Annotated in this window: 91 protein-coding genes and 1 tRNA gene (2 of these 92 cut by a window edge); 47 read left to right on the top strand and 45 right to left on the bottom strand. The window is 53.2% G+C overall.

What is annotated here, in order from left to right; translation table 11 throughout:
* Nucleotides 1-620, bottom strand: the 5' portion of a protein-coding gene (gene pspF / locus H5P27_RS07540) for a phage shock protein operon transcriptional activator (protein WP_185659781.1). It extends 391 nt beyond the left edge of the window; 620 of the gene's 1,011 nt are visible here — the first part of the coding sequence; its start codon is at nt 618-620; the stop codon falls past the left edge of the window.
* 180 nt (nt 621-800) lie between these two features.
* Between pspF and pspA the strand changes: the two genes are divergently transcribed.
* The 5 genes from pspA (at nt 801) to H5P27_RS07515 (ending at nt 2,938) form a co-directional block, all read left to right on the top strand.
* Nucleotides 801-1,472, top strand: coding sequence for a phage shock protein PspA (gene pspA / locus H5P27_RS07535; RefSeq protein ID WP_185659780.1), 672 nt, complete (start codon nt 801-803; stop codon nt 1,470-1,472).
* A 54-nt stretch (nt 1,473-1,526) separates the two neighbouring features.
* Complete coding sequence (locus H5P27_RS07530; protein ID WP_185659779.1) at nt 1,527-1,742, top strand: hypothetical protein; 216 nt, start codon at nt 1,527-1,529, stop codon at nt 1,740-1,742.
* 28 nt (nt 1,743-1,770) lie between these two features.
* Nucleotides 1,771-2,154 (top strand): envelope stress response membrane protein PspC, encoded by a 384-nt coding sequence (gene pspC, locus H5P27_RS07525; RefSeq protein WP_185659778.1) that lies wholly within the window; start codon nt 1,771-1,773, stop codon nt 2,152-2,154.
* 101 nt (nt 2,155-2,255) lie between these two features.
* Entirely contained in the window at nt 2,256-2,717 is a 462-nt protein-coding gene (locus tag H5P27_RS07520) for an alpha/beta fold hydrolase (RefSeq protein WP_185659777.1), read from the top strand.
* Complete coding sequence (locus tag H5P27_RS07515) at nt 2,714-2,938, top strand: hypothetical protein (RefSeq protein ID WP_185659776.1); 225 nt, start codon at nt 2,714-2,716, stop codon at nt 2,936-2,938. Before H5P27_RS07520 ends, H5P27_RS07515 begins: the two co-directional genes overlap by 4 nt.
* Here H5P27_RS07515 and H5P27_RS07510 read toward each other — a convergent pair.
* The 7 genes from H5P27_RS07510 to H5P27_RS07480 all read right to left on the bottom strand — a co-directional run bounded on the left by H5P27_RS07510 (nt 2,935) and on the right by H5P27_RS07480 (nt 15,957).
* Complete coding sequence (locus H5P27_RS07510; protein ID WP_185659775.1) at nt 2,935-7,248, bottom strand: DEAD/DEAH box helicase; 4,314 nt, start codon at nt 7,246-7,248, stop codon at nt 2,935-2,937. The two genes, H5P27_RS07515 and H5P27_RS07510, sit on opposite strands and share 4 nt — an antisense overlap.
* Nucleotides 7,249-7,379: 131 nt before the next feature.
* Nucleotides 7,380-8,804, bottom strand: a complete 1,425-nt coding sequence (gene ahcY, locus H5P27_RS07505) for an adenosylhomocysteinase (RefSeq protein WP_185659774.1) — start codon at nt 8,802-8,804, stop codon at nt 7,380-7,382.
* Between the two features lie 17 nt (nt 8,805-8,821).
* On the bottom strand, nt 8,822-10,000 hold the full coding sequence (metK, locus tag H5P27_RS07500) for a methionine adenosyltransferase (protein WP_185659773.1): 1,179 nt from the start codon (nt 9,998-10,000) through the stop codon (nt 8,822-8,824).
* Between the two features lie 147 nt (nt 10,001-10,147).
* Nucleotides 10,148-10,597 (bottom strand): hypothetical protein, encoded by a 450-nt coding sequence (locus H5P27_RS07495; protein WP_185659772.1) that lies wholly within the window; start codon nt 10,595-10,597, stop codon nt 10,148-10,150.
* A 110-nt stretch (nt 10,598-10,707) separates the two neighbouring features.
* Entirely contained in the window at nt 10,708-12,573 is a 1,866-nt protein-coding gene (locus H5P27_RS07490) for a T9SS C-terminal target domain-containing protein (RefSeq protein WP_185659771.1), read from the bottom strand.
* A gap of 45 nt (nt 12,574-12,618) precedes the next feature.
* Nucleotides 12,619-15,492 carry a TonB-dependent receptor gene (locus H5P27_RS07485; protein WP_185659770.1) on the bottom strand — a complete coding sequence of 958 codons (2,874 nt, stop codon included), beginning with the start codon at nt 15,490-15,492 and terminating at the stop codon, nt 12,619-12,621.
* A 388-nt stretch (nt 15,493-15,880) separates the two neighbouring features.
* Nucleotides 15,881-15,957, bottom strand: a tRNA-Asp gene (locus H5P27_RS07480).
* 275 nt (nt 15,958-16,232) lie between these two features.
* Between H5P27_RS07480 and H5P27_RS07475 the strand changes: the two genes are divergently transcribed.
* Nucleotides 16,233-16,835, top strand: coding sequence for a response regulator (locus tag H5P27_RS07475; protein WP_185659769.1), 603 nt, complete (start codon nt 16,233-16,235; stop codon nt 16,833-16,835).
* A gap of 97 nt (nt 16,836-16,932) precedes the next feature.
* Here the strand turns inward: H5P27_RS07475 and tpiA are convergent, their stop codons facing one another.
* The 5 genes from tpiA to H5P27_RS07450 all read right to left on the bottom strand — a co-directional run bounded on the left by tpiA (nt 16,933) and on the right by H5P27_RS07450 (nt 23,554).
* On the bottom strand, nt 16,933-17,700 hold the full coding sequence (tpiA, locus tag H5P27_RS07470) for a triose-phosphate isomerase (protein ID WP_185659768.1): 768 nt from the start codon (nt 17,698-17,700) through the stop codon (nt 16,933-16,935).
* 46 nt (nt 17,701-17,746) lie between these two features.
* Nucleotides 17,747-18,949 carry a phosphoglycerate kinase gene (locus H5P27_RS07465; RefSeq protein WP_185659767.1) on the bottom strand — a complete coding sequence of 401 codons (1,203 nt, stop codon included), beginning with the start codon at nt 18,947-18,949 and terminating at the stop codon, nt 17,747-17,749.
* Nucleotides 18,950-19,117: 168 nt separating this feature from the next.
* Nucleotides 19,118-20,137 carry a type I glyceraldehyde-3-phosphate dehydrogenase gene (gap, locus tag H5P27_RS07460; protein ID WP_185659766.1) on the bottom strand — a complete coding sequence of 340 codons (1,020 nt, stop codon included), beginning with the start codon at nt 20,135-20,137 and terminating at the stop codon, nt 19,118-19,120.
* Between the two features lie 140 nt (nt 20,138-20,277).
* Nucleotides 20,278-22,728, bottom strand: coding sequence for an alpha-amylase family glycosyl hydrolase (locus tag H5P27_RS07455; RefSeq protein WP_185659765.1), 2,451 nt, complete (start codon nt 22,726-22,728; stop codon nt 20,278-20,280).
* A gap of 97 nt (nt 22,729-22,825) precedes the next feature.
* Nucleotides 22,826-23,554: a hypothetical protein gene (locus H5P27_RS07450; protein ID WP_185659764.1), complete on the bottom strand. Its 729-nt coding sequence runs from the start codon at nt 23,552-23,554 to the stop codon at nt 22,826-22,828.
* A gap of 182 nt (nt 23,555-23,736) precedes the next feature.
* On the opposite strand from H5P27_RS07450, the gene mnmA reads away from it, so the two are divergent.
* From mnmA to H5P27_RS07435, 3 genes are read left to right on the top strand one after another with little or no spacing between them, the layout of a single operon-like run.
* Nucleotides 23,737-24,819, top strand: coding sequence for a tRNA 2-thiouridine(34) synthase MnmA (gene mnmA, locus H5P27_RS07445; RefSeq protein ID WP_185659763.1), 1,083 nt, complete (start codon nt 23,737-23,739; stop codon nt 24,817-24,819).
* A gap of 30 nt (nt 24,820-24,849) precedes the next feature.
* Nucleotides 24,850-26,559 (top strand): GAF domain-containing protein, encoded by a 1,710-nt coding sequence (locus tag H5P27_RS07440; protein WP_185659762.1) that lies wholly within the window; start codon nt 24,850-24,852, stop codon nt 26,557-26,559.
* A 23-nt stretch (nt 26,560-26,582) separates the two neighbouring features.
* A complete protein-coding gene (locus tag H5P27_RS07435) occupies nt 26,583-27,260 on the top strand; it encodes a spermidine synthase (protein WP_185659761.1) in 678 nt (225 codons plus the stop codon).
* 3 nt (nt 27,261-27,263) lie between these two features.
* Here the strand turns inward: H5P27_RS07435 and H5P27_RS07430 are convergent, their stop codons facing one another.
* From H5P27_RS07430 to H5P27_RS07405, 5 genes are all read right to left on the bottom strand, one after another.
* Complete coding sequence (locus tag H5P27_RS07430) at nt 27,264-30,494, bottom strand: DNA polymerase III subunit alpha (protein WP_221774644.1); 3,231 nt, start codon at nt 30,492-30,494, stop codon at nt 27,264-27,266.
* Nucleotides 30,495-30,668: 174 nt separating this feature from the next.
* Nucleotides 30,669-32,207: a DNA polymerase Y family protein gene (locus H5P27_RS07425; protein WP_185659760.1), complete on the bottom strand. Its 1,539-nt coding sequence runs from the start codon at nt 32,205-32,207 to the stop codon at nt 30,669-30,671.
* Nucleotides 32,208-32,219: 12 nt separating this feature from the next.
* Nucleotides 32,220-32,903 carry a RecA family protein gene (locus H5P27_RS07420; RefSeq protein WP_185659759.1) on the bottom strand — a complete coding sequence of 228 codons (684 nt, stop codon included), beginning with the start codon at nt 32,901-32,903 and terminating at the stop codon, nt 32,220-32,222.
* A gap of 197 nt (nt 32,904-33,100) precedes the next feature.
* Nucleotides 33,101-34,267, bottom strand: a complete 1,167-nt coding sequence (locus H5P27_RS07415; RefSeq protein WP_221774643.1) for an MFS transporter — start codon at nt 34,265-34,267, stop codon at nt 33,101-33,103.
* Nucleotides 34,268-34,758: 491 nt separating this feature from the next.
* Entirely contained in the window at nt 34,759-36,312 is a 1,554-nt protein-coding gene (locus H5P27_RS07405) for a pectate lyase family protein (protein ID WP_185659756.1), read from the bottom strand.
* A 127-nt stretch (nt 36,313-36,439) separates the two neighbouring features.
* On the opposite strand from H5P27_RS07405, the gene H5P27_RS07400 reads away from it, so the two are divergent.
* From H5P27_RS07400 to H5P27_RS07390, 3 genes are all read left to right on the top strand, one after another.
* Nucleotides 36,440-37,615 carry a pyridoxal phosphate-dependent aminotransferase gene (locus H5P27_RS07400; RefSeq protein ID WP_185659755.1) on the top strand — a complete coding sequence of 392 codons (1,176 nt, stop codon included), beginning with the start codon at nt 36,440-36,442 and terminating at the stop codon, nt 37,613-37,615.
* A gap of 24 nt (nt 37,616-37,639) precedes the next feature.
* Nucleotides 37,640-40,504, top strand: a complete 2,865-nt coding sequence (locus H5P27_RS07395) for a DUF2339 domain-containing protein (protein ID WP_185659754.1) — start codon at nt 37,640-37,642, stop codon at nt 40,502-40,504.
* Between the two features lie 76 nt (nt 40,505-40,580).
* Nucleotides 40,581-42,185 (top strand): glycoside hydrolase family 43 protein, encoded by a 1,605-nt coding sequence (locus H5P27_RS07390; RefSeq protein ID WP_185659753.1) that lies wholly within the window; start codon nt 40,581-40,583, stop codon nt 42,183-42,185.
* Between the two features lie 109 nt (nt 42,186-42,294).
* Here H5P27_RS07390 and H5P27_RS07385 read toward each other — a convergent pair whose 3' ends face one another.
* Nucleotides 42,295-42,855 carry a hypothetical protein gene (locus H5P27_RS07385; protein WP_185659752.1) on the bottom strand — a complete coding sequence of 187 codons (561 nt, stop codon included), beginning with the start codon at nt 42,853-42,855 and terminating at the stop codon, nt 42,295-42,297.
* A 296-nt stretch (nt 42,856-43,151) separates the two neighbouring features.
* Between H5P27_RS07385 and gpmI the strand changes: the two genes are divergently transcribed.
* On the top strand, nt 43,152-44,726 hold the full coding sequence (gene gpmI / locus H5P27_RS07380; protein ID WP_185659751.1) for a 2,3-bisphosphoglycerate-independent phosphoglycerate mutase: 1,575 nt from the start codon (nt 43,152-43,154) through the stop codon (nt 44,724-44,726).
* 76 nt (nt 44,727-44,802) lie between these two features.
* Here gpmI and H5P27_RS07375 read toward each other — a convergent pair whose 3' ends face one another.
* The 5 genes from H5P27_RS07375 to H5P27_RS07355 form a co-directional block, all read right to left on the bottom strand.
* The gene (locus H5P27_RS07375) at nt 44,803-45,420 is read right to left on the bottom strand and encodes an HNH endonuclease (protein WP_185659750.1); all 618 of its coding nucleotides are present in this window, start codon (nt 45,418-45,420) and stop codon (nt 44,803-44,805) included.
* A 160-nt stretch (nt 45,421-45,580) separates the two neighbouring features.
* Complete coding sequence (locus tag H5P27_RS07370) at nt 45,581-45,880, bottom strand: Dabb family protein (RefSeq protein ID WP_185659749.1); 300 nt, start codon at nt 45,878-45,880, stop codon at nt 45,581-45,583.
* Nucleotides 45,881-45,904: 24 nt separating this feature from the next.
* On the bottom strand, nt 45,905-46,489 hold the full coding sequence (locus tag H5P27_RS07365) for a hypothetical protein (protein WP_185659748.1): 585 nt from the start codon (nt 46,487-46,489) through the stop codon (nt 45,905-45,907).
* A gap of 213 nt (nt 46,490-46,702) precedes the next feature.
* Entirely contained in the window at nt 46,703-47,785 is a 1,083-nt protein-coding gene (gene purM / locus H5P27_RS07360; protein WP_185659747.1) for a phosphoribosylformylglycinamidine cyclo-ligase, read from the bottom strand.
* 40 nt (nt 47,786-47,825) lie between these two features.
* Nucleotides 47,826-49,742: an amidophosphoribosyltransferase gene (locus H5P27_RS07355; protein ID WP_185659746.1), complete on the bottom strand. Its 1,917-nt coding sequence runs from the start codon at nt 49,740-49,742 to the stop codon at nt 47,826-47,828.
* Nucleotides 49,743-50,050: 308 nt separating this feature from the next.
* On the opposite strand from H5P27_RS07355, the gene H5P27_RS07350 reads away from it, so the two are divergent.
* Nucleotides 50,051-50,608 carry a hypothetical protein gene (locus H5P27_RS07350; protein WP_221774642.1) on the top strand — a complete coding sequence of 186 codons (558 nt, stop codon included), beginning with the start codon at nt 50,051-50,053 and terminating at the stop codon, nt 50,606-50,608.
* Nucleotides 50,609-50,616: 8 nt separating this feature from the next.
* On the opposite strand, the gene H5P27_RS07345 is transcribed toward H5P27_RS07350, so the two are convergent.
* On the bottom strand, nt 50,617-51,624 hold the full coding sequence (locus tag H5P27_RS07345) for a vWA domain-containing protein (RefSeq protein WP_185659745.1): 1,008 nt from the start codon (nt 51,622-51,624) through the stop codon (nt 50,617-50,619).
* Nucleotides 51,625-51,860: 236 nt separating this feature from the next.
* Between H5P27_RS07345 and H5P27_RS07340 the strand changes: the two genes are divergently transcribed.
* The 3 genes from H5P27_RS07340 (at nt 51,861) to H5P27_RS07330 (ending at nt 56,352) form a co-directional block, all read left to right on the top strand.
* Entirely contained in the window at nt 51,861-53,915 is a 2,055-nt protein-coding gene (locus tag H5P27_RS07340) for a DUF2264 domain-containing protein (RefSeq protein ID WP_185659744.1), read from the top strand.
* A 36-nt stretch (nt 53,916-53,951) separates the two neighbouring features.
* Nucleotides 53,952-54,149: a hypothetical protein gene (locus tag H5P27_RS07335; RefSeq protein WP_185659743.1), complete on the top strand. Its 198-nt coding sequence runs from the start codon at nt 53,952-53,954 to the stop codon at nt 54,147-54,149.
* Between the two features lie 268 nt (nt 54,150-54,417).
* Entirely contained in the window at nt 54,418-56,352 is a 1,935-nt protein-coding gene (locus tag H5P27_RS07330) for a methyl-accepting chemotaxis protein (protein ID WP_185659742.1), read from the top strand.
* 42 nt (nt 56,353-56,394) lie between these two features.
* Here the strand turns inward: H5P27_RS07330 and uvrA are convergent, their stop codons facing one another.
* Nucleotides 56,395-59,235 (bottom strand): excinuclease ABC subunit UvrA, encoded by a 2,841-nt coding sequence (gene uvrA / locus H5P27_RS07325; RefSeq protein ID WP_221774641.1) that lies wholly within the window; start codon nt 59,233-59,235, stop codon nt 56,395-56,397.
* 111 nt (nt 59,236-59,346) lie between these two features.
* Here uvrA and H5P27_RS07320 point away from each other — a divergent pair, with 111 nt between their 5' ends.
* The gene (locus tag H5P27_RS07320) at nt 59,347-61,005 is read left to right on the top strand and encodes a DUF4139 domain-containing protein (RefSeq protein ID WP_185659741.1); all 1,659 of its coding nucleotides are present in this window, start codon (nt 59,347-59,349) and stop codon (nt 61,003-61,005) included.
* A 23-nt stretch (nt 61,006-61,028) separates the two neighbouring features.
* Here H5P27_RS07320 and H5P27_RS07315 read toward each other — a convergent pair whose 3' ends face one another.
* A complete protein-coding gene (locus tag H5P27_RS07315; RefSeq protein ID WP_185659740.1) occupies nt 61,029-61,925 on the bottom strand; it encodes a PfkB family carbohydrate kinase in 897 nt (298 codons plus the stop codon).
* 56 nt (nt 61,926-61,981) lie between these two features.
* Here H5P27_RS07315 and H5P27_RS07310 point away from each other — a divergent pair, with 56 nt between their 5' ends.
* Nucleotides 61,982-62,536 (top strand): DNA-3-methyladenine glycosylase, encoded by a 555-nt coding sequence (locus H5P27_RS07310; RefSeq protein ID WP_246462556.1) that lies wholly within the window; start codon nt 61,982-61,984, stop codon nt 62,534-62,536.
* A gap of 22 nt (nt 62,537-62,558) precedes the next feature.
* On the opposite strand, the gene H5P27_RS07305 is transcribed toward H5P27_RS07310, so the two are convergent.
* Together H5P27_RS07305 and H5P27_RS07300 are read right to left on the bottom strand one after the other, a co-directional pair.
* Nucleotides 62,559-63,173, bottom strand: coding sequence for a thioredoxin family protein (locus H5P27_RS07305; protein ID WP_185659739.1), 615 nt, complete (start codon nt 63,171-63,173; stop codon nt 62,559-62,561).
* Between the two features lie 88 nt (nt 63,174-63,261).
* On the bottom strand, nt 63,262-65,385 hold the full coding sequence (locus H5P27_RS07300; protein WP_185659738.1) for a protein-disulfide reductase DsbD family protein: 2,124 nt from the start codon (nt 65,383-65,385) through the stop codon (nt 63,262-63,264).
* A 317-nt stretch (nt 65,386-65,702) separates the two neighbouring features.
* Here H5P27_RS07300 and fabV point away from each other — a divergent pair, with 317 nt between their 5' ends.
* The 3 genes from fabV to H5P27_RS07285 all read left to right on the top strand — a co-directional run bounded on the left by fabV (nt 65,703) and on the right by H5P27_RS07285 (nt 67,905).
* Nucleotides 65,703-66,890, top strand: a complete 1,188-nt coding sequence (fabV, locus tag H5P27_RS07295; protein WP_185659737.1) for an enoyl-ACP reductase FabV — start codon at nt 65,703-65,705, stop codon at nt 66,888-66,890.
* A gap of 141 nt (nt 66,891-67,031) precedes the next feature.
* Complete coding sequence (dtd, locus tag H5P27_RS07290) at nt 67,032-67,484, top strand: D-aminoacyl-tRNA deacylase (RefSeq protein ID WP_185659736.1); 453 nt, start codon at nt 67,032-67,034, stop codon at nt 67,482-67,484.
* A gap of 1 nt (nt 67,485) precedes the next feature.
* Entirely contained in the window at nt 67,486-67,905 is a 420-nt protein-coding gene (locus H5P27_RS07285) for a DUF5069 domain-containing protein (RefSeq protein WP_185659735.1), read from the top strand.
* A gap of 43 nt (nt 67,906-67,948) precedes the next feature.
* On the opposite strand, the gene H5P27_RS07280 is transcribed toward H5P27_RS07285, so the two are convergent.
* The 4 genes from H5P27_RS07280 to H5P27_RS07265 form a co-directional block, all read right to left on the bottom strand.
* Complete coding sequence (locus tag H5P27_RS07280) at nt 67,949-68,686, bottom strand: 6-phosphogluconolactonase (RefSeq protein WP_185659734.1); 738 nt, start codon at nt 68,684-68,686, stop codon at nt 67,949-67,951.
* Nucleotides 68,687-68,714: 28 nt separating this feature from the next.
* Entirely contained in the window at nt 68,715-69,716 is a 1,002-nt protein-coding gene (locus H5P27_RS07275) for a glucose-6-phosphate dehydrogenase assembly protein OpcA (protein WP_185659733.1), read from the bottom strand.
* Between the two features lie 26 nt (nt 69,717-69,742).
* Nucleotides 69,743-71,284, bottom strand: coding sequence for a glucose-6-phosphate dehydrogenase (zwf, locus tag H5P27_RS07270; protein ID WP_185659732.1), 1,542 nt, complete (start codon nt 71,282-71,284; stop codon nt 69,743-69,745).
* A gap of 168 nt (nt 71,285-71,452) precedes the next feature.
* Nucleotides 71,453-71,875, bottom strand: a complete 423-nt coding sequence (locus tag H5P27_RS07265) for a YraN family protein (protein WP_185659731.1) — start codon at nt 71,873-71,875, stop codon at nt 71,453-71,455.
* A gap of 196 nt (nt 71,876-72,071) precedes the next feature.
* Between H5P27_RS07265 and H5P27_RS07260 the strand changes: the two genes are divergently transcribed.
* Complete coding sequence (locus tag H5P27_RS07260) at nt 72,072-74,165, top strand: trypsin-like serine protease (RefSeq protein ID WP_185659730.1); 2,094 nt, start codon at nt 72,072-72,074, stop codon at nt 74,163-74,165.
* An 18-nt stretch (nt 74,166-74,183) separates the two neighbouring features.
* Here H5P27_RS07260 and smc read toward each other — a convergent pair whose 3' ends face one another.
* From smc to prfB, 6 genes are all read right to left on the bottom strand, one after another.
* Nucleotides 74,184-78,044, bottom strand: coding sequence for a chromosome segregation protein SMC (gene smc / locus H5P27_RS07255; protein ID WP_185659729.1), 3,861 nt, complete (start codon nt 78,042-78,044; stop codon nt 74,184-74,186).
* 111 nt (nt 78,045-78,155) lie between these two features.
* Nucleotides 78,156-79,514 carry a caspase family protein gene (locus H5P27_RS07250; RefSeq protein WP_185659728.1) on the bottom strand — a complete coding sequence of 453 codons (1,359 nt, stop codon included), beginning with the start codon at nt 79,512-79,514 and terminating at the stop codon, nt 78,156-78,158.
* A 16-nt stretch (nt 79,515-79,530) separates the two neighbouring features.
* Nucleotides 79,531-80,250, bottom strand: a complete 720-nt coding sequence (locus H5P27_RS07245) for a DUF4384 domain-containing protein (RefSeq protein WP_185659727.1) — start codon at nt 80,248-80,250, stop codon at nt 79,531-79,533.
* Nucleotides 80,251-80,427: 177 nt separating this feature from the next.
* A complete protein-coding gene (locus H5P27_RS07240; RefSeq protein ID WP_185659726.1) occupies nt 80,428-81,822 on the bottom strand; it encodes a hypothetical protein in 1,395 nt (464 codons plus the stop codon).
* 28 nt (nt 81,823-81,850) lie between these two features.
* Nucleotides 81,851-82,210, bottom strand: a complete 360-nt coding sequence (locus tag H5P27_RS07235; RefSeq protein WP_185659725.1) for a four helix bundle protein — start codon at nt 82,208-82,210, stop codon at nt 81,851-81,853.
* Between the two features lie 43 nt (nt 82,211-82,253).
* Nucleotides 82,254-83,397, bottom strand: a protein-coding gene (gene prfB / locus H5P27_RS07230; protein ID WP_221774640.1) for a peptide chain release factor 2 whose coding sequence is annotated in 2 segments (ribosomal slippage) — nt 82,254-83,324 and nt 83,326-83,397 — 1,143 coding nt in all. Because the reading frame shifts where the segments join, the coding sequence is not laid out codon by codon here.
* Nucleotides 83,398-83,571: 174 nt separating this feature from the next.
* Between prfB and H5P27_RS07225 the strand changes: the two genes are divergently transcribed.
* From H5P27_RS07225 to H5P27_RS07200, 6 genes are read left to right on the top strand one after another with little or no spacing between them, the layout of a single operon-like run.
* Nucleotides 83,572-84,582, top strand: coding sequence for a glycosyltransferase (locus tag H5P27_RS07225; protein WP_185659724.1), 1,011 nt, complete (start codon nt 83,572-83,574; stop codon nt 84,580-84,582).
* Nucleotides 84,583-84,585: 3 nt separating this feature from the next.
* Nucleotides 84,586-85,653 carry a DUF354 domain-containing protein gene (locus H5P27_RS07220; protein WP_185659723.1) on the top strand — a complete coding sequence of 356 codons (1,068 nt, stop codon included), beginning with the start codon at nt 84,586-84,588 and terminating at the stop codon, nt 85,651-85,653.
* Entirely contained in the window at nt 85,634-86,557 is a 924-nt protein-coding gene (locus H5P27_RS07215) for a glycosyltransferase family 2 protein (protein ID WP_185659722.1), read from the top strand. The genes H5P27_RS07220 and H5P27_RS07215 overlap by 20 nt, the downstream gene beginning before the upstream one ends.
* Nucleotides 86,554-87,642: a hypothetical protein gene (locus H5P27_RS07210; RefSeq protein WP_185659721.1), complete on the top strand. Its 1,089-nt coding sequence runs from the start codon at nt 86,554-86,556 to the stop codon at nt 87,640-87,642. Before H5P27_RS07215 ends, H5P27_RS07210 begins: the two co-directional genes overlap by 4 nt.
* Nucleotides 87,639-89,138, top strand: coding sequence for a lipopolysaccharide biosynthesis protein (locus tag H5P27_RS07205; protein ID WP_185659720.1), 1,500 nt, complete (start codon nt 87,639-87,641; stop codon nt 89,136-89,138). The genes H5P27_RS07210 and H5P27_RS07205 overlap by 4 nt, the downstream gene beginning before the upstream one ends.
* A gap of 14 nt (nt 89,139-89,152) precedes the next feature.
* Nucleotides 89,153-90,025 (top strand): sulfotransferase family protein, encoded by an 873-nt coding sequence (locus H5P27_RS07200; protein WP_185659719.1) that lies wholly within the window; start codon nt 89,153-89,155, stop codon nt 90,023-90,025.
* On the opposite strand, the gene H5P27_RS07195 is transcribed toward H5P27_RS07200, so the two are convergent.
* Together H5P27_RS07195 and H5P27_RS07190 are read right to left on the bottom strand one after the other, a co-directional pair.
* Nucleotides 90,011-91,045 carry a glycosyltransferase family 4 protein gene (locus H5P27_RS07195; RefSeq protein ID WP_185659718.1) on the bottom strand — a complete coding sequence of 345 codons (1,035 nt, stop codon included), beginning with the start codon at nt 91,043-91,045 and terminating at the stop codon, nt 90,011-90,013. The genes H5P27_RS07200 and H5P27_RS07195 overlap by 15 nt on opposite strands.
* A gap of 15 nt (nt 91,046-91,060) precedes the next feature.
* Complete coding sequence (locus H5P27_RS07190; protein ID WP_185659717.1) at nt 91,061-92,689, bottom strand: hypothetical protein; 1,629 nt, start codon at nt 92,687-92,689, stop codon at nt 91,061-91,063.
* Between the two features lie 199 nt (nt 92,690-92,888).
* Between H5P27_RS07190 and H5P27_RS07185 the strand changes: the two genes are divergently transcribed.
* Nucleotides 92,889-93,419, top strand: a complete 531-nt coding sequence (locus H5P27_RS07185) for a dihydrofolate reductase (RefSeq protein WP_185659716.1) — start codon at nt 92,889-92,891, stop codon at nt 93,417-93,419.
* A gap of 6 nt (nt 93,420-93,425) precedes the next feature.
* On the opposite strand, the gene H5P27_RS07180 is transcribed toward H5P27_RS07185, so the two are convergent.
* Nucleotides 93,426-93,920: a hypothetical protein gene (locus H5P27_RS07180; protein ID WP_185659715.1), complete on the bottom strand. Its 495-nt coding sequence runs from the start codon at nt 93,918-93,920 to the stop codon at nt 93,426-93,428.
* A 186-nt stretch (nt 93,921-94,106) separates the two neighbouring features.
* On the opposite strand from H5P27_RS07180, the gene H5P27_RS07175 reads away from it, so the two are divergent.
* From H5P27_RS07175 to H5P27_RS07130, 10 genes are all read left to right on the top strand, one after another.
* Nucleotides 94,107-96,521 (top strand): helicase C-terminal domain-containing protein, encoded by a 2,415-nt coding sequence (locus H5P27_RS07175; protein ID WP_185659714.1) that lies wholly within the window; start codon nt 94,107-94,109, stop codon nt 96,519-96,521.
* Between the two features lie 55 nt (nt 96,522-96,576).
* On the top strand, nt 96,577-96,867 hold the full coding sequence (locus H5P27_RS07170) for a PLD nuclease N-terminal domain-containing protein (protein WP_185659713.1): 291 nt from the start codon (nt 96,577-96,579) through the stop codon (nt 96,865-96,867).
* Between the two features lies 1 nt (nt 96,868).
* Nucleotides 96,869-97,276 (top strand): GNAT family N-acetyltransferase, encoded by a 408-nt coding sequence (locus tag H5P27_RS07165; RefSeq protein ID WP_185659712.1) that lies wholly within the window; start codon nt 96,869-96,871, stop codon nt 97,274-97,276.
* A 93-nt stretch (nt 97,277-97,369) separates the two neighbouring features.
* Nucleotides 97,370-97,849, top strand: coding sequence for a cupin domain-containing protein (locus H5P27_RS07160; protein WP_185659711.1), 480 nt, complete (start codon nt 97,370-97,372; stop codon nt 97,847-97,849).
* A gap of 193 nt (nt 97,850-98,042) precedes the next feature.
* Nucleotides 98,043-98,468 (top strand): BLUF domain-containing protein, encoded by a 426-nt coding sequence (locus tag H5P27_RS07155; protein WP_185659710.1) that lies wholly within the window; start codon nt 98,043-98,045, stop codon nt 98,466-98,468.
* Between the two features lie 69 nt (nt 98,469-98,537).
* On the top strand, nt 98,538-99,074 hold the full coding sequence (pyrR, locus tag H5P27_RS07150) for a bifunctional pyr operon transcriptional regulator/uracil phosphoribosyltransferase PyrR (protein WP_185659709.1): 537 nt from the start codon (nt 98,538-98,540) through the stop codon (nt 99,072-99,074).
* A 56-nt stretch (nt 99,075-99,130) separates the two neighbouring features.
* Nucleotides 99,131-100,069 carry an aspartate carbamoyltransferase catalytic subunit gene (locus tag H5P27_RS07145; RefSeq protein WP_185659708.1) on the top strand — a complete coding sequence of 313 codons (939 nt, stop codon included), beginning with the start codon at nt 99,131-99,133 and terminating at the stop codon, nt 100,067-100,069.
* A 23-nt stretch (nt 100,070-100,092) separates the two neighbouring features.
* Nucleotides 100,093-101,391 (top strand): dihydroorotase, encoded by a 1,299-nt coding sequence (locus H5P27_RS07140; protein WP_185659707.1) that lies wholly within the window; start codon nt 100,093-100,095, stop codon nt 101,389-101,391.
* A gap of 204 nt (nt 101,392-101,595) precedes the next feature.
* Nucleotides 101,596-102,300, top strand: a complete 705-nt coding sequence (locus H5P27_RS07135; RefSeq protein WP_185659706.1) for a VPDSG-CTERM sorting domain-containing protein — start codon at nt 101,596-101,598, stop codon at nt 102,298-102,300.
* 276 nt (nt 102,301-102,576) lie between these two features.
* Entirely contained in the window at nt 102,577-103,020 is a 444-nt protein-coding gene (locus H5P27_RS07130) for a VPDSG-CTERM sorting domain-containing protein (RefSeq protein WP_185659705.1), read from the top strand.
* Nucleotides 103,021-103,118: 98 nt separating this feature from the next.
* On the opposite strand, the gene H5P27_RS07125 is transcribed toward H5P27_RS07130, so the two are convergent.
* Nucleotides 103,119-104,099: a hypothetical protein gene (locus H5P27_RS07125; protein WP_185659704.1), complete on the bottom strand. Its 981-nt coding sequence runs from the start codon at nt 104,097-104,099 to the stop codon at nt 103,119-103,121.
* Between the two features lie 105 nt (nt 104,100-104,204).
* Between H5P27_RS07125 and H5P27_RS07120 the strand changes: the two genes are divergently transcribed.
* The 7 genes from H5P27_RS07120 (at nt 104,205) to H5P27_RS07090 (ending at nt 112,780) form a co-directional block, all read left to right on the top strand.
* The gene (locus H5P27_RS07120) at nt 104,205-105,377 is read left to right on the top strand and encodes a vWA domain-containing protein (RefSeq protein WP_185659703.1); all 1,173 of its coding nucleotides are present in this window, start codon (nt 104,205-104,207) and stop codon (nt 105,375-105,377) included.
* A gap of 105 nt (nt 105,378-105,482) precedes the next feature.
* Entirely contained in the window at nt 105,483-106,229 is a 747-nt protein-coding gene (uppS, locus tag H5P27_RS07115) for an undecaprenyl pyrophosphate synthase (protein ID WP_185659702.1), read from the top strand.
* Between the two features lie 32 nt (nt 106,230-106,261).
* Entirely contained in the window at nt 106,262-107,095 is an 834-nt protein-coding gene (locus H5P27_RS07110) for a phosphatidate cytidylyltransferase (protein ID WP_185659701.1), read from the top strand.
* A gap of 46 nt (nt 107,096-107,141) precedes the next feature.
* Nucleotides 107,142-108,296, top strand: coding sequence for a 1-deoxy-D-xylulose-5-phosphate reductoisomerase (gene dxr / locus H5P27_RS07105; RefSeq protein ID WP_185659700.1), 1,155 nt, complete (start codon nt 107,142-107,144; stop codon nt 108,294-108,296).
* Between the two features lie 111 nt (nt 108,297-108,407).
* On the top strand, nt 108,408-109,895 hold the full coding sequence (rseP, locus tag H5P27_RS07100) for an RIP metalloprotease RseP (protein ID WP_185659699.1): 1,488 nt from the start codon (nt 108,408-108,410) through the stop codon (nt 109,893-109,895).
* Nucleotides 109,892-111,937 (top strand): (E)-4-hydroxy-3-methylbut-2-enyl-diphosphate synthase, encoded by a 2,046-nt coding sequence (gene ispG / locus H5P27_RS07095; RefSeq protein ID WP_185659698.1) that lies wholly within the window; start codon nt 109,892-109,894, stop codon nt 111,935-111,937. The genes rseP and ispG overlap by 4 nt, the downstream gene beginning before the upstream one ends.
* Before the next feature lie 12 nt (nt 111,938-111,949).
* Entirely contained in the window at nt 111,950-112,780 is an 831-nt protein-coding gene (locus H5P27_RS07090) for a BadF/BadG/BcrA/BcrD ATPase family protein (RefSeq protein ID WP_185659697.1), read from the top strand.
* 120 nt (nt 112,781-112,900) lie between these two features.
* Here the strand turns inward: H5P27_RS07090 and H5P27_RS07085 are convergent, their stop codons facing one another.
* Together H5P27_RS07085 and H5P27_RS07080 are read right to left on the bottom strand one after the other, a co-directional pair.
* Nucleotides 112,901-113,587 (bottom strand): zinc metallopeptidase, encoded by a 687-nt coding sequence (locus tag H5P27_RS07085; RefSeq protein ID WP_185659696.1) that lies wholly within the window; start codon nt 113,585-113,587, stop codon nt 112,901-112,903.
* Between the two features lie 222 nt (nt 113,588-113,809).
* A protein-coding gene (locus H5P27_RS07080; protein WP_185659695.1) for a M3 family metallopeptidase crosses the window boundary here: on the bottom strand, nt 113,810-115,343 show its 3' portion. 530 nt of this gene lie beyond the right edge of the window; only the last 1,534 of its 2,064 coding nucleotides appear in the window; its start codon lies beyond the right edge, outside the window; its stop codon occupies nt 113,810-113,812.

The following is a 115,343-nucleotide window of genomic DNA, read 5'->3' as shown; positions in this document are numbered from 1 at the left end:
GCCATTGAAGCCGCGAAATGCATCGCGAGATATACGATATCCTCATGACGAACCCGAAGCGGCGGCAGGTAAAGCACATCGAAAGATAGACGGTCCAACAGGTCGCTCTTGAATTTCTCGTCTTGGGCCATGGCGGCCAAATCCGCATTGGTCGCGCCCACGATTCGCGCATTCACTTTCACCGACGTGGATCCACCCACTCGCTGAAACACGCCATACTCCACCGCTCGCAGAATTTTCTCCTGCACCGTCATGGAGACCAAACCGATCTCATCGAGAAAGAGTGTCCCGCCGTCAGCGGCCTCAAAACGCCCCATACGACGCTTTACCGCTCCCGTGAATGCTCCCGCCTCGTGTCCAAAGAGCTCCGACTCCAAAACGGACTCCGAAAGAGCCGCGCAGTTCAGGGCCACCAACGGCCCCTGCCAACGCTGGGAGAGATAGTGAAGACGCGCCGCGGCCAACTCCTTACCCGTTCCTCGCTCCCCTATCAGAAGCACCGGGCGGTCGATCTTGGCCACAGCCGATAGCCTTTGCTGAAAGTCCAAAAATACCTCCGAAACCCCCAAGGCTTCCGGCAGAGAACCCATTTCAAATCCACTATCGTCTTCTTGGCTCATTTAATTGGTTTTTTCGGCCATTTTTTGGCTTCCTACAACATTTTTTAAGTCAACGAACTAAGCCCCGAAATACACTTAATATTTCTTTCCATTGTTTATCAACGACTTGCATACCCATAAAAGGAGTTGGCACGAGTCGTGATAATGTAAGTTCAAACAACAATTTAACTGAAAAATACAATGGGAATATTCACACGCTTCAAAGACATCGTCTCTGCCAACATCAACTCTATGCTCGATAAGGCAGAAGACCCTGAGAAAATGATCAAGTTGATGATCCAGGAAATGGAAGACACCTTGGTCGAAATCAAAGCCTCATGCGCTTCCGCAATGGCTACCAAGTCCAGAGTGACACGCGCCTTGGACGACGTTCAGTTCCGCGTCGACGACTGGAGCAACAAGGCTCGCCTCGCGGTTTCTAAGGGCCGCGAAGATTTGGCTCGCGAAGCTCTCGCCGAAAAGCGCGTATTCGCTGATGAGGTTGAACGCCTCGAAAAGGAAATCTCACAGCTTGAGGGAATCGTAGCCAAGTATCAGTCTGACATCAGCCAGCTGGAAGAGAAGCTCGCCAACGCTCGCAAGAAGCACCAGGTCCTCATCCAGCGCCACACTCAAGCTCAGAAGCGCCACAAGGCACAGAGCGTCATCCGCAAGAACGACAACGTTGATGCATTCGCAAGATTCGACGCGTTCGAAAATCGCATCGAGCGCATGGAAGCAGACGCCGATCTCGTAAACGCCAAGGCACGCCCTGCCCTGGAAGACGAATTCGCCAAGCTCGAAGGAGATGAGTCTCTGGAAAACGAACTTGCGGCCCTAAAAGCGGAGCTAGAGAATAAGGAGTCCAAATAAGGAACTCGATAACGACCACTCGAACACCCCTAACCAGCTCTAGCTACTCTTCGCATGAGACCAGAAGTACTCATATTTCTCATCCCGATCGTCGCAATCATATGCGGCACCATCATCTCGCTCACCAAAAATGCGAGAGAGCACAAGTCGAAGAACGGGGCCCAACTAAGCGAGGAAGAGACACGGATCATGCAAGAGCTACATCAGTCGCTTCACAAAATGGAAAAGCGCATAGAGGCCCTCGAAACCATCATCATTAACAAAAAATAGTCGTCGCCCTCACCCGACGAATACAAAAATGAGAAACCAAATCTACCGCTCCCAAGATAAACGTGTAATCTTCGGAATTTGCCAAGGGGTAGCGGAATACTTCGATCTATCCGTCTTTTGGATACGGTTCGCCTTAGTTGTCGCCACCTTCTTCACCGGCCTCTTTCCAATACCTGTGTTCTACGGAATCGCCGCTCTAGTAATCAAGCCAGAGCCAGAGTCCGCTACCGAGCCCAAAGCAAAAGACAGCTTTGAGGAAGACTACTTCGAAACCGAGGTATCCAGCCGCACGCTAAGCCTCCGCCGCTTGAAAAACCGCTTCGACTCCATCGAGTCCCGTATCCAGCGGATGGAGAACTACGTTACCAATAAATCTTACGACTGGGAACGCCGCTTCAACTCCGGCAAGTAGCCCCAGCCCGGCACGCCTCAGGCGTGCCCAACCAACCTTCCACTCTTAAGTCCTTCCACAAGGCGCCAGAGCTACTGCTTTGCCTTAAACCTTCCCGATAGATGAAAAAATGGGCCAAACCTGCCGCCGCGATCCTACTCGCTTCCGCGATCGGATACATATCGCTCGCCAAAAAAACCGAGCAGCCTTCAAGCAATTCTGAAGAAATCCAAATAACCACTACCGGTCATGGCCCCAGCATCGTACTGCTGCATGACTCCTCCCAATCCGACCTCCACTGGGCAGACGCCGCCAAGAGGCTCTCCAGCCACTTCCAAGTCACTTTGGTCGATGTGACCTCGTTTCTGCAAAGCAGCAAACCCATCCGGCAACTGCGGACCTCTCTCAAAAATCTAAACATCAACGATTCGCGTATAGCCGGATCAGCCCATACCGAACAACTAGCTCTCCACTACGCTCTCTCCTTCCCGGAGCAGAGCGCCAGCTTCATTCTTCCGCACACAGGCGAGGACCTGGAAATTCTAGCGGACCTAATCAACTCTCATCCTCTAAACAAATCATGAACGGACAAGGAACCGCCGGCAACGTAATCGCCGCCCTCTGCAGCTTCTTCTTCCCAGGCTTGGGACAACTCATCCAAGGACGACTTATCGCCGCCATCTGCCACTTCGTATTCGCGTGGCTACTCTGGATCGTACTCTTGGGTTGGATCGTACACCTCTGGTCGATCATAGACGCTGCGAAATACGAATCGCCAAGACGCTTTGAGCACTGCCGCTACTAAGGGCTCACCCTTCCTTCGACCACAACTTGCTTGTGGTCGCTATGTAAACGCCAAACCAAGGATAGGCTTTCCAGATAATCGCTTTGTCGAGCATCCTTGCCATTGATGGTTTCGATTCGGATAGACCGCAGAGACTTTTGCAAGTCGAGTGACGAGCCCAGCGTATCCACAATTCTGATTAAATCTGGATCCGAACAATCGACCTTAAACTCCAAGTCCTTTCCGCCGCGACGTGCCTCCGCCACAAGCTCGCGTCCACGATAAACAAGGCGATTTCCCACCTGCCTACGCGGAAGTGCGCCCTTGAGATTCTCTAGTCCGATCCCGCACAAGGACGCCGGATCCGTGGCCCCTAACCAGTAGATTGCAGACTCCGGAAGAGTTTTATTCAGACGTCGCAAGGCTTCGTGCGAAGCGAACTGCAAACCGGGAATTCCCTCGAAGAAACGGCCTCCAACTACTTCGCCACCCAGCTCCAAAAGTCGCAGAGCCTTGAAAACATCTTTCCAGCGAAAGCCGGCACATTCACGTTCAAGGAGTTCCTTAAAGAGAACTCCGTAACGATCCAGCAGGACAAAAGCCCTCTCGCGCTCCAACTCCAAAGATTCGATTGCATCAAGCTCACCGGACAACCGCTCGTTTTTGTACCAACTCCCTGGATACGTTGCCAATCTCGCTCGGCTGCGACGCCCTCTCCTCAAAGTCCTACTTGGAGCAGACTGCTGCTCGACTTTTTGAAAAAGCTCGAAATTGCTGGCCTCCGCCTTTCGCACACTGGAAAACAAATCACTCCCAATCTGCCCTGACCAAACAAGGCCCCAAAGAGCTTTCTCAAGGTCTTTGCTAGAACCTCCAATCAACTCTTGCAGCTTGGAGAATGAATACCGAGCTCCCTTACTCAAAAGCTCTAAAACAGATTTCTCTAGCGGCGTATACTCCGCCCCGATTTCAGGCAAAAGGTCTAGCTCTTCCTCGCGGATGAACGACAATTGTCGTTCCCCCGTTCCAACCCACAAAAAGCCCTCATCCATCAGGCATCGGTCAAGGTGCGATTCATGATATCCCAGAAGGCGGCTTCGCAAAATTTGTCCTTCCCACTCCGCCGCTCCAGCCGACAAACCACTCAGCTTGTCCAAAACGGAGACCAACCCTTCTGCGTTTTCAGAAGGGCGAGCAGCTCCCTGCCAATCTGCCAAAAACAAACTTAAGGCCTCAAGCGGCAAAGCCTCAAAGACAGAGCGATTCCGAGCTCGATTCATGCGTAGCAAGATCTCGTAATTCTGGATCTCGCAGATTTGCTCGTTTTCTTCGCCCTCGACGAGCATCCCTCTCACCACCAGCTCATCGTCAACGAGCTCAGCAACAAGAGATTCAAATTCCTCCCCGCCTGACAACCCCAAAGAATCCCGTAACCACTCTTCCGATACAGGTCCATAGAAAGAGAGCCATTCGAGAAAAACACTACGATCGGGAGCGTCAGCCAAGAGAGCAGCTACACGCCCTTCTTCACCTTGCAGATAAACAAAGACGCCACTCTCCAAGCGTTTTCGCTCAACCGGAATTACCTCTTCAGAATATCCGTGCAACAGCTCGGACCACTCCGATTCCTCCAGCAAAATACGATCGCGCAGCCACTCCAAGAGCTCAGTCCGCTCCACGGGGGAATAGCCATCCCTGGTGCGCTGACGCTTAGACTCAAACTCATTAACCAAATCCCGAGAGAGCAAGGGACGAACTCCGTCATCAAACATCACCGAGCGGATTAGATCGTCTCTTAGCTTAGATTCCCCAGCACCGTCCGGTTGATCAGTCGCGTACATGTACTGCTCATTGATCTGACGCCACGCCACATCAGCCGCGAAGGGACTGGCCAAACTTGTACGAGCCACACTGACAGAGATCTCTCCACACTCGAGTTCCTCCAACACCAAACGCAAGGACTCCATGTCGAAGTCGTCATTCAGACAAGAACGCCAAGTCTCCAGAAGTAGCGGGAAGTCATCGAAGCTGCGAACTGAGTCCATCAGTTTCTTAGCTCTCATACGACTCATCCAAAGCGGTAAACGCTGACCTGGTTTGTTACGGGTAATGAGCAAGGAGGTTCCAGCCGCTTCCCTGAATCGGGCACCAAAAAAGTTCGAACCCTCTAAACTCTGGCGAAGCAACTTCTCCAGATTATTCGGACTCACCAGGTCCAAAACACGCTCTGGATCCACCTCGTCAGGCAACACAATCACGACACAATCATCATTTACAAATACGTCGGCCCGATTCCCAAACGCATCCTGCCAAGCCGCATCCAAAGCCAAGCTGAAAGGTCGATTCACCCTCCCACCCCAAAAAGTGTGCAGCACCAGCTGCTTGCCCGGAGCCCCACCCGGCGCGGAGTCAATAAGCTCAGCCAGCAAATGGTGACGATGGGGCAATCCTGCTCCCGTCGCTTTGCGCTGCCGCTCCAAAAATGAATTCAGCGATTTCGCAGCGTCCCCTTCGATGCCATATCTAGCTGAAAGCTGCTTTAGAAATTCGTCTGCAGATCGCTCTCCCTCCGCCCATTCCAAGAATTCCCCGATGCGATTTGAAAGATGAAAATCGCGATCGTAAGTCTCCGCTCTCCAAAACGGGGGAGCCATCTCACCCTTCTGCGCGGGCAGAACAAACACATCGTTGTGGGTGACGTTTTCAATTCTCCAACTCTGTACCCCAAGCGTGAATACATCGCCGACTTTTCTTTCCCAGACAAACTCTTCATCGAGCTCTCCGATCCTCGAACCGGTTCCACTCATACGAAGATGGTAGTATCCCCGATCCGGAATCACGCCACCAGACATGTAATACGAAAGCAGAGCCCCTTTTCTCAAGGTCGCTGCATTCCCCTTCATATCGATCGAAATCTGAGGCTTCAATTCCCGCAAGCGACTGCCGGCGTAGCGGCCCGCCAACATAGCGGTCACCAAATCGAAAACCTCCCGATCCAATTTTCGAAACGAATAACAGCTTCGAAATAGCTCAAAGAGTTCGTCCAAATCCCAAGGCCCGCATGCCAAGGTGGAAACGATTACCTGAGCGAGAACGTCAAGCGGGCACTCCACGATCTTAACATTCTCGATGTCTTTCTCACGTATTGACTTCGACAAGACAACCGACTCAAGAAGGTCTTTAGAATGCGACGGATAAAGCGTCGCACGACTAACCGCACCCACCTGATGGCCAGAGCGACCGACCTTCTGCACGGAGGAAGAAACGGAGTTCGGGCTTTGCACCATCACCACGCAATCAATCGAACCGACGTCGATTCCCATTTCCAAAGAACTGGTGGCCACTATCGCCTTCACCTCCCCAGACTTTAAGCGTTGCTCCACCGTAAATCGTATTTCTCGAGAAAGAGATCCATGATGTGAATACGCTATCTGAGTATCTTCTCCGAGATTTATCCGATGAGCAATCTTCTCCGCCAGCATGCGGCTATTAACGAAAATCAATGTCGAATTATTCTGGGCGATGAGCCTTTTCAGATCCTCCACGACAGGCTGCCAAGCATCTTCAGCGGGGTTACGTTCCGCATCTGGATCCGTAGTTACGATCTCGATTTCGTAGCGTTTTCCGACAGCGGACTGAGCCAACTGCACCTCGCGGCCTTGACCCTCCAAAAAGCCTCCGACGAAACGGGCCACCTCTTCCATAGGACGAACCGTAGCGGAAAGAGCGATACGCTGAAATTCACCGTTTAAATGGGCGAGGCGCTCCACTCCGGTCATCAGGTAAGTTCCTCGCTTACTGCCAGCGACCGAGTGTATTTCGTCGAGGATTACGGATTTGATTCCCAAGAGAGCGCGTCTGCCGGACTTCGAACTAAGAAGCAGGTTTAAGCTCTCTGGCGTTGTGATGAGTATTTCGGGAGGATGACGCAGCATCTTTCGCCTCTCCGATTGATCCGTATCGCCGCTTCGAGCCATGACGCGAATATCCGGCCAGTCTTGCTCGGAGTCAGCGAAAGCGGATTTCAGCTCGGATAGCGGCGTAAGAAGATTCCTCCGAATATCGTTGTTGAGAGCTTTGAGTGGCGAGACATAGAGAAGACGCGTTTGCCCCAGCTCCCATGTCCCGGTGGCCAGCTGGTTGATCCCCCATAAAAATGCCGCCAGCGTTTTGCCGCTACCCGTTGCCGCGCTGATCAAGCAATGCCGCTCATGGGAAATCAGGCTCCATGCAGCCTCCTGAATTTCGGTAGGCTGGCCAAAACGACCAAGAAACCATTTGGCCAACGAAGGATGAAAGGACTTTAATACACTAGAGCGGGATACGGGCATAAGGAGCAGGCTATCTCGACCTTAGGAAGAATCATTCCGCCGCCAATCTAAAGTTCTGCTAACAGAACCCGCAAAAAAAGCGGCCGGGCAAAAACGCCCGACCGCTTGGAAAAATAGAATATACCTGTGACCTAGTACCTGTAGTGGCTTGGCTTATACGGACCAGCCTGTTCCACACCGATGTAGTCAGCTTGTTCCTTGGAGAGTGTGGTGAGCTTAACTCCGATCTTCTCGAGGTGAAGACGCGCAACCTCCTCGTCGAGCTCTTGCGGCAAGCGGTAGACACCAACTTCGTACTCGTCCTTCTTCTTCCAGAGGTCGATCTGAGCGAGGGTCTGGTTCGCGAAGGAGTTGGACATCACGAAAGATGGGTGACCGGTAGCGCAACCGAGGTTTACGAGACGTCCTTCCGCGAGAAGGAAGATAGAGTTTCCTTCTGGGAAGGTGTACTGATCGACCTGAGGCTTGATGTTGAGGTGCTCTACGCCTGGGAACTTTACGAGCTTGTCCACTTGGATCTCGTTGTCGAAGTGGCCGATGTTACAGACGATTGCCTGATCCTTCATCGCCTTCATGTGATCGATGGTGATGATATCCTTATTGCCCGTGGTGGTCACGTAGATGTCAGCGCGGCCGAGAGTATCCTCAACGGTAGTTACTTCGAAGCCTTCCATCGCCGCCTGCAAAGCGCAGATCGGGTCGATTTCGGTAACGATCACGCGAGCACCCATTCCGACGAGAGCTTGGGCACAGCCCTTACCCACGTCGCCATAACCGCAAACCACAGCAACCTTGCCGCCAGTCATTACGTCGGTCGCACGCTTGATGCCGTCGATCAAAGATTCGCGGCAGCCGTACAAGTTATCGAACTTGGACTTGGTAACCGAGTCGTTCACATTGATGGCAGGGATGAGAAGCTCACCCTTCTTCTCCATGTGATACAAGCGGTGCACACCCGTAGTAGTCTCTTCGGAAACGCCCTTCCACTCCTTAACCACATCGTGCCAGCGGGTGGAGTTTTCTTCATGGGCTTTCTTGAGCAGATTCTTGATGACTTGCTCTTCTTCGGAGCCAGCTGGGCCATTTACCCAGTCGCTGCCATCTTCGAGCTCATAACCCTTATGGATGAGAAGAGTCGCGTCGCCTCCGTCGTCTACGATAAGCTGAGGTCCGAGTCCACCTGGGAATCGGAGCGCCTGATCGGTACACCACCAGTACTCTTCCAAAGTCTCGCCCTTCCAAGCGAAAACCGGAACGCCCGCCGCAGCGATGGCGGCCGCCGCGTGGTCCTGAGTGGAGAAAATGTTGCAAGATACCCAACGCACATCCGCGCCGAGCTCTACCAACGTTTCGATCAAAACCGCGGTTTGGATCGTCATGTGAAGCGAGCCCATGATACGGACTCCCGCGAGAGGCTTCTCGGCAGCGTACTTGGCGCGAACCCCCATGAGGCCCGGCATTTCCGCTTCCGCGATGGTGATCTCCTTGCGACCAAAGTCCGCTAGGCTGATGTCTGCGACTTTGTATGGTAGTGTTTCTGTGATTGTTTCGCTCATTTTGTTTCCCTTCCTTTTTATTTAAACTTCTTCACCGATTTTTGCAAAGCGGCGACCTTCTGTGTCTCTTCCCAAGGCAAGTCGTCCTTGCCGAAGTGTCCGTAGTTGGTGGTGTCCCGATAGAACGGACGTAGCAGGTTGAGTTGCTTAACGATGTTCGCTGGCTTGAAGCTAAACACGTCCGCGACCGCCGCCTCGATGGCCTCTTCTTCAACGGTACTGGTACCAAAAGTTTCAACCGTTATGCTGACCGGCTCTGGGAAGCCGATCGCGTAAGCGACCTGCAGCTCCGCATGCGTGGCCAAACCGGCTGCGACAATGTTCTTTGCCACCCAACGGCACATGTAGGCAGCCGAGCGATCCACCTTGGATGGATCCTTACCGGAGAAAGCTCCACCGCCATGGCGTCCCCAACCTCCGTAAGTGTCGACGATGATCTTACGTCCGGTGAGACCAGCGTCTCCCTGCGGGCCACCGATTACGAAACGTCCCGTCGGGTTGATAAGGAACTTGGTGTTCTTGGTGATGAGTTTCTTGGGCAGGCACTTCTTGATCACCTTGTTGACCATAAACTCTTCGATCTGCTTCTTAGAAACATCTTCGGAGTGCTGCGTCGAGATGACGACTGCAGTGATCTCGGAAATCTTCCCATCCTCGTAGCGAACAGAAACCTGAGACTTGCAGTCGGGACGGAGCCACTTGGCTTGACGACCACCATGGCGGATTCGTGCGATTTCGCGGCCGATGCGATGCGAATACATCAAGGCAGCTGGCATAAGCTCAGGCGTTTCCGCGCAAGCGTAGCCAAACATGATCCCTTGGTCCCCTGCCCCTTGCTCCGCAGTGTCCTTGCCCTTCGCCTTCTTAGCATCCACGCCTTGGGCGATATCAGGAGACTGGCTGGTTAGGTTATTGGTGATAAACACCTTGTCCGCATGGAAAACGTCGTCGTCGTTGACGTAGCCAATGGTGCGAATGGCTTCGCGGACTATCGCTTCGTAATCAAGCTTAGCCGTCGTAGTGATTTCTCCGGCGAGGGTTACGGTGTTGCTCTTGACCAGAGTCTCGCATGCGACGCGGCTGTAAGGATCTTGCTCGAGGCAAGCATCTAGAATGCTGTCGGAAATGAAGTCGGCGACCTTGTCGGGATGACCCTCGGCCACGGACTCGGATGAAAAAACAAAGTTTTTGGGCATAGTGAGCGTACTGTTTCTGCAGATTAGACCGACAGGATGCGAAACATCCCATCAACATATGCAGATTCGTTGATATGAAATACGGCAAACTCAAGCAAAGAGTTGCAAAACAGGTGTGAAAGAGTCGGGCTCGCTTACTACGCGAAGTTAACGAGCGCGCATTTTACGCTCCGCTTCTTTCTCCTCGCGGGCCACCACAACTTCCATGCGAGCCTTCAAAAGCTGCTCGTTGCCGTAAATGTCCTGCAGTTGCGAATCGTGAATCTTAGCAAGTCTCTCCGCAGATAAAGGCTTAGGGCGATTGATGCTAATGATACGAGCAGATCTTAGCTCTATGCTTCTTTCACGGTCGCCTAGGCGAACCGTTGCGATTCGATTTTCGGAATCGTAATCGACTAGCTCAAACTCTTTACGTGAATCGCCGAGCTCCACCCAAAACGCGCCAGCACTGGTTGGATCATAAAAACTGAGCCTTATCGTGTGCCCCATTTTGAGTTCGCCATTGAACTCAAGCGCATCAAGCCGCCCTTTTGCGATCGATAGCTCGACGCAAATCAAGGCAGTCAAAGACATGAAGGCTAATTTGATAAAACTCATGTGATAACAAAATAACGGCAAAACCAGCTCTCCGCCAAGAGAGCTGGTCCCCGTAATCACAAAGCCACAAGGGCCTTGAAAGGATATAAAACCAAAACTAAATCGATCTACTAAAGGTCGATGTTGAAAGCAGATGCCTGGACGAATCCACCGTTTCCGGTCTCATCGCTGATGGTAACCGTGTAAACACCTGGGTTAAGCGATACGATCGCTACGGCACTGGTTTCGTCTTCAGTCGGATAATCATCAGACGCTGCGAGAGAGAAGAGACCAACGCTTGAGCTCAGAGCTTCAACCATGTCCGCACGATCTGTCCATCCAGTGAACTCGGCAACGATTTCGCCTGTGAGGAAGTTGCGAACAGTGATCATTGGATCAGCCATCAGCGTGCGAGTTACGTTGTAGTCAGCGAGCTTAGGGCCTGCAGCGCGGATAAGGAACAAGCTTGGGAGCTCGCCGTAAACAGCGAAGTCGATTGTTCCGTTTGCACCCGCAGCAACGTTAAGGTTGGCAGAAAGAGCACCTGGACGAGCCGCAGCAACTTCGTTGGTTTCAGGAAGGTAACCGTCGATAGAGAGCTTGGTCCAACCGTAGAGCCAGTTCTTGGTTCCGAAAGCACCCTGGTAGTCAACAGACATCAAACCTTCAGGGTAAGCGTAAAGAGCGTTGGTGAGCGCTGGGCTATCTGCTGCAGGGCGAGGATCGAATCCACCATCATTGATACGGGAAATTCCGCGCAGCATTGGGTCTTCAACAGTGTTGTTGTGGGACGCGTCCGAGAAGATTACATCACCAGCATCGTCAAGTGAGTTAACCCAAGTGGATGTGTCTGTGCCAGCGGCGAAGTCCCACCAGATGTTGTTCTGCAGGTCGATACGTGGCACCGTGTCGCCCTCAGGAATCTCAGTGATGCCATCAACCGCGTCATCCTTGATGTCGATGACATGATCGGATGCGCCGAAAGATGAGAAGATACTGTTATAGTAACGTACGCCAGCGTCGTCGCTGATTTCAAAAAGGCCTTCGCTAACGCCAGAATCTGAACCTGGGCCTACGATAGTCGCGTTGTAGACGATACCCATACCGCGTTGTTCAGCTACGACATTGTCGCCATTGAAAACGATACCGTCCATTTCCGCTCCGTGGTCTTGGTTACCGGCTGCAGTAGCAGATCCGATGGAAAGCCAGAACTGACCGTAACCTTCCCAACCGCTATCCCAGTCGAAGCTATCATCCTTGGAGAATGCGCTGACGATATAACGTGGGTTAACGTTTCCACCGAAGATTTCGATGGAGTCGTCGGAGTTAGAGAAAATCTCAACAAACTCGATGACAGTCTTGTCAGTTACGCCGCCAAGAGTGAGACCGTTAAGTTCGTTATCTGGATCGAGAACCGCGCCACCATGACGGATAGAAACGTAGCGCAGGATGCCCTGGCTGTTGTCATTAGAAGTACCACCAAAAACCGTGTATTCGTTGGCTGGAATACCTTCAACGTGGTCATCGATATCTGGGTAGGTCTGTCCTTCTTTCTCCTTATCGGAGTTGAGCAGGCCATCACCGAGAATGACGACGCCGCCCCACTCACCAGTATCAAGATCATTCAAATCGCTGGTGTCGTGGACAGAGGTGATAGAGTCGTTGATCGTGGTGAAAACGATTGGGTTACTAGGGGTACCCATGGCGTAGATCTTGGAGCCACGAGAAATAATGAGAGCGGAAGCGAGGTCAGACTGCTCGTCTTCTGCCATGATAAGCGTACCAGGCTCAATCGTCAAAGTGGCACCATCTGTGACGTATACCTTACCATCCAAAATGTAAGTAAAGTCGTTTGTCCAAAGGGTGTCTTCTGTAATTCTGTTTTCTTCAGAAAGACCACCAGTGTAAGTGACAACGTCTCCACTTGTTGATGTAACCGCAGCCTGAATACCGGCGGCAGAAGCTATCGCAGCAAGAATGCTGATTGTACGTTTCATAGTATGTATTATTGTTTGTTACGAAAAACGAATCCCGTAGCAGGACTAGTATAACTTATAGGAAAAGCTCAGCGTGGTAGTGATGCCTTTCTTATATTCGGAGTAGACAGACTCTTCACCGAGGTAGGTCAGATACTTGCGAGAGCTTGTATCCAAAATGTTTTTAACGGAAAACTTCATAGCCAAGCGTTCGCCTAGCTTTTGGGACCAGATAAAATCCAGTTGCCCAGAAGGAGCTTCGTAAACGTCTGGGAGAGCTCCCAATGAGACGGAATACAGGCGATCGCCTGTGTAATTGTAAGCCAAGCTGAGCGTTGCTCCCTTGTCGAAGTTCTGAAAACTAGCATCCACGTTGCCCACGATTTCAGACTGCCCTTGCAGTTCTCGGACAGTTTCGACTGTCAAGCCCCCTGCCTGCTTCTGAGCAATTTCGTAGGGAGAGCGTTGCACCTCCGAATCGACGTAGGACAGGTTTCCACCGAGAGAGAAAACACTGGTCTCAGAACCAAACCAATTGAATGACTTACGAGCTTCTAGCTCCAAGCCTCTCACCTTGGCTTCATCTACGTTAACATAAGTTAGCTCGCCATCCACGAAATTGAGCTCAATAGGGTTAGAGATGTCCTTAACAAATGCCGTGGCAGCGATCAGGTTATCTCCCTCTCCAAATAATTCATAGCGAACATCTAGATTGTTGATCTCCGAGATCTGTAGCTCTGGATTGCCAACAAAAGTCTCACCACCGATGTTGTCGAATGAACCGAATGGCGATAGCTCACGGAAATTCGGGCGAGCCAAAGTCTTCGTAGCTGCAAACCTGAGGTTCTGATTTCCATCAATCTCGTAGACAACATTCACAGCGGGCAACCATAGGTCTTCATCAATGTCGCCATCGTTGTCGTTTTGCACTCCGCTACTATTAAAGCTAACAATCGACAGATCAGTGTTTTCATTGCGTGCACCGGCGATGACTCTCCATTTATCGGTGGCACGAAAGTCACCCATCACATAATACGCATCCACCACTTGCTCACCACTGTAGGCAGGTACCGAGCTCGAAGACTCATATATATATCTCTGAACCGCATCTGTTTCTGGGTTTAGGGAAGTGATGTCATCGCTCAAGAAAGCGGAGATGTCCCCATCGTATTGATAATCGCTTGGTAGACCTCTTACATTGTCGTTGTAAGTGTAAACGGACTCTTCAAAAGCACGATCCGTATCCGTTCTCTGAACACCAAATTTGATTTCATTCGAATTCCGCCCCAGCGGGATAATCACATCAAGTTTGGAGTCGGCCGTATTTTCTTCCAGATCACGCCAATATCTGCGAGGGGCAGGAAAGTTGCCTCGATAGACCGGATAGCCCTCGTCTGGAATCTCATCATAGAACAGACGAAAATCAGGTTCGTCCTGCGTACTGGTCGAATCAGATACAAACCATTCCACACGCGTTCCCTTCAGCCCTTCAAACTTGTGCTCTCCGTAAAGCTGAACAACCGAGAGAGAACGTTCTGTGTAGTGGAGGTTCTGTACTCTGAACAGGGCTTCTCCACTATCTTGGCGAGAACCGTAACGTGATATCGCTTCATCCGTTCCGGATTGGCTGTAGGAACTGTTAATGCCGATCTCGTGGAAACCGTTCGGCTTGAGAGCAACATTTAGAATAGCTCCCCACTCGTTACTTTCTTCTCCCTTGGCTTCCGTAAAGTCCACATGGTCCACCAATCCATTTGTATTGAGCTCGTAACGACCTACTTGCCCATCGTCGTAGTACGAAAAGCTGCGCTTGTTGGAGATGCTTCCGATGACTCCCAATGTCGCAGGGTCACTTCCGTCTCCCAGATTGAATCGGTTGCCGAAGGTAACCGAAGCTCCATGAGAGAGCGGAGCTTCTCTCATCTCTGCCTGAAACTCAGAAGCGAAGGATTGAGTGATGTCCGAAAGGAGCTGAGCTTGCTCGAGTTCCAAACGACGAGGTGACTCTGTGATCTCTTCAAGTCTGGAAGCGATATCAGGGATCGCTCTAGTGCCATCGTCCTGTCCTTTCCAGTCTCCGCTCGCTCCAGGGCTAAACAGAATATCCTGTAGAGAAGCGTTAGCGTTATAGCCAACACTGGCGTTGAAACTCATGAAAAAGCTGTCCGGAATCGCCTTAGTTTTAATGTCAACGTAGGCACCAGTGAAGCTACCTGACTTGTCCGGGCTGAAAGTCTTAACCGTGGAAATCGATTCGATAATTCCGGTTGGAAACTGGTCCAACTGAACGGCACGCTTGTCAGGATCAGCACTGGGTACCGTTGCCCCATTCATCGTCGTGTTGTTATAGCGATCGGATAATCCACGTACTACCATGTACTTCCCATCGGTAATCGATACGCCTGTCACCTTGCCCAAAGCGTCTGCCGCATCGCTAATGCTCAAACGACTGAAGGTCTCAGAGCCGATAGCATCGCTTATCGAGGAGGACTTCTGCCGTTCCGTGAGCAAGGCGATGTTGGAACCCGTCAGGGCCTTTGCCTTCACTGTGAATCCATCGAGCTCAACGATGTCCGATTCGTCACCATAAAGAGGAACGTCTACTCGAGCGATCTCGCCAGAGAGAACTGCAAGCTCCTCAACACGCGATGTCTTGTAGTACATAGCAGTGGCGACTAGCGTGTATTCACCAGCTGGAACGTTTCCAATGATGAACTTACCATCCTTGTCGCTGGAGGCAGTAATATCCGTACCCAAGACTGCGATACGCACATCGGATACGCCTCCACCAAAGTCAGCATCTATAATAGACCCTGAGATTATGCCGGTAGCCGCCTCTTGAGCGGACGCACGGAGAGAAAATAGGGCCACTGCAACGAAGAGAGTCGACAGTTTGGCGAGGCCCCAAAAGGACTTTGAATTACGGGATTGAGATACCATAGCGGTTACTAATTGAGCCCCAGAGAACGAAGACCCGCTTGGAATTCTCAATTGGAATCAAGCCACATTAGCATCTTGTTACCCCGTCGTAACCTATCGCAATTTCCCGTAACTTTGACGTCACAAACCCGTAATCTCCGCCTCTCACGAGTCACCTATGTGTAACATTTCCGATGAAAAACGGTCCAAATTCGACCGCAGCGCTTAAACAGCTCTAATACAGCGAGCAAAAGGGGCGAATTGCTCCGATTTTACTAGGAAAGCCCTGCACAAAGTTCTCGGGGAAACTAGCGCCATCACCTCATAAGGGGAATGAAAAGAAGATTATAAATCTCCAGCACGTGAGCACAAAAAAACCGCTTCCCGAAGGAAGCGGTCTTTTTTCACATGGCGGGATAGACGGGACTCGAACCCGCGGCCTCCTGCGTGACAGGCAGGCGCTCTAACCAACTGAGCTACTACCCCGTGCTGTGAAAGAGACGCTGAAAGTAGGATTCGGCTTTCTCAAGTCAAGCGTCGTTTAGACTTTTTTTTCATGCCTCGAAATTAGTCAAATTTCGTCTAAAAACCGGCGGTTCCTAACTCGCCGCTCAGTTGTCTCGACAATACGAAGTTACGCTTTATCAAGCTCTTAAACGCTGGCTAACGCTCTAAAACCAAACGGACTCCACTCTGGGTAATCCCCTAGCTAACTTGCAATAACTCCAATTTTCGACAGCCTAAACTGAGATTGAGACTGTATGCGGAAGTGCGCGAATAAAGGACAATTAGAACTCTGGAAGAGCCCAGCCTCTCCAAACAATCCCGAAAAACGGAGCTCTTGCGCTACCAGCACCCACCAGCCCGCTCAAAAGGCACCACGCTTTCCTGCCGCCAGCGAAGAATTTTCCCTCAACTTCGAGGACACACGCCAATCACCTCCCAAGCGGACCGAGCAAAGTTTCGCCCAAAAGAGGCCATTGAGAATACTAGTCGCGGACGACAACGATATTAACCGCAAGGTGATTCGCATCATCCTCAGCAAGCTCGGTTACGAGTGTCATGAAGCGGAAAATGGACGAGAGGCCCTCGAAGCATACCGCTCTGGTGACTTCAATTATGTCTTCATGGACATAGACATGCCTGAAATGGATGGCCTCGAAAGCACGCTGGCCATTCGCTCCTGCGAGGCAGATTCTCGAAAACCTTCTGAGATAATAGCCGTGACCGCAAATGTCTCTCAGGAAACTCGGCTCAAATGCCGCAGAGCGGGCATGAACGGTTACCTCGAAAAACCAATCACCGCCGAGATTATAAAAGAGCAATTGCTGCGTAGTTGGCCACGTGTCAGATCCCGCGGTTGACCGGAATATCCCCTGATAAGGGGTGAAAACGACAAAGGCCCCTCCAGTAAAACTAGAGGAGCCTCGAAAATGCTAAGCTAGAAAGCTATTTCGGAAATTAGTCGGCCTTGCGTGCAGAAGCGATCAAGTCTGAGAAAGACTTTGCATCGAGAGCTGCGCCACCGATCAATCCACCATCGATATCCTTCATGGCGAGAAGCTCGTCCGCATTGGCTGGCTTCATCGATCCGCCGTAGAGGATGCGAACCTTCTCAGCAACAGCCTCACCGTACTTAGCCGCGAGCTCGGAGCGGATCGCCGCGTGAACTTCTTGAGCCATTTCTGGAGTCGCAGTCTTGCCGGTACCAATTGCCCATACTGGTTCGTAAGCGATTACCACCTTCGGCATATCCTCTTCGGAAACACCTTCGAGACCACCAAGAAGCTGAGTCTTGTTAACTTCCAAGGTTTCGTCCGCTTCGCGTTGCTCGAGAGTTTCGCCGATGCAGAGGATTGGGTTCAGGTTGTTCTCCAAGGAGAACTTAACCTTTTCGTTTACGAATGCATCGGTTTCACCGAAGTATTCACGACGTTCGCTGTGACCAAGAACCACGTACTTGGCGAAAACCGCACGAAGCATTTCAGCGGAGATTTCTCCGGTGTAGGCTCCGCTCGCCTTCGGGTAGAGGTTCTGAGCGCCAAGCTTGACGGCGGAACCTTCGATCACGGAAGAAACCCTGTCGAGAGCCACAGCCGTCGGACAGATGACTACTTCTACAGACTCGTCCTTAGTGACGAATGCCGCGATTTCCTTCGCGAGATCCGCGCCGTCGGCGGGAGTCTTGTTCATTTTCCAGTTTCCTGCGATGAGATATTTGCGGGACATGACTAATAAATTGTTCTGATTGTTTTAATGATTCGAGAGCTTGGACCTACTTCTTGTCCAACGCGTCAACACCTGGGAGGATCTTTCCTTCGAGGAACTCGAGACTTGCTCCGCCACCAGTGCTCTTGAAGGAAACCTTGTCTCCGTAGCCGGACATATTGATCGCAGTTACTGAGTCACCCCCACCGATGATGGTTGTTGCTTCCTGATTGTCAGCGATCGCCTTGGCGACTGCGAAAGTCCCCTTATTACAAGCATCGCTTTCGAAGATACCCATGGGGCCATTCCAGAGAACGGTCTTGGACTTAGCGACTTCCGCACAGTAGAGCTCGACAGTCTTGGGGCCGATGTCGACACCCTCCCAACCTTCTGGGATGTTTCCTTCCGCATCTGACTCGCCGAGATTGCCAGCAGTCATAGTGCTGAAATCGAAAGAGTCTACGGTCACATTATCAATTGGGAGAAGAAGCTTCACACCCTTTTCGACAGCCTTCTTCTGAAGCTCGGTAGTCATATCGACCATGTCCGGCTGACAGAGGCTCGAGCCAACGGTTTTTCCGTTAGCGAGCGCAAAGGTGTAAGCCATCGCTCCACCGATCAGAATCGTATCCGCCTTTTCAAGGAGAGCATCGATGACCTTCAGCTTGTCGCTGACCTTCGCTCCACCAAGAATAACAGTGAATGGGCGCTCGGCGTTAGCAGTCTTGTCTCCAAGGAACTCGAGTTCCTTTTCGATAAGGAATCCGCAAACCGCTGGCTTGAGAAAAGCCGCGATACCCGCGGTGGAAGAGTGGGCACGGTGGGCAGTACCGAATGCATCGTTTATGTAGAGATCGCCGAGTTTCGCAAAATCCTTGGACAATTCTTCGTCGTTTTTGGTCTCGCCTGCGTGAAAGCGAACGTTTTCCAGAAGGGCGACCGAACCTGGCTCGAGGGCGGCGACCGCCTTCTCAGCTACTTCGCCACGAGATTCAGGAACGAAAACGACAGCCTGACCCAGCTCTGCAGCCAAGGCCTTAGCAACAGGCTCGAGCGAGAACTTTGGATTTACCTCGCCCTTAGGACGCCCTAGGTGGCTAAGCAAAACAGCTGTGCCGCCACTCGCGATCACGTGCTTGATAGTCGGCAGTGCGCCGAGGATACGGGTATTGTCGGTTACTTCCCCATCTTTGAGGGGTACGTTAAAGTCGACGCGGATGACCGCTTTTTTGCCCTTAAGGTCGATGTCTTCGATGGTCTTTGTAGCCATGGTCTATAAGATATGATTTGGGTGCCGTCCGATGACGAACCCGGTAGTCTAAAATTTCTTAGCTGTGGAAACCTGCCGTTCGAGCAGCTCTTCCAACCTATATAAAAAAGCCCCTTGCCCGCGCAAACGGGCGCAAGCAAAGGGCTGGAAAACTAATCCTTCACCCGATTAGAGAGCAGCAACCTTCTTGAGAAGGTCTACGACGCGGTTGGAGTAACCCCATTCGTTGTCGTACCAGCTAACGAGCTTGAAGAAAGTGTCGGTCAGACCCATGCCGGAACCTGCGTCGAAGATAGAAGACGCGGAGCAGTGGATGAAGTCAGAAGAAGCAACTTCGTCTTCAGTGTACTCGAGGATTCCCTTGAGAGGACCTTCAGCAGCTTCCTTCATCTTTTCGCAGATTTCTGCGTAAGAAGTTGGCTTGCTAACCTTAACAGTAAGGTCGACTACGGAAACGGTAGGTGTTGGAACGCGGAAAGCCATACCAGTGAGCTTGCCGTTTACTTCTGGAAGAACGAGGCCAACAGCCTTAGCAGCTCCAGTAGTGGATGGGATGATGTTCATCGCCGCAGCGCGTCCACCCTTCATGTCCTTAGGAGATGGTCCATCAACAGTCTTCTGCGTAGCAGTGTAGCTGTGAACGGTGGTCATCAAACCTTCTTCGATACCGAAGTTGTCGAGAACGACCTTGGTGATAGGAGCCAAGCAGTTTGTAGTACAAGAAGCGTTGGAGATCAAAGTGTCCTCAGCAGTCAAGGTGTCGTCGTTAACACCGAGAACTACGGTCTTAACTGCACCCTTACCTGGAGCGGAGATGATAACCTTCTTCGCGCCTGCGTCGATGTGGCCCTGTGCCTTCTCGTCTTGTACCCAAAGTCCAGTGGACTCGATCACGATGTCGATGTTGTTCTCTGCCCAAGGAAGGTTGGCTGGGATTTCGCGGAGCGCGAGACACTTGATCTTGTGGCCATTGACCACGAGAGTGTCGTCACCTTCAGCCTCAACGGTGCCGTTGAAACGTCCTTGTGTGGAATCATACTTGAGGAGGTACGCGAGGTTAGCCGCAGGAACGAGGTCGTTAACGGCGACTACGTCTACTTCAGTGCCGAGTAGGCCCTGGTCCACGAGTGCGCGGAATACGAGGCGGCCAATGCGGCCGAAACCATTGATAGCTACTTTTACAGCCATGGTAATCTATGTGTTGCGATATTGACGTATTTAGTGATTTCACATGGCAAAAGAGCCACGCGGAGCGGGAGTAGAAGGTAGGGTTATAAGAAAATCAAGAAGTTATGGTATTTGATTTTAACCTTATCTTTTAGGAGAGCCTAATCGCACTGCAATTCCCACAGTGCACAGGCTAATCTTGGCAAGAAGACTACCTTATCCGGAAGGTTAGACCAAGCCTGATCTTGATCCGTTAAAAAGCGTTCATGGTCGGCGATCTGTTTCCACTTTTTACCCGACCAATTTTTGAGGGGAATCTCCGCAGCGCCCAATCCTGGATTGGCAGCAAAGAGCAGCTTACGACTTCCCCACTCTCCCGACGCATTGTAAACGCATGCGAACGAGTTGCCACTCTCCGCGGGCAGAAACTCAAAAAAGCCCTCGGGGGCTCGGCTATAGTGCCGAATCAACTTCCCTCGCTCGGATTTTCTGAAAGCCACCCAATCAGCGAAATACTTGGCGCAAGACGGATACTCTAAAGACCGCTTGTAATTAAGTTCATTACGCGGCCCGTCCTGATAAGTATTACGAACTCCGTTTTTCGTACCCAGAAAATCCATACCCGCATGAAACATCGGCATCCCTACCGACATCATCAGCATCGCTGCCATCATCCGTGTTCTGGCAATATCGCGTTGAGTTGGAAGCGTGCCGTCGTGATAGCCGTTTTCGGTGATGTCGTCTATCCACACCCTATCGTCGTGCGACTCCACATAATTAACCGTTTGAGCCGGCCAAGTCGCATAATGATCCGGCGAACCTTTCATAAAGTACTTGGTGGCATCGATACCCGCCTCTCCACGGACATAACCCTTGAGCCACTCACGGTATCCATCGTTCCAAGACGCGAAGCCTGTATCCCTTAACTCTGGCCCGATATGCCCCCTGAAGCTCCAAGGTTCAGCGATCAGGATAAGGTCAGGGCGAATGGCCTTCAGCTCCTTCTCCACTTCTTTAAGCACCGGCTTGCCGACTAGGTCTGCCAAATCGAAACGGAAACCATCCACGCCATAAAACTGCACCAAGTGCTTCAGGCTATCGATAATGAGTCGTTTCGCCATAGGGGCTTCCGAACGGAAGTCATTTCCGCAACCACTCCAGTTGCTCAAAGCACCGTCTCCAGACATCTGGAAGTAATAGAGCTTATCTACAAACATGAGATGTGCCGGCTCACCCACATGATTATAGACCACATCGAGAATCACGGCAAACCCTTCCTCGTGAAGTGTCTTCACCAAATCCCTAAACTCTTCCACCTGAGTACCGTTTTTCGGATCCCTTCCGTATCCAGAGTGTGGAGCAAAATAGTTCGCAGTCATGTAGCCCCAATGGTACTCACCATAACTCTGGCTATCGTTTTCCTGAATCGGCTGTAATTCGATCGCATTCACACCCAGCTTTTTGGGATAGAAGTCCTCACGCTTCGCGTAGCTAGCCAGATCAGAAAAGCCAAGAGGGCGACCTTCCACTCTTTCTACGCCTGGAGCTTTACCAACGAAGTCGCGCACGTGCCCTTCCAGAACGATGAGATCTTGCCATTGCGGATTCCTGAATGACGTATCCAATTTTCCATAGCGACTATCGTCTATCACGATCGCTGGTCCTTCTCTTCCCACCACAGCTTTCGCATAAGGATCGAGAACCTTGACGCTTGGATCGAAGAGGCTCGTATTTTCCTTCGGGCCATCGATGCTATACCAATAGTAAAAGCCAACCAAGTCTCGGTCCACCGATGCCTCCCAAACGAAATCTTCATCCCGCTTCATCAGGAGCCATTTGATCTTCTTTGGTTTCTCGAGATCTTCGAAATAGCCCACCTTCACCCACTTCGCCCGCGGAGCAAAAATACGGAAAGTGACGGAACCGTCTTCTACCACAGCTCCGAGCTCCTTTTCCGATTTCAAGCTAAGGAAGAATTCGCCAAGAGAAAGCTCGGTTCGCTCTACACCTTTTCGCGTGTGGTAGAGAAGAGTATTGGTGCTCGAAAACTCAATAGGTGATTTGAGAATAAATCCGATACGGTGCTTGCCGCTCCTTTTCGCGTCAAAAACGTAGTTCCGGTTTCCCATCCCATCGGACGAGAGATTTGGAGCTGTCACATCGGGCAAAAACCAATGGTGCTCCTTGGTGACGAATTTGAAAAAACAAGAGGGATCGTCCTGGAAAATCTTCTTGTCCGCACGCAGCAGCAAAACCTCGACTCCGCCAACCGTTTCAGGCTTCAGCTCCCACGCCTCATCCCCGATGGCTTTTTGCCAACCATTGAAATTGCCTACCACGTAAATAGAGGTATGCTCGTACTCGATCTTCGAATACTTATCCGGGTAGAACACAAATACGATCTTACCTTTCTGGTCGATGTAGTAGCCGCTCTGGGCAGCGTATTCGAGGGCAGGAAGCGGAAACAAGGAGATGTGGCCGGCCCTCTGGCCTTCGAACCGAATAGGCGGCATGCGCGAGGCACGCCAATCCTTGCTTAGCTCTACGACCCCTTCGCTCAGCGAAGTTAGGTAAGCTTTCCGTAAGTGTCTAGCTGCGGTGGGAGACGACATGTTGTTGGTATAGGATAAACACTCCGCACATCACGAACCGTGCCAAGGTGAGCGATGCACTCGACAGTCTGTGCCGGATCGAGTTCAAGAGATCAAGCTAGCTCCGCCGCGACAAAGAAGCAATCAGATCTGCAGTTTGCTCGATTGCCTCGAGATAACGCTCAAACAAGCCCATGGCGGCATCCTTGCCGAACGGGGGAAGTTCCGTCCCGTCAATGATGCCTTGCATCTCGTCAAAAACCGAAAGATCGAACATCACGTGCCGTCCCAAGATCTTAACCGCATCCCGCTTCCGAGCCGGTACACTTACCTCGTAAAAGCGGAGCGAAGCCTTGAGCATAGTTTGGAAATTGGAAAGGGAACGCAGCATCAGCTCCATCAGCGATTCGCTGTCCTTGGCTGCCAACATGTAGCCTTCACGCAATTGAATGAGCTTCCCCTTCAGCTCGTGCTCTAGCTGAAACCGAAGGTTCTCTTGGCTTATTGGCAGGTCGCGAAGCACGTCCCTACCATAGAGCACGCGGTGATTTTCCTTTATATCGAGCAACTCGATCGGAAAGACATGGGAAGAGTTCATAAGCCTCTCCAAGGCAAACATCAAAGGCGGTGGATTTCCCATTTTCGCCCAACCGCGTGACAGCCCTGCAATCGCGTCCAATTCACAGACCCCCAGCTCCCTGCAAACCACCATCAGGTTGATATCGGAGAATTTGCCGTTGTCGTCCCCAGCCGCCGCGGAACCGAAAAGGGCAACCATCGTCAGACGATCGCCCAGAGCTTCCTTTAAGCCATCGGTAAAAGCTTCCGGGGTCATCAAAGTCCTCATAGTGAATCAATTGGGAAAACCCTTATTGTCTTTTGGCATAAAAAACTCCAGCTCAAAAATGATCACATCATCAAAGTTACCACGCTTTCCGCGTCTACCTGCCGCTAGGATCAATCACGGCTTTTTAAGCTCCACAAAATTATCCCTTCACTAATCGAGTCCAGATAGCCAACGTGCAGCTGATGAAGAAGATCCTAGTAGCCATGTCCGGAGGCGTCGACTCCGCAGTCGCGGCCTTGCTCCTAAAAGAGCAGGGCTTCCAGATCGAAGGCGCCTACATGAAGAACTGGATCAACGAGGACGAAATCCTTGGCGACTGCCCATGGCAACAGGACATAGAGGATGCCAGCGCCGTCGCGGAAGCGCTTGGAATCCCCTTCAGAGTGGTGAACCTAATGCAGGAGTACCGGTCCAGGATCGTGGACTACCTGCTAGCTGGCTACCAAAGCGGAATCACGCCCAACCCGGATGTCATGTGCAATCGGGAGATCAAATTCGGAGTCTTCCTAGACTACGCCATCGACAACGGCTTCGACGAAGTTGCCACCGGCCACTACGCGCAAATCCGCGAAGACGAGGGTGCCCGACGGAGCATTATCGAAGGAGCGGACCCCAATAAAGACCAGACCTACTTCCTAGCAATGATGCGACCCGACCAAGTGGCGAGAGCCCGATTCCCAGTGGGACACTTGCTCAAACCGGAGCTTCGCGAGATCGCCCAAAAAGCGAACCTGCCCAATGCCCGCAAAAAGGACAGCCAAGGCATTTGCTTTATCGGCAACATTAAGATGTCCGACTTTCTAAGAGAATACGTCCCGGACCGCCCTGGACCCATCATCAGGGCCGAGGACGACAAGCTGCTGGGAGAGCATCGAGGGCTACACTACTTCACCATTGGACAAAGACGCGGCATAGGAATCCCGTCCAACGCTGACAACGAATTCTATGTGGTCGTGGGCAAGGACCAAGAGCGGAACGCCCTGCTCGTCTCATTCGAGGCCCCAACCGCCCCCGGCCTTTACTCCAGCCGTTGCGAAGTCTCCGACCTGAGTTTCACCGGAGAGCCTCCTTCCGACGACTGCAAGCTCGAGGCCAAGGTACGTTACCGTGATCCTCGAGTGCCCATACGCTTCAAACGCCTGACTGAAGATACAGTCGAGATCACATTCGAACAACCGCAGAGAGCACTAGCCCTAGGCCAGATAATTGCCCTATACGACGGCACAAAACTACTCGGCGGCGGGGTCTACACCCAGATCGGCTAAGCCATCATCTCACTTTGAACTGGATCAAAAATGCATCGCCTCATCGATAACCCAGAAACCCTTCTTTCCCTCTATCGCATCAGCCAATCAGCGACTAGCTCTGCAACTCCGCAAGAAGCGTACTCCACGATAATGGCGGAGATCCAACGCCTGTTCGCACCCAAAGCCGCTGCCATTAGCCTGATCAACCCAAATTCAAGCCTACTAGAAATTGAATACGCATTGGGCTACCCATCCGACACGAGCCAACTAGGCATTCATCCGGGCAAAGGCCTGTCCGGCCGGGTCGCATTCAATGGCGAACCGATCCTGTGCAACGACGTCGAAAACGACCCGAGGTACGTCAAGCTGATCGACGGTGTGCGCTCGAAGATCATCGCCCCCATGACCAGCGGAGGACATATCATCGGCGTACTAAGCGTAGCGAGAGCCACCATCGACGCGTTTAGCTACCCGGAGCTCGATCAACTGACTCTCTTGGCGGAGGAATCCGCTCAAGTTCTACAAAACGTTTGGCAACGAAGACAGCTAGCAAATCAATCAGAGCAGCTCAACGCTCTCATCGAAGTAAGCCAAAACATCGTTTCAAATTTTGAGACCCAGGAGCTCTGGAGCACAGTGACTGAGGCAGCAATGGAGCTCACCCAAGCCCGACTCTGCACCCTTCAACTCTTCGACAAGAAGAAGGGTAAGGTCAGAATGCTCCAAGCCATGTCGTACGAAAACGAATTCATATCCAGCCAAGGTGAAATCGAGTTGTCCGAAAGCTTGGCCGGTTCGGCAATCCGCACCAAAAGACAGGTAGAGTTTCCCAATATCACTACCCCCGACTACAAAGACTTGCAAGACGTGCCCCACGACTCCGGCGTCACTTCCTGCCTCTCAACACCGATGATCTTCGAAGGTGAGGTCACCGGAATCCTGAACGTATTCACGAGGGAAAGACACCGTTTCCCGAATAGCGAACGCCGGCTTTTGCAAGCGTTCGCAGATCTCGCCGCAGTAGCAGCCCAAAACGCAGAACTCTACAATCGCGTTTTCAATAGCGAGGAGCGACTGAGAAAGTCGGAACGCCTCACAACCCTTGGACTCCTTTCAGCAGAAATTGCCCACGAAATCCGCAATCCGCTCACCGTTATCAAACTGCTATTCAGCTCACTCGATCTGAATTACGAACCAAGCGACCCTCGGTACAAGGACAAGCAAGTCATCAAGGAGAAGTTCAACCAACTAGAGGAAATCGTCTCGAAAGTACTCTCATTCGGCAAAGCCCCAGAGGGAATCTTCACCCTGTGGGACGTTGACGAGCTGGTGGCCGACACCTGCCTACTTGTACGTCACAAGATGCGTCAGCTAAAAATCGACCTTGAGCACCAGCCTTCCGGTACAAAGACCCGCGTCAACGGCAACAAGGGCCAGCTACAACAGGTGCTCCTAAACCTCATAATCAACGCCTCCGACGCCATGCCTGAAGGAGGTCGTCTCACGATTTCCACTACAACCGAGAAACGAGATAAAAACAAGATTGTCATCATCTACATAGAAGACAGCGGCAGCGGCATACCGGAGAATCTCGTCGAGCACGTTTTTGATTCCTTCCTTACCGACAAACCGCAAGGCACCGGCCTAGGCCTGTCTATCGTGAAACGAATCCTGCGCACCCACCATGGAGACATCTCCGTGAGCAAGACAGGCCCCTCGGGAACCACGATGCGAATCGTTCTCCCAGCCCATAAATAAAGGGTGGCCTGTTTTCTTAGCCCATGAAACCCAGAATAAAACTTGCCGAAACTCGCACCGAATCCGGAGGCATCCTAGCCCTCTACGAACAAGACGGTGCCTTTTCCATCAACTACTCGGGACAGGAGCTTATGCACTCTAAAGCCTCCGCTTCCGAAAAACTCCTCGGTAAGATAGGCGGCGAATCCCTTCCCTCGGAGCAAGCGTCCCGTCTGTTAATCGGAGGGCTCGGGCTTGGTTTCACTCTAGCTTCCGCACTCGAAGCCTGCGGCCCGGAAGTAGTCATTGAAGTGTACGAACTCGCCCCGGAAGTAATCGAATGGAATCGCCAATTCCTTCAAGACCTCAATGGTAAGGCGATCGACGACCCTCGCGTTCAACTCCACGTCGCCGACGCAACCGCTGCCATCCGCAAGGCCGAACCGGAAACATACGACTGCCTCCTTCTCGACATCGACAATGGTCCCATCGCCATGGTCCAGAAAGGCAATACAAACCTGTATTCAAAATCCGGTGTCCGCGTCATAAAATCTGCCCTCAAGCCGGGAGGTTCCGCTATTTTCTGGTCCGCGGGACCCGACGAGAAATTTGCTGCCCGCCTGAAACAAGCCGGATTCCAGGTTACCGCTATTCCCGCCAAAGTCCACGAGGGAGCAAAACGGGCTGCCTACCTTCTCTACAAGGCCACCAAAGCCGACTAGCCTTCAATGAAAATCATAGCTCCTCGCCGCAGGCATACCTCCTGCGACAAGAGCTTCGATCTTGTCGGCCTTCACATGCGTCACCCCTTTCTGACGCTGTAGCACTCCAGAGATCGTCAGAAACTTCTCCTGCGTGATCGTGAGTCGGCTCTTCTCAAAGAGCTGCGGCAAAACGATCGTATTTGAAATCCCCGTTTCGTCCTCAAGAGAGATGAAGACAAAGCCCTTGGCCGTCCCAGGCCGTTGACGACAAATCACCTGACCAGCGATCCGAACCCGAGCCCCATTATGGGTAGTATCCAAATCTTGTGCGCGCCACACGCCTGCAAGGCCTTTTCTCAAACTGGCCATCGGGTGGGCTCCCACCGTAACCCCCACTCCTTCGTAATCCGCCTGCAAACGCTCTAAATGCGTCATGACCTCCAGTGGGCTAAGCTCTTCGTCCTCAAGTTCCTCTACGTTTGCAAACAAGTCATCTTCGTCCAGTAGCGTTTCGATCTCCCAAAGTGCCGTCCGCCGATCTCCGCAAAAACAATTCAAGGCTCCGATCGAAGCGAGCTGGCGAAGCTCCTCACGATTAAATCGGCAACGGAATCGGAAATCCTTGAGCGAGCGAAAGCCTTTCTTGCCTCGCTCCACCACCATGGCCTTTCCCTTCGCTCGCGAGATTCCTTTCACCATCACCAGCCCTAAACGAAGCTCGCCCGGTCGCCGCAAACCTAGGCTCGCCCCTTCCCCGCGCCCCGCATTCTCCCAGCTAGCTACACACTCCCAGTTCGATTCTTGAACGCAGACCGGCCTGATACGAATCCCCCGCCGTTTGGCATCCTGGATCAGAGTCGCCGGCGAATAGAAGCCCATGGGTTGATTGTTCAAAAGTCCGGCGAAGAACTCTTCTGCGTAGTGGCATTTCAGGTACGTACTCACATAAGCCAAGAGGCCGAAGGAAATCGCGTGGCTCTCTGGAAATCCGTAATGGGCGAAACTGGAGACAGACTGCACCACACTCTTCACCTTGGACTCTTCCACTCCTTTGCTACGCATAGCATTTACGAGCTTGCCCATCACCTTGTTCATTCGCTTTTCGTTAGTACTAAACGTACTCACCGCCCGCCTCAGCTCTTCCGCTTCCGCTCCGCTGAAATCCGCCATCACCATGGCCACCTTCAAAATCTGTTCCTGAAAGAGAGCCACTCCGAGCGTGCGCTCCAACACTTCTTCCAAACGCGAATCGATATACTCGATCTTGCTTGGATCTTCCCTTCTCTCCAAGTAAGGATGCACCATCTTCCCCTGGATCGGCCCCGGGCGAATAATACCCACTTCCACCACCACGTCATAAAAGCACTTCGGCTTCATGCGCGGCAAAGTCGCAATCTGGGCCCGACTCTCGATCTGGAAGACGCCAACCGTATCCGCACGCTGCATCATCTCAAAAGTGGCCGTATCATCCTGTGGAACCCGGGCCATATCGATATCCACCCCCTTTCGATTCAGGCACTCGATCGTATCCTGCATCACCGCCATCATACCCAAGCCAAGCAGATCGACCTTCACGATTCCAAGGTCCTCGCAATCGTTTTTGTCCCACTGGCAAACAGACCGGCCGGGCATCGCCGCCGGCTCCAGAGGCACCACCGTATCCAATGCTCCCTGACAGATTACCATCCCTCCTGAATGTTGCCCGAGATGTCTCGGCATTCCGAGGACCTGCAGGCAAAGCTTCGACAATGCCTCCGCCCGCGGATGCTCTTTAGCGATTCCAGATTGGGTCAATTGCTCCTCAAAACCAACTCCATGCGAATAATTATGGCTGCCAAACAACGATGAAAACCGCCCCAGAAATTCCTCTTCAAACCCGAGAACCTTCCCGATCTCGCGAGCCGCGCTCTTGCGGCGGTAGGTTATGACATTCGCCGTCATGGCCGCTCCATGTCGGCCATAGCGACGATAAACCTCCTGGATCACCATTTCCCGCCGCTCCCCGCTGGGCAGATCGATATCGATATCCGGCCAGCTCCGACGCTCTTCGTTCAAGAACCGTTCGAACAACAAGCCCGCTCCGACCGGGTCCACCGGCGTTATTTCCAGACAGAAGCAAACCACGCTATTGGCCGCGCTTCCGCGGCCTTGGGCCATAATCCCATTGTCCCGGCAGAAGTTAACCAAATCCCAGACAATCAGAAAATAGCCGCTAAACCCGAGCTTCGCGATTACGGCCAGCTCATGCTCCATTTGTCCACGCGTCTTCTTATTCGGCTCTCCTCGATACCGTTTGCGTGCTCCGGCCCAAACGACCTTACGCAAATATGTATCCATCGATTCCCCACGAGGAACCTCGTAACGCGGAAACTCATAACCCAAGTTCTCAAGTCCGAACTCTACCTGCTCTGCGATCCGCAGCGTATTATCTATTGCCTCGGGAATATCGCGAAACAAATACCGCATCGCTTCCGGAGCCTTCACAAACCGCTGACCATTTCGGCTTAGTAAAGAGCCGGCTTCATCAAGCTTCACCTTTTCGCGTAAACACGTGAAGACATCCATCAATGCTCGACCTACCGGGCGTGCATAATTCACTCCATTCGTTGCCACTAGCGGCAAACGCTCCGCAGCCGCCAAATCCTTCAAAGCGGAAACCAGTCGTTCTTCGCCCCGCTCATGCCGCAGCTGCAGTTCCACATAAACATTTCCAGATCCAAAGACCTCCCGCAGGCCAGCCACTCGCTGAACCATGGCATCCTTGTCACCATTTATCCAATACTGATGCAAGACACCCTCTTCATCGCCCGTCAGGGCTACGAGCCCATCCACTCGCCCTTCCAGGTCAGCCCACTCAAGACGCCCTTCCCCTTTTTTTGTAGGAGCGACCTTGGTCGCGAATCCATCATTCGAATCCACCTTTCCCAAGTGCATATCCGACAATAGGCGACAAAGCCCCTGATATCCCGCCCGCGTCTTTACGATAACTGGCAGATTCGTTCCATCCGCCATTGGCAATTCGCATCCCACGATACCTCGCACCCCAAGCTCGCGGCAAGCGGAGTGAAAGCGAGCCGAACCATACACGCCTCCACGATCGCATACAGCCATCGCGGCTACGCCTCGATCCGCGCACGCTTCAGCCAACTCGTCCGGCTGAGAGGCTCCCCGCAAAAACGAAAACGCGGACCGCCCATGCAACTCTACATAGCCTTCACTCACGATGAGCAGTGCCCCTTCCCCTGCGTGCACTTATCCAAATCCCCTTGCAAATAGCACAAATAGAATAGCGAGAAAGAAACGAACCACAGAAAGCACAAGACGCACAAAACATATGATCCATTTTTGTGATTTCTGTGCTTTTTGTGGTTACCCTACCACCTTCAACCGCATCTAAAACAATCCGTATCATCCGAGATCAAAAAACTAATACTCGCCTTCCACGTTCCACCCGATCTCGTCCTTAACGATTCGATACAGGCCGCCTTTATTTAGCTCCACATCCCACTCCACTCGATTCCAACGCCCCTTATCTTCCCACCAATGCCCAGAATGCATCCACGGACCTCGGGCCGCCTTCACAAAACCGGACACCCCCTCGCATTGCACCCAGATGGGAGCCCTACCCTGAAACTCGATAGCCGCAGGCCGGCTGGGGCGAAAGCGTCGCAGCGGCATGCCAAACAAGCGTGCCGCACTAAGCTCTTCGCCAAGCGGCGGCACAGCAGCAGGTAATTCCTCCAAGCGAAACCCATCCGGCCTCCCGTCCTTTTCTAAAACAGGTCGCCCCACGCGATCCTCTCCGACTATGCCAGCGATCTGCGACAAGGTTTGGGTAAAACGGTATGGATTTTTCAAACTGCTCTCGAAGATCCCGAGCTGCCGCTCGCGAAAATCCTGCGTCTGCAAAACAAGCCGCATACTCGCGACCGGAGACTCTGCTTCGACTTGCTCCAAGCGAGCCGAAAGCAGGGCGAACAAGGCCTTCCCATCGCTCGTCGGTTCGGGAAGTTTCTGTTCCAGAACGATCGGACTGCCATAAGCCAAGCGGAGCTCGACACGAGCAAAGGTCGCAACCTTGCATGTCGCCCGCATTCGGGCCGAAAGCGTATCCAAAAATCGATTCAGCAAGAAAAGCAAGGGATCAACCGAATCGACATCGTATTCAAACTCCCACGACTCTTCGAATTCCGGAGGCAACTCCGCTACAGCGACGATACGTCGTTCGCGGCCCGTCACCCGATCCCATAGTGCCAAGCCTTCCACGCCGAGCCGTGCCCCCACCGCGGAACGCTTAAGCTTCGAAAAGGCTCCGACCGTATGCACTCCCCATTTCTGTAGGACATCTAACAACGCATCCGATCCACCCACGTTTCGAATCGGCATGTCATCCATAAAACGCTCCAGCGGCGCATAGCGAAACATGCCGATCGGCGGAAGCTCGCGCTCCTCGCCCCCTACCAACAATCCGCCTGCTACCGTGGCACGTGATGCCAAAGCCGCCACTACGCAACTCTCCGCTACGCCGACTCCCGCCTGCAGCCTCGCTTCCGCCAGTTCCGTTAAGATTTCCTCGCAGCGTTTAAGCGACTTCGCCTGCTTCGTTCCCCGCAGGTCCACTAAGACTTCGCCGCAAGAATCTCGCTCCACTCGCGGCGACAATGAATACGCCATGGAAAAGAGAAGTTCCCCCACGCTCTTCTCCGCCTGGAGGGAGCGGTGCAGCACGCTCAACTCCGAGCAGCGGGCCAAAGCCTGCGGAACCGAAAGCCCGATCAGCACTCCTTCCCGCTCCGCCGCTTTCGTCATTTCCAAAACTGCCGGCTTACGGGCCTGAGGATCTACCACAACGACAGGCGGAAGATCACTCTGCAAAGAAGTCGCAGCCCCACCAGCCGCCGACAAATCTGGAGCCCTTAAAACAGCCTGCAACGCCAGGCGTGGAATTTGGAAAACAGCATACATGCCACACGCCTCCTAAGCCCGCTTCCTCACGAGCTGGGCAAAACCGTCTCGCTCCCGCATACGCTTGCGCAAAACCTCGAAACCGATTCCTCCGCATAGCTCGCCTAGCGAAGCATCCATGGATTCGATCCCGAACTGCCGATCCAGCCGAGTCCTCACTTGGGCGCTCGGAATCATAGGACGCGGGGTGAAAACGCAGAAAAAGGAGCTCGAACGCTCCGCCAAACGCTGCAGCCGATACCAGTCCGCGGACTTCACTCGCCGCAACTCGCGATCCTCGCAGCCTCGCAAATCGAGCAAGACCATCCCCAGATTCTCATCCCGCAACAACGCGTCCGCCACCTTCATCGCCTCTCCCGCGGAATGGCACCTCGCCCACAGCAGATGCTCCAGCAATTCCGGGTGAGCGGACTGCGGGTCGAAGCGATCCGCTCCATCGACCAAAGCCGCAAATTGCTGGGCTCGCCGCATGCCCGCCAAGAGCGAAAGCAGCAAGGCTTGAACCCCGCAACTCACCGCCGATTCGGCCACTTCCGTGAGCAAGCCAGAGCGCAAGCCCCCCTCCAGGGCTTCGTCCAAAGAGTCGACACCAGTCCCTAGGATTTTCGATTCAGTCGGCGCCACGCGCTCAACTCCCAGCCCATCAAGGGCTTCCTCCAGACCGGTCGACTCGCTCTCTCTACCAGCGGTCGCCATACCCCTATTCCAGGGCGCCGCGACCGCCTCGTCAACGCCCCCGCGCCCCGCCAATTTCCCCAAATCGCTAGGCGCCTCAGCCTCAGGAATTTGCCTTCCAAAAAAAGTTTTCTCGCCCGGATCGACCAACACTCGCCCATCCTAAGGCAGGGCCACGGACATCCCCCGTCCTATGGCCCGCCAAATTTCCGAAAACCTCAATTCAAAGGTTTCTTGAGCGGCTCGTTCCTTAAAATGTAAACGGCACCGGCCAACGGCAGGCAGGCTATAATCAGCCACCAGTCGAAGCCGATCGCACCGTAGAAAGAAACGCCCAAACTGGAAAACAGGGTACTCGCCGCCCAAGTCATTCCTCGGATTCCGAAATACCGGCCCCGCAAAGCCTCGGGCGACAAGGCCGCGCTATACGACATGCCAACCGGCAAGGCCACGATCTCGCCCATGGTGAACAAGCTCATCGCCAGCAGGAAACCGGTAATCGATTCGGAAAACGCAAAGCCCGCGCTGCCGAGAGCCATAAGGGTGTAGCCCAAAGACAATACCTTACGCGGAGCGAAGCGTTTGATGCGATGCGTCAAAGGCAGCTCCACCATAGCTATCAGCAATCCATTGAGCCCCATCACTAAACCGTAGCTGAACGTGCTCAATCCGCGATCCGTGGAAGTGATAGACAGCAAGGAAAAGACCTGGGTGAACGCGGCTCCCATCAGAAAGGACGCAAAGATAAAGCGACGGAAGGACACGTTCCCCCATGCATCCACGATAGCTTCCCGCCAGCTCTTCCACACGACGCTCGCCGAACCGACCTTGCCGCTGATCGTCCTCAAGCCATGCGGCAAGGAAACCCAAGCGAGCAGCCCAAAGGCCGCGGTCGTAGCGGCATCGCCAACGAAAATCCACATCGGAGAGATCGCGTACAATATGCCTGCCAAGGTCGGCCCGAGAGCAAAGCCCAAGTTAATTGCCAAGCGAAACAAGGCAAAGGCAGTCGCTCGCTTATCTTCCTCCACCAAGTCGCTGAGCAATGCATTGGCAGGCGGGAAAAAAGTCGAAACCGAGAAACCATAGCAAAAGCCTACCACCAACAAGGTCACGTAGTCGTCCGCCCAATACAGGGCCAGCAACAGAAACGCTGTCGACAAGAGGGATATGACCAAGGCGTTCCGGCGACCGAAAGCGTCCGCCATATAGCCGCCCGCCATAGGCCCAAAGAAGTTGCCCACCGCCAGCGATCCGATCACGAGGCTGATCTCTGAGAATTCAAAAGAGCGGTCCTTCAGATACAGAGAAAGAAACGGGTACACGAAGGACCCGAGGCGATTCACGAACATACCCACGATTAACACGAAAACAGGTCGAGGCATCGATCTGATCTCACTTATCAAGGAGCTTGGGCTATTGCTTATGGCATTCATTTTCTCTTTCGCTTTGCGATCCTCCCCAAAACCACAAAGCCCCTGCTGATACACTAATCAGCAGGGGCTTTGTTGGCCGGTATAGAATCTACGTTTCTAGCGTTTTCTATAATACACTCCTACTGATGGTCTCCAACGGATCGGTTTTACCCATATCTTTCTCAGACATAGAGTTACCCACAGCCGTCCAATTACGCAGGCGATGCTGCGAGCAAAGGGCGAGTCCGAACTGTGAGAGTGTATTCATAAAAACGTGAAGACTAGAGAACCTTAGAGCGCAAAAGAGCAAGCCTATTTTGCAAAATGCAATCCGCTTCGCAGGTGGCAAACTCAGCAGCTTCGACCCGAGCCGACCGTATCCAATCCTTGGATTCAGATACGAAAAGGCGCCGACCCCCACAGCCGACGCCCATTACGAACCATACTCTAACTATGAAATGTTAACTGATCGTATCCGTGTTGTTCCCGAGGTTCAGGTAGTCGATGAACTCGTTCGGATCGGTCCCGTTGAGGAACTCTTCTAAATTGGTATAGTGGTCTCCATCCGCGTCGGCCGCTCCATCGGAAGCGTCCTTGGGATCGAGCCCATTCTTCTTTTCCCAAGCGTCCGGCATGCCGTCGCCATCACGGTCGGCAGGCACCTTCTTGGCATTGAAAGTCAATTCGGGATATCCTCCAACTTCGTCCGGATTGCGGAGAATCCCATCGCGAACGGAAACTTCGCCAGTGCGGACCATTTCCACCACGCGAGCGTCGACCGCATCGCGGCGAGGCAAGGTCGCCCCCACTTTAGCCAACACCGACTCGAAGGCTTCCTCAGCCGTTTCCTGTTTCACCGGCCAACCAACAAAAGGAGTATTCACGCGGGCAAGACGCTCGAGCTCAGCGTCGACTTGCATACCACGCCAGTTGTCCTCAGTCACCTTCTCGCTGCCTTCCATAATGTTTCCGGCCACGTACCACTTGCCGGGACGCTTCTCAGCCATGGGATACCAGTCGCCATCCTTCCAAGCGCTTCCAGGCGAGTACATGTTGCGAACGCCGGGACCTACGCGAGCGATCGTATCGATCATGTTATCCTTCGAAGCGGGACCGGGTTTGTAGTAGTTGTTGATGACGTTGATTTCCGAAGTCTCGTCGCCGCCATCCATGGTACGATGGGCCCAGTTGAAGATGACATTGTTCCGGTAGTCGAAACCTCCGGACATGCCGATCGACGGATTACGACCAGTGTTGCAGGCCAAGAGATTGTGGTGAAAGGTGGAATTCTTCCCGCCCCAAGTACCGGCGAACTCGTGTCCTGGGCCGAGCGCTTCGCTTGATACCACATATTGGATAGTCAGGTTCTCGACTGGATACTTGATTGAGCTACCGTCCGGCATCTCCCGCATGTTGCGGTAGAGAGAGATCCCTTCATCGCGTCCCCAGCTCACCGAACAATGGTCCACGATGATGTCTCGCTCGGGATTGCCGCCAATGTTGTCCGAACCTTGCCCGCCTTCGGGATCGCCGCGGCGAACGCGCAAGTGACGCAAGATTACGTTGTGTGTATTGATGTTCAGCGAGTGGTTCGCGATACAGATCCCGTCGCCCGGAGCGCTCTGCCCCGCGATGGTGATATCGGGATTATCGATATCGAGATTCGACTCGAGCTGGATGGTGCCCGCCACACGGAAAACGATGGTACGAGGACCTTCCGCCTCAATGGCTTCGCGCAAACTGCCCGGGCCGCTGTCGTTGAGATTTGTCACCGCGATCGCCTCGCCACCACGTCCGCCTGAAGTGAACATGCCGCCGCCCCAAGCGCCGGGGAAGGCTGGAATCACCTTGTCCATGCGAACCGGATGCGGGGGAATCTGCCCCGGCTCAGCCGCATTGGCGGTAGCAAAAAGCCCGGAGGTTGCGAGACAGGGCAAGAGGGCGAGCTTCGAGAAATTAGCGAACGAGCGCAGCATACCTGCGCCGAGGGTTTTGAGGGGGGGCACTTGTTTCATATGAAATATGGTGAAATTCTATATTTCCGTGAAATAGAACCTGCAAGCGAAAAATCGCCCTTCCTTGGCAAACTTCCCGTTTCGCCAAACTTGACGGCCACTTACAAGCGGCGATTCTTCTCTGTAGATGCCCACTCCCGCCAACCGTCTGTCCCAGTTTTCCGAATCCGTCATTCGCGGAATGACCCGCCTAGCGAATCGTTGCGGAGCCATAAACCTCTCCCAAGGCTTCCCGGATTTTGATCCGCCGGAAGAAATCCTTTCCGCCTTGGAGACTGCTACACGTGGTCCGCACCATCAATACGCGGTTACCTGGGGAGCGCCTCGTTTCAGAGAGGCCCTAGCCCAAAAGATATCCCGAAACACGGGACTTTCGATCGATCCGGACCAGCATCTGGTCGTTACCTGCGGCAGTACCGAAGCCATGATGGTTGCCATGATGACCGCCTGCAACCCGGGCGACAAAGTCATCGTCTTCTCCCCTTTCTACGAAAACTATGCCGCCGACGCGATCCTCTCCGGAGCCGAGCCGATTTACGTAACCCTCAACGCTCCAGATTTCGGATACAACCCTCAAGAATTGGAAGCGGCCTTCGAACAAAAGCCGAAAGCCATTATCGTCTGCAACCCGTCAAACCCAACGGGTAAGGTTTTCACACCCGAGGAACTCACCCACATCATCACCCTCGCAGAAAAACACGACGCCTACGTCATCACCGACGAACCCTACGAGCACATCGTCTACCCGCCACACGTACACACCTACGCCGCCTCCTTGCCCGGAGCATGGGAGAGGGTCATTACCTGCAATTCGCTTTCCAAAACCTACTCCATAACCGGCTGGCGCCTTGGCTACGTCTTAGCGCCACAGGAGGTAATAGCCCAAGCTCGCAAGGTTCATGATTTTCTCACTGTAGGAGCAGCAGCGCCACTACAGGAAGCAGCCGTATCCGGACTCGAACTACCAGACCAATACTACTCGGACCTTCAGGATCTCTACTCTAGAAAACGCGAGGTCTTCTTGGGCTACCTTCGCCAGACGGGCCTACCCTTTACCGAACCGCAAGGCGCATACTACGTCATGGTCGACATTTCCTCTTTGGGCTTCGAAACCGATACCCAAGCCGCAGAATGGTTCGCCCGCAAAGTCGGCGTAGCGGGCGTACCCGGTTCGAGTTTCTTCCGCGAGCCGGAGCACCGCTTCATTCGCTTTCATTTTGCAAAAAAGGAAGAGACCCTGCACGCTGCTGGGAAGCGACTGCTTCTCCTAGCCGACAAGGATTGGCTGAAAAGCAACCGCTAGACTTACTCCGATCCACTCTACCCCATGCCCCCCGAAGCCTACCTCGTCGCTCTCGCCATCCTCTTCCTTTTCGCTCCGCTCCCCATTTGCGTCTACCTGCTGGTCCAGCGAAAAAGGCTATCCGAGCGGATGGGGCGACTTGAGTTGCAACTAGAGCAACTCAAGAGGGACAGGACTTCGCAACCGGCCAAAATCGAATTCGATGAACCTGCCGAGGTAGAGGAACCCTTGGAAGAAACGAGTACAGGGGAAGAGTCCGCCTTTCTGCGCGCAGTTGAATCAACGCCTGCCCCCGCCAAGCCAGAACCAAGGGAGCGAACAGAACTAGAAAACCCCAAAACAGAGGAGGCACCTCAGAAGTCCCCCGCTTCACTTCCGAAGCTTCTACGATCCATGGGCCTGCTGCCACCGGCTGATATGAACCGAACTGAAGCGGGCATCATCCAATGGTGGACGCTTCGCTTAGGCGGATTACTCGCCGTCCTCACCGCAATCTTCTTTTCGGTCTACATTTCAAAAAACACATCTCCTCTCATTCGCTTCATGGAGCTCATGGCGGTGGATGCTGCGGTCATCGGCCTTGGAACCTACTTCCGCAAAAAGCGAGCCCGCTTCGGCTCCATCATCTTAGCAATTGGCTTGTGCATGCTCTACGTGAGCGTCGTCTCAGGATACGCCGCTTCGCCTGTTCGCGTAATCACCAACCCCTTCATTGGCATCGCGGCCCAGTTCGCGGTCATCGCTTTCATCTACACAATCGCCGTCAAACTACGTGAGCACGGTATCGCCTTTCTCGCTACGCTGTTAGGCTTCGCGTCTTCCATCTTCGCAGCCTACGTTGGATTGAATGAGGGAGCTCTCCTTTCTGCCGTCATTTTGCAGCTGCTTGGAGCAGCGTTCGGCTACCGCTGGAAACATCTCCCGCTTTTCGCCCTTTCAACCTTGGCCGTATACCTGCCACTTCTGGCTTTGTGCCTATTTCTGGCCATTGACTCCACCAGCCTTACCCTACCTTGGAACGCCAGCATACTCATCTTTCTCGCTATTTCCGTATCCACCTTTCCATTCATAGATTGGAAATGGAATCTGCGAAACCGTTTTTCCGCGACGGCTTACCGCTTCCTCGCGGTCGCGAATACAACCTTGTTCGCATCCCTTGGATACAGCTATACCAAGTTGAGCAGTGGCGATCTCACCAACGCCTACGGTATCTTCGCTCTCCTGTTCATCTCGTGGGCTGTGCTGTACATAAAAACAGGACTTCGAAGCCTCGCCTTTCAGCTCTTCTTCCTGAAAGGAAGCGGTCTGGCCGCCCTTTGGTTCGTCAACTACTTCAGCGGCGAAATCCGTTGGTTCGCGCTAGGCGTTCAAGCGATCCTAATGGCATGGTCTACTCGGCAGTCTAAATCCACGTGGAGCGAGCTTGCCACCTTTGCCTTATACGCAGTGGCCTGCCTTCTTGCTTTCTGGGATCTATTGTCGAGCCGCTCTGTCGCGGTATGGTCAATCCCTTTCATCCTATACTTTCTGCTGCCCATACTCGGCACGGCTGCCTTGGGTTTGCAACTGGACGCCCTCACACAGAACAAAGCCCGTAAAACCATCTATTTTCTGGCCGGCATCTCGAGCGGCGGACTGCTCTGCCTTTTCTCCGCTCTAAACGTCCCCGATGAAGCCCAAATCCCGCTCTATCTCGCTGGCTTGGCAATCGCAACCGGATGCCTAGCAACCATCCCTCGCTTCTACTCGATTCCCGTCATCGCTTCCAGCGCCGTGTGTATCACAATCGGCCACTTCGTATTTTGGAGCGAACCGGAAAACCTCTGGTCCTTCGTAGCCATTACAGCAGTCTCCATCCTCTTCGCTTATCAAGCGACTCGACGTGTAGCCTGTTTCAAAAGCAAAGCCAGCAACTTGCCCGAGCTCACGCTCCTGGGACTGTCCGTCATCTCTACCTACTGGTATTTCTATTCTGGTTACGAAACGTTGCCCCTATTCCCGCTTTTCGCTCCTGCATTTTCGGTCGTTTTGAGATTGGTCCGTATCCGACCTTTCCGTACACTGGGCGACCTTTTCTTAATCCCTCTTTTGGTCAACATCGGGAACCTTCTTTCGAGCGAAAGCTCTTTCTGGATTCATGTCCTCAGCCTGGCCCTATGCTATTGCCTGTTTTTTGGAAGCAGCCTTCGCCCTCGTTTCGAGAGAAACCTCTACTTCCTGCGAACCTGGGGCTTAGGTCGCAAACTAGGACAACCCTTTATCACGGCACTAATTCTAACTCACTGCTCCCGCATCGAGGATTGGTTCCAATCGCAAGGGATTCTCCTAGCGGCTACGGTTCTTTTCTTTCTCCTATGGAGGTTACAGCGCCACCGAACCTCCCTGATCTGCTCTGTCTTCCTGTCCTTAATCAGCCTGAGTAACCTATACGAAACAGGTAACTTCTACTCGGACCAATCCCCTTGGTCATGGCAGTTCCTTAGCATTGGACTCTCTTTCAGCGTTTTCGCTTTACTGGCAGGCACAGTTGTCAGTTTTCGGACATCCCGAAAAATCCGAGAACCGCTAGGCAAGGTTCTGATCTACCTAGCAACCATCGCCAGCTACCTGGCCGCAGCTATAACATTGGCCTATCCCGGCCTGTCTTTGGATTCCTACTACACGCCAATAATAGCGGTATACTGCCTTGGTCTCATTTCCCTAGGCATTGCCCTAAAGGTGAAGCCTTTCCGTATCGTCGCCTTAGCTGGATTCGTTTTGCCGGTAGGCCGACTTTTCCTCGTCGACATCCAAGAGACGCTCCACCGCATCATCGCGTTTGCCGTTCTGGCAGTTCTCTTCACCACAATCGGCTACCTCTACAATCGCTTCGCATCCCGGATCGACTAATCCTACTTCAGCGCACATCAACGATGTGACGCAGTTTCCGCTGGACCATACACGTGTGTGAAGTTTTGCTGGAGTCATGCTCCTACCCCGCTACCTACTGACTGCGGCCATAGCATTGGCCGCTCTCGCAAGTTCATCCGCCGCCCCGTGGCAACCTGACCTCGAAAACGGCGACTATAAGAATCCGATCATCTACGCCGACTACTCAGACCCGGATGTGGTGCGAGTAGGCGACGACTATTACATGACCGCTTCGTCATTCAACTGCGTCCCAGGTCTGCCCATCCTGCATTCCAAGGACTTGGTAAATTGGGAGTTGGTCAACTACGCCATCCCGCGTTTCCCAGACTCCTATTTCGATACGCCGCAACACGGCAATGGCGTGTGGGCGCCCTCCTTCCGCTACCACGACGGTATGTATTACATATATTGGGGCGACCCGGATCGCGGAATCTTTCGCGTCCAAACCGAGGATCCGCTTGGCGAGTGGTCAGCTCCTATCTTGGTGAAGGATGCCTACGGCAATATCGACGCCTGTCCGCTTTGGGATGACGATGGGCGCGTCTACCTCGTGCACGCATTCGCCAATTCCCGAGCCGGTCTGGGCGACGTCTTACAAATACAAGAGCTTACCCCGGAGGGGGACTCCGTTATCCGCAATCGCAAGGTGGTCTTCAACGGAGCCCACGACCACCCGACCACCGAAGGACCGAAGTTTTATAAACGAAACGGTTACTACTACATTTTCGCTCCCGCTGGCGGAGTCGCCACCGGCTGGCAAAACGTGCTTCGCTCAAAAGACATATTTGGCCCCTATGAAATTAGAACCGTCCTCGCCACAGGTGACACCGACATCAATGGTCCGCACCAGGGAGCCTACATCGAACAGGAGAACGGCGACAGTTGGTTCCTCCATTTCCAAGAAGTCCAACCCTACGGTCGTATCGTACACCTTCTACCCGTTCATTGGGTGGACGACTGGCCCGTCATGGGCGAAGACCCCGATGCAGATGGAACCGGACAACCCGTCGCTAGCCATGCCAAACCGAAAAGTAGAGAGGCGATTACGCCACATGCGCCAGCCGTCGGTGACGAATTTGACGACGGCCGACTTTCCCTCGCCTGGCAATGGCATGCCAACTGGCGTCCTCACTGGTATTCACTTTCGGATACAGAAGGCTCCTTGAGTCTTCGCTCACAATGGATTCCTAAACTACCCGCAAACCTTTGGAACGCTCCGCACCTTTTGCTCCAGAAGATGCCAGCACCCGAGTTTACCGCGTCTACCAAGATCGACGCCAGCGAGCTCCTCCCCGGCGAACACTCGGGCTTGCTCGTCATGGGGATGGACTACGCTCTGCTTTCCATTAACCGAAAGAGCGATGGTTCCTACGAGCTGGCCCTCTCGACCTGCCACGACGCTCGAAGACAAAACCAAGAACGTGTCGTTGCCAAACAGCCAATACCAACACCACACGGATTTTTGCGAGTCGACGTTGAAGACGGAGGAATCTGCCAATTCAGCTTCAGCAACGACGGTGAGCAATACGCCGAAATCGGAGAACCCTTTCAAGCCGTCGAGGGACGCTGGATAGGAGCTAAAGTAGGACTCGTCGCAATCAAGCCCTCTAAGACAGGAGCCTACGGGCAAGCGGATTTTGATTTCTTTCGCATTGAGTAGGACTGCCGAGTAATCGGCGTATCCAATTTTCAATAAAAAAGGCGAGCCACTTACATGGCTCGCCTTTGCATATGAAAAATCCAATACTCAAAAATTCAAAATTCGGTAACTAAGATTCAACTACGATTTCCTTAAGCTTCTTAAGCGAATCCTTGAACGCGTCTTCCGCTGAATCAACGAATTGCTCGCCGGAATGCCAAATATTAGTAACCGGCAAACTCATGCGGCTGCCGTGAAACAATCCTAGATTCACCCTCTCACCGTCATTATTCCAATAAGTTGCAGAAGCGGTGAACTCGTAGATGCCGGTTCTGCTTAAGCGCCAATTCAACACGTTGATGTCCAGACTGCCCGGCGACTCCGATTTTTTGTTGGAGTTGTAGTTGAAATCGAATTCTCCCAGCCAATCGGAACGATCCGCAGCATCATAGAAAGCGCTACGTAACAAATCCTCCCGCACGCGCTCGGACTCGAAATCCACGATTCCTCGTATGTCGTTTATATTAACAACCAAACGGCGTGCAGCAGCTTCTTCAGCAGCCGGTTTTTCCACCTTCGACGGATCCATCACTGCCCCAAACGTCGTCGAAGCAGCCAATACCGCTAAGGCGGACAATCCCAATACCTTGGTTCTAGCGTTTTCGATTCTACTAAAAATTCTGTTTTTCATTGTTTCCCTCTCTCCTTGTTTTCCCATGCCCGCCTCGATTGTTAGATCGAGTCCGGCTTTATCTACTTCTACGAAGGTGAAGCCATTTCGGATTCAAACAAACGTTTGATTTTTTTTCTTAGAGAGGGAAAATCGGCCCGTTTTAGCCTCAGGATAAGGAGTGCTATTAAGCTCCATTCACTCCCCTTTTCGCCTAATACCGGTTAAACCCTAAACTTAACCCTCCTAATCCAGTCGATCCTTGTCTTACTCCCTCTAAGCGCGCTTTTTGGGAGGCTCAAACCATCATATTCATCATGAGCGAAGCGAAAAAACCTGTACTCCTCGTCATCCGCGATGGCTGGGGCGCGAATCACCACGCCGACCAAGACGGCTTCAACGCCGTCAAACTAGCGGACACCCCAGTCTCTGACATGCTGAGCGCCGAGTGGCCACGCACCGAGCTAGCCGCCTGCGGTCTAGATGTAGGCGTACCGGAGGGCATCATGGGCAATTCTGAAGTCGGCCACCAAAATATTGGAGCGGGCCGCATCGTAGACCAAGAAATCGTTCGCATCACCAAGGCGTTCTCGGAAGGAACCGTGACGGGTAACAAGGCTCTCGAAGGAGCTTTCGCCAAGGCGAAATCCGGCGGCAAGCTGCACTACATGGGTATCGCCTCCGACGCCGGAGTACACGGCCTACTCGAGCACCTCTACGGTCTTTTGGAAGAAGCGAAGAAGGCGGGAGTAGAAGAAGTCTACATCCACCTTTTCACCGACGGTCGTGACACACCTCCTCACTCCGGCAAGGCATTTGCAGAACAAGCGGAAGCGAAGTGCAAGGAGCTTGGCATCGGCAAGATCGCTTCCGTATGCGGACGCTTCTGGTGTATGGACCGCGACGAGCGTTGGGACCGCGTGGGACGCGCCTACAACATGCTCACCGGCAAGGAAGGTGAAAAGGCCAAGTCCGGCCCAGAAGCCATCCAAAGTTACTACGACAATCCGACTTCGGATTCTAACGTAGGCGACGAATTCGTTCCGCCAACATGGGTTGTAGACGAAGACGGAACCCCTCTCGGCACTATCGCCGATGGAGACGCTGTCGTTTTCTACAACTACCGTGGCGACCGCCCCCGCGAATTGGCCAAGGCCTTCATCCAAGACGGATTCGACGGATTCGATCGCGGCGACAAGTTGGACATCTTCTTCGTCGCCATGACCGAGTGGCAAAAAGGACTCTGCGAAAACGTCGTTTTCTACAAACCAGAGAAAATGAAGAACGTGCTCGGCTCCTATCTCGCCGACAAGGGCCTCACCCAGTTCCGCTCCGCCGAAACCGAAAAGTTCCCGCACGTCACCTTCTTCTTCAATGACTACCGTGAAGAACCATTTGACGGCGAAGATCGCGGCATGGCCAAGTCGCCCAAGGTTCCAACCTACGACCAGGCCCCTGAAATGTCCGCCGGCGAAGTCACCGACCTCGTCAAGGATGCCATCCTCTCCGGCAAGTACGACTTCGTCCTCGTCAACTACGCCAACCCAGACATGGTCGGCCACACTGGAAACTTGGAAGCGGTCAAGAAGGCTTGCGCCAAGGTTGACTCCAGCATCGGCATCCTGCTCGAAGCGATCGACAAGATGGAAGGCCGCGCCTTCATCACCGCCGACCACGGAAATGCAGACCAGCTTTGGGATCCGACCGTCGACGGTCCACACACCGCCCACACCTTAAACCCGGTCGAAGCCGTTGTTTATGGGACAGGGCTGAAGGGCAAGGAGCTAGTCAACGACGGAGACCGTCGCCTCGCCGACATCGCCCCCACCATCCTCGCCATGATGGGTCTCGAAAAGCCGGAAGAAATGACCGGCATCAACCTGATCAAGTAAGGACAGCAAAACCAAACACTTCCCAAGCGGCGCGGAGTTCCATGCTCCCGCCGCTTTTTTTGGTCATCTGACGCGGCTACTTCTCCAGTTCTACGTTCCAGTAGGCGACGTCGAGAAAGTGTTTCCAGGCTTCCTGCTTTTTCCCGCGAGCGGCTAAGCTTATGACTGGACGCCATTTGGGAGCTACCGGTTTGCGGATAAGATGCATCTTCGCCTCGTGTGGCAGTCGGTTCGCCTTGCGAGAATTACAGTCGATACAGGAGCAAACGATGTTTTCCCAAGTCGTCTTCCCTCCGTAATGGCGGGGTATGACGTGGTCGAGATTCAGATCCTCGGAACGCATTTTCTTGGAGCAATACTGACAAGTGTATTTGTCGCGCTCGAAAACGTTGTGCCGGGTCAGTTTGATCTCCTTGCGGGGCACTCGATCAAAAACTGAAAGTAGAATCACGCGGGGCACCCGGATCGGGTGACGCACGGTGTTGACGATTTCCTGTTCACTTAGCGGCGGATTGTGGCGGGAGAAATCCACCCAATCCATCATGTTGAAGACTTCGAAACTCTCGTCTTCCGCATGGACTATTTGCGCGTGGCCACTCGCGAGGAGCGAAAAGGCCCGCTTGGCGGCAATTACATTTACCGCCTGCCATAACCGGTTGAGTACCAAGACCGGCTCCATAAGGGCAGCTTCCATGGGGAATTACTTTCTACCCCTCCCCTAAAAACTGTCAAGGCGCGATACGTAAGCCCGAGCCACTTGTCACTCGAGCGTCACCCTGAAGGCGTATCCATGAACTGGATCGGCCGCCTGCAATAAAAAGCCGGATCCGAAAAGATCCGGCCAAGGTCGTGTTCTAGTCCGCGTCGAAAACGCGAACCTGTCCGAAGAACTGCTTTTGGTTGGCGATAAAGGCCTGATGAGTCGGGTGTTGCTGGTAAAGATCGTGGTCCGCCACGTTCTCGAGTACCACGGTCAGCATGTAGTCCCAATCCGTTTGCACGACCGGACGTTTGGCGGTGTCGGAAACCGTGCCCACGTAGCAAGCCTTTGCGACCTCGATGGTGGCCAAAGAGTTAAGATCCTTTTCGAACGCGGCGACCTGCTCGTCGCTCATTCCAGGAGTTAGGTTAAAGAGAACTATGTGAACTAGCATAATAAATTCGATTTCGGGTTTCGCCTATTGTTCGCCGACCGCGAGGAATCGGTCAAGCGCCGCATCCATACGCACCTTGTTTTGGAGGTAAAACTGGAAGGCCTTCGCTTCACGGTGAGCCTCCAGTACCGTCAAGATGCTGCGAATCGAATCAGCCATCTCCAGCAATTCCTGCTTAGCTTCACCACCTTCCATTCTTTTTTCCAACCAAGCAAGATTCTCACGCATATCAGTCTCCACAGTTTCGTCCGCATCGGAAAACTCCTGCAGAAAGGTAAGCTTGAGCATGACAGACATCACATCGCTTCCCAGCACGCCACTGCGCTTCCAAAATACGCCTTGCTGCGCCGCTTCAGAAGGATCCTCCGACTCGGAAATATGTGCCCATTCAGAGCTATGCTCACGAGCTATGGTCTCCAATATTGGTAAACTGCTTTCGAACCAAACGAGCTCGTCCTCAGTGAGCGGATACGCTAAGACGTCATAGGACGAACCGCCGCGTTCAGCCTCCAGCCATTCAGAGCCTGCAACTTTTCTTTCCGGCTTTGGAGAGCAAGCCGCCAACAGCGAGGACAATAGGAAAAGTGCAGCTAAAACTTCGACTCTCATGGTTCCGAGCAAATTGAAGCAAGAAATAGAGAGAAGCTAGCTCCTTCCATTCAGATCAAGAAAAACAGTCATCCCTCCCCTATCAAGTAAACCGCCCACATCGAAAATTCTGTTTTTGAGGGTATTTAGTCGAGATGCCCCACCATTTACGCACGAAAAAAAAGACCGTAGCCCACGAAGCTACGGTCTTTTGAAAAGCTATTTCGAGTTGCTCTATTTCTTGAGCTGAACCTTACCGGTTCCCTTAACGGCTTGGCCGATCTTTACAGCCTTGCAACCGTTGGCCTGGCAGAACTCTAGCACTTCATCGGCTTGCTTGCCGTCAACGATCAGAGTCATACCGATACCCATATTGAAGACTTCGTACATCTCGTCGAAGTCTATTCCGCCCTTCTCGCCGATCAGCTTGAAGATCGGCAGTGGCTCCCAGGTCGAAGTCTCGATCTCGATATCAACCTTTTCGGGCAGGATACGTGGGATATTTCCAGTAAATCCACCACCGGTGATGTGAGCGATACCGAAGACGGCGTTGCCCTTGCGAACCTTGGACGAAGTGCCTTGATTAAACTTAGCGAGCAATGGCTGAAGCAGCGGAGCATAGTTGGTGTGCGGCTCCATGAGAGCCTTCTCAATGCTTTGACGCGTACCGGGGACCTTGTCCTTAAGCGTGAGCTTGGCAGTATCAAAAATGACCTTACGAGCCAAAGTATAGCCGTTGGTATGAAGACCGCTAGAAGGCAAACCGACCACCACATCGCCTGGACGGATCGTAGAGCCGGAGAGCATCTTCTTCTTTTCCGCGATTCCCACGATAACACCCGCGATATCGTACTCGCCCTGCGAATACATATCAGGGAGCTGAGCAGTTTCCCCGCCAATCAAAGCGCAGTTAGCGCTAGCACAAGCTTGAGAAATACCAGCTAGGATCTGCTTAAAGACTTTTGGCTCCAGCTTTCCGAGACCAAGGTAATCGAGGAAGAAAAGCGGTTCCGCGCCGATAACGGAAATATCGTCGATACAGTGATTCACGATATCCATGCCCACGCTCTTGTGCTTGCCGGACTCAAAGGCGATCTTCAGCTTCGTACCCACTCCGTCAATACTGCTGACGAGCACAGGCTCCTTGTATTTGGACTTAGACAAGTCGAAGAGTCCGCCGAAACCACCTACCGCGCCAAGAACCTCTGGACGGGAAGCGCTCTTAAGAGACTCCTTGAGGCCGCCCTTCATGCGGTCAGCCAGATCGATGTTAACGCCCACTTGAGCGTATGCTTTTGTTTTCTTCTTAGCAGCCATCTAGTGATGAAATTCCTATGTTAACGGGGTTGGAGGAGGCTTAATAGGAGCGGCCTTTGGCCTTTTCGTAATAGTTGATAAACGCGCGATTGACGACTTGGAAACCACCCGGAGTCGGGTAGTTGCCAGTGAAATACCAATCTCCATCGTGGCCATCCAAAGCCTTGTGAAGATTTTCAACGGTCTGGTAAATCACCTGCAGTTCGCCCTTCCAAGAAGTATCGTATGGGTAGACGAGTTGGGCGATCTTGGCGGAAATTTCGTCGTCAGTGAACTGAGCGTAGATTTCCTGCACATAATTAACCGTGTTCGGCGCCTCTCCTTTCTCAGCTTCTAGGCACTTACGGTAAACCTCGCCGATCACATCCTTCTTCCCTTTTTCCTTCAGCAGCTCGATGGCCGCCTCGAAGGCGATGAACTTGCCGAGCTCTGACATGTCGATGCCATAGCAGTCCGGATAGCGGATCTGCGGAGCAGTGGAGGCAATGATGATCTTCTTGGGATTTAGGCTGCCCAAGATCTTGAGCACAGACTTGCGAAGCGTCGTTCCGCGTACGATGGAGTCGTCCACACAGACGAGATTATCGTTATCCTTAATGATCCCATAAGTGACGTCGTAGACGTGGGAGGCCATCTCGTTTCGAGAATTTTCCGTCGAAATGAAGGTACGAAGCTTTTGGTCCTTGTGGGCGATTTTCTCGCCGCGGGGCCAATTCTTCATCACAAGCTCGTCGAGTTTGGCGGCATCCAGTTCCCCTTTCTCCGCAGCTTCGAGAATCTGGGTCTTAACCTCTTGGCGGCGAATCAAACGCAACTCTGCCAGCACGCCAAAATAGGCGACTTCCGAAGTGTTTGGAACGAAGCTGATAACCGTGTTTTCCAGATCCCGGTCGATCCCGTCCATGATCTGCTCACATAGTCCCGCACCCAAAGCCTTTCGCTCTTTGTAAATGTCAGCGTCATTGCCACGGGAGAAATAAATCCGCTCAAACGAGCACTGCTTGGGCTCGGGCTCAGGTTCGCGGAATACGCTCTTGGTAACCTCTCCCCCCTTAGTGACCACAATGATATGGCCCGGCGGAACCTCGTGGATGTCCTCCAACGACTTGTCGAAAATCGTCATCAGCGGAGCACGCTCGGAGGCAGCGGCGAACACTTCATCGTCTTCGAAATAGTGGGCCGGACGGATACCGAGAGGATCGCGAAGAATGAAACTGTCCCCGTTTCCGATTCCACCGATCAAGGCGTAACCGCCATCCCAAGATTCTGCAGACTTGCGGAAGACCTTGGGCAAATCGATACCGGTGAGAATTCGTCTCGCGATCTCGTCATTGGTATGCCCTTCGTCACGCAAGTAACGGTAAAGGTTGTCATGGGCTTCATCGAGGTGGAAGCCGACCTTTTCGAGCAGTGCCTGCGTATCAGTAGCGAAAATCGGGTGCTGACCGATAGCGATCAAACTCTCGTTGAGCTCCGCCGTATTGGTCATGTTGAAGTTGCCCGCCAAAATCAGGTTCTTAGTTGGCCAACTGCTACGGCGGAAAAAGGGATGGCACACGCTGAGCGAATAGCCTCCCGAAGTGCCATAGCGCAGGTGCCCCATGTAGAGCTCCGCAGCGAAGTCGAACTTCCGCTTAATGGAGGGAACGTAGTCCGGCAAAACCTCCCCGTTTCGGATCAGTTTTTGGTACTGCTTGAGCGTATCTTTGAAGATGCGATCCAGAGCATTGCTCTTAACGCTGCGCTCGCGAAACATGTAAGGCTCGCCGGCTGGCATATCGAACTTCACCGCCGCAACGCCGGCTCCATCCTGACCCCTGTTTCTCTGCTTCTCCATGAGCAGAAACAGTTTATAAAATCCCCAGAGCGGGGTACCGTATTTTTCCTGGTAGTACTCAAGTGGCTTTTTCAAACGCACTTGAGCGATACCACACTCGTGTTTAATCGGGTCGCTCATCGATGACTCTGAGGGTTTTCGGCGCTCCTGGGCTGGCTATGGAAATTTTCCGGAACTATCTTCGTCGGCATGGCAAAGATGACGTCTTTTAAAGTCTATGAAAGTAGTGTTTTACGGAGAGGGTTTTCAGCCCGAGGGAGGCCAAAAGCGTGAATGAAAAGCCACCACCTACGGCGATATTGAAGACCCTTGCAACAAATCATTGCTTCTTTTCTACAGAGAATAGCGATTCCGCGGAAACGCAGTCACGAAACCTTGCCGTCACCGTTAAGTGACACGATCGAAACCGGAAAAAGACCTAACGAATTATGCCCAACGACTCCCTGATCGCTCCCCTTCATGGCCTACCAGAGGCCGATACGGACATGTCCTGGAGAAGCTTGAACCGCTTCAGGAAAGAAGATCGGGGTACGGAATTTTACTTCTCCTGTCTGCAATATGGACAGTTCCTCTGGCAAAGCCGGCTTCCGGCCCGCGCCATCCTTTGCCTGGACCGAGCCTGGGGAGCCGACCTCACCGGGGCCGAGCCGATCCTACAAGATTGGCCGCTGCCGTACGCGGCTTTGGGTAGCCTACTCCAAAGAACGCCTGACGGAGCCTTTCTCGGAAACCCGAGAGTCCATTTTCAGCACTACGCAGACCGGCTCGGCGAACCTCGACGCGAACAACGCAAATGGAGGGCCTGGGCTTGCTGGGCCCTAGTTCGAGCAACCCTGCCAACGCTGACGGGAGATCCGCGCCACCAGGTGAAGGAGCCGAGCCTTGAAACCATTGCCGCTCAACTTGACCGCTTCGGCCACTCGGGAGAGTCGACTCTCTGGCAAAACGCCTTCCCTGAACAACAACAACAGCAGCAGCAGCAATAGGCTTCCGTCTACATCTCCCGCAGACTGCCTCCATAACGCTTGGCCCAACGCTCCAAGCCCGACCGCTCTTCGGTTCCCAACTGAAAGCCGATCACGTGCAAACGCGGGTCGGAACCGCTGGAGAAAACGGCCTTCTCTGTGAAACGCATCAGCTGATCGTAGGAGATCTTTGGATAGCTGTAGCCACCACCCGCTTTGGACGTTCGCCGATTTAGCGAACCATCCGTGACAAAGAAAATCAGATCCGGCTGCAGCTCGAGCGCCGCAGCGATCGCGGCCTCGTGCCCAACCAATTCCGGGTTTAAGACAGGCGGGTTGCCCTTGAGCTCCTCGCGAATCCACTCCCCGGCCTGTCGCTTATTTTTGACCAAAGCCGGAGCCAGGTATTCCGCGAAGCCTTTGGTGCCCTGGCTAAACTGCACGATCCCAAACAAGGTCCCAGACTCCAACTTATCCACCAAGCCGATCGCCTCTTCCTGCAATTGGGCAATACTCACCCCGCGAGCCGACGCTTTCCGGACCACGGAAGCCGAAGTATTGACCACGATCACGATTCGTCGGCCACTGTCCTTTACGCCAAAAAACTCAGTAGACGAGACGGCTCCCCCCAATCGAGACAGTTCACCCATTAGCCCCGAATCCAACATGGCGGACTGGGCTTCGGCCAAAAATGACTCCTCCATACCCTCGAAATCAGACGAACTCTCCGGCAGTCGGGGCAAGGCCGGCAACTCGCTCTGAAACGCATCTTCGACCGCGAGTGCCTGGAAACTCCTCGGCTTCGCCATGCGACGATCTAACTCGCGGGTTCGTTCAAGCCGCTTTACCGATGACTTTTCTGCCACCACCACACGCTCCCCTGAAAACACCGGCGGCTCCACCACCACATCCTCACGCACCATCACAAACACCGAGACAAGCAAAACCGCGAACTGGACCGCGAGGGCGATCAACAAGGTTCCGCGGCTGCGAGATCTGGGATTCGAGGAATCTGCAGCAAGGGTGGAGGGTAACAAAACACTACAAGCTTAGGCCCAGTCGCTCTACGAACAATCCCAAAAACAAACATACGGCTGGGCTATAATTATAACGCCGCTAGAATGGCCTCGCATTCGATTTCAAACACAACTGAAGGCACCCAAAACTTCCCCCAAAACTCCCAACCATAGCGGACTCGCTAAGACCCGTTTGCCATATCGGCAGATTTGGATACAAACCGTCCCCAATCTCTAAACCCCGTAAAGGAAACCCTATGAAATCTTCCTACACCGTTGAAAACCCCGACTATCAACTAAGCCCCAAAACGGGCATGACACGCTCCCACTACATCGAGCTTGCCAAGTATTTGCTCGAGGGAGCCTTCCAACACATCGACTCCTTCGACGACATCCTGACCTTCCCGCTCATCGACGGGAAAACCTATCCGCAAGAGGACTCTCCCGCTTGGCGTTTCCGCTCCCTCGAATTCGAGGCCCTAGAGCGCACCTTCACCCTGGCGGCTCCCTTGATCCACAACGATCCTGAAACCGAGATCAAAGGAATCAACCTTCGCGATTACTACGCCAACCTCCTCTACAAGGCTCTCACTCCGGGCAACCCGAATTCCCTACCCATGCCGGAAGACCTTCCGGACTCGACCTACCAGTACACCTGCGAGTTCGGCGGCCTCTTCAAGACCTTGCTCCTGATGCCGGATACCATCTGGTCCGTCTACACCGAGGAACAAAAGGCGGCTATGGTTAAAACCATCTCTGCATGGGGCCATCATCGCACTACCCAGAACAACTGGCGTATCTTCAATATCACTACACTTTCCTTCCTCAAAAAGCAGGGTTACGAAATCGACGACGGGCTCTTGCTTAACCACCTGCAGTGGGTCGTCTCCTACCACTCGGGAGACGGCTGGTATTTGGAACAGACCTACAACTACTACTCTATCAGTCTCTTCATCGTTTATACCACTATCTGGAATCGCGGATTCGGCGACGAGTATTATCCCGAGATATCCAAGACCATCGAGAAGTCGGCCCAAAAGCTGATGGAGTCGATCGGCAACTTCTTTGGCCGCGATGGATACATAAACATGTGGTCCCGCAGCATCTGCTACCGTACTTGGGTATCCGGTGCCTTCCCCGTAGCCTTCATGCTGGAGAATCCAAACCTGCTCGATGGTGGCTGGGCTCGACGCCTCTGCTCCGGATCGCTTCTTCAGTTCGTAACCAAAGAGGAATTCTTCGTAAACGGGATTCCAAGCCTCGGCTTCTACGGCCAAAAGGACTACATGGTGCAGAGCTATAGCTGCCCAGCTAGCCCTTTCCTCATGTTCCTCCCATTCATCTGCCTGGCGCTGCCGGAGGATTCGCCCTTCTGGACGGAGACCGAAAACGACGGGTTCTGGGAAGACTTGGGTGATGCTTCGACTCAAACGCTCTTGCCCAGCCCGGGCCTCATGCTCGTCAACCATGGCAAAACAGGAACCTCGGAAATCATTCCGGGCAAAGTCTACTACGACGACCCGAATTACTCGAAACTCACCTTCAACACCCACTTCCCTTGGGAAGACCAAAACCCGGATGGTGGCACCTCCATGGAGTACGCCTTCCGCAGCCTCGACCCTCGCGATCTGCGAGGCGACGACATCAACTTCTACCTCACCGGTAAAACCGTCGATAACGATTCGGAACTGCGGGCCAAGTTCACTCACTCCCAAAACATGCTCTTCAACGGCCAACGGGATGGAGTGCTCTACCGCCAGGCCATCATGCGCCAACCGCCGAACAATGGAGTCGGCTACATCATCGACCTTGCGGAAATCACCTTGCCCGGAGGAGTCCTCCGAGTGGACCGTACCCGACTTGCTTTCGAATACGAGCTCACCCTTGGACACTTCGGCCTTCCTCACATCGACGGAGTCGAAGCGACCGTGGAAGAGAGAAAGCTCGCGGATCGGACTGTAATGATTGCTCGGATACCTGGTCGTAGCCTCGCCTTCATTACCTACCACGGCTGGGATCAAGCCGAGGCAATGACCCATGATGGCAACAACGCCGAAGCCGATAGCAGCACCGTGCTCTTCGCCCGCAAGACCGCTCCCAAGGTGAATCCTAAAATGGAAATCCTCATCACCGCCATGCTCCACAAGATGGATGACTCGGAGTGGACCGAGGAGGAACTCTCGCCTGTGAAGGATTTCACGATCCAGACCTTTGCTCCCTCAGGATCTCCTTGCGGAGTGCAGGTAAACTTGAGCAGCGGAGCCAGCCACCACGTCGACTACCAAAACATCGACGGCTTGCGAACCTGCTAAGCAAGTAGCCTCTTCAGACAAAAACGATTTCCAAAGATGAAGCCTTCCCCGGCTTCATCTTTTTTTTGCGAAATACGGAGTTCGACTCAGACTTCTTCCCAATGGAAATCGGAAGGGGTTCTAAATACTGTTCTGCCGCCTGTGACGGTGCCGACCGAGCTGCCGCATCTAGTCAACGCGATCTCCCCCATGGCCAAGGATGTCTTCGCCGACTACAATAATGCCGCTGACTAATTCTTGCCGCAGTCGCTTCTGCCGAGAAATAACAGAAAAGCCTAGAGCTTAATATTGCGTATTAAAATTCAAGATACAGGAGTACGCCCCAATATAATTTTTCGGCCTTTGGAGTTATACACTACAAACCGCATCAGGAGAAGTCCCTAGCGAGTGGTGAACCTATCAAATTTGCGTTACTGAGCAAGTGATCGCTTTAGCTACCAAAGACGTGGGTCGAACTTCTATGACAGTCGTCGTATGACAATATTGAAGCCCCACCCAAACTATGATTTCCAATCTCCGCAACGCCCTCGACCGTGTCTCTTTCGCGAAAAAGCTAGTGGTCCTCTTAGCCTTCTCGCTTTGCGTGCTTCTCTCGCTAAACGCGGTTCTCATTCGATCGGAAGTTAGGCATTCCTTCGAGCAAAACCTCGACCAAAATATCTCCAAGCTAACAAACACCTTTTTGAATCAAATCGATTCAGAAGCTCATTCGGCTCTTGGCCATGCCAGTCTTTTTGCACGTGACGAATCGGTACTCCTTGCCTACGCGGAAGCGTCGCTCGGAAACAACGGCGTCGCCGTAGACCCCCACACCCAAGCAGCTCGTCAACAGCTGAAAGAGTATTTCAAATCAAAAACAGAGGGTTTCGAATCCTACGCGGGCAACCCTTATCAACTCCATTTCCATCTCCCCACTGCCCGTAGCCTTTGGCGAGTCTTTCGACCCAAGCAAAACGAGTGCGACGATATTAGCTCATTCCGGCATACGATCAAAAGAATCGACCAAGGTTCGCATGAGCCAGTGACAGGCATTGAAATTGGACGTGGCGGATTCGCGATTCGAGGAATCGTTCCGATAATCGATTCAGAAAAACGATTCCTAGGTTCGGTCGAGTACCTTGGTGATTTCACCTCGATCTTCGAATCATTAGCAAAAGAGCCCAGTCGAGATCTTGCCGTCCTCATGGTCTCGGATTACCTGTCCATCGCTACAAAACTACAGGACCAAAACAAGCATCCTAGAACAGGCAAGTTCACTTTCGTCAACTCCACCAATAAAGACTATTTCTCGAAAGCCCTCACCCCGGCTCTTCTGGAAAAAGCTCTGGAATCTCCACAAAGCTTCACTTTCGACGAACACAGACTGAGAGCCACAGCCATTCTCGACTTCAAGGGCCAACCCGTTGGGCTTTTCATAGCATCCGAATCCATGGAGCAACTTCATGCGCTGAATGCGGAAATCAACGGCACCGTTATCCTCGTAACCCTTTCCGGTATCGTGGCTGGGGCTATTGGGATCCTCATTGTATTGGCCACAGTAAGACGAATAATTAAAACTGCAGGCGAACTGCAAAAAAGCAGCAAAAGTATAACCGATTGGACTTCACGCGTACAAGAGCTCAGCTGCCATATCGCCGATGACGCGAATACCCTGGCGGCTTCAGTGGAGGAAACCTCCGCTTCCGTCACAGAGATGGAAAGCAGCATCAACACCAATGCAAAAAACGCGTTCGAAGCTCGAGAAATCGCGATGGCAGCTCTTGACGCCACGGAAAGCGGAAAGTGTAGCATGACGGAAATGTCGGACGCGATGAAAGAAATAGTTACCTCCAGCGAGTCTGTAACCCGTATCGTCAGCACTATCGACGAGATAGCATTCCAAACAAACATACTCGCTTTGAACGCTTCCGTAGAAGCAGCTCGCGCCGGCCAGGCGGGAGCTGGGTTTGCAGTAGTCGCGGACGAGGTGAGGAATCTCGCCAAACGAAGCGCCGATGCAGCCGCAGAAACGAACCAGCAGATAAGCGAAGCTGTTCAACGATCAAACCGCGGCAGCCTGATCTGCGAAAACGTGCTCAAGTCCTTTTCGGGCATAGCCGCCCATACCCAAAGAATGGTCGAGCTTGTCTCATCCGTATCGGAAGTCGCAAACGAAGAGTCAAACGGTGCCTCCCAGATCAGCAACGCCATGTCACAGCTGGAACGCGTGACCCAAAATGCAGCCCATTACGCCGAGGGCACCACTGAGACTGCGAACGGACTCAACAGCGAAGCTCGCTGCCTAGTTGAAGCAGCCCAGGAGCTCTGCAAAATTGTGTCCGGCAACCAGTTAGAATGCGAAAAACAGGACGACGAAAATAAGCAGTCGAAAAATGCTAGCAGCTTGCAAAATCCGAAACGCATCAGCTCAAGCACGATGGAAACCTCTTGGAACTAAACCCGAATTTCCCGTCTCCCATTTGCAAACAGGCAGAGAATATCAACTACGCATCGCCAAACCCGTTTCGGAACGCTCGTAATCAACCATCCTTTGCACTGGCCCCGAGTATACGATCTCCCCTCCTCGACTTCCGCCGCCGGGGCCTAGGTCGATCGCCCAGTCTGCCAAGCGGATAAAGTCGAGTTGATGCTCAATCACTACCACCGTATTTCCTTGGTCTCGTAATCTGAAGAGCAAGTCGCTCAAACGTTGAATATCGGCCCAATGCAGACCGGTGGTCGGTTCGTCCAAAATGTAGAGGTTTTTCCCGCTATTTCGTTTGGAGAGCTCAAGCGAAAGCTTCAGGCGTTGAGCCTCTCCGCCACTCAAGGTATTGGCTGCTTGGCCTAATTTGAGATAGCCAAGCCCTACCTGTTCCAGCGTATTCAGTTTTTCGATAATACGCGGTACATTCTTAAATTTTTCGCAGGCTTCGTCGACCGATAGGTCCAAGGCCTCTGCAATACTTAAGCCCGCATATTTCGCCTCCAAGGTTTCTCGGTTGTAGCGTTTCCCGTTGCAGCTTGGGCACTCGACATAGGCATCGCTCATGAAGAGCATGTCGAGCTTGATGGCCCCTTGCCCCTGGCACCGCTCGCAGCGCCCGCCACGAGCATTGAAGCTAAACCGGCCGGCCTTATATCCACGTGTTCGCGACAGAGGTACTTTCGTGTAAAGATCTCGCAAGGCATCGAATAGTTTTGTGTAGGTAGCAGGGTTGGATCGCGGGCTTTGGCCAATCGGCTCTTGGCTCACGCGCACGACTCGTTCGAAATACTCTAGACCTTCGATACCCTTGTGAGCTCCAGGAATGTCCTTCGAGCGATTCAGCTTGCGGGCGGCGGCTTTGGCCAAAATGCCATTGACCAAAGTAGACTTTCCAGAACCGGAAACACCGGTAACGCAGGTGAGCAGACCGACTGGTATTTCAGCCGTAACGCCTTTCAGATTATGATGGCTTGCTTCCTTTATCCGTATCCACTTTTCGGAGGGCTCTAGATCTTTGGCCAATTTTGCCAATCGCTCCACTCCCGACAAATACGCTCCCGTAGAGCGTTCACGTTCGGTAGAAGCGGTACAATTGTCTGGCTTTCCTTCGTAGAGAACCTCGCCGCCATAAAGCCCCGCTCCAGGACCGATCTCAATGAGATGATCCGCCGCTCGCATCATTTCTTCATCGTGCTCAACCACTACCACCGAGTTCCCTGTATCGCGAAGGTCTTTCAGGGTCTGGACCAGCTTCTTGTTATCCTTGGCGTGCAGTCCAATGCTCGGTTCATCCAAAACGTAGACCACCCCCATCAGACTCATGCCTAGCTGGGTCGCGAGGCGTACACGCTGCGATTCTCCACCACTCAGCGTCGAGTATCCACGATTTAAGGTCAGATAATCCAAGCCGACCTCTTTCAGGAACCGCAACCGGAATTCCACCCCTTCGATCACTTCACCGTAAGTCGAAACCTCGCTACCGGCCTTATCCAAACCAGAGATAAAAGCATATGCCTTTTCGATATCCATGGCCAAAAACTCGGGCAGGCTCACTCCATCCACGTACACGTTAGCGCTACGCGGGCTGAACCGATGCCCGTGGCAGCAGGGACAGTCCTGCTCGGTCTGGTAAGTCATGAGACGAGCCCGATAGCCATCGCTTTTCGTTTCCCTCGCCGCCTTTGTTAGCAGCGGAATAATTCCTTCAAACTTCGTGGGAGCGGGCTTGGTTTTGCGACGGGTCAGCTTGAATTCGAACTCACGATCCGGGACTCCATGTAGAAGCTGTTCCTTAGTCTCGTCAGAAAGATCTTTCCAAGGGGTCGTCGGATCAAAGGGCAATTGCTCGGCGAGCTGACGAAGCATCGCATTGTGACGGATGATCAGCTGTTTCCCTCCGATACGCAGCGGCTTTAGAGCTCCGTTCTTCACGCTTTTGTCAGGATCTGGAACTACGAGCTCATCGAGGAAGCGGCGTGTCTCACCAAGTCCTCCACATTCCGGACAGGATCCCTCAGCGGTATTGAATGAGAAATGACGGGGGGTGATGGGTTCGTACACCGTACCGCATTCGCTACAGGAAAAGTTTCGGCTCAAGGGAAGCTCCGCCCACTCCGCGTCCCGATTCTCTTGATACAGGACAATGGCTCGGTCCTTTCCTTCGCTAAAGGCAAGCTCCAAGGAGTCGGCCAAGCGGCTTCGCTGATCTGGACCGATCACCAAACGATCCACCACGATATCCATCTGCAGAGCCTGACGACCTTTGGAGGCGGCCTGCGGATCGTCCACATCCACGATTTCTCCATTGATACGGACACGTTGAAAGCCTTTCTGTCGAAGACGCGGCAGTTCTTCACGCAACTCGGCTGGCTTGGCCTTCATATAGGGAGCGAGAATCATGGCTCGGGATCGCTCCGGGAGCTGCAAGGTTTGGTCCACCGCTCCATCGAGCGTTTGACGCTGGATGATGCCGCCGTCCTTCGGGCAACGTTGCTCTCCCCGAATGACCCAAAGGAGACGGGCGTAGTCAGCGATCTCCGTCACCGTGGCCACCGTACTGCGAGGCGACGCATTGGAGGCTCGTTGCTCGATCGCCAAAACCGGTGAGAGGCCGTGAATGAAGTCGACATCCGGACGCTTGAGCTGGTCCATGGCCTGCCGCGCTTGAGTGGAGAGCGACTCCACGTATTTGCGGTGCCCCTCGGCATACAAGGTATCGAATGCGAGCGAACTCTTGCCGGAACCGGAGACACCGGTTATCACTACCAGCTTGTTGCGGGGAATTCGCAGCTCCACATTTTTGAGGTTATGCTCCCTCGCTCCCTTGATATGAATGTATTCGCTCTGACTCAAAACCGGCCGAATTGAAAAGAGCGGATCCAAAATAGCAACCACGCCGTACCTAATAAGGGAACTCTTAGCCCACAATCCGCTCTTAAAAACCAAACCCTAAAATTCCTCCTTATGCAAAAGACCCTTTTCATTTTCGCCATGGTCAGCGGAATCACGCTGGCAAACCTGAGGGGCGAGCCGCTCGAACCCTCATCAAAAATAAGCTCCGTCTCTCTCTTCCGAGATGGGGCCCGCATCACGCGAGTAGCCACCCTACAAGCGCCTGCAGGCAAATCGACGATACGGTTCGACGGCTTACCCACATCCGTCGATTATAACACCTTGGAAGCCAACATCGGCGAAGCAAAGGGGGTTATCCGAAACGCCAGGATTTTCAGGGACCCTTACTCTGAAGAATCAACAGAGATCGAAGCGATCCGCGAGAGACTGGAAGCAATTCGCCACGAAATACAAACCGTTCAACAACGGAAATCATCGGCCCGAGCTCGACTAGATTACGTCGAAAGCCTCGCGAAATCGTTCGCCGATGGATTTGGAGAACTGGCGGAAAACGGAAGTAGTCTTTCGCTCTCCAGCGGCATGGAAACCTGGGAGTTGGTTGAAAACACCCGCAAGGAAGCCGCCGATATCGAATACAAGGTAGCCCTAGAACTCGTCGCTCTGAACAAAAAGGAAAAAGAAATTAAACAAGAGCTGCAAAAGGCGCGTGAACAGGATAGCCTGACCCAATCTTTGGCGGAAGTAGAAATCGATTTGGACACTGCCCAAGAGGTGGAAATGAGCATTAGCTACCAAGCACTGAGCGCTCGTTGGCAGCCGCAATACGAGCTCCGTGCCTTTCCGGAAGAAGCGCGCTTGGATTTCGGATACTTCGCTAACGTATGGCAAAAGACTGGCGAGGACTGGACCGACGTCAGCCTCTCGCTCCATACCAACCAAACCAACCGCCGAGGGAACGTTCCAGAGCTATATCCCGTCGTGCTAAGCCAACATCGTCCCGAATACGAGACGGACGACGAAGTCTACGAACTTAGCCCTTTCGAAGTTTCAGCTCCTCGCAGAAAAGCTAGGTTAACCAACTCCGTAATGGCCGGTGCGGCTCCCGTTCCATCACAGCAAAGCATCACCGTCTCGGCCTCCACTGTCTCCTTCCAAGTGACGCTGCCGGGCGAAGTTACGGTCCCTTCACGACAGGACGCTTCCACCCTCCCCGTCACCCAAGCGGAACTCAAAGCGGAATACTGGTCGGAAGTCGTTCCGCGAGTGCAGCTCGATACCTACTTGCGAGCAAGAGCAACCAACGAGCTCGACCTCCCCATCCTAGCGGGCCAAGCCCTCGCTTTCGTCGATGGAAAACTATCCTCCAAGGTCGCTTTGGAAAAGACCCTGCCTACCGAAAAGATCGAGCTCTCGCTAGGCACCGATGCCAACATAATCGCCAAACGGATCGAAGGCGCTCAACAGGACAAAGATACTGGCCTTTTCGACAAGACCGTCACTCTGACCCGAAACTACACCAACAAGGTGACCAACTATCACTCCGTGCCGCACAAAGTGGTTGTCGTCGACCAATTCCCAATCGCCACCGACGCGAAAATCGAGATCGAACGACTATCCCCTTCTGCGAGCGAAATCAAAGTCCTAGAGGGCAAGGAGGACAGCGGGATCTTCCAGTGGGAGCTAACGCTCGCGCCTAAGGAAACGAAGGACTTGAAGCTCAGCTACCAAGTCGAGCATCCACGCGACTGGGACCTCGGCCCTCAGCTCTAGAAACCCCAAGCCGGCCTCGATGCTTAAAGCTCGAAGTCGGCGATCCCCGCACTGGCCGCGCTGCGCGAGGCGTATTCGCTGGCCAGCTCCGCAGCCGACCTCAAGTCGTATCCTGATTTGTTATACAGACAATCGATAAGCGTGGCGAAAGAGACATCGCCGCAACCGACGGGTGAAATGCATTCCACGGACCTAGGTTGGAACGAACTCGCAGTCCCGTCTTGATCCTGCACCCAAACTTCCTTTTCGCCGTTGGTTACCATCCAGCGATCGCAGGCATAGCGTTCACGCGCTCGCCCTATCAGCTCCGGCGTGGGAAGGCTGCGTTCTTCGCCTTCGAACAAAATCTCTAGCTCGTCGCGATTGAATTTGATGATCTCCGGTCGCTGATTCGCGAACCACGGGAGACTTGGTCCGTAGTTATCAACGACAAGGGATACATGCTCGCCCCGGTTTTCGATCCAGTCTCTCAATACATCCCAGCGAGGGTCTTCCCAGCCCTGCACCGATCCACAAACCGCGAATACGAAAGGCTCGCTGATAGCCGCCAAAGCCGCTACGGCTTCGCGTATCGCGGAGACCGATACGGTTGAATCCAAGCCCAAGAAAGTAGTCTCCACCGCTTCCCCCGATCGTATTACAGCGCCCGATCGGGTTTCGCAGCCCTCTCGGAATGCGAGCGTCGAGATGCCGGTCTCCGCCAGCCACGCTTCACAGGCGGGCCCAAGATTTCCTCCCGGGAAACAAAGAGCCTGATTCTCGGCTCCCAGCAGATTGAGCATCTTGCTGACATTGATCCCCTTGCCTCCCACTTGGAAGAATTGGCCTACCGCCCTCTGGGTCTTGCCAATTTTGAATTCCGGAAACTCGTAAGTCGTCTCCGCCAAAAGGTTGGCGGTAAAGGTAATGATTTTGGGCATGCTCGGATCATGTAAACACGTTCCCTCCACACGCAACCATTGCCTCAAATCAGTCGATGACTTTTAAGAGTAGCTTCCTCATGGCTCGTATCCTGAAACCAGCTGAATTCACTTCCGCCGACACCGTCCGACTCGCTCGCGAGCTAATCGGAAAGCAGCTGGTGCGGACCGACACCGCAACGAGGATTGTGCAACGTCTCCGGATAATCGAGACGGAGGCCTACGACGGCCCAGAAGACTTGGCCTGCCATGCCTCAAAAGGTCGAACCACGAGGACCGAAGTCATGTTTGGACCGGCTGGGCACTGGTACGTTTACCTCATTTACGGGATGCACCAGATGCTAAATCTCGTGACCGGCCCACAGGACTATCCAGCCGCAATTTTAATTCGGGGCCTAGAATCCGTAAGCGGTCCGGGGCGGCTGACCAAGAGACTCGGCATAGGCAAGGAACTGAATTCCTTGCCCGCAAAACGGCAGAGTGGTCTCCACTTGGAGGACGCTCCTCGTGTGGACGACGCTTTGGTGAAAGCGACACCACGCATCGGGATCGACTACGCTGGACCGGATTGGTCGCAGCGTCCGTATCGTTTTGTAGCCGATCTTGCATAGACCGGCGAAGGAAGCCTGCCGACTAGTTTTGAGCGTACTTGATGCCGCAACCGTATGGCTTGGCTTTGGCAGTCTCGATGGGCTCTCCCGCGAACAGGGAAGCCAAAGCAGACTTCACGTAATTCTCAGCCTTCTCGATATCCGAAGGACTTGCGGAGGCGATGCTATCGATGGCTCCGTCGTAAACGAGCGTACCACTTTCATCGATTACGAACATGTGAGGCGTAGCCTTCGCTCCGTAGGCACGGCCAACTTCGCCGGACTCGTCGATAAGAACCGCGGTGGCTTTGGAGCCCTTTTCCTCGAGAGCGGAGCTCCACTCTTCAGAACTCATGTTGCCCTGCTTCCCGGGAGCGGAGGAGCAAATAGAAAGCCAAACCACATCCTTGCCGGTAGCATGCTCCTGCAGCCCCTGCATGTTTCCGGAGTTGTAGTGCTTCTTGACGAAGGGGCAGCCGAAATTGGTCCATTCCAGCACTACCACTTTGCCCTCAAAATCGGACAGGGAGTGTTCGTTGCCTTGGGTGTCAACTAGACTAAAAGCGGGAGCGGAGGCACCGACTTGGGCGGCTGAAAGGCTTCCGGCGAAAAGTAGCGTGGCCGCTACGCAACTGACGAGGCGTTGGATAAGAGTCATCTTGGGTCTTGGTTGGTTGTTCTAAAACAGGAGCAAACGGCCGGATCTTAACGGCCTGAGGTGCTACCTAAAAAAACTGTTCAGGAGCCTAATCGATTTCATCGAGGGCCGCCAAAAAGGTGGACGGACTGAGGACTTGCGGGAGAACACGTGGTTCGGAGCCATCTCCGTCGTAGAGCAGATAAAGCGGTACGCTGGAGCGGCCGTATTTGGCCAAGGCTTCGGTTATGACCGAGTCCTTCTTGGTCCAATCCCCTCGTACCAACTGCACCTCGCCGTCATCGATTCGATCCAGCACTTCGTCCGAGCTGAAAAGGCGAATCTCGTTGGCTTTACAAGTCAGGCACCAGTCCGCGGTGAAATCTATAAACACTGGCTTTCCGGAAGTGGATAGCTCATCGACCAGAGCGGGAGAATAAGTCTGCCAGGGGATCTCTTCTTTCTCCTCACCCGCTTCTCCTGGCATCATCAGCCAAATTCCTCCGAGCACCGACAGCAGGGCGAGGCCGCTCGCGAAGCGTCGAGTAGACTTGGATTTGACCGGAGTTGACCAGCGTCCGTAGATCCAGGCGCCGATAGCGACGACCAAGAGTCCACCGAGCACGTAGACGAGTCCGTCGTTACCCAAATGCGCCCCCAAGAGCCAGACCAGCCAGATACAGGTCGCGTACATCGGGAAGGCCATAACCTGCTTGAAGGTTTCCATCCAGGCTCCTGGACGCGGGAGCTTGTTGATCAGTGATGGATTGGCCGAGAGCACCAAGTATGGCGTGGCCATGCCAAGGGCCAGAAAGGTGAAAACCGTAAGCGACTGAAAAGCGGATAAGGTGAGCGCGTAGCCAAGGGCTTGCCCCATGAATGGTCCCGTACAGGGAGTCGCTACCGCCGTTGCGATGACGCCTGAAAAGAAGGACCCGGAGTAACCGTCGCCCTTTACCTTGCCCTGCAAACTGATGGCAGAGGTCCCCATTTCAAAGACGCCGGACATGCTCAAGCCAAAGAGGAACATGACCACCAGCATCACGGCCACGAACTCAGGCTGCTGCAGCTGGAATCCCCAGCCGAGGCTCTCACCCGCGGAGCGCAGGGCGATCAAAGTCCCCGCCAAAAGCCAGAAGGAGGCCAACACTCCGATAGTAAACATAATCCCGTGCTTCAGGACCTTGCCCTTGTCCTCGCCGGATTGCTGGACGAAGCCGAGTACCTTGATAGAAAGCACCGGAAAAACGCAGGGCATGAGGTTCAAGATCATTCCGCCCAGAAACGCGTAGAGCAGCGCCTGGGTAAAACCGATGTCGAAAGCAGCTTCGCCCGCCACACTTGGAGTCGCCCCCATGCTGGCGAGATCTCCGGGCACGTGGAAGCGGACCGCATCCACCCCACCTGCCGCCTCGAAACCATTGGCGGAATACAATAGCCCACTGTAGCCATTTTCCGGCTCCTCGAAGTAGTCGGTTTTTGGGATTCCGATTCGCAGTACGTCTCCGTTCAGATCGAAGCTTTGCTCCTTGGCGGAATCCGAAACCGCCTCTTGCTCGATGTAAAAGTAAGGGTCCTCCAAGGTCATTCCCTGCAGGCCGGACCACTTCAAGGTCACGATCAAGGTGTCGCCGAGGTCCTCGTAGGCGAGTACTCCTCCCTCCGCTTCGCGCGGCAGAGCGTCACGTGTCTCTGCCATTTTGCTGGCGTACTCCGCAGGAGCAAAGGTTTCTCCCGTTTCGGTGACGGGCAATTCGAGCGCCAAGTCCGCCGAACCGGGAATACAGGCTTCTTTGCAGATTAGCCAAGAGGCGGCCCCTTCGAAACGAACGGTGCTGCCGGTCTCCAGCGAAGCCGGAGCCTTCACCTTGGCCAACAAAAAGATCTCATCTTCATAACCGTAGGAAACCAAGGGCGGGGTTGGAATTCGGTGCGGCGTCGGAAATTCGAGCGGCCCCATCTCAAACCCCTCCGGCAGATTCCATTCTATCTCGGGCACAAGCCCGGTATCGCCGGGGTTGATCCAATAAACGTGCCAGTGCGGGCTCATCTCGAGCCTGAGGGCGACTTGGAACTCCTGCCCCGGAGCGATGGCAGCGACATCCGCCACCAACTCGGCTTCGGCCTCGCCAGTGTCGACTGGTCCAAGACTAAACTGGCCTTGTCCCCAGACTGAAGCGCCGTAGAAGACGGCTGCCAAAAGTAAGAGCTTTACTCGAAGAAATGGGTTCATAACACAATGTACTGAGCGATAAGGGCTTAATAAAATTCCCGAAAAAAACGGCAAGCAAATGCTCCTCAAGACTACCCCTCAGGAAAAACGCGTTCTCTGCATCATCGCGGCTCTTCTACTCATCGGGATCCTCGGCTCTTACTTGCTGTAGCGCTTCAGACAGTCAAACGCCCTGCCCTAGGTCACGATTGCGTCCCTTCTCCGCCTGGCTAGGACGCCCTCGAGCGACCGGAACAATTAACTGGCCATCATTCTCAATCTTCGACAACACAGACCTTTTCCCGTAGCGGGACGCGTAACCCTATTCACAGCTTTCAATGATCGTCACACCTAAGATAAAAGGCTTCATCTGCATCACGGCCCATCCGACTGGCTGCGCCGCAAACGTCCAAGAGCAAATCGACTACATAAAAAGCCAGCCATCCGTAGCCGATGGGCCGAAAAACGTTTTGATCGTGGGCGCTTCGCAAGGGTACGGACTCTCTTCCCGCATCTCCGCCGCTTTTGGCTCGGGAGCGAATACGCTAGGTGTCTTTTTCGAACGCCCTTCCGAACGCGGACGCTGCGCATCTGCCGGCTGGTACAACTCCGTCGCCTTCGAGAAACAGGCCAAAGTGGAAGGCCTCTACGCCAAGTCGATCAACGGCGATGCCTTTTCCGACGAAATCAAAGCTCAAGCCATCGAGCGCATCAAAGAAGACATGGGCGGCAAGATCGACTTGTTGGTCTACTCCATCGGAGCCCCACGCCGTACCGACCCAAAAACGGGCGAAGTCTACAAATCCGCCATCAAGCCAATCGGCAAACCTTTCTCCAACAAGTACCTCGACACCGATAAGAAGACTATCCAAGTCGCGACTCTCGAACCGGGCACTCCCGAAGAAATCCAAGGCACGGTGAAGGTCATGGGCGGCGAGGACTGGGAACTTTGGATCGATGCCCTGAGCGAGGCAGGCGTGCTTGCCGACGGATTCAAGTGCGTGGCCTACGACTACATTGGCCCACAATTCACTTGGCCGATCTACAAGGACGGCGCCCTCGGACAAGCCAAACTGGACGTGCGTCGGGCCAAAAAATCAATCAACGAAAAGTTGGCCAACATCGGTGGACAAGCCTTCGTCTCAGTCAACAAAGCCCTCGTCACTCAATCTTCATCCGCTATCCCTGGCGTTAACCTCTACATCACCGCCCTCTATAAGGTGATGAAGGAAAAGGGCACCCACGAGGGCTGCATCGAGCAAATGTACCGCCTCTTCGCAGACCGACTGTTCAATGGTGGCGAAGTCCCAACCGACGAGCTGGACCTGATCCGTTTGGACGACTGGGAAATGAAGCCTGAGATCCAAGACGAGATCGCCGAAATCTGGCCTAAGATCGAAACCGATACCATTGACCAGTACACCGATTTCGACGGCTACCAAAGCGAGTTCCTCAAGCTCTTCGGCTTCGGGGTAAACGGAGTGGACTACGACGCGGATGTCGAAGTCGCCGTGGAATTCGAGTAACTCGAGAAACTTTTAGACTTACATCATTTCTGGCGGGCTTCGGCCCGCCTTTTTTGTATCTAGAAGAGTCGAGTATATGTGTTGGGAAGGCAGTCAGAGCTTACTTGCATCCGTGGAAGTCCGCAGATTCCTTCCTTCCCAATGAAAGCAGTCATACAGCGCGTTTCTCGAGCTTCGGTCACCATCGAGGGACGAGTCTATTCCTCCATCGGACAGGGAGCTCTGGTCCTTCTGGGCGTTCATCGAGACGATACCGCGGAAGATATCGATTGGATCGCTCGCAAGATCGCGAATATGCGTATATTCGAGGATGAGAACGGACAAATGAACCAATCGCTCAAAGCCATAGAAGGAGAACTGCTGGTGGTTAGCCAATTCACATTGATCGCGAGCACCAAGAAGGGAAACCGCCCCAGCTTCAACGCCGCGGCCGCTCCCGAAAAAGGGAAGGCCGACTATCTGTCCGTTTGCCAGAAACTTGAACAAATAACGGGCAAACCAGTTCACACCGGAGTTTTCGCGGCCGATATGAAAGTCGACCTTCTCAACGACGGCCCCGTCACAATCTTACTCGATAGCCTAAACAAGGAATAACATGAACATCCGACTCCCCTCCGAAAAACTCTTTGGCATCTATCACCTCGGGCGATTCATCGACAAAGCGCACCTGAAAAACCAAGGAAAACTGAGCGAGGAGTACCTCGCCTCCTTTTGCAGTCCCAAAGGGCTAGACGGCCTTTTCATCGACTTCTTCAAGCTCGATCAGGAAGAATTCCTCGAGGCCGTGGCCAACTCATCGGATACCGCGAGAGACCAAGAGATTGTATCTTGGGTACTAAGCAAAGTGAGCGAGGAGCAGATCGAAGAATGGAACGAATTCGCCTTCAATTTAGGCCGGCCGGGCACGCCAAGCCGCGAACGCTTCGAGCAAGTTCTACCGGTCAAATACCCGAACTTGCCACCGGACTTTCCCGGTACCGTCTTCGAAGCGATCGAAGCGGACGAAAAGAATTAAAACAAAAGGCGAACTCTTCCGGAGTTCGCCTTTTTAAATATCCTTAGAGATCGAGTTTCGCAGCGGCCTCTTCGTCGACCAGCCAAAAGGCTTTATCAGCGACCGCTTTCAAGTTCTGCGAGGGCTTGTTCACAGGATCGTAGTCGCCCTGCAAAACAGACTTGAGGGCATCAGCCTTGCCAGCTCCTAGCGTCATCAAAACGACCAATCCGCACTTTTCCAAGCCGGCGAGACTCAGCGTCAAACGCATGCCCTTTCCAGGCACATCCACCGCAGCGAAGTTCGCCTCCACTGGATTACTCACCAAAGGGCTGCCGGGGAAGAGAGAGAGCGTATGGCAGTCATCGCCCATTCCGACAAAACAAACGTCGTAGGCTGCGCCCTCGCCCGCCGCCGCGTTCCAAGTCTTCGTGTAAGCCTCGATGGCTGCTTCCGGCTCCAACTCCGTGGGCCAAGGAAACTTCGCGTCGTCGATGACTTCCAGAGGCTGTAACATCAAGCGATCCGCGTTGCCGAAATTGTTGTCATCGCTTTCCAGCGGCACGGTCCGCTCGTCGCTTGTGGTCCAAAGAACCCGATCCATGACCTCGACCGGAAGTCGTTCGTTTTCGACGATCCACTTGTAGAAATCCTTAGGAGTCGAGCCGCCGGTCAAAGCCCAGCTGACATGCTCCTTCTCCAGAGTTTCGAAGTGCTCGAATGCGAGCGAAAGGGCTTCCTGTAGAAGTTCGTCCTTGGGCCCGACTTTCAGCGTGCCGTATTCGGTTTGGTAAGTGTTCATTAGTAGTCTTCAATCGGCTCGGTTCAAATCAGCCAAAAAACAGAGCTTCAGCCAAAGCAGTCTCCGCGTCGAGCAAACGTACTCCTGTAGTCAGTTCTTGTTTACCGTTGCCAAGATCTCCCTCCACGTGGGCTTCGCTTTTGCTCAGGTCAAAAGTGAAGGTGATGTAGCGATCGCTGTCGTATTCAAATCTGATGACAGGAGCACCTTCCTCCGACTCGCTTTGTTCGAATGCGACCTGCTCGCCTCTCTCTTCAGAAGAACCGAAACAGGCCGTAACAGCCATATCTACCCACTTCATGAGAGCCTTCCCTTCGCACTTGAAAGATGGAGGAGCAGCGAGAGTTACCTTCTGCAAGCCTTCCACAATAGTCTCTTTCGGGAAGGCACTCAGAAACTGCCCCATACACTGCCGCACCGGTAATAGGCGAGAAAACGAAAGATCGTGAACCTTATCGCCTTTTGGCACTTCGAGCTGGTCGAGCGAGAAAGACTCCACTGTTGAATCAAACAAGATCCGTTCCGCCTGCGAGAAGAAGAATTTGTAATCGGACAAGGCTTCCGCTGAACCAAATCGCGTCGGCCAATAATAAGTAGGCAAGTCCGCCTCCAAAAAGATTGAAACCTGATTTTCGAGAAAACGGCGGTCGTGCAAGGTGTATCCAAGAATCAACACCTCGCAACAGCTCATACCGCCGGCACCTTTTCCAAATACACACTCAGAAAAGATCTTGCAGCTCATGTCTTCCTTGGACTCCCAAGACTCAGGCTGCGGACAAAGCACAATCATGCGGCAAGGATAGCGGTGCGAGAACTCGATCACAGTCTGAAAGAGCTCTTTGGCCTCTTCCACGCTCGCTTCGAATCCGATATGCACGATCAGATTCATGCGGGAAGCACGGTACTCGTTGTCCCTACTCTTGCCGGACTCGTCCTCAGGCGACCACATAGCGGTCAATTCCTTCATGGCGTTTCCGAGCGGAACCGACAGCCCAGGCAAGGCTTCGTATACGGTGTTTGTATCGCTCATTTGCGTACTGGGTTGGTATCGAAGAATTAAGGACGACGCCACTCGTGGCTATTTTGCCAGAGCATGCGATCGGAAGCGCTCGGTCCCCAAGAGCCCGACGCGTAGGTTTCGATTCCGCGCTGCCCTTCCGACTTCCAGAATTCATGAAGCGGCGTGATCAGATTCCAGGACGCTTCCGTTTCGTCACCACGAATGAAAAGCGTTCCATCACCGATCATAGCGTCGAGAACAAGGCGTTCGTAAGCCTCCGGCGTATTGGACCCAAAAGTCGTGGAGTAGCGGAAGTGCATCTTAACGGGCTGCGTACGAGTCTGCAGGCCGGGAATTTTTCCGTTGAGCAAGATGGTCGAACCTTCGTCTGGCTGTATTTGGAAAACCAAGGAGTTGTTCGCCAAATTGATCATTTCGTTTTCGCTGAAAAGTGACGATGGCGGACGCTTAAATTGTATCGCGATTTCCGTTACACGGCGAGCCATGCGTTTGCCTGAGCGGAGATAGAAAGGGACTCCCTGCCAACGCCAGTTGTTGATGGAAAGCCTAAGTGCCGCGTAGGTTTCTGTCTCCGACTGTGGCGAGACGCCTTCTTCGTCGCGGTACCCAGTAACCTTTTTGCCACCAATCAAGCCTTCATGATACTGGGCCCGCACCACGTCCGGGTTGTCGTATCCAAGTTTCAAGGGCTTGATCGCCTTCAGCAGTTTCACCTTCTCGTCGCGAATCGATTCCGCATCGAGAGATGCAGGAGCTTCCATAGCAGTCAGGGCTAACAACTGCATGGTATGATTTTGAATCATGTCACGAGTCGCCCCGCTCTGCTCGTAGTAGCCGCCACGGGTTCCAACACCCAAACTCTCCGCCACCGTTATTTGCACGTTGTCCACATAGTTGCGGTTCCACAGCGGCTCGAAAATGGAATTGGCGAAACGTTGTACCAACAGATCCTGCACAGTCTCCTTGCCGAGGTAGTGATCGATTCGATACACCTGACGCTCCTGAAAGACACCCTGGATCGCTCGGTTCAAGTTTTGGGCGGATTCGAGGTCCTTACCAAAAGGTTTTTCGATGACGACCTTGGTGTGCTTGCTTGAATCTTGATACTTGGTAGCGAGGCCGACCTTTCCGAGATTTTTGACGATCGGGTCGAAAACAGAAGGAGGAGTAGATACGTAGAAAACGCTTTGCATCTCACGACCTGATTCCTTCTCGATCGAGTCAATCTTGTCGCTAAGTTTCTGGAAGCCCTCTTCCTCGTCGTAGCCTCCGGAACAATAGAAAGTGTTCTTCTCGATCCGGTCCCAAATCTCCTTGTTCAAGGGACGGCGGGAGAAGCTCGAAATCGCTTCCGAAGCCATGGAGCGGAACTCCTCGTCCGGGATTGGCTTTCGACCGAACCCGATGAGGTAAAAGTCAGCAGGCAATAGATTGTCCACCGCCAGGTTGTAAATGGCAGGCACCAGCTTACGGGCGCAAAGGTCTCCGGACGCGCCGAAAATCGTGATAATGGTTGGCTGGACACCTCGGTGCTTGCTGAGCCCCTGGAGAAATGGGTGACGAGTTTCCTGTGACATAAACTATATATTAGGCGGTTAGAAAAGCTCCCTAGAAATTGAGGGCAGGCAGGTCTGTGTAAAGAGCGTATGACAGGGAATTTAGAGAGAAACGGGCCACTATGAATCCCGCTATCGCGATACCTGAACAAATTTTATGAAGATCCGCCTGAAGGGTCTTCCTTCTAGCTATATACTACGATTAACCGCTTTGGAAAATAGCGGCACATCGCTAAAATGCCTAACTTTCCCGATCGTGCCTTCCTGATGCTCCACTTCCACCACGTCGAATCGCAAGGTGATCGGTCTGGGCTTCATCTTCGCGAAATAGGAACGGCAAACCCGTTTCAACGCTTCACGCTTCCGGCGGTTGATGGAGTCGTAACCACTCACCAAGGCATCCACACTGCGAGTACGGACCTCCACGAAAACGACTGCCTTCCCGTCGAGACAAATAATATCGATCTCGTCTCGGCCGCTGCGCCAGTTACGGGCGAGAATCATTAAGCCCTTCTTCTTGAGCAGTTTCTCCGCCTCGCGCTCCCCCCTTCGGCCTATGGCGGCCGACTCCGTTTCCTTGCGGCCAAATAGACGTTTGAGAGAGCTGAGCATCCATGGTTACAAACGGGTTACAGAGTCTGGGTCAAGGAGGGAGTCGGCAACAAACGTCAGAGTCGAGGGACTCAAGCAATGGACATAATGGCCAACGTCGTACGCCTATTTTTAGGGAACGAAACGAAATCATTGATTGTCAGCCTGCAGTAAATACCTAGCATCCAACACTTATTCTCAATCGGTATACCATAGTGTGAAAGCAAGCGCCCTCTTAGCCCTCTCTTTCTTGGCGGCAACTTCCAGCCTGCAAGCAGACGAAATCCTGAAGCCTTCCATAGTCGGGGGTGAAGATGCAGCAGAGGGCGACTATCCTTGGATGGCAGCTCTCCTCCTTATCGACAGTTCGCTGGACGCGGTTGATCGCCAATTCTGCGGAGGCGCCTTGGTTGCTCCAAACTGGATCCTTACCGCCGCCCACTGCCTAGAGACCTATGATATTCCCGAAATGGAAATCATGGTGGGCAATACTAACCTTGAAGCCGACTTCGTTCCAGTCTTCCCACGCAGCATTCACCTCCACCCTTCCTACCAGCCTCGCCGCATAGGTCGTGGATCCGACCTGGCTCTCATCGAAATTGAACCCGCTATCGAAGACGTAGAACCGCTCTCTATAAATCGAGCCCTGGAGAGACTGGTGCCCAATAGATCTACCACCGCGATAGGCTGGGGATTGACCAGTTACAGCGAGGACGAGGATACCGCCCAGTTGCAGGAGCTGGAGCTCGCTCTCCGAGAGATCGTCGAATACGAGGACGATCATCCGAAATACGACTACTTCATCTCAACAGAGACTGGACTGACGAGCCAGGGCATCAACTCCGGTGACAGCGGAAGCCCGCTCTTAATGAGAAATGAGGACGATGACGGCTGGACAGCTGTTGGTGTAACGAGCCATTCCGTTCGCAGTATTGAAGACGGCATAAACACCCCCTTCTACACCAACATCGCCAGCGTCATCGACTGGGTAGACGAAATCCTTGGTTCCACAAATAGCGATCCTGAGGTCCCAAGCCCTATGGATCGAATCAAGATCTTCGAACAAAGCGATGGATCGACCGTAGCGGGCTACCGCGTTTGGCCTTTGGCCCATAACTCTACCGAATTCTTGGAACGTGTCTCTCCAATCTATGGATCGAGCGAGGGAAACATCGCCATGAGCCTGAATATGCTAGATCCGGATTCGTTCCGGACCGTGGGCGACGGCTCCTTCTACCTGATCTACAAAGACGACCAACTATCCCCGGAGCCCGATCGAAATGTCTCCCTCGCCAAGCTAAACCTCACAGAAACGCCTCAGTACTCCCGCCCCTTCTTCAAGCTATCTCCTTTTCAGATTATAAAGCTTCAACAACTCCCCAGCCGAGAAACCCCGACCGGTCGACTTGCCACAACCTTGCTCGGCCCCTTTGAAGAAGGCCGCACCTATGGCCTGAGAAGCTCGGAGTATTCCTTCATGCGACTTCTGGAGCAGAACAAGGAAACCGGTGTCACAACACTTCTAGACGACTACCAATTTACTCCCTCCTCCGACTACAACTACTGGCTCGACGTGCAGGAGTACTACGGGGCCACCACCATTGGTTTAGTGCCGGAGCCCACTCAAGAGATTGATTCCGGCACCACCATAACCGGCAATTTGACCGAAGACTCTTTCCCTTATCGAAACGAATACACGCGAATCGAACTGATCGACACCGTTTCTTTCCCGGCTTCCACCGAGGCAAAACTGACCCTTCTGCCGACTTTCGACGGAGAGATTACTGTATTCGATAAAACCTTCGGACACGTCACAGCCTACGCGGACCAAGGTTGGAGAAACCAGACCGATACGCTTATCGTAGCGACAGAAGACTTAGAAGAAGGGATCATCGGTATCCTAAACTTCGAAAAAGACGCCACTGGCTCTTTCGAGCTAACGCTTGAGCGACACACCTCCCTTCCGCTCAGCTTCGATTCCACGCAACAAAGAGGCATCACCAGAGCGGACAACTCCTACACGACCAGCGACAATCGACTCATCCGCTACGAAACGATGAGCATCTACAACAACGACGACTACGCCTATATCACGTTCAAGGTAGAAGGATTTTTCTTCAGTCCCGGAGTCGCCGTCTACAAAGGAAGCGCTACTGAGCCTCTTGAATTCGAATACGGATCCGAGTATACCGAAATCACCATCGAAGCGGAGCCCGGCGAGAGGTATTCAGTTGATATATACAACTACGACGAGACCCAAGTCGAAAACTACGAGATCACCGTAGTCGGATCCAACACCGATCCTCGCTGACCAAGATCAGCTCTCACCTCAGGCACTCGCCGCTTCCTTCTCCAGATCGAGCTTCACCATATCGGGATCCTCGTGCTCGCTGTTAAACTTCATGCTGACCACCTTGGATACGCCCTTCTCCTCCATGGTCACTCCGTAGATAGCCTGGGCAGCGGCGATCGTACGCTTGTTGTGCGTGATGATGATGAATTGGGACTGCTTGGTGAACTGCTTTAGCAGCGTCGTGAAGCGGCCAATGTTCGACTCGTCGAGCGGAGCGTCCAGTTCGTCCAACAAACAGAAAGGCGATGGCTTGACCATATAGATCGCGAACAGGAGACCGACCGCAGTCATCGTCTTCTGTCCACCAGAGAGCAAGCTAACTCCCTTGAGCTTCGTGCCCGGAGGCTGAGCCACGATCTCGATTCCGCTTTCCAGCACGTCATCCGTTTCGATGAGCTGCAAGTCAGCCTTACCTCCATGGAACAGAGTGGAGAAGGTGTGCTTAAAGTTTTCACGAATTTTCACGAACGTATCCGAAAACTGCTCACGCGACTTGTGATTAATCTCATCGATCGCTTCGACCAGCTTTTCTTTGGACGAAACCAAGTCGTCGTACTGGCTCTTCAGGAATCCGTGACGCTCTCGCAATTCTCCATACTCGGCAATCGCGTCGGTATTCACCGTCCCCATACTTTGCACACGCTTACGCAGCGTTTCGACTTCGCGTTTGATGGCGTTCCAGTTGGTACTCTCCAACTCCTCTCGTTCCTCCGGAGTAGGAGCACGCTGTTTGGAGAGCGGCTCCACAGCTTCCTCTTCTTCGGCAGTTTCCGATTCTTCCTCCGAAACCACCTCTTCCGCAGCTTCCGATTCCTGTTCTTCCGCCGTCTCTTCGGCTTCGCTTTCAGCATCCGGCAGAGCAACTACCGTAGAAGAGTCCTCATCTTCGTCGTCATCCTCATCGAGTACTGGCAAATCCTCCACCGGTTGGCGGGCCTTCCAAAGTTGCCACTTCCAATCCGTCTTCGTTAGGTCCTGCCCGTACTCTCGGGTGATCTCTTCTTGAATAAATTCGAGGCGAGAACGCTTCTCGGCGATTTGAACCTGCTGGCTACCAAGATTTCCTTTCAGTTCGTCGACTCGGATTCGCAGCTCGTTTTGCTCACGCTCCAAGACGCCGATCTTCTCTTCTACGCCTGCCAAAGATTCGCGGGTGGTATTGACCAAGATCTTCGCCTCTTCGAGCTCCGCATCCACAGAGCCACTACGCTCTTCCGCTTGAGCGATTTCGTCTTTAAGGGAGTCAGACTGCTCTTCCCAATTCTGAATGTCACGCGTCTTGGTTTCGATCAAACGAGTTAGCTCGTTGCGACGCTGCTCCATCTCCACCAAACCTCGAGTGATAACGTCGAGCTTCTGCTTCTTCTCTTGCAGGTCGAACTTCGCTTGGGTCAGATTTTCGCGTTTTTCGTCGCGCTCAGCACGGATCTCTCCGATGCCCGACTCCGTCTCTTCCAACTGGATACGGCTGCTCTCGAGTCGTTCAAGTTCTTGAGCCAGTCGAGACTTTGCCTCTTCTAGCCGTTCCGTGGAAGCCGCTTGAGCATCTTCTAAACTAATGCGTTCACGTTCCAAACGCTCGGCTCGCATTTTCTGTTCCTGCACCAGCTTCTGAGCATTTCGCTCCTCAGCTTGTAGCGATGACAATTCGTGGTTCGCCTCTGAAATTTCAGCCCGCTTGCGTTCAACTTGTTCTTCTGCGGACTCCAGCTCTTGGTTTACCTTGTCCGCTTCTGCACGAGCGGCTTCCAAAGCCTTTTGCTCTTCTTCGAGTTCTTTCTGAGTCTGCTTGAGCTCAACCTCACGCTGCAGGATACTGCTATTTTTGACTTTGCCTTTGTAGCCACCCGTCACCAGTCCGCGGGCATCGATCGTCTCGCCTTTTCTGGAAGCGACCTGCAAAAAGCGGAAAGACTGATTCTCTTCGCGCCACTTCAGGAACGCAGACATTTCATCGACGATGTAACAAGAAGCCAAAACCGCTCTCAGAGAAGCATGGGAAGCGTCGTCCTTGAGCGTCACCAAATCCGCTGCGGGCTTGAGCCAATCAGGCAAATTCGAAGCAGGCGTTTCTTCAATCGGGCTAGACTGCAACTGCACGCAAGCTCGTCCGATCTTTCCTTCTTCCAATTGTTGGAAGATCTCCACCACAGTGTCAGCGTCACCCACAGCGACTGCTTCCATTGCGGATCCAAGCAAGGCCTCTACCGCAGGGCCGTATCCGTCTTTAACTGACAGATCGATAGTCAGCGGCTCAAATGCCTGTCCTTCGAGGGAGCCTTTCAGCTTACCTTTGAGCAAGGCTTTGGCTCCTTCGCCATAGCCTTCCAATTTCTCCTGCAGTTGCTGCAGGAGCTTAACACGAGCGGATTTTTGGGCGACGCCGCGATCCACTTCCTGGATACGGGCTTGAGCCGCCTTGAAAGCATCGCGTTTTTCCGAGACCGCATCGCGGGCGGATTCGAGGTCGCCTTGCAGTTGCTCCTGCAAACCGCGGACCGCCTGCAATCGCTCTTGGAATTCCGAGAGGGCTTGCGTCGCTTCTGCTTGGCTTTCGCCTTGCTCGGCCAACTCTTCTTCCAAACGCATCAAGCGATTTCGACTAGTGCCCGCTTCGACCTCGATTGCCGAGAGTGTTTCACGACAGCGAGAGCTGGCTCGCTCCGCATCCTGAGATGCCACGCGGAGCTGCTGTATCTGGGATTCCGCGACACGAAGGCGTTCTTCAATTTCGGAAAGGTCACGGTTTCGCTCTTGGAAGATTTCGTCCGAATTCCCTAGGACGTCCAAGTGCATTTCCTTGTCTGAATTGTGCTCGTCGAAGCGGCTAGCGATTTCACCCAACTGAACTTCGAAAGAATGGATGTCCTGATTGGCCTGCTCGATACGCTCTCCCATGGAGGCGATTTTTATTTGAGCCATGTCGGCCGCGTTGCTGGCCTGTTCCTTCATGCTTCGCAGGTCGAAAACGGACTGCTGGGAATCCTGCACCTTTTGGATCAAGGCCTGTCGCTCCTCCTTGTAGACAACGAGGCTGCCTTCCTTGTTTTCCAAATCGGTGGCCAGCTCATCCACTTCGATCTGCAGTTCGTTGGAAGACTGGTCGACCGAATCGAGCGAAGCGCTCATGGTCTGGTACTGGTAAGCGCTGTAGCCGATGTCGAGGTGCCGCAGCTTGTGGCTAAGTTTCTTGTAACGGATCGCCTTGGTCGCCTGGCGTTTGAGGCTTCCGATTTGACGACCTATTTCTGCGACTACATCGGTGACTCGAGCCAAGTTGGCCTCCACGTGGGCCAGCTTGTTCATGGTCTCCTTGCGCTGGGCCTTGTACTTAGAAATGCCCGCCGCTTCCTCAAATACCGCTCTGCGCTCTTCTGGCTTGGAGGAGAGGATTTGGTCAATCTGGCCCTGAGCCATGATCGAGTAGGAAGTCCGGCCAATACCGGTATCCATGAAAAGGCGCTGAATGTCCTTCAGGCGGCAAGCCTTGCCATTGATATAATAGTTGCTCCCGCCATCGCGGTGCACCTTACGGGAAATTTCGACTTCGTTGAAATCGCTACCCAACTCCTGCTCGCAATCGGTCAAAGTAATCGAAACTTCGCAGATATTGAGCGGCTTGCGCTTGTCGGACCCCTCGAAAATGACGTCCTGCATCTTGCCCCCACGAAGGGCTTTGGCGCTCTGCTCTCCTAATACCCAACGAATGGAGTCCGCGATGTTGCTCTTTCCGCAACCATTGGGGCCCACCACAGCCGTTACGCCTTTGTTGAATTTCAGGTGCGTATGGTCGGCAAAGCTTTTGAAGCCGTTAACTTTGAGGGCGCTCAGATACATAAAGAGGCGAAATTCAAAGAGCCGCCAAGTTACTGACAACCCCAAACCCTAAATGTGAATAAGTCGCAGAACAAAGGGTGAACAACTTTGCGAATAACTCGGACCCTTCGGCTAATAGTAATAAGGATTGGAGAGCCCTTGGTCCAAAGCCCCCAACATCACCGCGCAGGCCCCCAAGAGAAACCAGAGCACGAATGCCACGCAGCTGATGATAATCCACCGCTTCCCGGCTTTCTTTTTCGGCTCAACCTGCTGACCCAAAAAGATCAGTCCAGCGATGAATCCCACTAGCGGCATGAAGAGCGAACAGAGAATCATGGCCAAATTCAGACCGGAGCTCACCTCCTCCGTCGAGGGCGGCGGTGGCTGAGGGATCGGTTTCGGACCCGGTACTGGGGTTGGGCCGGGAGGATCGACGCTCTCGTCGCAATGCTCGACGAAAGTATCCACCGAGACGATCCCCAGACACATGGCATTCATGAGCTCCAAAATGCTTTTCTCTTTGGCCGTCAGCTGAGAGGGATGCTTTTCGATCAAAAGGTTCACTCGATTGTGAGCACGAGCGGGCAAAGCGTTGTCCTTCTCAAAATTGAAAAGCTTCTCCCGCACCTCGCGAATCCTGGCCTGCTCCGCGGCTGCCTTTTCGGCCTCTTCCTCGGCGATGCGGGCAATGCGTTCGGGATTTACAGTCAGGACGATGTCCTCGGACATATCCGCCTTGAAGACCGGTGTTTGTTCCGCGCCACCTAATTTGCGAGCACTCTCGGGAACCTTCCGCTTCAGGTAATCAAACACTTCGATCATGCTGATGCGGCCATCACCATCCGCATCCGCCTCTCCTCGCAACGCTTCCAGCAAATGGTAGGTGAAGATGCCGTGCCCCAAATTCTCGTCTTCCCAAGAGAGCTGGTTGGGTGCCGAGGCAGCGATCACGGTGCTACCCGCTCCTTCCGCCAAGCTGGAGTAAATGTCCTGACTGTAGCCCACCCGCATCTTGCGACTGCCGGCCGTGGCCACTCCTCCGGAGTGGCAGGCATCCATCAGGATAACGCTCCGCTTGCAGCGGACTGTGTTTACCAAGCCTTGGAACTCCTCCTTCGAAAGAGCGGAGGCGTAGAGGTTGGTAGAACTCGTGTCGTAGGGCAGCAAATAGTTGGCGATGCCGTCGTGAGAGGACTGAGTGCGGTCGGGTTCCACATCCCCATGCCCCGCATAATAAATGATAGCCGTCGAATCAGGCCCCACCTTTCTAGACAGCCAATCGCTTATGGAATCCTTAATCGCGAATAGCGTCGCTTCTTCATCCACCAACAAACGCACATTCTCCTCCGGCACGCCGCAAATATCGTCGTCCACCAAGAGTTCGGCGAAAGCCTTCGCGTCGGCATTGGTGAAACGCAGCGGGGTGATGGCTTCATCCCGATACTGACCAATTCCTATGACCAAGGCGTAAGCATCTTGTCGCGACATATCAAATACAGGTTAGCTATTTGCTGACTTCAAATTTAGCCGAAGCGGCAGCCCAGTTTTCGTTATCCAGTTTCTTCACCTCTGCAGCGACCACCCGCATGGCACGTGGAGTCGCAGTCGGGGCAACCGATTTGAAAAAATCGCCATCCTCATTGAACTGCGTTTTTAGCAGTGGCTTAGGGTCAAGCGTTACAATCGCTTTCACACTCTCAATCCCTACCGGCTCCTCTAAGATGATGTTAAACCCGTAGCCGTCCGATGGGATTTCGTGCGTCATGCCTCCTTGGATGCGGTTGTTCTGGTTGTGCCGATTTGGGAATAGGATGGTCAACTCTCCGTCACTCGCGAGATTGAGCAAAGTCAAATAACACTCGCGAGTCGCCTTGACGCAGACTCGGACTTGATCGCCTAAACGGAAAACATCGCTCACCGCCCCATTCACATGTTTAACCCAGACATCGACCCCGAGCTTTTCACTTTTCGAATCAGGCACTTCCTTGAAGGCTGCTTTGACTTCGGCTTTGGGCGATTGATTTCGGGAATAAACCCAAGTCCCCACCAAGAAAACCAATAGCACCGCTCCGATCGGAAGCGCTACATCGACATTCGCCACTTTCAAAATAGCGATAATCAGAAGGCAGATAACGATGCAGAAGAGCAAAAACTCGCTACTTATCCTGTCTACGATTGATCGCAGCAGGCTGTCGTTCGACGATTCATCGGAGGGGGATGACATGACCGGAAACGGTTGCAGGCAAAAGAAGGATAAACCCAGTCTAGCTGCACCCCCATCAGTCGCAAGACTTAAGGCGAGTTAATGCCTACGCTTAGCTCGGCTTAATTACATCTAAGCCACACCGCTCTGCTCAAACCGTAAAGAGCTCCCCGATTCGCCCCGCTCGGTTTTCGTCGTTTAGCTTTCTTCCACTCGACACGGCAGCATAGCCGCGTCCTCCATCCCGTGTATAATCTTTTTATCAGGCGGGCAAAAAGTAGCCAAAGCTCCGGCCAACTTCACGGTATCCCCTTCCACGAAATAGTACGGGTTCAGCCGTAGGCGACCGCTAGCCTCGTAGACTTCCCCATTTTCTCCGTAGAGCGGGTGCTTGAGTCGGACCGACTTCTTAAACTCCTGCAGCACGTGCGGATGGGTTTCCGCCATGTCCACCGCCTCCTGCAAAGCCTCTTTCCAGTCCTCGCGGGAAACGTCGTTGCCGATTACCACGCTGCGAGATCCCCACGCGGTTTCATGGAAGCCTGAAATCTTGAGCACGAGATTACGCTCCTTCTGGCTCGCTTCCGCGAGGTCCATCCAAGACTGCAGAGCCTTACCCTGAGCAACCGGCCCATCTAGCACCGCTCCTGGCGGCAACGGGGCCGGATCGACCACCCAAGATTGCGGTATCAAAGCCTTCAATACCTTCAGGCTCTTCTTGCTGATGTTCTCCTTCCAGAAATCCTCCAGCAGGTGATGGTGAAAGAGAGCCATGCCCATCTTCTCTTCCAAAAACGGCTTCGCAGGCGGCGTCATGGCGACTTCCCCCTTCTCCACCGCTTCGAAAATGTACTCCGCCGTTGGCAAGTTCGGCAGGTCGAAGAGCTCGAAAAAACGATACACGACATCGATCTTTTCCGGACTTCCTTCGATATCGAAATGCACCGAACCACCGAGCGGGAAAATCTGATCCACCCACAGGCTGTAAACTCGGTAACCACGACGCTGCAGACGCTCCGCCAGCCAGTCCATCTCTGGCTTGTAGGTAGCCGCCTCTTCACTCACCGCGAGAGCGATAACTGGGTTGCGCTCATTAGGAGCGAGCGAGGCAACCGAACGGTAAAACGCTTCTTCCATCGCTCCATCCGCTCCGAGTGTTCCCTCGGCTCCTGAATCCTGATAAAGCTGATTCAAGTAAGCGGTGAGACCTATCCCGCCCGGCACAGAATCCAATTCCGACAAGGCGAACCCTTCTTGCGTCACCAGAAGATCCGGACGGATCACAGGAGGCAAAGCGCCTTTGCTCGCCTTGCTTCTACAAATCTTAACCAGCTCCTTCGACTTGCCACGATCTAGGTATTCCGCGACCCAAGGAGCGTGGAGTTCGCGATTCCGCAGCAGCTTCTTCCCCTCGAAAGAGCGGCGATAGAGAATCTCCAGAGCTTGGTAAAACTCGAGGCTAGCCTGCCCGATTTCCTCCAACTTGGAGACAATCTCAGGCGTCAGTCGCCAAGGCTCGGGCGACATGCGCCAAGTCTTGCCTTCAAACAATTCCGTTTCGGAAAAGGCGTTTTTAAGTGCTTCGAGCTTCATGTGGTTGGAAATCGGTGCTGGGTGCTGGTCAAAACTGCTTGGAGCGGCATTTGACTAGAGCTCCTAGGCTTTTCTGCAAATTTTCGATTCGTTGCTGCACGAGCGTGTGCAACGATTCGTCGATGTATTTTATTTCAAACGCGATCTCTAATTGGGTAGACAGCTCCGCAAGGCTTCCCAAGGCGATTTGGAAAAACCTCACCGAATCTCGTTGGCTGTTGCGAGCCTCCCCTTCAGCGATGTTCGAAGGGACGCTCACAGCCGCACGCCTAATCTGATCCCGAAGTCCCCAGTCCGATTTCCAGAAACCGTCGTCAGTCATCTCGTATACCGAAACGGCTAGGCTCTTCCCTTCCTGCCAGACCCTAAGCTCCCGATATCCACTCATTAGCACTCCCAGAACCTAGCACCCAGAACCCAGCCCCCAACCATCAATCCTCGATCTGGATTTCCTTGTTGCGGCTGCGGGGCGAGCCGGCTCGCAACCATCCGGATATGAATCGATCGATGTCGCCGTCCATCACGGCTTGGATATTGCCCGATTCCACTCCAGTGCGCAGGTCCTTCACCATCTGGTAAGGCTGGAAAACGTAACTGCGTATTTGATTGCCCCAGCCGATTTCCCCCTTCTCGCCGTACATCTTTTCCATAGCGCTACGCTTTTCGTCCTCTTGGCGTTCGAAAAGACGGGCCTTGAGCATCTTCATAGCGGTGGAGCGGTTCTTATGCTGAGAACGGTCGTTCTGGCACTGCACCACGATGCCGGTCGGCAAGTGAGTCAGACGAATCGCGGAGTCGGTCTTGTTGACATGCTGGCCGCCCTTGCCGCTAGCTCGGTAGGTATCCTCGCGTAAATCCTTGGCGTCGATCTCGATCTCGATGTCGTCCTCGATTTCCGCCACCACATCGACAGCGCAAAAGGAGGTGTGCCGACGCTTTTGGGAGTCGAACGGGCTGATGCGAACCAAACGATGCACTCCGCGTTCTGCGTTGGCGTAACCGAAAGCGTTTTCGCCCACGATCCGCAAAGTCACCTTATCCAGACCCGCCTCTTCACCGGGCAACATGTCCACGACCTCGACCTTGAATCCGCGGCGTTCCGCCCAACGACTGTACATGCGGTAGAGCAAATCCGCCCAGTCGCAGCTTTCGGTTCCACCGGCGCCAGCATTGATGCTCAGCAGAGCGTTGCAGCGGTCGTGCGGCTTGTTGAGGTAACACTGGATTTCCAGCTCATCGAGCTCTTCCTTCAGGGCTTCTGCCGCTGCTTGCAGCTCTTCCGCCTCTTCGGAAAGTTCGTCCACGCCTTCCTCTTCCAACAATTCTTCCATAGCTCGAGCGTCTTCGAGCTTGGACATGAATGCGCTCATTCCATTGACCACGCCTTTGGCCAAGTTGGCCTGGGCGATGACTTTTTGGGCCGCCTTTTGGTCGTTCCAAAAGGTTTCCGAGGACATCTGCTCCTCTAGCTCCGTGATCTCAGACTTCTTCTTATCGACGTCAAAGATACCTCCATAGGTATCCGGCTCTCTTCTCGATCTGGTCGTGCAAGTCCTTGGTCTCTGGCTTAATCATAGCGGAGCACATTACCCAGCCCCCATTTCCCTAATCAAGCCCGCAAAACGAGAAAACGTGGCCGACGACCGGTAAGTAATCTTATCCGATAAAAAGAGGTCCCGCTGGGTAAATTACTCTATTTTCCGGACGATAAGAGAGGTTGATTAAGAAACATAGTCTCGAAATCGATCCGTGAACCAAACCGAAACCAGCAACCGACTTTCCTTCGCGACCGACCTCTCCGAAACTGAGGTCGAGGTCTCCGTGGTCGTTCCGCTTCTCAATGAGGAGGGTACGCTCGCCGCTTTGACCGAGGGCGTTTTCGAAGCCCTGCTGGGCAAAACCTGCGAAATCCTCTTTGTCGACGATGGAAGTCGCGACGGCTCTTGGTCTGAGATCCGCAAACTCTCCCAACGCTTCCCAAACAGCGTGCGCGGTTTTCGGCACCGTCGAAACTTCGGCAAAGCGGAAGCGCTCGCCACTGGATTCGCCCATGCCAAAGGTCAACTGATCGTCACCATGGACGCCGATTTGCAGGACGATCCGCTAGAGATTCCCGCCCTTCTGGCAAAACTGGACGAGGGCTATGACCTCGTTTCCGGCTGGAAACGCGATCGGCACGACCCCATTTCCAAAACCATACCTTCACGCTTCTTTAACTACGCAGCCCGCGTCGCCTCGGGGCTGAGCCTGCATGATTTCAACTGCGGCCTAAAAGCCTACCGACGCGAAGTGGTTGAGAGCCTTCACCTCTACGGTGAACTTCACCGTTTCACACCCATCCTTTCCCACGGCGAAGGCTATCGGGTAACCGAAATCCCAGTCACCCACCATCCACGCGAGCAGGGCAAATCGAAATACGGCTGGACCCGCTTTTTCAAGGGATCGCTCGACCTGCTAACCGTGATTCTCCTGACCCGCTACCTGCAGAGACCGGGGCACTTCTTCGGAGCCATTGGTTTCATCTCCGGAGCCTTTGGGCTCGGAATCCTCTCCTACCTTTCGGCGGCCAAAATCTTCTTCGGGGTAGACATCGGAACCCGCCCGCTCTTCTTCCTCGGCATACTCGCCACTCTCTTCTCCGCCCAGCTCATCACCACCGGCTTCACCAGCGAATTCCTCCTCCGCGTTAACTCCTCCGAACGCCCCGGCCACCGGATTTCGGAGAGCACCAAACCGCCCTCAAACAGTCCGAGGAACTAGCCCATGCGTATACTTTTCGAAGTACACCACCCGGCCCATATCCACTTTTTCAAGTTCATCATCCAGGGCCTGCAAAACCAGGAACACAGCTGCCGCGTAGTCGGACGAGACCGGGACGTGATGAAGCGTCTTCTGGAAAGCTACCCTTGGATAAACAGCGAACAATCCACCGCTGCATCCGCAGGAAAACGGAATCGTTTCCCCATCGTCGAGTTACCGAAACGCCATTGGCTGGTTGCGAAGCAAATTCGCAGATTCAAACCGGACCTCGTCCTCAGCCTAATGGGTAGCTACAGCCAAAGCGCCCGCCTACTCGGCGTGCCCAGTTGGATATTCACCGATAGCGAGTTCCAGTCCTTCAACCACCGGATCGCCCATCCCTTCGCTTCACGCATCTACACGCCCAACTGCTTCTACAAGGAGCTCGGCCCCAAACAGATTCGCTACAATTCCTATCACGAACTCACGTTTCTCCATCAAAATCACTTCAAGCCAGATCCCGGGATATTGAGCGAACTAGGTGGCGTACAAGAAAACGGATACATCCTGCTGCGGCTCTCGGCTTGGGATACCTTGCACGACGTTAAGCACCAGGGTCTGGCCGACGCTACGCCCAAACTCGTCGAGGACCTCGCTCAACGTTTCCCGCTATTCATCGTTCCGGAAGGCGGTAAACTACCTCCCGAGTGGGAACAGTACCGCTTCCCCGCTCCCCCCGAAAAGCTCCACGACGCCTTAGCCTTTGCTCGTCTAGTGGTGACAGAAGGGGCCTCGACCGCATCCGAAGCCACCTGCCTTGGCACCCCGGTCGTCTACGTCAACAGCACCGACGAACGCGGATACCTAGTCGACCAGCAAGGTCGCTACGGATTGCCACTCTGCTTCTCAAGTGCAGAAGGCGTTTCGCAAGCAGTAGAAACCCTCCTTCAAACACCGTTCGATTCTCAAGACCGAGAAAAACAACGAAGCCAGATTTGTGAAGACCACCAAGATTTGGCCCAGTATGTGGTCGAGCAAGTGAACGAGTTTTCAAACCAACTCCATCAATCCGATGAACAACGGAGTGCCTGAAAACCATCCCTTCGTATCGGTCATCATACCGGTGTTCAACGACCCGCAAGGCATCGCCAACTTGATCGGTGCCTTAGCGAATCAAACTTATCCAGTATTCAACTACGAGGTAATTGTCGTAGACAATGGGTCTACAGATATCACTCAAGAAGTCGCCAACTCCTCGGGCCAAAGCCTAAACTGCAAGTTCACCTTTACCGAAGAATGTTCCATTCAAGGTTCGTATGCGGCGAGAAACAAGGGGCTAAAAATCGCCCAAGGAAGCGTCATCGCCTTCACAGATTCCGACTGCACCCCCTGCCCTGATTGGATAAAATCCGGAGTCGACACCTTACAAAAAGAAAAAGCGGATCTAGCCGGTGGGCATGTACGATTTACATTCAAGCAACAAAAACCAAATGCAGCCGAATTCATAGATTCCCGCACCAACATGCAAATGGAGCGAGACATCGAAATCCGGGGTATCACAAAAACGGCAAATCTATTTGTGAGAAGATCGGTCATCGAAAGCATCGGTCCATTTCCCGCCCACCTAAAATCAGGTGGTGACGTCCAATGGACAGGTCGCGCCACCAAAGCCGGCCACAAGCTCGTATTTGCCCATGAAGCTGAGGTTACACATCCCGCTCGCAGCTGGAAAGACGTATTCGTGAAACAGCTACGCGTAGGTCGAGGTCACATTCCAGTGATGCGAAAATCTGGCATGAGTTGGATGGAGATAATCAAAGAAAGCCTTCAAACAGGAAAACCCGCAAACAAATCGTTTCGCAGCCAATACCCACAAGCCCCTCTCGATTGGGAGCCCTGCAAACTCGCTAAAATGTGCGCGAAACTTTGGAGTCGCGGCTCAACCTTGCTGGGTCGAATAAACTACACGATCACCCATCTCAACCGCCTACCATGACCTTAGATATCAAACGATTCGTTATTGATCATGCGCACAAGGCGCTATGCGAGCAGGCCGAAGACGGAAGTATGCCTCCAGGCTGCAACGGTCCCTATGGACACCCAGAGTTACCGCTGCGCAACACTGCCCACTGGCTAGTCCTTTGGGCTTTTTGCTTCAAGTGGACGGGCGAAAAGGATTTTATAAATGCGGCGAACAAAGCGTTGTCCTACGTTTTGCTTCCGGAGAATCGTCCGCAAGGCTTCAATTGGTATCAACGCAATCAACGAGGTCGCGACCAATGCAACGGAACGATCGGAGTTGCTTGGATAATCGAAACACTTTGTCACGCCACGGCAATTTTAGGATCTAAGCGAGCAGCGAAAATCGCTTTTGAAGTCTACGAGCAACACCGATTCGATAGTAAAAATTCCTTGTGGAATCGTTTGGAAGTAGATGGTCAGATACTTTCGATCGACCAAACGTTCAATCACCAACTGTGGCTCGCCGCATCCGCATCCCGCCTTGCTCAGCTCGGGTCTAAACTCGCAAAATCTGACGTATCCAGATTTCTAGACAATATCGACACTCACTTCGAAATCTATCGTAATGGTCTCATCCAGCATCGGATATCATTAAAATGGTACGATAGATTATTCCGTCCGGGAACCCCTTTCCACTTTGCTTACCTCCAATACGACAAGCTAAAGAAGCGCAGTTTCAAAAGCCTCGACGTAAAAAAGCGGGACCATGGCTACCACGCGTTCAACATGCATGCATTTTCGACGCTAAAACGAAACTTCCCCAACCACTCTTTCTGGGAAAACGAAAAATTTCTTAAAGCGTTGGATTACGCACGATCCGAAAAGCATGGCCAAAACGTGTCTCCACCAAACCCCTACTCTTACGAATACAACCCAGTAGGCTTCGAGATGGCCTACACCATTTCAGTTTTTGACCCAAAGTCGAAACAGGAAGCCAACAGATGGCTGCAGCGCCAAATCGGAGAGCTCGGTCCCGACTATGGGCTTCAGGCCTGTGACTCAAATACAGCCAAAGCTCGCGTGTACGAGGTAGTCGAATACGTCGACCTTTACGAATGAAACAACACGCTCCAGCAGAACAAGATTACCAGAAACTCGAGAGCCAGGCGCTTTCGGGATCCGCGTTCTTGCTCGCTGGTAAACTGATTGGATTGTTAGCAACCGTACTAGCCACCGCTCTGTTGGCTCGAATCCTGTCTCCTTACGATTTTGGGATCGTGGCTTTTGCATCAATCGCAACCGGCTTGATCACCTTATTTCAGGACCTAGGCCTAGCCTCCGCATCCATCCAAAAAAGGGATATTACTGATCAACATCTATCAAACCTTCTTTGGGTAAACCTCCTGCTCTCTGTCTTTCTGGTTATGTTAGCCTGGATACTGAGCAACCCAGCAGAAACCTTTTTCGAAATGAAGGGGCTTGCTGCAATCATTGCAGTCAGTTCCCTAGGGCTTCCTTTGTCAGCCCTAGGATCTATACACAACGCAATCCTCCTTCGTAGGATGCAGCAGAAGACGGCCGCCTACCGTGGCCTCGTTTCGACTGTCACATCTTTGGCGATTGCTGTTATACTCGCATTGGCCGGTGCTGGCTATTGGGCTCTCGTGTCTATCCCACTCAGTCGAGCTGCGACTCAAACGATACTGATATGGACGCTAGTCAATTGGTTACCCTCAGCGCCCAAAGACCTTACTAAATCGAAATCTCTTTTCGCTTTCGGAGCGAATGTCACGTCATTCAATTTCATAAACTACTTTTCACGGAAAGCGGATGACGCTATCATAGGCTTTTCATTCGGTACGATAGCTCTCGGTTTCTATTCAAAAGCTTACGACCTTCTCCTACTGCCCATCCAACAGATAAATTCGCCACTTTCCAACGCTGTCATACCCGCACTGTCACGACTGCAAGACCAGCCGTACAATTACAGGAAATTGTACGAAACCTCCATAGAGGGAATCTCACTCCTTTCTGCGCCGCTGATATTTTTCAGTACTTTCTACGCTCACTCGATCATTGAGTTATTTCTAGGAAGTCAATGGAGCGACTCGGCCCTTATTTACCAGCTATTATCTCCAGCGGCACTGATGGCCTCAACTAACGTCGCAACTGGCTGGGTATACAAATCTTGGGGACATGTTGGCCGACAAACGCTGGCTGTGATACCCAACACACTATTGTTCGTATCGGCTATCATTATTGGCTCAAACTGGGGGATCACGGGAGTCGCCATTTCTGTATCAACTTCTAGAGTACTACTCAAACTGCCGAATCTTGCTTTCTGCTTTTCTGGAACTCCGGCAAGGGTCGATGGATTCTTGAAGGCATCAGGCAGGCCAATTGCCGCTTCCGCTGTGGCGCTAGTGCCCTGTTTGGCCATCCGAGGGCTTTCATCCTCCACCTTGCATCTGCACCCGTTTGCAGAGCTTTGCCTAGGAGGACTATCCTACTTCCTCTCCTATCTTTTGCTACTGCAGAAAGTCGCCTCTAAGGAGTTGAAACCGTTGACTTTCATTGCGACAAGACAAACCAGCCTCTGGAGGGCTGCAAAATAAGGAGTCTTTTCGCTATGGCTAAGCTCACAATAAAGAGACGTATATTCATAGTGGGAACTCCACGTTCCGGAACAACGCTACTGCAATCTCTCCTCGCATCTCATCCTCTCATCCATTCAGTGCCAGAAACCCATTTCTTCTACGAGATAAGGAAACGAAAACGCGACCTTATCCCTTGGGCGAACCGTAGCAACAAGAAGAGATGGAAATCCACCTGCCTCAAACTTTCTGAACTTTGGGGCACCGTTGGAATAGACCCGAAGTTCGAACGCGAGAAGTTTCCGTCTAGAGTTTCATGTATCCAGTATTTCGTTTCTTTGCTTGATCGCCTGGCCTTCAAAGAAAGCAAGCCTATCTGGCTGGAAAAAACGCCACGCCACCTGCACTACATAGAAACCATATCGAACAGTGTTCCGGATGCCATATTCATCCATTTGCTAAGAGACGGTGAGAGCACTGCCCGATCAATAGCCAAAGCGGCTGAATCAGCTCCCGAAACGTGGGGCCCGGGGTCGAGATACAGCACTCAGAGTTGCCTAGACAGGTGGAGAAGCGACCTAGACCTGCATCTTAAGTACGTAGGAAACAAAAAACACTACTTCACCAACTACGAAAGCCTAGTTCAAAAACCTAAAGACTGTTTGCAGAGCATGTGCTCATTTATCGGGGTAGCTTTTGAAGAGAGCCAATTAACAGGTTACCGCAAAACGGCGGAACAGCTAATTAACTCGAACGAATCATGGAAAAGCAACACGTCTCAAAATATTGGTTACAAACAACCAAACGATCAGGAGATCAAATCTGAGACACGCGACGAGTACTGCCAGTTTATCTCAGCAGTTCAGAAAGAGCCGTCATCACAGAGCTATTTTTTAGAGCATTTCTAGTGCTTTCCTGCGATACGCTTTTGCAGTCGTAGCACCGATAGAATCCCAGTCCCACTGCTTGGCTTTTTCGAGATTCGCCCTCCCCATATCACGAGAGGTAGTGCACTCAAAAACCTGCTTCCACAATACATCAACCTCAGCAGAGTCGTAAAAGATGCAACCGCTGTCATCGAGAACCGACTCGAACCCAGCAGTACGGGTTGCAAGACAGGCTTTGCCCAAAGACATAGCAAGAACCGCGGCTCCAGAAGTAAGTGAACTCTCATAAGGCAACGCCACAAAATCTGCCATTTCGAAGTAGTCTCTGAGGTCCGAGTCTGCCACATATCCCACCTCAAGCGATAGACGCTGCTCTCTCTCGGCGAACCTTTTCAGTTCATCAGCGAGCGATTCGCTTGAAATTGAACCGGCTACTACAAATCGAATTTGTGTATTCGAACTCCGCGCGAAAGAGTCTATAAACTTCCGAAGCCCCTTGTACGCTCTAATTTTCCCGAAGAACAGCACTACTACATCCTGCTCAGAAAAGCCTCTATTTTCGCGAAAACGAACCCTCCCGACTCCTTCGGGATATACGTCGATAAAGTTTCCATGAGGTGTGACTGTAACTTTTTCCGGGTTGACCCGATAGGAGCGTAAAACGACCTTCCGCGCTAAAGCAGAATGGCAAATAAGAGTGTCACAACGGCTAGCATAGCTTCTACACAGGTTTAGATTCGCCCTTCTAAAACGATTGTCGTGAGGAAGCAAATTATGAACGGTCCAAACAATTCGAGTCCCCTTAACTCTCATCACCTCCAGCCAAATTCGAAAAAAGGCTAACTTGATCATTGATGAAAGCTCCCATGAGAACTCTGGCGGCCAATGCAGATGGACCACGTCAGCTTTCAAGCTGAATAAGAACCGAAACCGATAGATGGACTTAAGCAAGACGACCTCATGCCCTTGCTTCTCAAGCGAATCAGCAAGAAGTCTTTGGTAGGGATTCCTGTCGAAAAATTTGACGAAGATAATCTTCATTTTCGCGAGCTGAAACTATTTGCTCGTTGCTAGCATTCTCAAGTCGACGACAACGAGCAAGGGAATTCCTGCTCGATCGATCTCAGACAGTATCCTATTATTCCCTACAATTTCTGGAATATATCGACCAATATAATGAGTCGCTAGAGCAGGATTTTCTACAATCTCCATATTGGGTTTTGCATAGTAGTTGGCGACACCTTGCGGCCCAAGAACAAAGATTCTAGTTGGCGATTCGCCCACCTCATCCGATAGAATTTCAAAAGCCTCCTTAGAGCCTAAAAACCAATAATCGGTCTCATAGCGGCCAAATGCACCTGCCGTTCCACCGACAAGCGTATTGTAATACATGTACTGATACGGATACAGTCTTATTATCGACAGCAGGCCCAGAAGCATCGCGAACCCGAGCAGCCCTATCGAACCGACGCGCCAGCGCGGCACTTCCCAAACCGTCAACAGTAGCCATCTTGCCCCCAAAGCCGAAATCATAGCGATCATCGGCAGCACATAAAACATGTGTCGAAATCCGTTATGTATCGCAGCCTCCGATACAACGACGTATATCCATGGCAAAAGAGCGGCGCTAACGGCCAAAGCTGCTCCCCAGACAAAGCCATCCCCCTCTCGCACTTTTTGCTTCAGAGTGGGAATTGCTTGAACCAGTGCGATTCCAGCCAATGCGAGAAGCAGCAGCACCCACTCGGGTTGTTTGATGACAAACATCCAAAGCGAATAGGTCCAAGGCGTTTCGCCTGCCTCATAAAATTGCCCGGCGTACAAGACGGGCTGAGCAGATGAGAAAGTCTTCAACTGAGTAACACTTTCCGTGGAGGCGGCAAAAGGACTCAACAAAGTGCGGTGTGCACGTGGCCAGAAAGGCAACATCGTCAGCCAAGCGACCAAAAAACTGAATACGCTTTTTATCGTGAATCCGCCGAGAATTTTAAGTCTCTTACCAAGAGTGATGTGTGGTCCACTTGCGATCATCGCCTTTGCTGCGATAAACAACCCTAAAAAGCCGAACAAGGCGATCCCCGGAGGGCGAGTTGCCATGGCTGCTCCGCAAACAAGACCGAGGGCCACTGCTCGTGTCCAAGTGAAGTTCGCAAGGTCCAGCACAATCCACAGAATCAGAACGACTCCCCAGCCATAGGTTGCGGCAAATGGAATATCCTTGGGGTTTATAAAAAGGTGGCCGTTCACTTCCGGCATACACAGCAAGGCGAAGCCGGCGAGGAAAGGTAGGAAATCCTGTATTGCCCGATCCCTTTTGCTGGCAGACTCAGCTCTTCCCGAGACCAACAGAATCCGCGTCATCGCCACAGGAGCGAGCGCCAGAAAAAAAGCGAAAACCGAATTCCAGATACGACTCAGCGTCACGTCGTCGACCGGAAGATCGCGGCGGGCGATAGCCAGCGGGATATCGTAAAAACCAGGATAGACGTCGTTTGGGGCCTTACTCATTACCTCGAGCTTATCATCCGCAGATGCGAGTCTCTCGTAGTAGGCCAGCTTCTTGTCCCCCGACCTCCAGCGAAAGGGTTCGTCCCAGCTCAATCCATAGTCCCCGGCCGTGAATGCCGAAAGGCAAACAAACGCCAGTGAATAGAGAACTAAGAGAAATTGGAAACGTCGGTTCATATCAAGAGGGCCAATTGGCCCATTTCATTATCGACCCACAGCCGCTCCGCTTCAGAGAAAAGCGCCTATCACGAGCATAGGGTCAATTCGCGCTCAGGCTTCTTTTACGCATTCGCTTAATTCAATTAACCGCCTGACAAAGAGAGTATAACGAATTTCAGCGTTGATGCTAGAGCGCGCTCAGTTTCGAATCGGATCCGTGTCTCGAATAACACTGATCGCCGCCCAATCGCTCGACGGATTCATCGCCCGCCCAGATCGCCCAGGGACGGATTTTTGCAGCGAGGCAGATGCCGCCTTCCTGAGAAGCAGCCTACAGAATTTCGATTCCATGATCATGGGGCGAAAGACCTACGAGACTTTGCGTCAGAGAATTCAAAGCTCCTCCTCGACCCGCTTTTTGAGAAAAGTCGTTACCCGGAACCCATCCGATTTCGAAGATGAGGAGCGGCCCGGCCTGATAGAATTTACCAACCTGTCACCCACTCAAATCCAAGCAGAGCTAGCGAAACGTGGACGAAAGATGACCGCGTTACTCGGAGGCGGGCAAATCTACACTCACTTTCTCGCTAGCGGTTTGGTCGAGGAGTTGTGGATCACTATCGAGCCGATCCTGTTTGGGGCGGGCACCCCTCTGCTAACTAAGGAGCTGGAGCTGAATCTGCAGCTGTTCGAGTCAAGCCAGCTCAGCGAAACCAGCGTGCTGCTGAAGTACAAGCTAGGGAAGTAGCCCCTACTACTCGTCTTCGTAGTTATTGCTGTGATATTCGTCGGCAAACATTCTTAACAATCGGTCCAAGACCTCGGTGATAGCCTCCGGACGGTTGGCCACCCCCATCATTTTGCGCTCCCAGGTCGCCACAGCCATAGAAACGACGCGATCTCGCGGACGCTCCAATTGGGCCATTTCGCGCAGTTCGAGCCTGACCACATACAAGTGGCTGGGCCCTTGGGCATGAGCGATATCGATCGAGACCTCCAAATACGGTTGCCCTGGCATCACGTCCTGCTCCATCGGGGTGAGCAACCTGACGTCATACTCTTCCAATGTCGCCAAAGCGTGCGATTCCACATCCTCATAGGTCAAATCGAATAAATCCGACTGGATGTTAAGCGGCCTAAGCTCCAAGCCCACACCTTGCAAGTTGGTCAACACGCTATCGGTGTAGTCCGACGCGGCGGCAAATACAGAGCTTAACAAAGCTAACGCAAAAACGGGGAAGACTCTCATAACGATTCACTTATTCGACCAGACAGCACGCTACCTGAATTTCTCCAAAGCGCAGCAAAAAACCTAGAGCAGAGTAATCAACGATCCACAAAACCGAGCCCGCAAGCGGCGAACGGATTTTGCGAAAGATGCGTATTGAAGCCCCGGCAGTGAGCCTGACAGTCTGCGAAACTTGCCTTCCACCACATGCAGATCAACGCCGCCCAACGACAAGTCTCGCTCAGCGTAGGCGAATTTTCCGCGTTCAGCCCCTTCGCCAAAATCGGGTTCGGGGGGATTTCCGCACTATGGCGAGCCCAACTGGGCACCGAATGGCATCAGCGGATCCAGTCCGAATCAGACGCAGCAGGTGAAGGCATGCAGAACGAGGTCACAATCGGGGGCAGCCTAAAATGGCGAAACTGGACCCTCGACCTATCCGGACGCATCGACCAACTCAAGCAGGAGAAAAACCAGACGCGCCTGCGGGAAATCAAAACGATCTCGGAGCCGCTACCTCTTTCCCGAGACTCCATTCTGGAGCGTTACCCGAGCTACCCGATCCAGCTCCTAACCTATCGCGAGCTTCTTATCCAGAAGCACAGTTTCGACTCCTTGCCTGCCGAGGAGATCGGCAAGCGTTTCGACCTGGAGCTCCTCTTCGTGGAAATCAGTTCCGGCCTGACCCAATGCCTTCGTCTCGACAAGAGCTACGACGCCCTGCTGGTCGATCAGCTGGATGCCTTGGTTGACTACCTCGAGGCCCAACAAGAACGGCTAGCTAAGCTCCATTCTCTCACCGTTCACCCCATTTACGATGTTCCCCGACCCGGACAGGAATCCATCCAAGCCGATCTCGCAAAAGCCTTCGAAAATTCGCAAATCGCGCTTCTCGAAGCCCCCACCGGTTACGGCAAAACGGGAGTCGCTTGGGAATACGCAGCCCGCAGGCTGGCAGCAGGCCAATGCGACAGGGTTCTCTACCTGACTTCCAAAAGCACCGGCCAAACCGAAGCCCTTACTCGCTTGCGGGCACTTATAGACAAAAGCGAAAAGTCCGACGAGCCGGCCGCCACTTTCTGGCACATTCGCAACAAACAAGAGCACTGCATCCACCACGAGTTTCGCTGTTCTCGTCAAACTTGCCCTTACCTCTCCGAACTGGAGGAAAAATGGAAACGCAGCGGGCTGCAGCGCCTCTACCTCTTGTCCCATGAAGAGCTGGACCTAGTGACGCTCAAAGCGGAAGGCCGCGTCACCGGGATATGTCCCTACGAGATCATGCGAGCCGGGTTGGGACTGCGGGACATTTGGATCGGCGACTACAACTATCTCTTCTCCCCATCCTCCGCCAGATTGCTCGACGACCAGCCAAACTTCGACCCGCAGCGGACCTTCCTTATAATCGACGAAGCGCACAACCTTCCGTCGCGAGTATCGTCTGCCTACACCTTCGAATTTTCAGCCCACCCTATCTACGCGGCACTGGACGATATCCGCGAAAATAAAGGACCTGCTCCGCTCTTGGCCCAGCTCAAGACCTTGGCCAGCGTGATAATGGGAGCGAGCCCCAGCCAAGAAAGACGAGGCTCAAAAGCCGATCATTCCATTGATCCCGTCACGGAAGCGGATTTTCGACACAAGCTAGCTAAAATAGCGGACCACCTTTCCAGCGAAGCCTTGCCCTACGAGGAATTACAGCCGGATACCTTGGAGCAGCTTTTCAAGCTCAGCTCCGCTCAAGCCGCCCAGAAACGAGGGGAATTGCAATTCCAACTCTGGACGCCGGCCGCCGGCTCCATCCGTATGGAATGCATCGACGCATCACAATTGATCGCGTCGCAGCTTTCCCGATACAACGGATCGCTCTTTCTGTCGGCTACGCTCTCTCCGATCGAATCCTACTTGGACGAAACAGGGCTCGCACCTGGCCCCGATCAAGCTTTGGGCAATATAGCCCGCCTTTCTCCACCCGCGCCTTGGCGAGAGGAGGCCTACGACGTCGCGATCGACCTACGAGTGGACACACGATTCAAGTCCCGCAGTCACCACTTGGCAACTACAGCTGCCAGCATCGCTTCGGCTGCAGAATCCGCCGGACCGGCGATCGCCTTTTTTCCGAGCTACGCATACGCCCAACAGGCCAAGGAGATGCTGCAGCTTAACCATCCGGAGCTACGAGTTGCCATACAACCTCGATCAGGAGGCAGTCTCGCCGACAGAAACGCCTACTTGGAAGAAACCTTAGCATTTCACGACGTATTGATCCTAATCCTCGGATCTTCTTACGCCGAAGGCGTCGATACCTTGGGCGGGAAAGCAGGGGTCGCCATCGTGGTCAGCCCCGCCCTGCCGGAAATGAATTTTATCCAAGAAGCAAAACGGCAGCTCCACGACCAGAAAGCCAACAACGGTTTCGAAAGAGCCTACCTACACCCTGGAATTCAAAAAGTTAACCAGGCTCTCGGCCGACTGGTCAGATCCCCTGAGCACCGGGTAAAGGCCCTTCTGCACTGCCAACGCTTCGCGGAACCCAAGACGCTGAAGCTACTAGATCCACTGTATCGATCTAGAAAATACATCCACGAGGAGAAGGACCTCGAAAACTGGCTCTCCAGATAAACACACGATTGACCCCTTCCGTTTACTTGGCTTGCTAGAGGGACTTCCCCTTCCCATGCAGGACGCCAACACCCTTCCCGCCATCTTCCTAATTCTGTATTTCGCCTTTCTGGCCTTCTCCATCTTCGCGGCCTTCGCCCTCTTCGGTCTTTGGATCTGGATGCTGATCGATTGCCTGAAAAACGAACCTGACAATGGAAATGAGAAGGTCATTTGGATTCTAGTGCTAATCCTCCTCCAGTGGATCGGAGCCCTTCTCTACTACTTCATCCGCCGACGGGAACGTCTCAAAAAGCAACACCTCGACTCGGCCAAACCTTCCACGCCGCAAACCGACGGCACCTAAAATGAAGGTATATTACTCCGAACAAAGGGACCTGGACGAAACGAAGGTCGTGGCCCTTTACGAAGCCAACAATTGGTCAGCGGCCAAGGTTCCCGAGAAGCTCTTGCTCGCCTTACGCGACTCGCACTATCTGATTTCCGCTTGGTGCGACGAAAGGCTTATCGGACTTGGAAACTCTATTTCCGATGGACACCTAGTAGTCTACTACCCACACCTGCTAGTCCTGCCCGAATTCCAAGGAAAAGGAGTGGGCTCCGAAATCCTTCGCCGGCTGAAGCTACACTACGAAGGATTTCACATGCATATGCTCACCGCAGACGGAAAGGCGGTCGATTTCTACCAACGCCAAGGCTTCGAGAGAGCAGGAGCCACCCAGCCCATGTGGATCTACGACGGCCAGGACCATTGACCTGAAACTTGACCGCCCCCGACACGGCACAATCGTTCGTCGGCAAATTCACTTGCACCAATAAATCCAACTCAACCTCAACAGCTAGCTGACATGAAAATAGTGAATACAGACGACTTGCAGGAAACAGATTGGTCCTCCCCTTCGGGAAAGTTCGAAGGAGCTGGCAAACAAGTGTCTGAAGCCCTTGGCCGAGTTCGCGAATCAACCGACCTGAATCTCCGCCATCCCTTCGATGTGGAAATTCTCCGCGTTCCTCCGGGCAAAATTCCATATCCCTACCATTCTCACAGCGCTCAATGGGAATACTACCAAGTCGTGTCTGGCTCCGGCAAAGTCCGCCACCAGGAGGGAGTCGATCCAATCAAAGCTGGAGACGCTTTCATCTTCAAACCAGACGAACCACATCAGATAATCAACGATAGCGAGGCCGACTTGACCATAATCGTAGTCGCCGACAATCCGCTCGGAGAATCTTGCCACTATCCAGACTCAGGCAAATGGCTAGTGAGATCTCCGCAAAGGACGATCATACGGTCCGAGAACTTGGATTACTTCGACGGGGAAGATTAACTAGACAGTATCCATAATTGTTTTAAGTTGTAAAAAAAACTTCGTTTGCCCTATAAGTTCAGCTAAAGATTAGCTTTACGAAAGATTACTCCTGATTCACACAAGAGTGGTTAAGTTTGAATCAATTCAACTGCTCCTTCTGCCCTTCCACCTAGTAGCACCCTCTTAGGTCCAACCTCCCTCTGCGTCGAGAATGTCCCTCTACCAAACCATATATGCCAGTTCCTCATCTAGCATGTTCGGCAAAGATGAGCTCATGCAGATGCTCGCCAAGAGTAGGGAGAGCAACGCCAAGAAAGGAATTACCGGGATCCTTCTCTACAAAGATGGCAACTTCATGCAGGTCATCGAAGGAGAGGAAGTAGAGGTCAACAAACTGCTGGAAAAGATCTCGGCCGATCCGCGACACAAACGGATTTTGAGGCTACACAGCAGACGCATCAAAAAACGGGAGTTCACCGATTGGTCGATGGCTTTCAGGGATCTAGACGATCTAGATCTACATAAATACCCCGGTTACAGCGACTTTCTGAATATGCCTTTGGATAGCCCCGCGTTCGAGGAAGATTCCAGTCTCGTTCACAAGCTCATCGCCAACTTCGTCCGCATAAACCGTTAATTTCTGCGACCGATCTCCACTCGGGAATTTCAGCTTTACCCAAGACCTTCTGTCCATCTAAGTGGCGGCGTGCTCGTCAAGAAAACTATTGATTCAGAGGAGATCGTCGCGGCCATCGGAAAAATGGCAGACGCCATCGCAACTGCTCACCCCAAAGCAGATAATCTCGTATTGGCCGGGATCGCAAACGGAGGCATAAGTCTTTGTACCCTCCTAGAGAAAGAACTGGCCAAGCGTCTTGGCACCTCAATCCCCAAAGCCATCATAGATATCTCCTTCCACCGCGACGACATAGGCCAGAATCCGATCACAAAAGAAGTGCAAGCCACCCACATGGCCACCGACCCCGAGGACTCTACCATCATACTTGTCGACGATGTACTGTTTTCGGGTCGCACCGTTAGGGCCGCCATTGCGGAGGTGCTCACCATCGGGAGGCCTTACCAAGTCGAGCTCGCCGTTCTGGTTGACCGAGGAAATCGCCGTCTTCCATTTGCTGCGAACTATACAGGCATCGTGGAGGACACCACCCCTCAGCAGAAAGTCATGGTAAATCTAGATCTTGATAAGCCAACAGAATCCAGCATCGAAATTACCGAAGCCTAAAAAAGCGACATAACCACCTCTCCCTTCGTCAGCCCTCCAAAAACCAATCTCCCGCCGTGCCCTGGAACCGAAAAGACCTAATTTCCATCGAGCAACTCTCCGCCGAGGAGATCAATACGATCTTCGAAACGGCTGACGCCTTTAAGAAAGTCTTGGGAAGAAAGACCGCGAAAACCCCAGCCTTGCGCGGCAAGAACGTGGTTAATCTCTTCTTCGAAAACTCGACTCGCACCCGCGTGGCGTTCGAAATGGCGGCAAAACGCCTATCCGCAGATGTCACCTCCCTCGACATGAAGACCTCCTCCACAGCCAAAGGGGAAACGCTTCGCGACACCGTCGAGAATATAAGAGCCCTGCAGGCAGATATCATAATAATCCGCCACTCCGCTCCGGGCTCCGCGGGTTACATCGCCAAGATTCTTGATATCCCCGTTCTCAACGCAGGAGACGGAGCTCACGAACACCCAACTCAAGCCCTTCTGGACTGCTTTACCCTGCGAGAAAAATGGGGCAGCCTGAAAGGCCGAAAAGTGGCGATTCTCGGAGACATTCTTTACTCCCGCGTAGCTCGCTCCAACATCTGGGCCATGCAAAAGCTCGGAGCCGAGGTAACTCTGGTCGGCCCCTCAACTCTGGTTCCCAAGCAATTCGAAAAGTTAGGAGTCAAAGTTTCCCATGAGCTGAAACCTGCCTTGGCTGATAAGGATGCAGTCATGCTTCTTCGAATACAGCACGAGCGCCAAAACGCTTCCGCATTCCCTTCCTTAAACGAGTACAAAAGCATGTTCGGATTGAATGCTGACCGATTCTCGTGGCTGAAGAAAGACGCGATCATCATGCACCCCGGCCCCATCAATCGGGGCGTGGAAATAGATTCCGACCTAGCAGACTGCTCGCAGTCTGTGATTCTGGAACAAGTCACTAACGGTCTCGCAGTAAGAATGGCAGCCCTCTACCTTTGCAACGGCGGCAGCGCTGAAGCAGCCATCGCCTAACCCATTTCAAATAACACTTTCTCATGTCTGCCATCTGGATCAAAAACGGCCGCATCATAGACCCCAAAACCGAACGCGACGAACTTGGCGACCTCTTCATCGTCGACGGGAAAATAGCCGAAAAACCTAGTCAGGATATATTGGATACAGCCGAGACCATCGACGCAGAAGGCCTTGTCGTTGCGCCTGGCCTGGTCGACTTGCATGTCCACTTCCGAGTACCCGGCCAAAAGCATAAAGAAACAATCCAAAGCGGTACCGCCGCCGCCGCGGCGGGTGGATTCACCTCAGTGGTCTGCATGCCGAACACTTCGCCCTCCGTCGACAACACCGGCACGGTTCAGCTCATCAAGGACATCGTAGACAAGGAAGCCGTCGTTAACGTGTTTCCGACCGGAACGATCACCATGGGAAGACAAGGTGAAGCGCTCGCCCCGACAGGCTCGCTTTCCCGCTCAGGGATTGTTGCGATCACTGATGGAGGTAAGTGCGTACAAAACGCTGGATTGATGCGGCGCGCAGTTCAGTACGCCCACATGTTCGGAATCCCAGTCATAGACCATTGCCAAGATTATCAACTCTCTGGCGACGGGGTGATGAACGAAGGATTCGTATCCACAAAACTAGGGCTCAAGGGTATACACAAAGGAGCGGAGGACATAATTGTTGCAAGGGACATCGTTCTTTCAACTCACACCAAGGCCCACATACATCTGCAGCACATCAGCTCTAAGCTGGCCGTAGAAATTATACGCAGAGCCAAATCCCGTGGCATCAATATCACGGCAGAAGCAACTCCGCACCATATTGATCTTACCGACTCGGAGATCGAAAGCTTCAACACGAACTTCAAGATGAACCCGCCACTTCGCGAAGAAGAGGACCGACTGGCGCTCATCGAAGCTCTGGAGGACGGGACCATCGACTGTATCGCGACCGGCCACGCCCCTCATACCGACTACGAGAAAGACGTCGAATTCGATTATGCCCCATTCGGTGTGATAGGTCTTGAGACAGCCCTATCCGTAACCCTCGGTCAGTTTTATCACAGCAAGCGACTTTCTCTGGCTAAAGCCCTGTCCTTCCTCACCTATAAACCGTCTGAGATTCTACACCTCAATAAGGGAACCTTGGGTGTCGGAGCGGACGGAGATGTTATACTATTCGATCCTGATGAAACTTGGACTCCAAAGTTCAGAGGGTTCTTCAGCAAATCGAGCAACTCACCCTGGCTAGACCGTGAACTGAAAGGGAAAGTGAAAAAGACTATCGTTTCAGGTAAGCTCGTTTTCGATGGATCAGAAATCTTAGCCAACGGCTAAATATAGCCCGGCGTTTATTATATACCCAACATAACAAACGGCGGGCTTTACTCAATTTACCATAGAGCCCTCCCTCTAGGTCGCTGTCATTTAACCCCACACCGATTCCTCAGGCACTGAACGAGGCCTGACCCGATAGCCATAATGTTAAAAAATTGTTAGTATGCGTTCATTAAAAGAACAGCACCAACAATCTTATACATTATGAAAATCAAAAGTACTTTTCTCGCCACAATATCAGCTATCTCGCTCTTCGCCACCGTGCAGTCTGAAGCTGTCGAGATAGAGATGGGAGTCTGGCAGCCAGGATCCGTCGGCAACTACCGAGCCAACCCAATCGGTGATTTCGAGAGTATTCTCGATAACTATACTCTCGGCAAGTCGACCGATGGCACTTGGTTTGGAACCTTCTGCATCGAGAAAAACGAATACTTCACTCCGGGAGACACCTACCAAGTCGAGTTTAATGACGGAGCCATTTCCGGAGGCGTCTCCGGAGCCGTAGGAGGCAAGGACATCATCTCTAAAGGGACGGCGTACCTGTATAAAAACTACGCTTTGGGTACCTTAGCTGGCTTGGACTACGGATCAAGCTCCGCTCTGTACAACCTCCAGAATGCAATCTGGTACCTTGAAGGAGAAACCCGGATCGGAATGAACCCAGGCAGCAGCTTCAGTAGCTTCATCGATATCGCCATGAATGGACTGGGACTAGATCTGTCAGGAATCAAGAGCGACTACACCGGGAACCAAGTTCAAGTAATGAACCTGACCAGCCGTGGCGGAACGCTCCAGCATCAAGACCAGCTTGTCCTGGTCAGCGTACCCGATAGCGGCTCTACAATCGCTCTACTCGGCCTAGCCACTTTTGGTTTGGCAGCAGTAGGCAGACGTCGTAACAAAAAGTAGCCCAACCTACTATTTACTCCACAAAAGGCTGATCCATTTGGATCAGCTTTTTTGTATCCAAATCTTGGAAATGGCACTACAAACCCCGACTTATCATCGCATCCCAAAACCGGAGTATACTACATTTCGCATGATACATAGAGTAATCCCTCCAGTGACCTGTTAATATACTCCACTCCCATCCCCTAGGACTTGTTGATGCCTCAACCCGATAGATTTCGTGTCAATATTTTGTTAATATATTGGCCTCTTCAAAGAATCTAACAAAACAAAAAAATGAAAGCCCTTATCTTCACTTTTTCTGCAATCCTCTCCATCGCTTCACTGCAAAGCGTATCCGCAATCGAGCGCGGCAACCAACGCGACTCAGATCGCCGCGGGGACTCCAACCCTAGCTACCACCAAGATTCCGAAGGCTGTGGCGATACCTTCGAGCGAAACAATATAGGACGCGGCAATAGAAACGGACGCAATGGCAATAACGGACGCTTCCCCTACGCCCAAAACGTTCCAAGTCCTTTCCCCAACGAAAAGCCACACGACATCCAATGCGGAAACGTCGACCCAGAGCCAGGACGAAACCCAAACCCGTCGCGCCCATCTCCAAACTACGGTGACAAAACCCCCACCCACGCTGTGCCCGACAGCGGATCAACTGCAGCACTCCTTGGGCTGGCTGCTATCGGACTTGTCGCTGTACGCAAGCGCCGCAACAAGTAACTCACCAACCAAGATCCTTTACAGCAAAGGGCTGACCTATGAGGTCAGCCCTTTTTGATTAGAAAATCGTCCTAAGCATCCTAAAGAACTGGATACGTTTACCTGGGGGGACCTCCCCCTCTCGGCCCACCAAAACCGGGTCCTCCCGATCCTGGATTCTGAACCATGAATTCCATTTGCCGCTGATCTCTCTCACGTTCAGCCAACTGACGCTCCGCAAACGCAGCCAGTTGCTCATCGCTTAGAGAATCCGCTGCTGCCTCAAGCACCTGAGCATCTCGCTCAGCTCTCTCGCTGAAGTAGGTGCTAATATCGGAAGCGGTAATTTCCGAAGCTTCCCTACCGCGAATCGAAGAAAGGTCTTTCGTGTATTCGTAGTCCTGTGACACACTAGCAATAGAGGAGACTAATGCTTCGCTCTGTTCGCTGGAAAGCGGAGACTCCGTGAAGCTCAAGCTAGAGGCCAAAGCATCCACTTCATTTCGATAAGGCAAACTCGCTGTATACTCCGCCAAAGCCGCCGCGCTTTCTTCACCGATTAAAGCAGCAATCTCGTCTGCAAGGACGTCCTTTTGCAAATCCCTCTCCATGGAAATTCGATCGCGATCTTCTTCGGTCTCAGCGCTGAAACCGCGCATTCGCATTTCCCAATCCACAACCCCAGATTCCGCCATCAAAGTGCGGAGAGTTTCAAGTGCTTCGGGGCTTAGATCAAGGGTCTTGAAAAAAGCTGCATAGCGTTCGTCGACCCGGTTCATTTGCCGTTCAATCATGTCCATTCGGATCTGAGGATCTTCGAAAGCGGTGAGCATTTGCTCCATCCTCGCGCGTCTCCGTTCTTCCCTGCTCATCCCATCCTCGGGAGAATCAGGAGGTGGTCCCGCTTCACCATCCGGTCCCAACGCCCTGCTTGCAGGAGTGCCTGCGGTATCTAGAACTTGATTTTCGAGGGAAGCGGCAACGTCTTCGCTCCCGATGGCACTTTTCTCCTTTAGCTTGTTCAACTCGATCTGGAGAAATCCGGCATAGGCGACCGCGCCTACCAACAAAACCGAGAGAGTTATGGTTGATGTTTTCATTTTGATAAGCAGGGGATAGCCTCGGAACGTATCCCGAGCTCATCAGGTTGCAATCCTAGGCTTCAGGAATCGGAACTGTTCTCAGTCATATGGGTCTCTGCAATAATGCTTAACCTACCTCTCGTCCCCCCAAGAAACACCCTTGTCGCCTTCGCCGCTCTTGCCTCTCTCACGAGTCCTTTCGCAATCGCCAACAGCCAAACTGAGCAAGAGGAAGACTCACCGGCAAATTTCGACTCCCCGACCATGGAAGTTGTGTTCGTGCTTGATACGACCGGCTCCATGAGCGGCCTTATCGCCGGAGCCAAACAAAAGATCTGGCAAATAGCCGATAAGCTGAAGTCCGCCAAACCGACGCCCAACATCCGCTTCGGCCTCATCGGCTACCGGGATCGCGGAGACGACTACATTACCCGGACCTACCCACTTTCGGACAATATTGACGAGGTCTACGGCAACCTCATGCAATTTCAGGCCAACGGCGGAGGCGACGAACCGGAATCCGTTAACCAAGCCCTCTACGAAGCAGTCTCCCAAATGCAGTGGGACAGCGACCGAAGCACCCTGAAGACTATTTTCTTGGTCGGCGACGCCCGCCCGCACATGGACTACCAAGATGACGTGAAGTACGAGGTAACCTGCGAGCTCGCCCAAGCCAAGGGCATCTTGATCAACACGATCCAATGCGGAAGCAAAAGCCAAACCGCCTCATTTTGGAGATCCATTTCGGACATGACAAACGGGACCTATGCCGCCATCCAACAACAAGGCGGCACCATCGTAGTCGAAACGGAATGGGACCCGGTCATCAACGACCTCAATATTCAGCTCGACTCCACTATTATCCCCTACGGAAGCTTGAAAGAGCAAAGCTACGCTAGGAAAAACAGAAGCTTGCTCGCCGGTATGAGCAGCTCCGCCATCGCGGATCGCAGCAACTACTTGTTCAAATCGGGCAAAAGCAAAGTCATCGCTGGCTCCGGAGATCTCGTGGAAATGGTCATGAGCGGCAAATTGGATTACGACAAAATCGAGAAGGATAAACTGCCACCTGAACTCCAGGAACTAGATACTTCTGAGCTGAAAAATTTGATCGAAGAAAAATCTGCCCAACGCGAAAGCATCCAAGATGAGATCCGGGACAATCTCGCCCGCCGAAACGCGTATGTAGAAGAGGAAATGAGCAAGTTCAGCGAGTCCGACAAGGAGGAGGTTTTTGAACTCAGCGCCTTCGAAGCCTTGGAAAAACAAGCCGTAGCAGCCGGCTACTCTTTCTGATAGGCCCGCCCTCCGAGGCATGACTCGGACGAACCAATCCAATAACGCCTTGCCAAAGCGGAAAGGCCATTCGATCCTCGCCGCCTGATTACCCAAGCGGAAGGAATGAGCGGCGAATCCATACACTACATCGATCCTCAGCACATCGGCATCATCATGGATGGCAATGGGCGCTGGGCGAAACAACGTGGACACTCCCGTCCTCGCGGGCACAAGGAGGGAGCTCAAGCGACTCGTAAGATCATCGACGCCTGCCAGGAGTTGGGTATCCGCTACCTGACCCTCTACGCCTTCTCGGCTGAAAACTGGAGTCGTCCCGATATCGAGGTAAAAGCCTTGATGGAGCTGCTAGAGTTCTTCCTTTCGCGGGAAACCAAGACCCTCATCAAACGCCGCGTTCGTTTGCACGCCATCGGCCGCATCGAGGAGCTTCCCAACAGCGCTCAACGAGCTCTGAAAAAGGCGATGGCCGCCACCGAGGAATTCGACGACTGGCATCTGACCCTAGCCTTAAATTATTCCTCGCGCAACGAAGTCCTCGACGCCGCCAAGGCCTTCGCCCAAGCAATCTCCTCAGGCGAAACCTCCCCTGAAACGCGCGATTGGGCAGACTTCGCGAAACACCTCTATACCTCCAAGATTCCAGATCCGGACCTAATAATCCGGACTTCGGGCGAGACCCGTATTAGCAATTTCTTGCTCATGCAGTCCGCCTATTCGGAATTCTACTTCACCGACACCTTATGGCCTGACTTCGATAAGGCCCAACTCGAGAAAGCGATCGCCTGCTACCACAAGCGCGAACGCAGATTCGGAAAAACAGGCGAACAAATCGCTCAGCCTACCGCTTAGCGAGCTACCCTCAACGTTCGCTCGATCACACCGTGGCAAAACGCATTTTTAGTACCATTCTCCTCTGGGCCATCATCATAGGCTCTGTCAGCTACACTGCAGAGGCTGCCGTCTGGCTCATTGCCATCGTGAGTTTTGGCACCCAGTACGAACTTTACGGGCTCATGGAAAAAATGGGCCGCCGCCCCTTCAAGTCTCTGGGATCCAGCCTTGGGACCTTCATGATCCTCGGCCCATTCTACGCTCAAAAGTCGCTCGATCATCCTGTCGAAGGACTGCAAGCCAGCATCATCGCAGTCACCATCGTGGCCATCTGCCTGCGAATTCTGGTCCACCGAGAAGTCGAAGAGCGGATCGAAACCCTGGGAGCCACCTTGGTTGGACTGATTTACGTGCCCTTCATGCTGACCTTCATGGCTCGCATGCTGACCGTCACTCCAGACATGAACGAGGGCCTGATGCTCATTCTCTGGCTCATTGCCACCGCCAAATTCTGCGATGTCGGAGCCTTGGTTTTTGGTAAAGCCTTCGGCCGACACAAAATGTCGCCTAACACCAGCCCCGGAAAGACTTGGGAAGGCGCCATCGGTGGCTGCCTAACTTCCGTCGGCATCGGCTTCGCCTTCGCCCACTTCGGGGCAGATTACTTCCCTGCCTTCTTCCAGCCGGTTTGGGCTGCGGTATTCGCTCTGCCAATTGCCGCCCTATCCATCGTTTCGGACTTGGTGGAGAGCATGATGAAACGTTCCGCCAAGCAAAAGGACTCAGGCGCCTTCATTCCTGGAATTGGCGGGGCTTTCGACTTGAGCGACTCCCTTATTCTGACCTCCCCCACCGCATTTCTTCTCTTCGGGCTTCTACAATAAATACAGCTACGGACTTCCAAACCCCTTCAGTCTAGACAGCTAAGAAATGAACATCGTCCTCCTCGGAGCCACTGGATCCATCGGCGAAAGCACCCTCAAAGTCATCCGCAAGCATAGCGATCGACTCAATCTGATAGGAATCGCCGCCAACCAAAACCACGAAAAATTGGCGGAGATCGCCAAGGAATTTGGCGTCAAGCACGTCGGACTCTTTAACGAAACAGCCTGTCTCGAGGCCCAAAAGAGCTCTCAATTCGCAGCGTGCACCGAGTTTCATTCCGGCCTAGCTGGACTGGAAGAGTTGGCCTCTCTCTCCGAAGCGAACACCGTCCTAGTCGCCGTCGTAGGCACCAACGGTCTGCAACCCGCCCTGCGAGCGATCGAAGCCGGCAAAACCCTCGCGGTGGCTTCAAAAGAAATTCTGGTCCTAGCTGGAAAATTCATAATGGAAGCGGCGGCCAAATCAGGATCGCGCATCCTGCCAGTCGATTCGGAGCACAATGCCATCTTCCAATGCTTGGACGGAGCTCCGCATCGCCACCTGGACAAGCTAATCCTCACTGCCTCAGGCGGGTCTTTCCGAGACTTGCCGCTGGAGCAATTCCAGCACGTCACCCTAGAACAAGCCTTGAAGCATCCCAACTGGGACATGGGTCCGAAAGTCACCATCGATGCCGCGACCATGGCCAACAAGGGCTTGGAAATGATCGAGGCACGCTGGTTATTTGGCATGCAAGCCGATCAGGTTCAGGCAGTTATCCACCCGCAGAGCATTGTCCACTCCATGGTGCAATTCATCGACGGCTCCGTGCTGGCCCAGCTATGCCCTCCGGATATGACTTTCGCGATCCAGCACTGCTTGCTCTACCCGGACCGCGGAGAGGGTGTCGTCGCTCCGCTGGATTTTACCCAAACCATGCAGCTCGACTTTAGCGCTCCCGATTTGCAGCGCTTCCCTTGTCTGAGGTTGGCCCGCAGCGCCATGGAGGCCTGCGGAGTGGCTACAGGTATCTTCAACGCAGCGAATGAAGTGGCCGTGGACGCCTTCGTCTCGGGTAAGATAAGGTTTGTCGAAATTCCGACGATCATTGAAAAAACACTCGATTCCATCGAAAACATAGAACCAAGCACTCTGGAAGAAGTCCTTCACTACGACCGGGAAGCTCGAAGAAACGCGGCGAGCTTCGTCGAAAGACTCTAGTTTTCCGGTTCTGCTCCGAAGTCGATTAGGACGCCTGATCGTCCGCTTCTCCAGACAGCGAAAACTGGTTCGAACTCCTTCCTCCTTTCAAATACGCTTCCAAAACCCGATATGAATTTTTCCGACTTACTCGACAAAGGCTGGGGAGCCCTAATGGTGGTCCTCTTCTTTGGTGGATCCATCTTTGTACATGAACTTGGCCACTTCCTGGCTGCCAAGTGGAGAGGCCTCCACATCGAACGCTTCTCCATCGGCTTTGGCCCCAAGATCGTTTCCTGGACCCGCGGCGGCGTCGAGTACCGTCTGTCCTGGCTTCCCCTCGGCGGCTACGTGGCCCTGCCTCAGTTGGCAGACATGCGGGGGATCGAAGGGGATTCGTCCGTAGACCTCAACGCTATGCCTCCCATCGGCTACCGGGACAAAGTCATCGTCGCAGTGGCCGGAGCGGTCTTTAATATCATTTTCGCCTTCCTGCTCGCCTCCCTGCTTTTCTTCACCGGTCGGCCAACTTCGGAAGATCGCGCCTCCGTAGAGGTCGGCTTTCTGAGCGAAACCCTTTCCAACGCCCAAGGCGAACAAGTCCCAGCACCCGCCAAGGCGGCTGGAATGCAAATCGGCGACTTGATCCGCTCCATCGACGGCACCCCAGTCGACAGTTGGGACGACATCCATCAGGCAATTGCCCTGAGCTCCGGCACGAGCGATTCGGGAGATCGGGAAATCGAATTCATCGTCGAACGCGACGGCCAGGAAATCGAACTACAAGTTCAGCCCATCATCTCGGAAGGCATGAAGCTTCGCCAAGTGGGCTTACGTCCGGGCTACACCGTCATTGTGACAGCCCTTTTCCCTAATTCTCCCGCCATCAAAGCGGGCATCACTCCGGGAGATACGCTGTTGGAGCTGGACGGACAACCTATCCGCAGCGTCGCCTTCTACACCGACTACCTGAGCGATAAGGCTGGCCAAGCCGTGCCTCTGAAATTCGAGCACGAAGGCAAGGTCGTTAGCACTACCATTACTCCAGAAGAGGTCGTGGTCTGGACCGACGGACGCACCGAAACCCTCACGGGAATCGCGGGATTCGACACCAATCGCAGCCTACTCCATCAGACGCCTTTCGAGCAAATCAAGGAAGTAGCGATCACGACCTACACCAACCTGCGAGCCCTGCTGCACCGCAACTCCGACATCGGAATCTCCCACATGAGCGGACCAGCCGGCATCATCCGCGTCATCTACAGCGCCGCCCAATACGATATGCTAAGCACGGTTTGGATCGTCATTTTCATAAACGTAAGCTTGGCCTTCTTCAATCTCTTGCCTATCCCGGTTTTAGATGGCGGTCACATCGCTTTCGCAACCATCAACAAGATCCGCGGAAAATCGCTCAACCCCAACGTCATCGCCTCCCTACAAGGAAGCTTCATGCTGCTTCTCTTTGGCATGATGCTCTATGTCACTTTCTTCGACGTCAGTCGTTGGATTTCCGATACATCGGAGATCGCAGAAATCCAAGAATCACGCATTCCTCCTGTATTTGGACAAACGGAAGATTCAGCTCCAGCTGCCGAGACACCTGAGACAACCCAAGAATGAGCTCATCCTACTGCGCTTCTAGATTCGCAACCCAACGCCGCGTAAGCCGCGAGGTTCCAGTCGGAACCATAGGTGTCGGCGGAGCCAATCCGATCCGTATCCAGTCGATGACCACGACCCTTACTCAGGACGTGGAGGCGACTGTGAAACAATCAATCGCTCTTGCGGAAGCAGGATGCGAAATCGTACGAGTCACCGCTCCGAACAAAGCAGCCGCCAAAGCACTCAAGGACATTCGAGCCAATTTCTCCGCGGCAGGATTTGCTCATATCCCGCTAGTCGCAGATATCCACTTCCTCCCCAACGCCGCCATGGAGGCGATCGAGCACGTGGAGAAAGTCCGGGTCAACCCGGGGAATTATGCGGACAATAAGAAATTCGCAGTCCTCGAGTATACGGACTCCCAATACAACGAGGAATTGGAACGACTGCACGAATCTTTCTCCCCCTTGGTAAAACGAGCTAAGGAGCTCGGCAGAGCCCTTCGAATCGGCACCAACCATGGCTCCCTCTCAGACCGTATCATGAACCGCTACGGCGACACGCCACTCGGCATGGTAGAGTCGGCTCTCGAGTTTCTTCGTATCGCCCAATCTCACGGCTACTACGACATGATTCTCTCCATGAAGGCGAGCAACCCCAAGGTCATGATCGAAGCCTACCGCCTCCTTGTCGAACACATGGACAAAGAGGAGATGAATTACCCACTGCATCTCGGAGTGACCGAGGCGGGTGACGGTGAAGACGGACGCATCAAGTCGGCCATTGGAATCGGAAGCCTTCTCATGGACGGGCTGGGTGACACGATCCGCGTTTCCCTAACCGAAGACCCGGTTTACGAAATCCCAGTGGCCCAAGCGTTGGCCAAGAAGATGATGGCTCAGTGGGCTCCTGACAGCGAATCGCCAGCTAAAACTGCGGAGCCCGACAGCGTCGATCCCTACCATTTCCAAAGACGTGAAATTTCAAGCGTCACCCTTGGTCCTTCCGCGATCTTAGGTTCTGAGGAGCCGCCGCTTGTCATAACACCCGTTACGCATCCGATCTCCGAATACGTCACCATTGCAGCCGAAACGAAAACCTCACGTCCGGCTTTGGGAGACTCAAAGCTCGAGGGCCTATTGCTCAAAGCGGACAGCATCGCCGATCTCGAAAAGCTCAGCGAGCTATGCTCAGCCATACGCGGTTCCGCCGAGTTCGTAGTAGTCGAGCTAAATGACGAGCTTCCGCTCGATGAAGTGTCCTTAGCCCTGCCACACCAACCGCTACCTTTGGCGGTCCTTAGAGACTTTGGCGACGACGATTACGACGACTATAAGCAATTCGTCCAACTCTGCTCCCAGTTCAAACTCCGCCCTATCGTTGGAGTATCTCCCACCGTATCCGATAAAATATTGTCGGACCAGGTGGATGACCTCGTGCTAACACTGAGCTCCACAGTCACGCCAGAAAAACCCTATCACAAGATCGGCAGCTACCGCCAACTTTGCGAACGACTAAAGAAGCAAAGCAACAAAGCGCCGCTTTGGATTCGCAATTCGAAGTCCGAATCCGAAGAAACCAGTGGATCCGAATTCCTCGACAAGCTGCTGGATGCGGCGGTACTGACCGGATCGCTTCTTTGCGACGGCTTGGGCGACATAATCAGCATCGAGTCGGACGACGACCTTATTCGCTCGACCCGACTCTCCTACAATGTGCTGCAAGGAGCAGGAGCCCGTATAACCAAAACGGAATTCGTTGCCTGCCCGAGTTGCGGACGCACCTTGTTCGATTTGCAGACCACCACACAGCGGATACGCGAAAAGACGGGTCACCTGAAGGGCGTTAAAATCGCTATCATGGGTTGTATCGTAAACGGACCGGGTGAAATGGCAGATGCAGATTTTGGATACGTGGGCGGAGCTCCAGCGAAAATCAACCTCTACGTCGGCAAGCAGTGCGTGAAGTACAACATCCCGCAGGCTGAAGCAGACGAACGCTTAATCGATCTGATCAAAGAGCACGGCAAGTGGGTTGATCCCCAACCGGTCGCCCCATAAGCCAAACGAGCCATGCCCGTCACTCAATTCATCGGCGTCGATGGAGGCGGCACCAATACTCGAGCCGTGGCTCTAGATGAGCACGGCAACCAATTGGGCAGCGGCCACGCTGCGGGCTCAAATCCGAACAACGTCGGCTATGCGGTCGCAGCCCAAAACATAGCCAAGGCGATTGCAGGCACAGGCGTCCTGCTTGGTTCACAAACCAGCATTTGCCTCGGAATCGCTGGTCTACGCAACGAGGAGGAGCAGAGCCAACTTAGAGAAGCGTTGATTTCAGCAAACAGCCTTCTCAAGGAAGCGAGATTGCACATCACCCACGATCTAGCCATCGCCCACCATGCTGCGTTCAGAGGAAAAGCAGGCATCGTCCTCATTGCAGGAACCGGCTCGGCCTGCTACGGCAGAGACGACTCAGGCAAAGAGTTTCGAGCAAGCGGCCGGGATTTCGCTTACGATGATCCAGGAAGCGGATACGCGATCGGAATACGTGCCATCGAAAACGATTTGTTCCCTCTCGAAAACGAGCGCGAACGTATCGCTGCCTTGGCCCCTCGAGTCATAGAGCTCGCAAACAATGGGAACGATTCCGCCGCGGCCATACTACGCGAAGAGGCCACACAGATTTCCAAATTAGCCCTTAAAGTTTACTCTGAACTCTTGGAGTCAGCAGCCCATCCAGAGCTAGCTCTCAGCGGCAAACTAGTCACCACCCCCTCCTCCTACCGAACCTTAGTGCTTGAAGCTCTACAATCGTCTATGCCGGGTATCAGGATTGTTCACACACGCATGGAGCCAACGCTGGCGGCGGCTGACTTGGCCAGGCGACTTGTTCGAGACTAGCGCTCTCTGCACACAGAAAAAGAGCCGCCTCTTACGAGACGGCTCCCTCCTCTGTTTCTCTTCCCTCCTGCCAAGCGACTCGTTGGCCACCCGGCAAAAATTCAATTTCAAACTCCTGCCTTAGTCTCGGCTGCTACCCAACATGGAGAGCAGGTAGATCAAATAGCCCAACGAAGAGACAAACGCAGCAACATAGGTCCAGGCTGCAGCATCGAGCGTTTTATTTACTCCCACGAGTTCGTCCTGACCGAGAATTCCCAAGGAAACCAGCTCCTGCTTGGCGCGACGGCTAGCGTCGAACTCGACCGGTAGCGTGATCAGGTGAAAGGCGGTCATTACGAGATAACAGGCTACACCAATCTTGAGGAATATACCTCCCATCGCGGCGCCGAAGATAAAGAACGGGCCGAACATGATGAAGGGCATCAGGCTGGCAGCGATGTTGGTGACTGGGATCATAGCCATACGGGCCTTGAGCATCGAATAACCGACCTTGTGCTGAACGGCGTGGCCAGCTTCGTGGGCGGCAACACCTAAGGCAGCCAAACTGGTGCCGTTGTAATTGTGCTCACTCAAAGCGAGACGCTTGTTCACGGGGTCGTAGTGGTCAGTCAATTCCCCTGGAACCTGCACGATATCGACATCATAAATCCCTGCCTTTTGCATGACTGCCATAGCAGCTTCGCGGCCCGTGATGTTCCCCCGAGATGGGACTTGAACGTACTTGCCGTAGGCGGAGCGGACTTTGTTCTGCGCCCAGAAGGCGAGTATGAAAGTCGGCACTATTAAGATGATGAATGATAGCATTTTTGGTCTTTCGTTTTGTTACTTGGTACAGATAGCAACGAGCGTTCCATGTTCCCGAATGGGAATACCGCGCCAGTCTCACTCTCCCCTACCCACTGTCCATAAGTAGGTTGCAGCAGAAGCGATTTTTTTACCAAAAAAACGGATACAAAAAGGGCGCGACACCGTGTCACGCCCTTGTCTCAAATGCTCTTGGCAAACCTCGCCAAATGTCCCAATCGCCTACAGCAAGCCGCTACGGCGAAGCAATGCGTCGGGATCGGGCTCGCGGCCCATGAAGTCCTTGAAAAGCTTGGCGGGGTCTTCGGAGTTACCCTTGGACAAGATACAGTCGCGGAACGCCCGTCCGGCTTCCTCGCTGAAGACGCCTTCCTTTTCGAAGCGGGTAAACGCGTCCGCATCCAGCACCTCGGCCCACTTGTAGGAGTAGTAGCCGGCCGCATAGCCGACTGGACTAGAGAACAAGTGCCCGAAGCGGCGAACGATGCTGCGGGGAGTCGTTTTGAGATTCGCAAGATAACCTTCGAGCGACTCGCGCAACTTGTCGTCGAGATCGCCGTCCATGAAATTCTCCGGATCGAGATGCATCTCCAAATCCATTTTTCCGAAGCTGAGCTGGCGCATCATAAACGCGGCGCTCTGGAAATTTCTGGCCGCCACCATTTTCTCGAAAAGCTCATCGGGGATCGGTTCACCCGTTTCGTAGTGCCGGGCAAACTGATCCAAGCTCTCGCGGTTCCAGCACCAGTTTTCCATGATCTGGGAAGGCAGCTCTACGAAGTCCCAAGCCACGTTCACTCCGTTGAGCGACTTGATGTCTACGCGACCCAGCAAGTGGTGCAAAAGGTGTCCGAACTCGTGAAACACAGTTTCGACTTCGTTGTGCAAGAGCAAGGCTGGCTTGCCATCGACGGGCTCGGTCATGTTGCCGGTAATCAATCCGACGTGCGGGCTGCGTCCACCTTCTGCTAGCGGAGCTCCTGTATCCAGATAGTTCATCCAGGCGCCGCCACGCTTCTCTTCACGTGGGTGCCAGTCTGCGTAAAAGTAGCCGAGCAATTCGCCGCCCGCGTCGTAGAGATCGTAAAGCTTCACATCTGGATGCCAGCCTTTTTCCGGGCCTTCGTGATTCTGTATCCGCAATCCGAATATCCGCTCCGCGATCCGGAACATGCCATTCAGCACGCTATCGATCGGGAAGTAAGGCCTCAGAGCCTCGTCGTCGAAATCGTATTTCGCGATACGTAGCTTTTCCGACCAGTAGGCCACGTCCCACGGATCAAGGCGATCCTTAGGCTGGCCTGTCTGCTGCGAAACGAATTCTTCCAGCTCATCGTATTCACGATCGAAAGCAGGTTTCGTCTTGGCGAAAAGGTCCTCCGTGAAGGAGAGCGCATTGGCACCAGACTTGGCCATGCGACGCTGCAACACTTGATCCGCGAAATTCGCCTTCCCGAGAAGCTCGGCCTTTTCTTGCCTCAACTTCAAGATGTCGCGGATCAGCTGGCTGTTATCCCACTTGTCCTTGAGACCGATCAGAGCCGCTTCTTCGTAAATCGTTTTACGCAGCTCGGAATCCTCAGCGTACTTTAGGACCGGCAAGAACGAGGGCGCCTGCAATGTGAAACGCCAAACGGGTTTCTCGTCGGTGCCATGCCCCTTGCTTTTGGCATTTTGGCGAGCGGCAGCCTTGGCCGAATCAGGCAGACCCGCGAGACGGCTTTCGTCATCGATCAGCAACTCGTAGGCGTTCGTG

Origin of the sequence: Pelagicoccus albus (genome assembly GCF_014230145.1) — a bacterium.
GTDB classification, from domain to species: Bacteria; Verrucomicrobiota; Verrucomicrobiia; order Opitutales; family Opitutaceae; genus Pelagicoccus; species Pelagicoccus albus.
Note: the sequence above shows the minus strand (reverse complement) of the source record. Positions and strands in the feature narration are given on the sequence as shown.

What these genes read in the sequence shown, in the direction of transcription:
- pspA (WP_185659780.1), top strand. Translation starts at nt 801, where the DNA reads ATGGGAATATTCACACGCTTCAAAGACATCGTCTCTGCCAACATCAAC.
- H5P27_RS07530 (WP_185659779.1), top strand. Translation starts at nt 1,527, where the DNA reads ATGAGACCAGAAGTACTCATATTTCTCATCCCGATCGTCGCAATCATA.
- pspC (WP_185659778.1), top strand. Translation starts at nt 1,771, where the DNA reads ATGAGAAACCAAATCTACCGCTCCCAAGATAAACGTGTAATCTTCGGA.
- H5P27_RS07520 (WP_185659777.1), top strand. Translation starts at nt 2,256, where the DNA reads ATGAAAAAATGGGCCAAACCTGCCGCCGCGATCCTACTCGCTTCCGCG.
- H5P27_RS07515 (WP_185659776.1), top strand. Translation starts at nt 2,714, where the DNA reads ATGAACGGACAAGGAACCGCCGGCAACGTAATCGCCGCCCTCTGCAGC.
- H5P27_RS07510 (WP_185659775.1), bottom strand. Translation starts at nt 7,248, where the DNA reads ATGCCCGTATCCCGCTCTAGTGTATTAAAGTCCTTTCATCCTTCGTTG.
- ahcY (WP_185659774.1), bottom strand. Translation starts at nt 8,804, where the DNA reads ATGAGCGAAACAATCACAGAAACACTACCATACAAAGTCGCAGACATC.
- metK (WP_185659773.1), bottom strand. Translation starts at nt 10,000, where the DNA reads ATGCCCAAAAACTTTGTTTTTTCATCCGAGTCCGTGGCCGAGGGTCAT.
- H5P27_RS07495 (WP_185659772.1), bottom strand. Translation starts at nt 10,597, where the DNA reads ATGAGTTTTATCAAATTAGCCTTCATGTCTTTGACTGCCTTGATTTGC.
- H5P27_RS07490 (WP_185659771.1), bottom strand. Translation starts at nt 12,573, where the DNA reads ATGAAACGTACAATCAGCATTCTTGCTGCGATAGCTTCTGCCGCCGGT.
- H5P27_RS07485 (WP_185659770.1), bottom strand. Translation starts at nt 15,492, where the DNA reads ATGGTATCTCAATCCCGTAATTCAAAGTCCTTTTGGGGCCTCGCCAAA.
- H5P27_RS07475 (WP_185659769.1), top strand. Translation starts at nt 16,233, where the DNA reads ATGCGGAAGTGCGCGAATAAAGGACAATTAGAACTCTGGAAGAGCCCA.
- tpiA (WP_185659768.1), bottom strand. Translation starts at nt 17,700, where the DNA reads ATGTCCCGCAAATATCTCATCGCAGGAAACTGGAAAATGAACAAGACT.
- H5P27_RS07465 (WP_185659767.1), bottom strand. Translation starts at nt 18,949, where the DNA reads ATGGCTACAAAGACCATCGAAGACATCGACCTTAAGGGCAAAAAAGCG.
- gap (WP_185659766.1), bottom strand. Translation starts at nt 20,137, where the DNA reads ATGGCTGTAAAAGTAGCTATCAATGGTTTCGGCCGCATTGGCCGCCTC.
- H5P27_RS07455 (WP_185659765.1), bottom strand. Translation starts at nt 22,728, where the DNA reads ATGTCGTCTCCCACCGCAGCTAGACACTTACGGAAAGCTTACCTAACT.
- H5P27_RS07450 (WP_185659764.1), bottom strand. Translation starts at nt 23,554, where the DNA reads ATGAGGACTTTGATGACCCCGGAAGCTTTTACCGATGGCTTAAAGGAA.
- mnmA (WP_185659763.1), top strand. Translation starts at nt 23,737, where the DNA reads ATGAAGAAGATCCTAGTAGCCATGTCCGGAGGCGTCGACTCCGCAGTC.
- H5P27_RS07440 (WP_185659762.1), top strand. Translation starts at nt 24,850, where the DNA reads ATGCATCGCCTCATCGATAACCCAGAAACCCTTCTTTCCCTCTATCGC.
- H5P27_RS07435 (WP_185659761.1), top strand. Translation starts at nt 26,583, where the DNA reads ATGAAACCCAGAATAAAACTTGCCGAAACTCGCACCGAATCCGGAGGC.
- H5P27_RS07425 (WP_185659760.1), bottom strand. Translation starts at nt 32,207, where the DNA reads ATGTATGCTGTTTTCCAAATTCCACGCCTGGCGTTGCAGGCTGTTTTA.
- H5P27_RS07420 (WP_185659759.1), bottom strand. Translation starts at nt 32,903, where the DNA reads ATGGCGACCGCTGGTAGAGAGAGCGAGTCGACCGGTCTGGAGGAAGCC.
- H5P27_RS07415 (WP_221774643.1), bottom strand. Translation starts at nt 34,267, where the DNA reads ATGCCTCGACCTGTTTTCGTGTTAATCGTGGGTATGTTCGTGAATCGC.
- H5P27_RS07405 (WP_185659756.1), bottom strand. Translation starts at nt 36,312, where the DNA reads ATGAAACAAGTGCCCCCCCTCAAAACCCTCGGCGCAGGTATGCTGCGC.
- H5P27_RS07400 (WP_185659755.1), top strand. Translation starts at nt 36,440, where the DNA reads ATGCCCACTCCCGCCAACCGTCTGTCCCAGTTTTCCGAATCCGTCATT.
- H5P27_RS07395 (WP_185659754.1), top strand. Translation starts at nt 37,640, where the DNA reads ATGCCCCCCGAAGCCTACCTCGTCGCTCTCGCCATCCTCTTCCTTTTC.
- H5P27_RS07390 (WP_185659753.1), top strand. Translation starts at nt 40,581, where the DNA reads ATGCTCCTACCCCGCTACCTACTGACTGCGGCCATAGCATTGGCCGCT.
- H5P27_RS07385 (WP_185659752.1), bottom strand. Translation starts at nt 42,855, where the DNA reads ATGAAAAACAGAATTTTTAGTAGAATCGAAAACGCTAGAACCAAGGTA.
- gpmI (WP_185659751.1), top strand. Translation starts at nt 43,152, where the DNA reads ATGAGCGAAGCGAAAAAACCTGTACTCCTCGTCATCCGCGATGGCTGG.
- H5P27_RS07375 (WP_185659750.1), bottom strand. Translation starts at nt 45,420, where the DNA reads ATGGAAGCTGCCCTTATGGAGCCGGTCTTGGTACTCAACCGGTTATGG.
- H5P27_RS07370 (WP_185659749.1), bottom strand. Translation starts at nt 45,880, where the DNA reads ATGCTAGTTCACATAGTTCTCTTTAACCTAACTCCTGGAATGAGCGAC.
- H5P27_RS07365 (WP_185659748.1), bottom strand. Translation starts at nt 46,489, where the DNA reads ATGAGAGTCGAAGTTTTAGCTGCACTTTTCCTATTGTCCTCGCTGTTG.
- purM (WP_185659747.1), bottom strand. Translation starts at nt 47,785, where the DNA reads ATGGCTGCTAAGAAGAAAACAAAAGCATACGCTCAAGTGGGCGTTAAC.
- H5P27_RS07355 (WP_185659746.1), bottom strand. Translation starts at nt 49,742, where the DNA reads ATGAGCGACCCGATTAAACACGAGTGTGGTATCGCTCAAGTGCGTTTG.
- H5P27_RS07350 (WP_221774642.1), top strand. Translation starts at nt 50,051, where the DNA reads ATGCCCAACGACTCCCTGATCGCTCCCCTTCATGGCCTACCAGAGGCC.
- H5P27_RS07340 (WP_185659744.1), top strand. Translation starts at nt 51,861, where the DNA reads ATGAAATCTTCCTACACCGTTGAAAACCCCGACTATCAACTAAGCCCC.
- H5P27_RS07335 (WP_185659743.1), top strand. Translation starts at nt 53,952, where the DNA reads ATGAAGCCTTCCCCGGCTTCATCTTTTTTTTGCGAAATACGGAGTTCG.
- H5P27_RS07330 (WP_185659742.1), top strand. Translation starts at nt 54,418, where the DNA reads ATGATTTCCAATCTCCGCAACGCCCTCGACCGTGTCTCTTTCGCGAAA.
- H5P27_RS07320 (WP_185659741.1), top strand. Translation starts at nt 59,347, where the DNA reads ATGCAAAAGACCCTTTTCATTTTCGCCATGGTCAGCGGAATCACGCTG.
- H5P27_RS07315 (WP_185659740.1), bottom strand. Translation starts at nt 61,925, where the DNA reads ATGCCCAAAATCATTACCTTTACCGCCAACCTTTTGGCGGAGACGACT.
- H5P27_RS07310 (WP_246462556.1), top strand. Translation starts at nt 61,982, where the DNA reads ATGACTTTTAAGAGTAGCTTCCTCATGGCTCGTATCCTGAAACCAGCT.
- H5P27_RS07305 (WP_185659739.1), bottom strand. Translation starts at nt 63,173, where the DNA reads ATGACTCTTATCCAACGCCTCGTCAGTTGCGTAGCGGCCACGCTACTT.
- H5P27_RS07300 (WP_185659738.1), bottom strand. Translation starts at nt 65,385, where the DNA reads ATGAACCCATTTCTTCGAGTAAAGCTCTTACTTTTGGCAGCCGTCTTC.
- fabV (WP_185659737.1), top strand. Translation starts at nt 65,703, where the DNA reads ATGATCGTCACACCTAAGATAAAAGGCTTCATCTGCATCACGGCCCAT.
- dtd (WP_185659736.1), top strand. Translation starts at nt 67,032, where the DNA reads ATGAAAGCAGTCATACAGCGCGTTTCTCGAGCTTCGGTCACCATCGAG.
- H5P27_RS07285 (WP_185659735.1), top strand. Translation starts at nt 67,486, where the DNA reads ATGAACATCCGACTCCCCTCCGAAAAACTCTTTGGCATCTATCACCTC.
- H5P27_RS07280 (WP_185659734.1), bottom strand. Translation starts at nt 68,686, where the DNA reads ATGAACACTTACCAAACCGAATACGGCACGCTGAAAGTCGGGCCCAAG.
- H5P27_RS07275 (WP_185659733.1), bottom strand. Translation starts at nt 69,716, where the DNA reads ATGAGCGATACAAACACCGTATACGAAGCCTTGCCTGGGCTGTCGGTT.
- zwf (WP_185659732.1), bottom strand. Translation starts at nt 71,284, where the DNA reads ATGTCACAGGAAACTCGTCACCCATTTCTCCAGGGGCTCAGCAAGCAC.
- H5P27_RS07265 (WP_185659731.1), bottom strand. Translation starts at nt 71,875, where the DNA reads ATGCTCAGCTCTCTCAAACGTCTATTTGGCCGCAAGGAAACGGAGTCG.
- smc (WP_185659729.1), bottom strand. Translation starts at nt 78,044, where the DNA reads ATGTATCTGAGCGCCCTCAAAGTTAACGGCTTCAAAAGCTTTGCCGAC.
- H5P27_RS07250 (WP_185659728.1), bottom strand. Translation starts at nt 79,514, where the DNA reads ATGTCGCGACAAGATGCTTACGCCTTGGTCATAGGAATTGGTCAGTAT.
- H5P27_RS07245 (WP_185659727.1), bottom strand. Translation starts at nt 80,250, where the DNA reads ATGTCATCCCCCTCCGATGAATCGTCGAACGACAGCCTGCTGCGATCA.
- H5P27_RS07240 (WP_185659726.1), bottom strand. Translation starts at nt 81,822, where the DNA reads ATGAAGCTCGAAGCACTTAAAAACGCCTTTTCCGAAACGGAATTGTTT.
- H5P27_RS07235 (WP_185659725.1), bottom strand. Translation starts at nt 82,210, where the DNA reads ATGAGTGGATATCGGGAGCTTAGGGTCTGGCAGGAAGGGAAGAGCCTA.
- H5P27_RS07220 (WP_185659723.1), top strand. Translation starts at nt 84,586, where the DNA reads ATGCGTATACTTTTCGAAGTACACCACCCGGCCCATATCCACTTTTTC.
- H5P27_RS07215 (WP_185659722.1), top strand. Translation starts at nt 85,634, where the DNA reads ATGAACAACGGAGTGCCTGAAAACCATCCCTTCGTATCGGTCATCATA.
- H5P27_RS07210 (WP_185659721.1), top strand. Translation starts at nt 86,554, where the DNA reads ATGACCTTAGATATCAAACGATTCGTTATTGATCATGCGCACAAGGCG.
- H5P27_RS07205 (WP_185659720.1), top strand. Translation starts at nt 87,639, where the DNA reads ATGAAACAACACGCTCCAGCAGAACAAGATTACCAGAAACTCGAGAGC.
- H5P27_RS07200 (WP_185659719.1), top strand. Translation starts at nt 89,153, where the DNA reads ATGGCTAAGCTCACAATAAAGAGACGTATATTCATAGTGGGAACTCCA.
- H5P27_RS07195 (WP_185659718.1), bottom strand. Translation starts at nt 91,045, where the DNA reads ATGAAGATTATCTTCGTCAAATTTTTCGACAGGAATCCCTACCAAAGA.
- H5P27_RS07190 (WP_185659717.1), bottom strand. Translation starts at nt 92,689, where the DNA reads ATGAACCGACGTTTCCAATTTCTCTTAGTTCTCTATTCACTGGCGTTT.
- H5P27_RS07180 (WP_185659715.1), bottom strand. Translation starts at nt 93,920, where the DNA reads ATGAGAGTCTTCCCCGTTTTTGCGTTAGCTTTGTTAAGCTCTGTATTT.
- H5P27_RS07175 (WP_185659714.1), top strand. Translation starts at nt 94,107, where the DNA reads ATGCAGATCAACGCCGCCCAACGACAAGTCTCGCTCAGCGTAGGCGAA.
- H5P27_RS07170 (WP_185659713.1), top strand. Translation starts at nt 96,577, where the DNA reads ATGCAGGACGCCAACACCCTTCCCGCCATCTTCCTAATTCTGTATTTC.
- H5P27_RS07165 (WP_185659712.1), top strand. Translation starts at nt 96,869, where the DNA reads ATGAAGGTATATTACTCCGAACAAAGGGACCTGGACGAAACGAAGGTC.
- H5P27_RS07160 (WP_185659711.1), top strand. Translation starts at nt 97,370, where the DNA reads ATGAAAATAGTGAATACAGACGACTTGCAGGAAACAGATTGGTCCTCC.
- H5P27_RS07155 (WP_185659710.1), top strand. Translation starts at nt 98,043, where the DNA reads ATGTCCCTCTACCAAACCATATATGCCAGTTCCTCATCTAGCATGTTC.
- H5P27_RS07140 (WP_185659707.1), top strand. Translation starts at nt 100,093, where the DNA reads ATGTCTGCCATCTGGATCAAAAACGGCCGCATCATAGACCCCAAAACC.
- H5P27_RS07135 (WP_185659706.1), top strand. Translation starts at nt 101,596, where the DNA reads ATGAAAATCAAAAGTACTTTTCTCGCCACAATATCAGCTATCTCGCTC.
- H5P27_RS07130 (WP_185659705.1), top strand. Translation starts at nt 102,577, where the DNA reads ATGAAAGCCCTTATCTTCACTTTTTCTGCAATCCTCTCCATCGCTTCA.
- H5P27_RS07125 (WP_185659704.1), bottom strand. Translation starts at nt 104,099, where the DNA reads ATGAAAACATCAACCATAACTCTCTCGGTTTTGTTGGTAGGCGCGGTC.
- H5P27_RS07120 (WP_185659703.1), top strand. Translation starts at nt 104,205, where the DNA reads ATGCTTAACCTACCTCTCGTCCCCCCAAGAAACACCCTTGTCGCCTTC.
- uppS (WP_185659702.1), top strand. Translation starts at nt 105,483, where the DNA reads ATGAGCGGCGAATCCATACACTACATCGATCCTCAGCACATCGGCATC.
- dxr (WP_185659700.1), top strand. Translation starts at nt 107,142, where the DNA reads ATGAACATCGTCCTCCTCGGAGCCACTGGATCCATCGGCGAAAGCACC.
- rseP (WP_185659699.1), top strand. Translation starts at nt 108,408, where the DNA reads ATGAATTTTTCCGACTTACTCGACAAAGGCTGGGGAGCCCTAATGGTG.
- ispG (WP_185659698.1), top strand. Translation starts at nt 109,892, where the DNA reads ATGAGCTCATCCTACTGCGCTTCTAGATTCGCAACCCAACGCCGCGTA.
- H5P27_RS07090 (WP_185659697.1), top strand. Translation starts at nt 111,950, where the DNA reads ATGCCCGTCACTCAATTCATCGGCGTCGATGGAGGCGGCACCAATACT.
- H5P27_RS07085 (WP_185659696.1), bottom strand. Translation starts at nt 113,587, where the DNA reads ATGCTATCATTCATCATCTTAATAGTGCCGACTTTCATACTCGCCTTC.